Raw genomic sequence first — 115,343 nt, forward strand, 5'->3', positions numbered from 1 at the left:
AATGCTGCTGGTTACGCACGATCGACGGATGCTGGATTCGGTTCGTGCGACGCGGCGTTGGCATATGGACAACGGCAAACTCATCGAGGACTGACCGGCCTGTCCGCGCTGTGGGGAGTTGGATAGCCATTGCTCACCGCCCCCGCATCGCGCATCGGATGGGCTCGATGAAGTTCTCCGGTCGCAGGTACACGTCGGTCGCGGTCGCGTAGTAGACGGTCCAACCGTCCGCCGAGAGCCGGTTGTGCCGCAGGTCGTCGCGTGCTGCCGCGGCTTCGCCGGAATGCCGTGTGGCGCTGTCGTACTCCAAGCCGATGCGCCACTCGGGCCACCCGAGATCGAGTCGCCGTAGCCCATTCCTGGTAGACACCTGGACCTGCGGCTCGGGGCGCGGCAGTCCGGCGTCGATACAGCGCAGCCGTGTCCGCGACTCCATCGGCGACTCCGCGCGACCGTCCGCGATCTCGATCAGTTCCACTGCCTGCACGTAGCCGCGGCGGCCCCGGTGGCGTTCGCTCTCCGCGAGCAAGGCCGTACGGGAAAGTCCGAGGCGCAGTGCGGAGTCCAACGTCGCCAGTGTGTCGAGTCGGTCGGTGGTACGCGCGACGTCGACGGCGGTTCGGATCGCGTTCGTGGCCACGATGCCGTTGATCAGTTCCAAGTCCCCCGGCTCTGTCCGATCGCTGTGCACCACCAGGCGCGAGGTTCGGGATCGGTGGGCGCCGAGCACATGGGTTGCACTGCTCTCGGTCACCGCGAATCCATGCAGCTCCGCGGCTGTCTCGTACGCGGCGGCCAGCGACTGGGCTCCGATCGATAGTCGCGCGGCCTCTACTCGCAGTTGAGGGGTCGACGATGTCGCGGATTCGCGGTAGACGCCGTGGAACACGCGCACCCAGTCGCCGCGGTCGACGCGAGTGCGCATTTCGGCGCGGGTGTACTCGCACAAGGCCTGCCAGGCGGTGAAGGCGCCGAATTGCTTGTCTCGAACTTCCGTCAGTCCCGGTCGCATGGGACCACTTTGGGCTGACCGCGTGGGAGGCTGGATTTGGTGACCTGGGGAAATGGTTGGGCGGTGGACAACTCTGCGCCTGTGGACAACTCGCCGGTCAGTGCGTGCAGGGACTGCTACCGCGTCGAGGGTCGGTGGTATGACTCAGCTGTTCGTGGGGTCCGGGCTCGGGGTTGGTCGGGCATTCTCCCGACACCACGCGCCCAGCACCGCTCACGGTAAACCATGGCAGGCAGACCAATTCGAATCAGCGAACCCGAGATCACGTCACCCAACGCAACCACGAAACCTAGCCCGCGCCACAGTCTTACCCGCCCTGAGGAGACCAGCTTGCGGCTGTCACTGCCAAGCCCCAAGCACGTGACCAGCCTGCGAAGCTCTCGGTACACCAGCCAGCAGCCGCCACGCCACTACTGGAAGGCCGAGCGATGCAAGCCAACCAACCAGCCGAACCTAAACCGAAGCAACCCGCTTCGCCAGATCATCCGCAAGCTGCTTCGCCTGCACCAAGTCGGTCGCCTCCACCATCACCCGAACCAATTGCTCGGTACCGCTGGGACGCAACAGAACTCGCCCGGAATCCCCCAGCACACGCTCGGCTTCCGACACGGCATCGCGCACTTCCGGCGCGGCGGCGACCGCGGCCTTGTCGTTCACCGGCACGTTCACCAGCACCTGCGGCACCGTCTCGAGGACGCTGGCGAGGTCGGCGAGGGTGCGGCCGGTCTGGGCCATCCGCGCCATCAGGCGCAGGCCGGTGAGGATGCCGTCGCCGGTCGTGCCGAACTTCGGGAAGACCACGTGGCCGGACTGCTCGCCGCCGAGGCTGTAGCCGCCGCGGCGTAGTTCCTCCAGCACGTAGCGGTCGCCGACGGCGGTGGTACGCAAGGCGATTCCGGCCTCGCGCATGGCGATGTGCAGGCCCAGATTGCTCATGACGGTGGCGACCAGCGTGTCCTTCGCGAGCTCGCCCGCGTCCTTCATGGCCAGCGCGAGGATCGCGAGGATCGCGTCACCGTCGACGATGTTGCCGTCGGCGTCCACGGCGAGGCAGCGGTCGGCATCGCCATCGTGGGCGAGTCCGAGGTCGGCGCCGTGCTCGCGCACCGCGCGCTGCACCTGCTCGAGGTGGGTCGAACCGCAGCCGTCGTTGATGTTGAGGCCGTCGGGTTCGGCGTTGATGGCGATCACCGTCGCGCCCGCCTCGCGGTACGCGGCAGGACCGACCTCGGCCGCGGCGCCGTGCGCGCAGTCGACCACCACGGTGAGTCCGCTCAGGTCCTGCCCGGTGCCCTCGACCAGATGCTCGACGTACCGCTCGTGGGTGCCTTCGAGGCTGTACTGATCCGGGATGACCAGGCCGTGGTCGCGCGCGCCGGAGGCGTTCAGCACTCGACCGATGTCCGCTCCGGTCGGACGCTGCGTGGCGTCCTCGGCGAGCAGTGCCTCGATCCGGTCCTCGACGGCGTCGTCGAGCTTGTGACCGCCCGCGGCGAAGATCTTGATTCCATTGTCCGGCATGGGGTTGTGCGAGGCGGAGATCATCACGCCGAGGCACGCGTCGTAGAGGCCGGTGAGGTAGGCGACGGCGGGCGTCGGCAGCACACCCACCGAGAGCACGTTCACGCCAGCCGCGGTCAGTCCGGCGGTCACGGCGGCCTCCAGCATCTCGCCGGATGCCCTCGGGTCGCGGCCTACCACCGCGAGCGCGCGCTTCTTGCCGCGGCCGAGCACCTGCGCCGCCGCTCCGGAAACTCGCAGTGCCAGTTCCGGACTCAGCGATCCGTTGGCAAGCCCGCGGACACCGTCGGTGCCGAACAAACGTCCCATACCTCGCCCCTCATCGGTGGTTTCGCGACATGCGCGTTGGCCCGCAGGCGTCGGCCTGAGCAACCGCAGGGCCCGCGAACGCCGCGACTCAATACAGCGAGAGCAGGCGACCAGCGGTGCTGGAAGCCTGCTCTCGTACAGCTGCCGCGCCGACCATACCGCCCCCGGCACCCCCAGGGTGCCGGATGGCGGTGATCGACGAAGCCAAAATCAGCGCTTCGAGTACTGAGGCGCCTTACGCGCCTTCTTCAGACCGTACTTCTTGCGCTCGGTGGCACGCGGGTCACGGGTCAGGAAGCCGGCACGCTTGAGGGCGGGACGGTCCTCGGGGGTGACCTCGATCAGCGCGCGGGCGATGGCCAGACGCAGGGCGCCTGCCTGACCCGACGGGCCGCCGCCGACCAGGCGGGCGTGCACGTCGAAGGACTCGGTGCGCTCGACGGTCACCAGCGGCGACTTGACCAGCTGCTGGTGCACCTTGTTCGGGAAGTAGTCCTCGATGGTGCGGCCGTTGAGCACGAAGTTGCCGGAGCCGGGCAGCAGCCGGACGCGGACGACGGCTTCCTTGCGGCGGCCGACGGTCTGCACCGGGCGATCGATGACGACCGGGGCGTAGGCGGCGGGCTCGGCGTCGTAGCCGTAGTCCTCCTCCACGACCTCGACGGCGGCCTCTTCGGCGAAGTCCTCGTTGAATTCCTCGGGAGCGGTCACTGGGCCACCTGCTTGATCTCGAACGGAACGGGCTGCTGAGCGGCGTGCGGATGGGTCGGGCCCGCGTAGACCTTGAGCTTGCCCGCGATCGCGTTGCCCAGCTTGTTCTTCGGGATCATGCCCTTGACGGCCTTCTCCACGAGACGCTCCGGACGGGTCTCCAACACCTGACCGACAGTGCGCGACTTGAGGCCGCCCGGGTGCCCGGAGTGGTGGTGGATGAGCTTGTCGGTGCGCTTGTTGCCGGAGATGGCAATCTTGTCCGCGTTGATGATGATGACGAAATCGCCACCATCGAAGTTCGGCGCGTAGGTCGGCTTGTTCTTGCCACGCAGCAGATTCGCTGCCTGGACGGCAAGACGGCCGAGCACTACGTCAGTGGCGTCGATGACGTACCACTTACGGGTCACGTCACCCGCCTTGGGGCTGTACGTAGGCACAGTGCTTCCCTGTCTGTAGTCGGTGTTGCCAGCCAAAAGCGTGCGGTCGAGGTGACCCCGGCGGCCGGTTGAGACCCGGGCCTCGGTGCGCGAACCGGTGATCCACGAGGAATCTCCCGATCGCCCACACGCCAACGCAGAACGATACCAGGAAGGTATCGAGGTCCCCGAATCCGGTCAGATCTCGACCGGGGCCCCCGGGTCGATCGCGCCCGGCGGGCCGGGCACCACGTACCGCAGCGTGTCCATGCTCGGCGGCGCGCATTCCGAATCCACCGCGGCGGGCTCCCGGACAGAGGCGATTCCCTGCTTGCGCTCGCCCGGCGCGACGTGCGGCGTCAGACCGCAGGCCACGGGTACGACCTCGTCGACCACCGAACGGACCGGCTCGGCGGCGCCGGTGAGCTCGATCCGGTCACCCTCGGCGGGCATGGCGACCACGGCCAGCGCTACCGCGCCGGCGATGGCGTGCGCGCCGAACAGGTTGCCTTTCATCTTGCCCCAGATCTTGCCCTTGCGGCCCTTGCCGTCCTCGTCGTCGTCCTCGAGCTCGGACGAGGGCGCCTGCCAGGAACCCTGCTGGTTCGGCGGCGGATAAGGCGACCGCGGACCGGGCGGCAGCGAGTCGGGAGCCCGGTGACCAAGGGCGGCGTTCCGCTGATCGTCGCCGTGCTGGCCTGGCGGCCTGGTGAACCGGCTGCCCAACTCCGCGAGGTTCGGCGGAAGACCACGCGCCAGATCCTCGCGGGTTACGCGCGTGGTCGGCTCCTCGCTGGGCGCGGGTTCGGCGTTCGGCGGCACCGTCGGGTAACCGGGGCCGTAGGTGACCACGGGCGATCCCGACGGAGCCTGCGGACCGAGATCGGGCCGCTGAACCGTTTCCGGTGGACGTTGCGCCGATTCGACCGGCCGCTGAGCCGGTTGCACAGGTGGTTCGACAGGCCGCTGACCCGCATCGGCCTGCCACTGCCCAGGATGCTGTGCATGCGGCGGATACTCGCTCCGCGGCTCCGCATGCCGACCGCCCTGCTCCGGCTCCTCCTCCGCACTGTCCGTGACCAGCAGGTGAGTGGCACCCAGGACCAACGCGTGCATCGGATGATCGGCGACATGCAACCGGTGACCCAGGTGATTCTGGAATGCGAACCGCAACGCCTCGTTGAAGCAGACATTGCCGCTCAGCAGCACCGTCGACGTGTCCGCGCCGATGGATCGGGCCGCGGCCATGACCTCGATCACCACATTGTCGGCCGAGCGCGCGTCGCGCATGGCGTCGCTGGTGACCGGCACGTCGACCGATTCGGTGGGCTGCTCGTCGTCACCGTGCACCGCGACGACCAGCATCGTGCGGCCGTCGGAGTAGACGCCGGTCGCGCCGACACCACGCGGGTTGCGCTTGTCGGGCGCGCGCACCAAACCGAGGGCGCGCACGTACCCCGAGAGCGCGACGCTCTCCGGCAGCGGTTCGACCACCACGTCGAGCGTCTCGACGAGCTCGGCGTAGACCTCGACCTTCTCGTCCGGCCAGCCGTCCGGAAAGGGCAGCGCCACCACGTCCGGCTTGCCGCGCAGGTACTTGCCGATGGCGGCGAGCGGGTTGTACATCCTGGCGCGGAAGACCATCTCCGCGGGCCAAGTCGCCCCGGCCACCACGATCTGCGGGTGACCGAGGATGTCGCGCACGTCGGCGATGGCCATCCCGAGGTCGGGACGCTGCCGGTCGACACCGGCGGTGTGCAACCGACCGGACGAATCGGCCAGCAGATACGCCGGCGGCGTGTACGTACCCTCCACCTGCACCGGCCGGATCGGAGTTCGCCCGCCGCCCGCTGCCACGGACACCACATCCCAACCGAGATGCACTGCCCCTACTCGCACCGTCACAGTCATAAGTGTGCCTGCTGCGCGAGCGAGATGCGCGCGATCCCAGCCGACCCCAGGTCGTGGCGGTTCGAGTAGGTGATCACGTCGCGGACTTCTTCAGTCGTAGCCGCTGCCAGGTGATGACCGCGAGAACACCGGTGATGACCAGCAACAGCGTCACGTCGAGGAACCAAATGCCTGCCGAATGCTTCCACAGGTTGTCTTGCTGGGCGTTGGCGAAGATCTCGAGGATGTCGACGGTCGACGCGCCCGCGGCGTAACCCCAACGCGAGGGGAACAACCATGAAACCTGCTCCAGCACCACACGGTCGGTGACCGGGATGAGTCCACCCGCCATCACGAGCTGCACCATGATCATCACGACCAGCATCGGCATGACCTGCTCGTTCGACTTCGCCAAGCTGGAGATCAGCAATCCGAAGACCACACAGCAGACCGCGGTCAGCGCGATATCGATGTACAGCTCGACGCTGCCCGAGGAGAACACCGAACCCTGGCCCGGCGGGTTCTTGCCCGCCAAGGTGATGCCGACGAGCACCGCCGCCTGCAAGAACGCGGTGACGCTGAACACCGCGATCTTCGCCATCAAATACGCCGAGGGCAGCAGGCCGACCGCCCGCTCGCGGTAGAAGATCGTCCGCTCGCCCACCAGATCACGGACGGTCAACGTGGCGCCCATGAAGCAGGCGCCGAGGATGAGCACGACAAGCAGCTGCTGGGTCTCGCCGCCGCCGACGCGCACGATCTCACCGGTGGGCAGGGTTGTCAGCCCGCCGGGCGCGAAACCGTTCTTGCCCGGCACCACGAGTGAAAGCACGCCGAGGATGACCGGCAGCAGCAGCAGGAAGATCAGGTAACCGCGATCCGCGAAGATCAACCGAATCTGCCTGCGCACCAACGTCGAGAACTGCTTGAACCCACTCGACTGCGGCGGGCTGCCCGCGGGTCCGTAGCGCGGCGGCGGTGGCGGCGGCGGAGCGAACGCCTGTCTGGATCGGTAGGCGGCGAAGGCCTGGTCCGGATTGGCCGCCACATTGGCGAAGATCTCCGCCCAGTCGCTGGTGCCCAAGGCCCCGCCCACCCCGGCCGGATGTCCGCAGAACGCGGTCTTGCCGCCCGGAGCCAGCAGCAGCACCTGATCGCACATGTCCAGGCAGGCCACCGAGTGGGTGACGACGATGACCACGCGCCCGGCGTCGGCCAGCTCGCGCAGCATCACCATGACCTGCCGGTCCAGCGCCGGGTCCAGACCCGAGGTCGGCTCGTCCAAGATCAGCAGCGACGGGCCGGTGAGCAGTTCGAGCGCCACCGAGGCGCGCTTGCGCTGACCGCCGGAGAGCCGGTCGACCCTGGTGTCGGCGTGCTCGGTGAGCGAAAGTTCCTTCAGCACACCGTCGATCACCTGCTGGCGGTCGGCCTTGGTGGTGTCGGGCGGCAGCCGCAGTTCGGCGGCGTAGCCGAGCGCCTGGCGCACCGTGAGCTGACGGTGCAGCACGTCGTCCTGCGGGACCATGCCGATACGGGAACGCAGCGCCTCGTACTCGGCGTGCAGGTTGCGTCCCTCGAAAGTCACCACGCCGCCGGACGGTTGGGTGGTGCCCGCGATCAACTTCGACAGAGTCGACTTGCCCGCGCCCGACGGACCGATGAGCGCGGTCAGCGTGCCGCGGCCCGCCTGCATGTTCACGTCGACGAGCAGCTGCTTGTTGCCCTCGACGGTGAATCCGACGCCGTGCACGTGCAAACCCTGTTCGGCGACCGGCTTCTGCCGATGCACCAGAGTGCCCTGCTGGACGACGAAGTCGACGTTGCCGATGGTGACGATGTCGCGCTCGCGCAGCACGGTGCGCTGCTGACGAGTGCCGTTGACGAAGGTGCCGTTCGCCGAGCCGAGATCCTCGATGGTGAGGCCCTCGCTGGCCGCGATCAGGCGAGCGTGCTTGCGGGAGGCCAGCGGATCGTTGACGACGATCTGGTTGTCGGTGGTGCGGCCGATCGCGAGACCGGCGGACGGAATCCGGTCGGCCCTGGCGATCGGCGAGGTCGACGCTCTGGCGCGCAGCGGCGGCAGCGCGGAGGTGTCGGCCTTGGTCGTCATGCTGAAGTTGGGCTGCTGCGGCGTCGGCTGCGAGGGCGGGTGATGCGCCCCGACTGGTTGATGCGAAGGCGTCGGTTGATGTGACGGGGCGGGCTGATGCGCTTGCTGCCCGACCGGCGGACGGTTCGGATGCTGATAGCTAGGCCGTTGCCGAACAGCCTGCTGCGGTTGCGAAGACGGCGGCGGCGTCTGTGCCCGCGCGTGCCGGACCGGCGCCGCGGCGGGCAGCAGATGCAGCAGCGGACCGCTGATCGCGTCACCGAGCCTGACCTGCGTCGGGCGGTCGATCGACACCGGCTGACTCAGCCGGCGCGCGTCGACGAAAACGCCATTGGTACTGCCGTTGTCGGTGAGAACCCAGCCGCTCCCCTGCCAGGTCAGCGTCGCGTGCACTCGCGACACCAGCGGGCTGTCGACGAACAGCGTCACCTCGGGCGCACGGCCCATGGTGATTTGCTGGTTCGAATCGAAGACCCGTTCAGTTCCATCATGGCGCACGGTGATGGTCTGCGCCCCCGGTAAAGACATGCAGCGGATACTATGCCATCAACCGGACATCGGCGGTGCCCCCGACGCGCCTATCGTCCCGATCCGGCGACCGATGAGAACGATATACCGGCCGACTAGGGGGAGCTTTGCCGAAACTCCAAGCGACCGCTGTCATTACGGCTGTGCTGTGCGCGATGGCCCTGCTCGCGGGCTGTACTCGCGAGGTGGACGGCCGTGCGGTCTCGGTCTACGACGACCCGTTCCGGGTCGCCGGACTCCCTACCACGAGCGGCCCGAGCGGACCACGTCCCGGCGTCCCCGACACCGACCTCACCGCGTCCGGCGGCGACGGCGGCGAGATCGACACCCTGGCGCTCAACGCCATCGATGACATCCAGACCTACTGGGGCGCCGAGTACGGCAAGGAGTTCGACGGCGAGTTCGCGCCCGTCGATCGGCTCATCTCCTGGAGCGCCAAGGCGCCGCGCAACAACGCGCCCGAGTTCTGCAAGGAGACGACCTACCGTCTGGTGAACGCCGCCTTCTGCCGACTGGACAACTCCATCGGCTGGGACCGCTCGGTGCTGTTGCCCACCATGGCGGAAACTTTCGGCAAGATGGCCGTTGTGATGGTGCTCGCGCACGAGTACGGGCACGCCGTGCAGTCGCAGGCCAAGATCGTCGACCCGAAGGATCCGGTGATCGTCAAGGAGCAGCAGGCCGATTGCTTCGCGGGCGCGTTCATCCGTCACGTGGCGGAGGGCAAGTCGAAGCACTTCACCATCAATACCTCCGACGGTCTCAACACGGTGCTCGCCGCGACCGTCGCGATCCGCGACTCCGACCCCGACGATCCGGAGAGCGTGCACGGCTCGGCCTTCGAGCGGGTCACCGCGGTGCAGATCGGATTCACCGACGGCCCGAAGGCGTGCAAGGGCATCGACATCGACGAGATCAACCAGCGCCGCGGCGGCCTGCCGCAGACGCTGGGCGGCAGCACCGGCGAATACCCGATCGACAAGGAAAGCCTGATCGAGCTCACCAAGGCGCTCGCCGCGATCCTGCCCATCGAGGACAGCCCGACCTACAACTACAACGGGGCGCGGATCGACTGCCGCGACGGCACCACCACCGCGCCCGTCTCCTACTGTCCCGCCGAGAATCTCATCGCCACCGACATACCCGAGCTGGCCAAACGCGGCACGGCCGATATCGATGAGGACGACCCGCTGCCGCTGAAAGTCACCGGCGACTACAACGGCTACGTCGTCTTCATCGCGCGCTATACCCTCGCGGTCCAGCAAAGTCACGGCCAATCGCTGGTCGGCGCCAAGACCGGGCTGCGCGCCGCGTGTCTGGCGGGCGTGGTCACCGGCAAGCTCGCCGACCCGAATCGCCAACGCACCCAGGGCGATATCTCCCTCGCCGCGGGTGACCTGGACGAGGCGGTGTCGGGCCTGCTCACCGACGGTCTCGCGGCCAGCGACGCGCAGGGCAAGACGGTGCCGAGCGGGTTCGCCAGGGTCGACGCCTTCCGCGCTGGTGTGCTCAACGGCGAGAACACCTGCATGTCGCGGTACTCGTAGTGCCGCGTCCAGAATGGTCGGCGCCAATCGACCGAAGGCCACCTTCACCCCGCCAGACCGACTGACCTTCGTTCACCCGACCTGGGTGCCCAGGGTGGACCGATCGAGGGTGACCTTGATCGCGGTGGGGACGGTGACCTTTGGCCGGATTGGGTGTCCAACATGGTGGACCGGCACTGGGCGTCAGCCTCCGAACGGCGGCGGCGCGGCCGGTTCGAAACGCAGCACGCGGTTGCCGATCATCACCTCGGTGCCGGGCACCAGGATCATCGGCTGGTTGGGATTGAGGCGGACCCAGTCGCGGTAACCGGGCAACCGGGTGCGGGTGCCGTTGGTCGAGCCGCGGTCCACCACGGTCACGTCCCAGTTGATCAGCCGAATCTCCGCGTGCGCGCGGGACATTCCGCCGGAGTTGTCCTCGACCTTCAGCGGGATGAGACCGCGCTGCGCGGCCTCGGAGTGTTCGGGGTCGCGGCCGAGCACCGCGTCGGCGGCCAGCATGTAGGTCATGCCGTCGTCGAGGATCAGCATGCCGAGCGGCGGACGGACCACCTCGATCAGCGCCTGGGTCTGGTCCACCGGCATGCCGCAAACGGTGCAGAACGCCGCGCGCGGATCGCTGGGATGGGCTCGCGCGCACTTGAATCCCATCACCTTCACGGTCAGCGCGGTCGCCTTCGCGGTGGCCTCGAGGCGGCGTTGCAGATCGGGATCGGGTTGCGGGGCCGGGTTGGTGCCGCCGACCTGGGTGTCGGCCTCGTGCGGGTCGGAAACCGAGTCCAGCATCGAGGTCGACGCCTGCGTCGCCGTGAGTTGCGGCTCCCGATGCGGTTCGGGCCGGGGTTGCTGACGCGGCTCCGGATCGATCCGTGCCGTCGGCAGCGGCGCGACGGGCGTGCGGTGCTGCGGCGCTCGGTGTTCGGCTGGCTCGGGTCGGGCGACCGCGCGCGAACGAGCGCCGTCCGACCAGACGACCGCTCCTCCGGCCTGCGCGATTCCCTCTACCAGCCAGCCGATTCCGCGCTCGTGCGGCATTTCCGGAATCCGGCCGTTGGCGTCATCGATGAACAACGCGACACCGCGCGCCGGAACAGGCGCGACCCGGTCGACGGTGAACGCCGCGTCGCTGCCCCGGTACCGCTCGTCCCTGCCGTCCCCGGCGAGCACCGCGGTCACCGCGCCGTGCAAAAAGATCGCGACCCCGCCGTTCTCCGCCGCGGAAAGGATGCCGAAATCGATCGGCACGCCCGGGCTGATCTGCTCGGCGTGCTTCATGAGCCAGCGCGTCGCTTGCCGCGCGACCAGCGCGCCCGGGCCGTCCGGCTGTTGTTCGATGGCCGCCCTGACCAGTTCCGCGAGCGATTCGAGCGCGATGACGGCGGGCGAGTCCTCGGTCGGTTTGTCCCGTCCCCGATGCGCGACCACCAGCACCGCGCCCGCGACCCGGGCGACGGCGTGGTTTCCCGCGACGACCTCGACCTGCCGATCCTTCACCGGTATCGGCCTCCACCGGTGCTCTGGTCCAAGGGCGTCGCCATGGCACCCAGCGTATTGCAATCGGTGTCTGATCGGTCGCTCTGCCCGGCGTTCGTCGGTTATCTTCAAGGGCACGTACGGGAGGAACGAGGGGCCTGTCATGGTTCGGACTTCGCGCATCGCGATCTTGGCGGCGTGTGTGGCGGTAGCCGGTGCGTTGACCGGTTGCAGCAGCGTGGCGGGCACCGCGCTACCCGGTGAACTCGACGTCCGGAACCTGGAGGTCGGCACCTATCCGGTGGACAAGCATGCGTACGACCAGGATTCGAACGGCGACGGCGCGCTGCTGGAGGGTATGCGCATGTCCGAAGCCGTGGTGCCGACCGTGCGGATCGATCCGTCGCTCGTCTTCGGCCGCGGCAGCACCGTGCTCACCGACACCGAGGCGGCCCTCGACTTCGTCGCCAACGTCTCCAAGCCGGTGCTGGACAACCGGAAGATGGTGACCGGCTTCGCCGCAAGCGGTTCCGACAAGGCCGATCCGCCCGGCCAGACCCGACCCGCCGCCGACGCCACCGCGATCACCAACGTCGTGTTCCGCTTTCCGGACGAGGCCAGCGCCAAGCTCGCCGCCCGCGAACTCGAGGACGCCGACATCGGCGTCTCCGATCAGAACCGCAGGCTCGGCTCCACCAAATATCCCGACGCCTACCTCCATTGGCGCCCAGGCGTTCCCAGCATCGGCGCCTTCCTCGCCCACCGCGAATTCGTCATCTCGCTGTACGTGCAGCGGCCCCGCGCCGACAGCACCGACCTGGTGAACTGGGCGGACAAGACGTTCGCCGCCCAGGTGCCCGCGCTGGACAAGTTCCAGCCGACCCCGATCGCCCAGCTCGACACCCTGAAGGTCGACCCGGACGGTCTACTCGCCCGCGTCGCCGTCGCCGACCGCGGCGGGCACTCCCCCGATCCGGTCTCCTTCGCCATCTACAGCGGCAACCACGGCATCCACTCCTCCGACGACCAGGCTGTCACCGAGCGCCTCATCCAGGACACCGGCGTCGACAAGATCGCCATCGTGGACGCCAGTTCGGTGACCCGCACCCGTGACGGCGACGCCGCCCAAAAACTCGTCACCGGCCTGATCGAGACCGCGGGCGATCAGTTCGACCCGGCCAACGCCCCCAACGACGTCCCCGGCGCGAAATGCCTGCAGCTCAACAGCAAAGGCGACCCGGAGCGGGAGTACAAGTACCGCTGCTACGTGCCGTACAAGCGCTACGTCGGCGTGGTGACCAGCGACAAGGAGCCCGACGTGCGTCAGAAGGTCGCTGCGCAGTACGCGTTGCTGGCCAACAGTTTGTGATCGCGGCTGCGGACCGCATCCGACGTGGACGACGCCACGCCGACTCGACATTTCCGTGTGAAACCGACTGCCGCCGCAGGTATTCGATCGAAGGGAGAACTGTGCCGCGCCCCGCGTCGGGATTCCGGACACTGCCTTGCGCGGCCGCGGCTCTCGTCGTCCTCGCCAGCATGACCTCCGGCTGCGGCGCGCAGACGGTCGAAGGGCGCGGCGTGCCAGGCATGACTCCGGTCGACGTGGCAAGCATCGCCGTCGGCCCGTTCCCTTCCGCGCCCGTCGACTACGAGCCGAAGTTGGAGACCAAGAGCGACGTCTTCGCGATCGAGTCGCGGCGGTTGTTCGGCTATCTGATCGCGCCCTACGAAGTCGACCGCGAGATGGCCGCACTCGACACCACGCGTATCGTCGCCGCTCCCGGTTCGGCGTTCAGCGATTCTCTCGGCGTGCTGCCCGCCCAGTTCGAGCCGATCGCCGAACGCCACCGGCTGATCGCGGGCGTCGTCACCGTCCGCTCGAATCAGCAGCTGCGGGCCATGCGCAACCTGTCGATCGCGCTGCTGCGGTTTCCCTCCGACGAAGCGGCCCGCACCGCCGCAACCGAATTCGACCGCACGCTCGGTGAACTCATACCGAATCGGCATGCCCTCGCGATTCCGGGTCACCCGGATGCCGTGGCGTCGACCGCGAACGACCAGAAGGGCTACCTGTTCGCCACACGCGGGCCGATGGTGGTCATGGCCATGACCACGGTCCCCCAGCCCGATCCGAATGCCCTTGTGACACAGCTGCGAACGATGCTCGATCTACAGCTCGAACGATTGACCCGGTTCGTTCCGACACCGGTCGATCAGATCCTCGACTTACCCGCCAACCCGGACGGCATCATGCGACTCGCGCTACCGCCGCTACCGGTGAGCGGCGACGACACCGCCCGGCGCGTCCAGCCCGCTGGAATCTACGACGTCGCTGGACAACTGCATTTCGAGCCGCGCGCCGCCGAGTTGCAGGCCGTACTGGCGAGTGCGGGCGTCGATGTCGTCGCGCGCAACGACGCGACCGTCTACCGCACGCGCGATCTCGACTCGGCGTTCCGCCTCCAGCGCGCCCTCACCGAGCCGCGCGAAGACGAGCAACCCGTCGACAGTCCGCCCGGCATCGCCGATGCCCAGTGCTTGCAGCGCGACATGGACACCTTCGACCAGTACTACGAATACGTCTGCGTCCTCGTCCACGGCCGCTACGTCGCTGTCGTCGGCGCCGACGGCCTGCCCGGCGGGCTGTTCGATCCGAGCCTGTATCAGCGTGCGGCCGCGCAGTATTCGATCCTGGCGCGGGGTGCGTGATCGTGGCACGTTCCCGCATCGCATTCGCCTGTCTCACCGTCCTGCTCGCCCTTTCCACAGGATGCGGGTCCGAGCCCGCCGCGAGCGTAGACACGGCCGCCTTGAATCCGGGCAACTATCCGTCGACGCCCAGGGACCTGTCCGCGCTGCGCACCGCCGACGACGGAGCCGTCCGAGAATCCATCCGACTCGGCGGCATCGTCCCGCTGCCCATGGACCTCGACAGTCGACTCGTCCACGGCCGCACCAACTTCGCTGGACATCACTACACCTCCCGCAACCCACCGTTCCGAGGCAGCGGGATCAGCTATCTGGAGAACTTCTCCGAGCAGGTGCCCGGACTTGTCGCCGGATGGCACACCGGCGGTTCCCGCCGCGAAAATCGCAACTTCGGACTCGACATCAGCATCGCGCTACTGCGCTTCACCACGCCCGAACAGGCAACGCACGCCATGCACGTGCTGGCGGACAAGGGAATCGAGAAGTACCCGCCCAAGCAGATACTCGAAATCCCCGGATACCCCACCGGCCGCACCTACCTCAGCGCCCACGATTCGGTGCAGTCCTGGACCGCTCGCGGCGACTATCTGCTGTGGGCCTTCGTCTCCGACGGTCTCGCCACCCCGCCCGACCCGGCGCCGCTGCTCGCGATCACCAAAAAACTCTTCGACCGCCAGTTCGAGCTGTTGGACGGCTTCACCCCGACCCCGGTCGAAAAGCTCGCCGACACAACCGTCGACGACCTGCTCGCCCGCACCCTCGCGGCGGAACGCCCCGGCACCCTCGAGGACGTGACCGGCGTATACACGGTGCCCGCCGCTCTACACCTGAAAAACCGCCCCGACCTCACCCGCCGCGCCTTCGAGGACGCGGGCGTCGACCTGATCGCCTACGCGGGCACCCGCGTCTACCGCACGAGCGACTCCGCCGCGGCGGCCCGTCTCACCGCAGCCCTCGCCGCACAGATTCCGCCTGATTACGACTCCGTCGACAGCCCACCCGGCCTACCCAACGCCCGCTGCTTCCGCGAAGACCCTGGCCCACCGCAGAGCGCCCGCATCATCCTGGAACACCGCTGCTACTTCTCCCACGACCGCTACGTCGCCGAAGTCACCGCGAACCAACCGCAAGACCTCGCGCAGCGGGCGAGTGCCCAATACCTGCTGCTGGCACACGGTTCGGCGAGTTGACGTAGGATCCGGCGGGAAGTAAGCGATCGACGGGGGCGGAAATGCTGCGTGTTGGTGATGGGTGGAGTCGTGCGAGCCTCGCCGACATCCGGGGAAGGGGGGAAGCATGAGATTTCGAGGTGGTGCGGTCGCCGCGCTGACGGCTGCGGCGGTCGTGTGCGTCAGCTGTTCGTCCACTGTCGAGGGCAGCCCGGGGCCGGGCATGAGCCCGGTGAACGTCGCCGATCTGAAGACCGGGCCCTATAAGCCGGAGCCCACCGAGTACGAGCCGGATATCTCGAGTGCCAACGACATTCGAACGATCGAGGCTCGCCGGATGCTCAACTACATCGTGCATTCCTACGAAGTCGACCCCGAGATCGATCTACTCGGCGACATCGAGTTCTTCTGGAACGCCGAGTGGCTCGTCCAGTCGAATACGTTCCCGGAGAAATACAAACCCGCCGCGTTGAACAACAATTTGGTCGCCGGGGCCTACGTCTCGCGTATCAACGGTGACTTGCGAAGCCGGAAGAAGCTCATCATCTCGGCTCTGCGGTTCCCGACCGAGGCGGCGAGCAAGAAGGCCGCCGTCGAGTTCGACCAGATCACGAACGCGGACCCGGGACGTCATCCGGTACCGATCGACGGCCACCCCGGTGCACTGACCTCGTCCGCCGACGACATCACCGGGATCTCGTTCATCGCCCACGGTCCCTACGTCATCATGGTCAACGCGGGTGTGCCGCAGCCGAACCAAAGCGCGCTCGCCGATGCCATACGCCGAACCATCAGTTTGCAGATCACGCGTATCGATCAGATGAAATCGATACCGTTGGACGACCTTCTCGATATCCCCACCGACCCGGACAGCATCATGCGCCGGGCCCTTCCTGAAGCGCCGGACTACAGCGACCCCTTCAGCGGAGACCTCGACTTCGGAGCCTACGAACCCTCGGGGGAACTGCACTTCGAACGCAACCCCGCGGACGTGCGAAAAGCATTCGACGAGAGCGGTGTCGACCTGGTCGGACGCCGCGGCGGGATCGTCTACCGAACTCGCGATTTGGAAGCTGCCTTCCGGCTGCAAACGGCTCTGCTCGAACCGGGCAGAGACGACGAAGAGCTTCCACCACCGCCGGGACTTCCCGACGCACGATGCCTGCGCCTCGATAGTTCGGATGCCGTCCGGCTGTACGACGCGCTGTGCGGGGTGGTCTACGGACGATACGTTGCCGTGGTGGTCACCCGGATTCCGGTCACCTCGAGGTCCGCGACGCCGCTGTACCAGCGGGCCGCCGCTCAGTACGCGATCCTTGCGAAGAGTGAGTGAGTGCGCCATGAGAATTCGCTCCATACTGTGCGTCCTGGCCATCGCGCTTGTTACCTCCGCAGGTTGCGGCAGCGATCAGGAACCATCGAACACGTCGAAATATGATGTTTCCAAGCTAGATTCAGGAAACTATCCATCGACTCCGCGCGACCCGGAAAAAGCACGGACCAACAAGAGCGGACGTTTGCTCGAAGCGGCGCGTATCGGCGCCGCGGTGCCGTTGGCCGCGGACATCGATGGCAAGTTCGCGTTCAAGACGACGATCTACCTCGACCGCCGCCTTACCCCCGATCTCATCCCGCCCGATATCAACGGCATCAACAAGCCCGGCGAATTCAACAGCCTGGCACCCGGATTCGTGGCCGGCTGGTACACGCGCGGACAGCGTCGCCAAGGGATCGCGCTCGGCCGCGCACTCGATATGCACACCCTGCGATTCGAAACCGCCGATCAGGCGCGAGCGGCTGCGGACCGGATCGCCGACAGACTGGACGAGACCGCGCCCGGCGACCGAGTGGCCATCCCGGGATTTTCGAGCGCCCGAGGCAAGTGGTCACTCGAAAAGCGCCGCTTGGAAGCCTTGTTGGCCGAGGACACTTTGTTGTTGATGGTGCGTGTCGAGGATCCGGTCAGTGAACCCGCGGACCCCGCGCCACTCGCGGAGCTGGCGCAGCGCGCGTTCACCAAAATGCTCGACGGGTTGAAGAACTACACGCCGACGCCGCTGGAACAGCTCGACTCTCTTCCCATCGACGTCGACGGGATGCTGCGGCGCACGCTTCCGCTGGAAGACAAGAGCCAGTTCACCGCGGATACCGATCCCTCGATGGTGCTCACGAGGCAGGCATGGCTGCACGCTGCCTACCAGCCCAACCTCATGAAGGCGGCTTACGCCGACGCGGGCGTCGATCTCGTCGGCGTCTCCGGGGGCATCCTCTATCGCACCCGCGATTTCGCGAGTAGTGAACGATTGGTAGCCGCTCTCAACGGACAAGATTCCAGCAAGTACAAGGCGATCGACAGTCCGCCGAACATGCCGGGCGTCCAATGCTTCGACCGCCGAAATCCGAAGGACTCCAGCAGCCGGTACCCGGCGCAATGCTATTTCGCCTTTGACCGGTATGTCGCCGACATCAGCGGCGACAATCCGCAGCACGTGTACCAGCGCGTCGCCGCGCAGTACAAGATTTTGGCCGACGGGGAGTAGGGCAAGATGCGTGCAGATAGAGAACTCCACGGCGCCATGGCTCCCCACGAGAATTATCCGAGCGAAGGTGGCGGCGTGCTATTCGTCGTGAGATCAACGATTCTCCGAGCCGCCGTGGCCGTGCTGACATGCGGTGCCCTTGCCGTCGGTGTCGGCGCCTGCGGCTCCCAGGTGTCCGGCACACCTACTCGCGTGCAGGCCGACCTGTCGAAGCTCGACGTCGGCAACTACCAGACCGAGCCCAAAGCAATCGGCAACGCCAAGAACGAGCGGCAGGCAAGAGCCCGGGAGGCTCAGCGACTGGCCGACTACGTCGCGCTGCCCTTCGAGGCCGATCCGGCTTATGTCACCGACGCCTGGTTCGTCCGGCCGCACATCGTACTCAACCGAAAAGCGCTGGGCTCGTTGGTCATCAACGACACGTTCGACGACGTCGCCAAAGATCTCGTCGCCGGCTGGGTCAATTCCTGGTCCACCGGCGGGGACCCCGAAGCACCGCGCCGCACGATGAACATCGCGGTGCTCATGTTTCCGGACGCGAAGACCGCACAAACGGTGGGTCCAGCGCTCGAACACGACGACTTCACGTACAACCCGGATAACGAGCCCGTCCAGATCACGAAACATCCCGGCACCACGGCACACTGGCGTCCCACTGTGTCCTCGATCGGTTCCTGGACCGTGCACGACCGGTACGTCGTCTTCATCAAGGTCGAGGACAACACTCAGGCGCCCGATCTTCCCTCGCTCGTCGGCCATGTCGAACGCATGCTGGATGTCCAGATCCCACTGCTGTCGCAGTTCAAGCCAACACCCGCCGCCGAACTGTCGCGAATTCCGCTGGACCCGGAAGGACTACTCGGCCGGACACTGCCGAGCGATCCCGAGAAGCCGCAACGCGCCGAACCCGACGGTATCTACACCGGGCGGGGCACGCTCACGCTCATCGACGGCGGCACGGGTTTCCTCGATCGGCTGAAGATCGCCGAGGTGGATCTCGCGTCCTTCGGCGACAGCGTGGTGTTCCGCAGTCGTACCCGTAAGGGCGCCGATGCGCTGTGGGCGGACTGGCAGCCCTCGACGCGCCTGGAAGCGGGCGAGGCGCTGGTCGCATCGCCCACCGGAGTGGGTGATCGAGTCGAGTGCTACTCGGATATTCCCGAGGGGGGATCGACCGTGATCGGCACCAATATCTGCGTGCTCCAAGTCGACCGGTACACGGTGCAGGCCCACGGCAAACAACTGCAGGACCTGCATCAGAAGATCTCCGCGCAATACGCCCTGCTGACGCACAACTGAACGCGTGCCGAGCTGAAAACCACGTCATCGGCCGGACCGGGGCGCCGCGCATCGTCGCTACAGCGCCACCGAGGGTCGTGACGGGTTCGAAGGCCAGCACCATGCTTGCTAGATTTCTGCGGAAGGCTCGTGATCCGGGCGTTCGGCATCGTGGAGGAGGAACGAATGGCGTTGCGGCCCGGCGCAGTCGTGGGTGGGTACCGGGTGATTCAGACTCTCGGCGCCGGCGGCATGGGTACCGTCTACCTGGCGCAGAATCCCATCCTGCCCCGCCGTGACGCGCTGAAGGTACTGAGCGCCGAGCTCTCCACCGACGACGAATTCCGCGCCCGATTCGAACGAGAAGCGAATCTCGCTGCCGGGCTGGACCATCCCAATATCGTCGCCGTCTACAACCGCGGTGAGGAGAGCGGCCAGCTCTGGATCGCCATGCAGTATGTCGATGGGACCGATGCGGCCGAGGAGGCGAAGAAGGGGCCCTCGGTCATGACACCGCAACGCGCCCTGCGCATCATCTCCGAAGTCGGCAAGGGTCTCGATTACGCGCATCGGCGCGGATTGCTGCACCGCGACATCAAGCCTGCCAATTTCCTGCTTTCCGCCGCCGACGAGGGCGATGAGGAGCGGGTCCTGCTGACCGACTTCGGCGTGGCCAAATCCGCTGAGGACGGCCAAGATCTGACCGCGACAGGCAATTTCATGGCCACTGTCGCCTATGCCTCGCCGGAGCAGCTCGTCGGCGACAGGCTGGATCACCGCTCCGACATCTACAGCCTCGGCTGCGCGTTCTATCGACTGCTCACCGGCCAGAACCCGTATCCGTCGACAATGCCCGCCGTGGTCATGATGGGACATCTCCACGAGGCTCCGCCGAAATTGAGCGCCGCCCGCCCCGGTCTCCCATCCGCGCTCGACGGTGTCATCGAGAAGGTGCTGGCCAAAGATCCAGCACACCGCTACGCGACCTGCCGCGAATTCGTCCAAGCCGCCGAGGCCGCCCTCTTCGGCGCCCCGCAGTTCCGAGCGCCCGGTCCCGCGCATGTCACAGACCCGCGCGCTTACACGGCGCCTCACCCGACGCACAGCACAGACCCGCGCGCCTACACCGCGCCACACCCAACGCACAGCACAGACCCGCGAGCGTACACCGCGCCCGCAACCGCGATGCCGTCGTACCCAACCGAACCGCGGCCTCCGATGGCGCCTTTCGGACCGGGACCGGACGCGACGGATCAAAGCACGGTGGCGACCGCGCGGAACGGTCACCAGCCCGGAAGATCCCGCCTTCGCAAGATCCTCGTGCCTGGAATCGTCGCCTTGGTGGCGGCTATCGCCGTCGCGGCGGGCACCTTCTTCCTCACCAGGCCGGACGCAGGCGCCAGCGGCGATCAGCTGGCCGCGGTTCGCCAGGACAATCCCCAATTCAGCGGCAAGTCCGTGATCGCGTTCAACTACGGGGACGCCACCCTTTCCGCCACGCTGAACCCCAGCTCGCAGGCGCAATTTTTGCAGGACATCGGCTTCCGTTACAGCGACAAGTACAAGGCGGTAGGAGACGAGAAGTCCCCGCGCCCGTTGTCGGTGTCGGGATACTCGACAGACATCGATTCCGACGTGGTCATCGTGCTGCGCACGGACAGCGAGGCGGGCAACGGCGGACTCCGCGGTTTGCCGAGTGCCATCATGAACAGCAGGGCGAAGATCGTCGTCGTGGACGATCTCACGACGGTCCAGGCCTTCCAGGTGTGGACGGACCAGTCCTCCTCGGTCCTCGTCGACAAGATGGTCCCGATCATCGCGAAGACCGTCAACGGCTAGTCGATCTTCGCTGGTCATCCGGCCGTGCCACACTTGCTCGGACACGCGATATTTCGGCGTTCCGGTACCCGAGCCTGCTAGCGCTATCAGAACCCATTGGGTAGGGTGATCCCAGCCAGCCCACTCGCCGGTTCAGGTGGTACCGAGCAGGGGGAAGGAGGGGAGAGAGCGCTGGCGGCGACCGACGTGACGGCACCGCGGTCCGAGATGTCCGGGGGGATCTCATCAAGGCCCTCCGTCCACGGTGCGGCCAGTCGACAACGCGTGACGATGCGCAGGGAACGATCCACCAAAATTCTTTGCACAGGGTGGGAACCGATCGGACCTGGGGCGCGTCCAATCATATGAACAGGTCAGCTGGGCACCTGCAACGTTGACCAAGTACACACACAGGAGGAGCCGCAATGGCGGAAGCAGGCAATCTCGATGCTAGCCCCGAGCTGATCGCCCAGAAGGCGAAGGAGTTCCAGGAGCAGCACAGCAACCTGATGGCGGCCATCCGGACGCTGAAGGCCGACGAGGACGCCGTCACCAACGGCGCCAACTGGAAGGGCCAGGCCCGTGACGCGTTCAACGCCTTCATGGAGCGCTACTACTTCCAGGCCGACAAGCTGAACGACAAGCTGATGGAGACTTCGGAGAAGCTCATCAAGGCGGGTTCGTCGTTCGCCGATCAGGACACTGACTTCGCCTCGAAGGTTCAGGCTCAGGTTTCCAGCCTGGACCTGCCCGCGGTCTAATCGGCCAACACTCGGAAACAAAGGAGCCTGAATTATGTCGCAGCAAATCTCCGCTAATTTCGGCGGCGTCGAGGACGGTGCCCGCCAGATCATCAAGCGTGCCGAAGGCATTCGCGACGAGCTGGTGCAGTTCCACAAGAAGGTCGAAGAGTTCGTCACCACCAACTGGAAGGGTGCGACCAACGAGGCGTTCGCCGAGATGCAGCGCACCTGGGACAAGAACGTCGACCAGTTGAACACCACCCTGGTCGGAGCGGGTCAGCTCGTCAGCTCCGGTAACTCCGAGCTGCAGAGCACCGACTCCGCGCTCTCGAACCTCTTCTGAGTTCGACTCGATCGGTTCGAAGCGTTCGGGCCCCCAGCATTCTCGCTGGGGGCCCGAATTAGTTTGTGCCGCGTGAATGGTTCAGTAGGTTGAAACCATTCGCGAGAGTCGAAAAACGCACGCGTGATGCCGAACTGTCAGCGCGGGCCGCTCACAACGTCGATCAGCTGCGCCGCAGTGGAGTGAGCCGGTCGGACTCCCCCGCTCAGGGAATCACATGCACCGACGACGCGAAATCCTCACAGGTCGGCTCGAAGCCAGTCCACGTGTTCCCCACGTACTGGCATCCGATGCTGACCTGAATCCCGTGTTCCACCAACACATGCCACTGCACCGTGGAACCCTCCGGACGCTCCACGTAGGAAAGTCCGGAGCGGCCGCCGAAGACGACGTCGCGGCGGAGGTCGCCGATGGATGGCTTCGTCTTCATCTGGGCTTCGAGGTTGGCGGCGATCTGTTCGTAGCCGGCGTTGGGGGCGACCGGGGTTTGGACGAGGGTCATTCGGAAGCGGGCGCCGTCTTGGGGGGACAGGTCGACGCGGCCGCCGTTCTGGGCGGAGGGCGGGGTGAGTCGCCAGCCGTCCGGCACCTTGAAACGGATGCGGCCCACGGTTTCCTGCGGTCCCGGCGAGTTCGTCGGGGGCAGCGAGGGAATGGGTGGGACGGACAGTGTGATCGGTGCGGTGCTGGATGGCGCCGCGGCCGGGGCTTCGTCCGAGCCGCCGGATACGACGACGCCACCTACGACAACCGCGGCCACCACCGCGACCACGGCGACGCCCGCGAGGACGTACTTGGCGATCGGGCGGTCGGGGGCCTGGGCTGCGGCGCGTTCGCGCAGCGGCTGGAGCCATTCGTTGGTGGGCAGGGCCGGAGCCGCTTCGGGGCGGTACTCCGGTTCCTGGTGCGCGCCGCGGACGAGTTCGCCGCCGGAGATGGGGCGTAGTTCGGCGTCGGGGCCGCAGAACTGTTGCACCGCCGCGGCGATGAGGTCCAGCTTGGCCGGATCGGAAACACCGAAGGCTTGAACGACATCCGCAGGGCGGCCGTCGAGGAGACGGGTGATCAGGCTGGTCAACGTGTCGAACGCGCGCTGATCGTGGCCGAGGTCGGCGAGCGCGAGATTCGGTTCGTGCTCGCACGCTTCGACCTGGACGCCGAGGTGGCTGCGGGTCACCGCGGTGGCGGTGGTGGTGATGGCGCCGAACTCCAGGACGATGGTGCGGCGGCTACGCGCGGTGCCGTCGTCGACGGTGACCGCGCGCGAGGCGATCTCCTCGAACACGACGTCGTGCGCGAACCGGCGCGCGGCGGCGTCCAGCACGGCGCGGCGACTGCCGCCCCATTCCGTCGGGCAGACGAGGGTGATGCGCTCGCACGGGACGCCGACGCCGAGGTTCTCCAGCGCCGTGCCGAAGACCGCGGTCAAGGCTTCCGGCACCGTGGGTACCCGCGGCAGCAGCGCGATTCGCTCGGCGGGCACGAACTGCACGGCGGAGCTGACCTGGGTCGGCGGGTTCAACGACTCGCCGACGACCAGGTTTCCGTTGCTGCCCAAGACGACCGAGGGCGGTGCGTCCCAGTGCGTGGCGGGGCCGCGCGCCCAGATGCGGGTGTCTGTCAGGACCAGGTCGACCGACGACATCACTCGGCCGCCGGCATCCATGCCAGCTGGATCAGTTCCTGGGCGTTACGGGTGATGTACGTACCGCGGCCCGGCGGCAGCGGACTCGGGCGCACCGTACCCATCAGCACGCCCTCGTCCTTCGGGCAGCTCATGATCAGACCCGCCGAACCGAGATCCTTCATCCGCGCCATGGTGGCCTCGTACATGGCCCGGCTGGCGCCACCCGCGCGACGGGCGACGATCAGGTGGAAGCCGAGATCGCGGGCGTGCGGCAGGTGTTCGACGAGGGCCGAGACCGGGTTGCCCATGGAGGTGGCGACCAGGTCGTAGTCGTCGACGATGACGAACAGCTCCGGTCCGTTCCACCAGGACCTTTCGCGCAGCTGCTGCGGGGTGACGTCCGGGCCGGGCGTGCGCTGGGCGACGTAGGCGGCCAGGTCGTTCATGTTCTGCGTGAACTGCGGTGCGGTGGAACCGTATCCGGCGAGGTAGCCGTCGGGCACCAGGCCGAGCATGGTGCGGCGATAGTCGCCGAGGATGAAGCGGGCCTCGTTCGGCGAGTTGGCGGCGGCGATGCCCTCGATGATCGAGCGCAGCAGCGTCGTCTTGCCCGACTCGCTGTCACCGATGACGATGAAGTGCGGGCTCTCGTTGAAGTCGAGGTAGACCGGCGCGAGCTCGGACTCGTTGATGCCGAGCGGGATGCGCACGTTCTTGACGCCCGAGTTGAGCTGCGACGGCCAGTTCCCGGCGAGCTGCAACAGCTGTTCGCGCGGCAGCACTTCGGGCAGCATGCGCGCGGCGGGCGCGTGCCGACCGGGGGTCAGGCGCGCGATGGTCGCCACGGCGTCGGCGACGGCCTGGCCGAGGTTGGTCGGGTCGGAGCTGCCGTCGATGCGCGGCAGACCCGTCAGCATGTGCAGGCAGTCCGGAGTCATACCGCGACCAGGGCGGCCCATCGGGACCAGCGCGGCGAATTTTCGGCCGAGGTCGGAGTCCATCGGGTCACCGAGCCGCAGCTCGATGCGGGTGCCGATCTGGTCCTTGAGCGCCGGACGCGCCTCGGCCCAGCGGGCCAGCGCGATGACGACGTGCACGCCGTACGAAAGACCTTGCACCGCAAGGTTCATGATCGGCTGCTCGAGCGGATCGAAGTCCTGCCGGATCGAGCCGAAGCCGTCGATCACCAGGAAGACGTCGCCGAACGGGTCCTCGTGCGCGCCCGCGGCGGCGGGGCTGCTGGACGGGTCCATCGAACGCAGGCGGCGGAACTCCGCCATCGACTCGATGCCGAGCTGACGGAACCGGGCCTCGCGCTGGCGGACGATGGTGGTCATCTCGGCGATGGTGCGCCGGACCTTGTCCTCGTCCAAACGGCTTGCCACCGAACCGACGTGCGGCAGGCCCTCCAGGCTGGCCAAGGTACCGCCACCGAAATCGAGGCAGTAGAACTGCACCTGCTCGGCGGTGTGCGTCATCGACATCGCCATGATCATGGTGCGCAGCGCGGTGGACTTGCCGGACTGCGGACCGCCGACCACCGCGACATTGCCTCGGGAACCGGACAGGTCCACGACCAAGGGATCGCGGCGCTGGTCGTACGGGCGGTCGACAATGCCGATCGGCGCGCGCAACGTCGCGACGGCCGAGTACTCGCCGGTGAGGATCGAGCGCGGGATGAGCTGGTCCAGCGTCGGCGCCTCGTCCAGCGGCGGCAGCCAGATCTCGTGCGCCGGTCGGCCGTGCCCGCGGATACGCGAGACGAGCATGTTGACGTTCGAGATCTGCTCGCCGTCCTCGGTGTGGTGCTCCTCCGGCTCGCTGCTGCCCTGGGTGGGCAGCGGCACCCGGTCGATGGCGCGGAAATCCACGTGGTGGGCGGTGAAAGGCCGTGCCTTCACGTCGATCTCGCCGCCCGCGACACCGGCCTGGGTCACCTCGCGCTGCGAGCCGCCGCCGACGTATGGGCCGGAGACGTAGGAGGCCTGGAAGCGCTGGATCTCACCGGAGTCGGACTTCAGGTAACCGCCACCGGGGCTGTTGGGCAGGTTGTAAGCGTCGGGCACGCCGAGCACCTGACGGGATTCGTTGGCGGAGAACGTCTTCAGACCGATCCGGTAGGACAGGTGGCTCTCCAGGCCCTTCAGCTTGCCCTCTTCCAGGCGCTGCGAGGCGAGCAACAGGTGCACGTGCAGCGAGCGGCCGAGTCGACCGATCATCACGAACAACTCGGCGAAATCGGGGTGCTGGGTGAGCAATTCGGAGAACTCGTCGAGCACCACGAAAAGCGCGGGTAGCGGGTCCAGGTCGGCGCCCGCCGCGCGGGCCTTCTCGTACTCCGAGACGTTGGCGAAGTTGCCCGCTTGGCGCAGCACTTCCTGGCGACGGTTCATCTCACCGGCCAGCGCGTCCTTCATACGGTCGACGAGGTCGGCTTCGTCCTCGAGGTTCGTGATGACGGCCGCGACGTGCGGCACGCCGTCCAGACCGAGGAAGGTCGCACCACCCTTGAAGTCGACGAGCACCAGGTTGAGCTGGTCGGGCGAGTGAGTGGCCAGCAGGCTGAGCACCAGGGTGCGCAGGAACTCGGATTTACCGGAGCCGGTCGCGCCGATGCACAGGCCGTGCGGTCCCATGCCGTTCTCGGCGGCTTCCTTGATGTCGAGTTCGATCGGCAGTCCCGCGGCGTCGAGGCCGAACGCGACGCGCAGGCGTTCCCGGCCGTAGCGGGGCCGCCACGCGCTCTCCGGGTTGAACGAGCCGATGTCGCCGAGGTTCATCAGCTGCGCCCAGCTCGAGATGACCTCGGTGTCCTCGGTCTCCACGTCGCTGCTGCGCTGGGTAGCCGCGCGATAGGGCGCGAGCCTGCGCGCGGCCTGCTGGGCCTGGTGCGCGCTGATCCGGTCGATGAGCGCGAACCGCTCCTGGTTGCCGGTGGCGCCGCGGCCGACGCACTCGCCGTTCTCGACGACCATCTTGATGCCGCGCGAAACCGCGAGGCGCGGAGCGTATCCGCACAGATCGATGATGGTGACGCCCTCGTAGCCGGATTCGCGCAGCTGATCGTCCTCGGCCTCCAGCAGGCCGCCGTCGACCACGATGACGAGCTGCACCAGACCGGCGTTCGCGGGCTGGTTACGCGAGTAGCGAACGCGATTGGCCAGCAGCGGGTGCAGGCTCGCGGTGGCCTCCCGGATCGAGCCGTAGAACATGCGCTGGGTGCCGATGCCGTCCTGGGCGTCGGGATGCTGGGTGTGCGGCAGCCACTTGGTCCACTCCCACTCGCGCGCGGTGTCCGGCCCGCACACCACGGCGACGAGCACTTGGTCCGGGCCCTGGAACATGCACAGCTGCAACAACATCGCCCGCACCATGTCGCGGGCCTCGTTCCGGTCGCCGTCCAACGCGATGGTGGCGAAGCCCTTCACCGCGATCGCGGTCGGCAGATCCGGCACCGTCGAGTGCGCGCGCACGAAGCGCCGCAGCGACACCGCGGCAATCGGTTCCAGCTCCTCGACCGGGCCGGTCTCCGGCGCGACCAGCCGGGTGGCCAGGCGCTGCCCGCCGATGCCGATGCGGGCGTGGCAGAAGTCCTTGTCCCCCGCGCGGCGCTCCCACATGCGGCTGGTGCCGGCGAGCATCCAGATCAGGCCGGGCTCGGGGTGGCTCCATTCCACCGACGCGCGTTGCTGTTTGGCGGTCTCGTCGACGTCCTTGCGCACCTGGTCGAGGTAGCGCAGGTAGTCCTTGCGGTCCTCGTTCGCCTCGGCCGCCTTCTGGCCCTTGCCGCCGCCCTGGCCCGCGAACATGCCGACCATCGAGAACAGCATCATGATCGGGAACATCATGCTCATCGGGTTCGACGCGATGCCGCCGCCCTGGGTGAACAACAGCGCCATCATGCCGACCATGCCGATGATCATCACGACGGGCATCAGCTTCATCAGCAGATTGCCCGGTGTGACCCTTGGGATCTCGGGCGGCGGCTGGAGAGTGACCTCGCCACCGGGCGTACGCGGCATCTCTCGACGAGCACGGCGCTGGAACCGGACTGTGCTCATGCGTGCGCCTCGCTCGGCTCGGCCATACCCGAGGCCCGCAGGCTCATGTTTCGATCACCGCGTTCGCTCATGCCCGCGCCTCGCTGGCGCTCGGCTTCGGCATGCGCGAGGCGCGCTGGCACAGGATTCGCTCACTGCGTTCGCTCATCGGACGAGAATTCCCCCTCTTCACATGCTGCGACTTCGGGCTCAGTGTAGAGGCCACCGCCGACATGTCGTACAGTTCGACCTGCATTCTGCTGCCCCGACGCCAGGGTCGCAAGCTCGCCCCCCAGCGCGACGGGTCAGCGGAAAATCGAGGTAGAACACCAGGTTGGGGGAAGTTTGACGCACGCGCGACTTGACCACATCGACGAAGACTCCTCGCGCGGTATCGTCCGTGCGCCGGATCTGGCTCGGGTGACGATCCTGGCGAAGCACACCCAGGTGGACATGGCGATCCCGGTCGACGTGCCGGTCGCGCTGGTGATCCCGAGCGTCGTCGACATGGTCGCTCAGCACAGCCGCACCAACGATTTCGACAACGAAGGCGAGCGCTTCGAGCCCGCCGAGTGGGTGCTGGCCAGGATCGGTCACCCGCCGTTCTCGAACTCGCTCAGCCTCGGCGAGCACGGCGTGCGCGACGGCGAGCTCCTCATGCTGGAGAGCGCCTCGCACACCGCGCCGACACCGCTTTTCGACGACATCATGTACAACGTCGCGATCGCGGACACCGACCACTACCGCAGCTGGACGCCGAAAACCGCGCGGATCACCGGCTCGATTCTCGCCGCGCTCACGATGATCGTCGGTTGCCTCGGCCTGTTGCTCGCGCCGGAGGAGCTACCGGAGTGGGTCAGCGGTTCGATCGCGTTGGCGGTGGCCATTCTGCTCGTCGTCGCGGGCATGGTGCTGAGCCGGATGTACGGCGACACCGCGACCGCGCTCGTGCTGGGCGGCTGCGCGCTGCCCGCCGCGCTCACGGCCGGAATGCTGTATGTACCGGATCATTACGGCTGGGCCCACATCCTGCTCGGATCGGTGTTGCTGGGGGCCACCGCGATTCTGGCGTGGCGCGTCACCGGCGTCGGTCTCGCGCTGTTCATCGGCACGGCCGCGCTCGCGGTGTACGCGGTGCCCGCCGCTCTGGTCGGGCTGCTCACCGATCAGCCGCTGAAGGCGATCGGCGCGGTGGCCGCGGCGCTGGGTCTCGCGGGTCTCTCGCTCTCGCCGCGGATTTCGATGCTGCTGGCCAAACTGCCACTGCCGCCGGTGCCTTCGCCAGGCACCCCGATCGACCCGACCGAGGACGACCCCGACGATCACCGCGCGCTGCCCACCATGGAGGCGCTGCGGGTGAAGTCGGAACGTGCCCGCATGTACCTCGCCGGTCTGGTCTCGGCGACCACGCTGGTCACCGTCGCGGGCGCGCTCGCCGCGACGGATCCGGAGTCCGGTGACGCCTACTGGCAGGGCATCGCGCTCGCGTTGGTCTGCGCGGCGGTGCTGATGTTCCGCAGTCGCACCTACGCGGGCGCCGAGCAGGCGGTCGTGCTGATCGCCGGTGGCGCTTCGATCGTGCTGATCATGTTGGTGGGGGCCGGTTTCGCGATGGACATGCCGCTCGCCGTCTTCGGCGCGGCGATGCTGATCCTGGTGGCCGCGCTGATCCTGGGCATCATCGTCCCGAACCAGTCGGCCACGCCGCCCATGCGCCGTGGCGTGGAGCTGCTGGAGTACGCGTTCGTCGCGGCGGTGCTGCCGCTCGTGTTCTGGGTGGCCTCGCTCTACTCCCTCGTCCGCGGGCTGTGAACGCGCACTTGCGCGTTGCCGCCGTCGCGGTGACGCTCGGGCTTTCGGCATCGTTCGGCGTCGGCTCCGGACACGGCGTCGCGCAGGCCGATCGGCCGCCCGCGGTGAATCCGGCGCTGCGGCCCGCGGGCGATCCCGCCGCGCCGCCCGACAAGACCGAACGCCCGCCCAACTCGAACTGCGCCGACATCGTGACCGGCGGCGACGGGCCGACCATCCCCGCGGCGCAGCGCGCGCTCGATCTGGAGCGCGCCTGGCAGTTCTCCAAGGGCGAGGGCCAGGTCGTCGCGGTGATCGACACCGGAGTCGCGCGGCATCCGCGGTTGCCCGGCCTGGAGGCGGGCGGCGATTACGTCGCCGCGGGCGGTGACGGCACCGAAGACTGCGACGGGCACGGCACTTTCGTCGCCGGACTGATCGCCGCCTCGCAGGTCGAGGGCCAGGGCTTCGCCGGTGTGGCGCCCGAGGCGCGCATCATCACCATCCGCCAGACCAGCAAGATGTATCAGCGCGAGGGCGCGTCGAGGGACAAGCCTCCGGACGCCCTGCCCACCGGCTACGGCACCCTCGCCACGATGGCGTCGGCGATCGTGCGCGCGGTGGACTTGGGCGCGACGGTCATCAACATCTCCGAGGTCTGGTGCGGGTCGTCCAATGATCTCGACGGCGCGATCGGCGCGGCGTTGCAGTACGCGCTGGACAGCAACGTCGTCGTGGTCGCCGCGGCGGGCAACAACGACACCGAGGACTGCAAGCCGGTGAACAAGGTGATCGACCCGCTCGCCCCGACGTCCGATCCGTGGAGCAATGTCACGGTCAACGTCAGCCCGGCGCGCTGGGACGACTACGCCCTCTCGGTCGGCTCGATCGACCAGAACGGCGCGCCGTCCAAGTTCACCGTGCCCGGCCCGTGGCTGAGCGTGGCCGCGACCGGCGAGAACATGATCTCGCTCAACCCGCGCGGCGACGGCACCGCGATCGGCGCGGTCGATCAGCGCGGGCAGCAGAACCCGATCAGCGGTACCAGCTTCGCCACGCCGCTGGTTTCCGGCGTCGTCGCGCTGGTGCGGTCCCGGTTCCCGGAAATGAGTGCGCGCGAGGTCATTCGGCGCATCCAGGCCACCGCGCACGCGCCCGCCGAGGGCTGGAACCAGTACCTCGGCTACGGCGCGGTCGACCCGATCGCCGCGCTGACCAACGCGGTGCCCGACAAACTGCCGCCGAAGCGACCGACACCGCCGCGCAGCGAGCAGCTCGCCGTGCCCGCACCGCCGCCGCCACCGGACAACACCGCGCGCGACGTCGCGCTGATCGGCACCGGCATCATCGCGACCGCGTTGATCCTGGGCTACCTCGCGTCGTTCCCGATCCGCCGCCGCTTCGGCGTCACCTCGGACGACATGTGACCGCCGACCGCCTCGGGCGCGCGAATGCCCGAGGCGGTCAGCGCGATGCGGTCGGGGCGGTACGAACTCGCTTGGCGAGGAAGGCCCGTCGTCGCGTGTCGAAGTCCGCGCCGTAGAGGTCGGTGCGCATACGGGCCAGTTCCTGGTGCTCGTGGGCAGCGATCAGCGCGCACTCGCCGTCGTCCGCGAGGCGGGTTCGTTTCGCCGCCATGATTCGCGTCCACGCCGTCGGTTCGGTGTAAGAACGAGCGAGGTCGTCGAGCCAGTCGTCGAAACCGCGTCCGATAGGGCCGATTTCGTTCAGCAGACCCAGGTTCAGCGCGGTGGCGGTGTCGATGGGTTGTGCGTCGTTCAGCAGTCGCTCGGCGACGGCGGGCCCGACGCGCCGAGGGAGGGTGAGGGTGTGGAATTCCGAGCCGCTCAGGCCGAGCGACTTGTAATGCGCGTTCACCGTGGCGCTTTCCCGCGCGACGACGATGTCGGCCGCGAGGGCGAGCATCACGCCGCCCGCGCCGGCGTCGCCGGTGATCGCCGCGATGGTGAGTTGGTCCGCGCACAGCAGTAGCGCACGGCAGACGGAGTTCATCGCGCGGATGTTCGCCCAGCCCTCCGCGGCGGGGTCGGCGGCGAATTCGATGGCGCCGAGGTGTATCCCGGTCGAGAAGAACGGTCCCGCGCCGCCGCGAAGTACCAGGACCTTGGTGTCCTGAGCGGCGGCGAACTCGATCGCGGCGGCCAAGCGGTGGCACTGCCCGGTGGTGAGCGCGCCGTTGTACGGGTCGATGGTGATGACACCGACAGGGCCGTCGGCGCGGTAATGGATGTCGCCGGGGCACGCCGGATCCATCGTGGCCGGTATGGTCGCGGCCCGAACTCCGGTTCGGGTGAGCACGCCGAGTGCGGGCCCCTTGCACCTCGACTCGGCCTCGCCCGCGGCGCGCAGGTGCCCGACCCAGATAGTGCCCGAGCCGCAGGCGATTTCGATCGCGTGGTGGCGGCGGCCGACCAACGTGCCCGGCTCGGCTGCTATCGGGCCGCACCGCCCCGGCTGGGCGTCGTAGAGGTAGACGGAGCGGTCCGCGAGAACGGACAGCACGCCGGGTGCGCCGTCCGCGGCACGAACTCGGTGCGCGATCGTCTCGGCGTTGTCGGACCAGTCGAATGCGCGGTCGGCCTGACGCATGGCCGAACGGCTTCGCGCGTGCGGAATCGCTCGCGGCACCTCCGCCTGATCGAACGGAACGAAATCGGTGTCGAGCGCGCGGCTCACGGCCGCGAGGACGCACTCGATCGCGGCGTCGGCGACGACGGTGCCGTAGAGCGTGCTCTTGCGGCGGCGCGCGTCGAACGGGAAGGTGCGCCAAGCCCACACCGGGCCCGCGTCCAGATCCTCGACGGCGGAGAGCACGGTGACACCCCAGTAGGGCTCGCGATCGGTGATGGCCCAGTCCAGCGACGACGGCCCCCGGTCGCCGATGGGGCCAGGGTGGACGATCACCACCGGGACGGCGCCGTGGCAGATCTGGCGCGGGATGCGGCGGGTCAAGTAGGTGCAGACGATCATGTCGACGCCGGAGGCCGCGGCGCGATCCATGTCGGATTCCGTCTCCACGACCGCGGTGTGCACGAGATATCCGCACCGTCGCAGCGCGAGGGCAGCGCGCACCGTCAATCCGTTCTCGGCGCTGCACATCAACAGAATCTGTCGGCGCATCCTGGTCGGCCCTTCGGCTGGCGAGAGCGGTTCGGGCGCGCCCTTCGCTCCGGCCGGGCCGGGCCGGGTCCCGCGGGCAGCGCCAGTGCGGCGGCAACGCTGCGCTCACGCCCTTTATCCGCCTGACCTGCGACAACCTGGCTAGCGGCGACCTGACGCAAGCACCATCAGGCGACCAAGTGTAGTTCGCGGCCGCCGCGGTCCGGGCGTACTTCGGCTCGACGTGTGCTCGATAGCCGTGCCGCCCGAGGTCGGTCGACCTGTAGCCTCAGCCGCAATCGACGGGCGACTCACCGCCCCACACCGCAGAGCAGCAGGTAGTACCCCGATGACCGACCAGACCTCGATCGTGACCCGCAGGCAAGCGTGGGAGCGCGCGACCAACGTGCCGATGATGGCGTTGGCGGTGACGTTCCTCGGCGTGTACGCGTGGCACGTGCTCGACACCGGGGCTTCGCCGCGGCTGGATTCCTGGCTGACCGGCGTCGACATCCTGATCTGGACGCTGTTCGCCGCGGACTTCGCGGTGCGGCTGTGGCTGTCTACCGATCGGTGGCGGTTCGTGCGGCGGCATCCACTGGAGCTACTGATCGTGGTGCTGCCGCCGTTCCGGCCGCTGCGGCTGTTGCGGGCGGCGCTGCTGCTGTTGGACACGCTGAACCGCACCACTGTCACGCGGGCCCGGCTCTCGGTGTTCGTCGGCGCCAGCTCGGCGCTGATCCTGCTGCTGTGCAGCCTGGCCTTCTTCGACGCCGAGTACGGCGCGCCCGACAGCAAGATCACCGATTTCGGTGACGCGCTGTGGTGGTCGGCGGTCTCGGTGACCACCGTCGGCTACGGCGACGTCTATCCGGTGACCACCGAGGGTCGCTTGATCTCCTTGATCCTGATGACCTTCGGCATCGGACTGATCAGCTTCGCGATCGGCACCACCACGAGCTGGGTGATCGATCAGCTGAAGACGGTAGAGGTCAACGCCGAGCGCACCGATCGGGAGATCTCGGTTTTGCTCGATGAGGTGCGCGCGCTCCGAAGCGAAGTCGCCGTACTGCGCGAAGGCACCGCGCCGCACGAGGACACCGCGCCGCGCGAAGCGCCGCACGAGGACATCGCGCCGCGCGAAGCCGAACGGCGCTGACCCGCCTCGCGTCTACTTCTGGGTATTGCCAACGGGCTTCGAAGCCGGTGACGGATCGGGCGCGACACCGTCGTGCGCGACCATCGCCTCTTCGCGCCCGAGCGTGGGCCCGTTCGCGAGCAGACCCACGATCGGCCACGGCGCGGGCTCGGGTTTCACACCGGCCTCGGCGTCCAGACCGAGCGCCTTCTGCGCGTCGGCGTTCTTGATGCCGAAACGCACACCCGTGTCGGCGACGTAGAAGAGGGAATCCTTACGCCTGCTGTCGGGTTCGATGCCGGTCGTCTGCACGAACGCGCCGGTGCCCGGCGGCACGTACACCGAGTCCGCGTTCGGCCCCGAGCCGTCGGCCTGAGCCAGCGGCACCGCCTTGGCCTTGTCGGGCATCGGCAACGCGACACCGGTGACCACCGACAGATCGGCCTGCATACCGCCGTCCTTCGCGGCCGGGTTCGGCTTCCAGGACAAGCAGCTGATCGGCCGGTCCTTGATATCGACGATCGTGGGCACAATCGTCGGATAGGTGTCGACCGCCAGCGCGGTGGCGATGTTCGCGCTCGTCTTGTCGGTCGGGTCGATCCAGGACGCACCCGGGGTCGATCGGTATGTGGCGCGGATGATTTCCGCCGTCACTTCCGAGATCGCCTGCAGACCTTCGTGCAGCACCACGTAATTCTGGTCGGGATCCGAGGACACCTGCACCACGTCACCGACCCGTCGGTCGCCGACCTGATAGCTCACGCGCGCGCCGGGATCGTTGATCTTCGGCGGAACGATTTGCGGCACTTCGGGAATGGCGTTGAGCAACCCCTCGCTGACCGGCCGCGGCGTCGCGCCGGTGATGCCGAGCGCGTCGGTCACCCTGCGGTCGTTCATGTCCACGCGGGCGCGCGTCTTGTTGTAGACCAGATACGCCTGCTCTTTCACCTTCACGAGCAGCGCGCGGTCGGCGGGCATCACCGAGGCCTTGTCGCCCAGTTCCAGGTCACCAGCGAGCACGGTGGTGGTGAAATCCTTGGAGCCGTCGACCTTCATCACGTCGCAGACCGTCCATGCCCGGCCCTTGCCGTCCTTGTCGTAGCGCAAAGCGGCTGGCGCGCCGGGGATTCCGATCAGCTGGCCGCGCGGCTTCTTGCCGAGCTCGGACTCCTTGACGATGGTGGCCTTGCCCGACTCGCCAGACGCCAGCCGTGCCGAGGCCAGATTCAACGCGGGATGCACGACGCCGTCGATCTGCACGTAGACGCCGCCGGACTCCTTGCCGATCAGCAGCACGTTGTTGCCGATCTTGTCCTGCGGGCGGAGCAGCGCGAGGATGCCGCAGCCTGCGAGCACCACGATGGCCAGGACCAAACCCGCCGCGTAGGCGCGGGATTGCGAGCGCATCGGATCGTGCAGCATGCGCACGTCCCGGCGCACGAGCGCGTGCTCCATCCGGCGTACCAGGAAGCGGTAACCGCTCACCTGCCAGCGCGTGGTGGGTTTTGAAGGCATGGTTCCTCCCCCGAACAGTGCTCACGTTCGCGGAACACAGTACAGTTCCCTGGGACTCTTGTTCAGCTCGGCCGGTAGGAAACGGTCGATACCGGGTATTTTGGGGGACGCTGATGGCCGAAGCCACAGGGGCGGGACCACGTCCGCTGCTTGGTCGCATCTCGCTGCCGAATCTGTTGATCGCACAGGTGATCGGCATGATCGCCGGAGTGATCTCGTTGGTGGCCGGTCTCGGCGGGTGGCCGGCGCTCGCCGTCGCCGTCGCGGTCGGTCTGCTTCCGCTGATCCCGATCGCCAAACGCACCGTGCTGGACTGGATCGCGACCTGGTGGCGCTACATCACCCAGCGCGACTACGAGATCGGCGACACCGTCGACTTCCGCGGCCCCGACGACCGCTCGCTCGGTCTGTACTGGGACGGCACCCGGGTGGTGACGGTCGTCGAGGTGCTGCCGCCCAAGGGCGGACTGACTCGCATCTCCAGCAGCACCGTGCACGCCTCGCACCTGCTGCCGCTTCCCGAACTCGCCGCCTGCCTCAACCAGCACGACATCCTGCTCAGCGGCATCGACATCATCAGCCATGGGCACCGCAGCCGCGCGGGCACACCGGCGGGCAAGATCTACGAGACGCTGCTCGGCCCGCTGCCCGCCACCGCGCACCGCGCCGTGTGGCTGGCGATCAGCTTCGACGCCATCGCCTGCCCGGACGCCGCGGCGCGGCGCGGCGGCGGCAGCGAGGGCGCCTCGCGCGCGGTAACCATTGCGACGCAACGCATCATGCGCGCGCTCGAGGACGCCGACTGCAGCGCCCGCATCCTGACCGCGCCCGAGATCCGCAAGGCCGTCCTGCAAATCACCGCGGGCTTCGATCCGCGCACCCTGACCCATCGCTGGCGCTACGCCGAGATCGGCAACGCCGTCAATATCGGCAGCGCGGTCGACCCGAAGCAGCTCGGCTCGGACCTGCTCGCGCAGCTGTGGGTCGCGCCCTCGCGCGGCACCACCGTCACCGTGCGGCTGCGCCCCGGCAGCTCCGCCGAATCGGTGAGCATCGGCGCGGCCTGGCGGCTGACCGCGCGCGAACTGCCCGAGCGCGGCAAGCTCACGGGCATGGTGTCGATGAACGGACGCCACCGCGACAGCCTGCTCGCGCACCTGCCGCTCGCCGTGCCCGGTCTCGACGACACCGTGCCGATGACCGAGTACCCGATCGATGTGATCGGCGCGCTGCACCTGCCGTCGTCCGGCTGCGGTCAGCTCATCGGTTCGGACGAGAACAATCAGGGTGTGGCCGTTCGCATCATCGGCACCGGCATCTCGACGGTCTACCTGGCGGGCGAGCTCTACTTGGCGCAGCAGTTGGTGTTCCGCGCACTGGCCGTCGGCGAGCGCATCCTGATCCGCACCGACCGCGCGCACGCCTGGGAGAACCTGGTGCAGACCATCGGCAACCCGGAGCGCCTGACCATCGCCGTCGAAACCCACCAGTCCGACGCGGGTTTCACCGCGACCGTGGTGGACGGGGTGCTCGCGCCCGCGCCGCACGCCGGTGTCACGACGATCTACGTGACCGGTGACCCGATGGGCTGGCCCGCGACCAGGCCGGACCTGTCCATCCACCAGCCCGGCGCGATCGGCAACCACGTGGTACTTCGCACCGGAACCGCGCAGGTGGATCTGACCCTGGTGTCGATCCCGCGCGAGGCCACCTACATCGGACATCCGCGCGGACGACGGCCCGTCGCCGCCCAGTGACGATCGGGCGTCAGCCGGGGTAGGGATCGGCCGCCCGCGCGGCCCGCAAATGCCGTGCCCACCAGTGCAATTGGCGGAGAAGCCGTTCGCTCGCGTCGATGGCCGCCCCGTCGGTCGGCGTGCCCGTGGCGTCGAACTGCCGCTTGGCCTGGTGGATGCTGACGGTCTCGCGGATCGAGACCATGTGGATCTCGGCGACAACCTGCCGGAGCTGTTCCACTGCGCGCAGGCCGCCGGAGAGTCCGCCGTAGGAGACGAAACCGATAGGCTTGCCGCGCCACTCGCGCTTGGCGGTGTCGAACGCGGTCTTGAGCGACGCCGGGTAGCCGTGGTTGTACTCGGAGGTGATCGCGACGAACGCGTCCGCGGCCGCCAGCCGGTCCCGGTAGGCCTGGGCCTCCGGGGTCTCGGTGAGATCCGTCGGCAGCGGTGTATCGATGAGATCGATGACGCCCGTGTCGAATTCGGGTCTGGCCCGGACGACGCGCAGGAACCAGTCGGCGACCACCGGAGCGAACCGCTCCGGGCGCACACTTGCCACGATGACCTCGAGCCGTACCGGGGTGTCCACCGGGCGAGCGTAATGGACGCGGGCCGTCGGCAGCTCGCGCATGGCCGCAGCGGTGGTACGCCGTGGTCCGGGTGCGCCGCTCCGATGCCACGTACATTGAATGGGCCAGCACCGAAAGCTGTTTGTGGGCACGATGTTTCGCAGCGGCGAGGCGAAGGAGACGATATGTACGTGGTGACCGGAGCGACCGGGAACATCGGCGCGGAACTCGTGCGCGCGCTCGCCGAAGACGGGCAGCGGGTGCGCGCAGTGGTGCGCGATCCGGCGCGCGCGTCGCTGCCGGACGGCGTCGAGGCGGTCACCGGCGATCTGAACCGGCCCGAGACCCTGGCCGAGGCGCTGGACGGCGCGCAGGGCATGTACCTGATGCCGGGCTACGAGCACCTCGACGAGCTGCTCGCGCTGGCGGGTAAGGCCGGGCTGGCGCGGGTGGTGCTGCTCTCGGGTGGGTCGGCGGCGCTGGCGGATCTCGGCAACGCTGTCTCCAGGTACATGGCGCTCTCCGAACAGACCGTGCGCGAATCCGGTCTGGCGTGGACCTTCCTGCGGCCGCGCTCGTTCATGTCCAACGCGCTGCGCTGGCTGCCGCAGCTGGCCGCGGGTGACGTGGTGCGCGCCCAGTTCTCGGGGGTGCGGGTCGCGGCCGTCGACCCCGCCGATATCGCCGCGGTGGCGGCGCGCGCGCTGACCGGCGGCGATCTCGACGGCCGGATTCTCGATCTCACCGGTCCTGCGGCACTGCTGCCCGCCGAGCAGGTCGCGATACTCGCCGAGGTCCTCGACCGGCCGCTCGTGTGTCGCGAACTCACCGACGACGAGACCCGCGCCGAACTCGCGGCGACCATGCCCCGCGCCTACGCCGAGGCTTTCACGAGCTTCTTCATCGACGGCACCCTCGACGAATCGGAGGTCCACCCGACCGTGCGCGAGGTGACGGGTCGCGAACCGCGCACCTTCCGTCAATGGGCGCAAGCGCATGCCGACGCGTTCCGGACCGAGTCCGCCTGACCTGTTCCCCACGCCGGGCAAGCATCAGCCCGCGACCGTCGACCGCAGTAGCGACCTCGGCCGCACTCCCTAGCGAGTGGGCCAGCACGCCTCACACGCACCAACCTGCGGGCTGAGATCTCGGCCCCGACCCTGCGAAGTCGGGCCGGACAAGAGCGCGGCGAGCGTCGGAGCGACCTCGCCGGTGCGTCGCGTGCGTCGCCGGGCAGCAGATTCAGCCCGCGGTCGCGACCTCCGCTGCACCCCTGGCGAATTCGGCCAGCCCGTCGGCCGGGACCACCTGCGCGGTGAAATCCAGTGCGCGCCGGGCACGTTCGGGGTCGGCGACGAAATGGCGCACGTCGCCGATCCGGTACTGGCCGGTCACGATCGGTGACGGCCCCCCGCGCGCCTTGGCCATGATGGAGGCCACCTCCCACAGCGTGATCGGATGACCGGAGGCGATATTGAGCGGAACGAAGCCGGGCAGCTGACGCTCCACCGCGGCGCGGGTCGCGGCGGCGGCGTCGCGGACGTGTACGAAATCCCGCACTTGGCCGCCGTCCTCGAACACCCGTGGCGCTTGGCCCGCGAGCAGTTCCTCGCGGAACCGGGGGGCCATGCCCGATCGGGCGCCGTCGCCGTAGATGTTGTGGTAGCGCAGCGCGGTCACCGACGCCCCGGTGCTCAGCGCCCAGGCCAGCGCGTACTGCTCCTGTGCCGCCTTGCTCGCGGCGTAGAAGCCGCGCGGCCGCAGCGGCGCCTCCTCGCCGACCGGCTCCCAGGTCAGCACCTCGCCGGTGCGCGGCGCGCGGTGGTCGAACATGCCGCGGTCGAGATCGGCGCGCGAGCGATGGCCGGGGAAGAACGGTCCGCCGCGCACGCTGCGATAGCGACCCTCGCCGTACACGGTGATGGACGAGGCGAGCACCAGGCGACGAACTCCGGCCTGACTCATGGCCGCGAGCAGGACCGCGGTGCCATGGTCGTTGTGCGCGGCGAACGCGGCGATGCCGGATTCCGATTCCGTGCTCGGCGCGGTGACGGCCGCGAGGTGACAGACGACCTCGACGCCGCTCAACAGCGGCGCGAGCGCGTCGGCGTCGCGGACGTCCACCTCGGCGACGCCCTCGGGCGGCTCGGCGTCGGGCCCGTGCACGTCGGCGAGCATCAGGTCGAGCGCGATCACCTCGTGCCCGGCGGCCGTGAGCGCGCCGCGCACGTGCGATCCGAGGAATCCGGCGGCCCCGGTGAGCAGTACCTTCATCGCAGCCACACCCCGCCGCCCACGGCCGACACCGGACCGATGGCGGCACGAACGTCGCACCGTCGCATACGGTTTACGGTAGTTCGAAAGGCAACGCCACGCCGGTATGGACACGGCACCGATCGCAGGTGTCGGTTCCGTCGACCGCCGCCACCGAGGCGCGGATGAGGTCTTTGAAGGGGGCGAGGTTGCGCTTGAACTCGGCGAAGACGTCGATGGCGTGCACGCCGTCGCCCTCCTCCAGGCCCGCGTCCAGGTCGGTCACCAAAGCGACTGCCGCGTAGCACATCTCCAGCTCGCGGGCGAGCACAGCCTCCGGATGACCGGTCATGTTCACCAGATCCCAGCCCTGCCCGGCGAACCAGCGGCTCTCGGCGCGGGTGGAGAAACGCGGTCCCTGCACCACGACCATGGTGCCGCCCGCCTTCAGCGGCAGCGCCTCGACCTCGGACTTCACCACGGCGCCGCGCAGTTCCTCGCAGTACGGGTCGGCGAACGAGACGTGCACGCCACCGCCGTCGAAGAAGGTCTGCGCGCGACCGGAGGTCCGGTCGACCAGCTGGTCCGGCACCGCGACGGTGCCGGTGCCCCAGTCGGCGCGCAGGCTGCCCACCGCGCACGGCGCCAGGATCCGCCGCACGCCCAGCGAGCGCAGCGCCCACATGTTGGCCTGGTAGGGCAGCGTGTGTGGCGCGTATTCGTGCTGCTTGCCGTGCCGGGGCACGAACGCCACCGGCCGTCCCTCGACCTCGCCCACCGCGATCGGCGCGCTCGGCTTTCCGTACGGGGTGTCGATCTCGACCTGGGTGGCGTCGTTGTCGAAGAAGTCGTAGAAACCGCTGCCGCCGATGACGGCGAGGGCGGGCCGGGGAAGCGAACTCATGGGGCCGATTCTTCCGTCCGTCCACGCTTCCCGCGCAACCGGTACCGCCTGCGTGACGGAGGCCACTCGGCCGCATGGGCAATGATAGGACGATTCATCGGTCCAGCTGGAGGTGTTCGTGTCGCGCTGGGGCGTGTGGTTGACCGTGGCGAGCGGCCTGGCGTTCGCCAGTTCCGGACCGCTCGCGAAATCCGTGCTCGCCGCGGACTGGTCGCCCGGCGCGGTGCTCGCCGTGCGGTTGACCGGCGCGGCGGCGATCATGCTCGTGATCGCCGCGCTCGCCGAACCCGACGGACTGCGCGGCAGCGTGCGCCATCTGCGCACCGTCGGCGCGTACGGCGTGATCGCGCTGGCGGGCGTGCAGGCGACGTTCTTCCTGTCGCTGGAGTACCTACAGGTCGGGGTCTCACTGATGATCCAGTTCCTGGCGCCGATCGTGGTCATCTGCTGGGACTGGGCGGTGCGCGGACGACGGCCGTCGGACGCCACCCTGCTCGGCGCGGCCGTCGCGCTCGTCGGCGCCGCGCTGGTGATCGACGTCTTCGGCGCGGGCGGGCTGAGCCTGCCCGGCTTGGGCTGGGCGGCGCTGTCCATGCTGTGCAACGCGGCGTTCTTCCTGCTCTCCGCACGCACGTCGGACAACCTGCGTCCGGTCGTCCTACTCGGCACCGGATTGACCGTGGCCGCGCTGACCAGCTGGGCACTCGGCGCGCTGACCGTGCTGCCGATCCACTTCGGCGGCGCCACCGCGAGCATGGCCGAGCGCCACCTGCCCGTCTGGCTGGCCCTCGCCCTGCTCATCCTGATCAGCACCGTGGTGGCCTACCTCTGCGGCGTGGCGGGCGCGGCGCGCATCGGTGCGACGCTGATGTCGCTGATCCTGCTGAGCGAGGTGCTGTTCGCCGTCGCGCTGTCCTGGCTGCTGATCGGCGAGGCGGTCGCGCCGATCCAGGCGCTCGGCGCGCTGCTCGTAATAGGCGGAATCGCGCTGGCCAGGTACGGTGCCGATCAGCGAGCGGCGCGGCGCGAGGAACCCGCGCCCAGCCGCGCGCGGACCTGACAAAACGCCGGTACGGATGTACCCTAGGGGGGTATTGCATCCGACCTTCCGGCAGGCAGCAAGGAGACAGCGGTGACCACCCCGGACGCGAGCACCACCAAGGACCAGCCGGGCCACGACCACTCGGCACACGGCTACATCACCGCCAAGGACGACTACCTCAAGCGCCTGCGCCGCATCGAGGGTCAGGCGCGCGGGTTGCAGCGGATGGTCGAAGAGGAGAAGTACTGCATCGACATCCTCACCCAGGTCTCCGCGATGACGAAGGCGCTGCAGGCGGTGGCGATGGGGCTGTTGGAAGACCACATCAGCCACTGCGTGGTGGACGCCGCGGTGGCGGGCGGCCCCGAAGCCGACGCCAAGATCAAAGAAGCCACCGACGCGATCGCGCGGCTGGTGCGCTCCTGATCGAGCTTCACCCGTGGCGCCGCCGATAGGCCGCGGCCGCGCCAGGGTGCAGCGGAATAGGGCCGGTGCCGATCAATGAACGCGCGTCCAGGAACTGAGTGCCCGCGGCCTCGGCCGGGACCAGCGCGTCCGGGTGTCCGGCCAGCAGATCGACGATCGCGGCGGCGGCCTCGTCCGGCAACGTGGGCGCGGCGAGCAACAGGTTCGCCACACCGATCGTGGTGATCGCGGAGCCGCCCGGATAGGCGTCGCGCGGGATCTCGACGCGGTCGTAGATGTGCCCGTAGCGCTGACGCAACGGGACTGCCAGATCACCGAGATCCACCAAACGCATCCGCAGTGGAACCTCCAGCGCCGCGGTCGGGACGCCGCCCGCCCACAGCAGCGCGTCGACGGCGCCGGAACGCAGGGCCGCCGCGGCGTCGCGCAGCGGGCGATGCTCCACGATGACGTCGGTCGCCGGATCCAGCCCGGCCGCGAGCAGTATCCGCTCTCCCGTCAGCGCCGCGCCGGAACCCTCGGCGCCGAGATTCACGCGCTTGCCGCGCAATTCGACGACCCGGCGGACGGTGCTGTCGACCCGCACGGCCAACTGCAAGTAGTTCTCGTAGACCCGCCCGAGCGCGAGCACGCCGCCCGGCGCGTCCCTGCTCGAATCCGCCAGCGCCAGACCGGCTTGCGCGTCTCCCCTGGCCAGCATCGTGAGGTTGTCCTGGGAGCCCGAGGTGGCGACCGGCTCGATCCGCACCGTCCCGATCTGCGCGGCCGCGGCGGCCAGCAGACGCGCGAACGCGTGATAGAAGCCGCCCACCTCACCGGAGGCCAACCGGACCACCGGGTCGTCGCCGCTCCCGCAGCCCGCGACACCCGCGACGCCGAGCGCCGCGAGCGCCAGGAACTTGCGCCGGTCGAGCCGCCCCGTCACGACGCCACCACCGCGGGCAGACGAACCGCGACCGCGAGTCCGTGCGGCGACACCTCGGAGACCGACAGCGCACCGCCACGCGCCTGGGCGAGCGCCGCCGCGATCGGCAGACCGAGGCCGGAACCCCCTGGCTGCGCGGCGGAACCACGGAAGAAGCGCGTGGTGAGCTTGTGGATCTCGTCGGCGGGCACGCCGCGGCCGTCGTCGCGGACCGTCACCGTGATCCAGTCCGGCTCGATTCCCACGGACACGACAGTGCTCGCGCCGCTACCCGCGTACCGATTCGAATTGCTCAGCGGCACATCGAGAATCTGTGCCAGCACATCCGCCGAGACGGCGGCCTCGGCGGGCGACCCCGGCTGCTCGGCGCGCAGCGACTGCCCCGCCGCGTCGAACGCGGAATGCCAGGCGTCGATCCGATCGGCCACGACTTGCCCGGCGTCGCAACGGTGTTCCTCGGCGCCCGCCGCGGTGGCGAAGCCGTCCGGCGTCTCCGCGACGGCCAGCGTGAGCAGTCCGTCGAGCAGCGTGGTGAGCCGGTCCACCTCCGCGCTCGCGCCGCGGAAGGTGTCGGCCGCGCTCTCCGGTACGGCGTACTCGAGCGAGTCCAGCCGAATGGTGAGCGCGGCCAACGGATTGCGCATCGCGTGCGCGGTGTCGGCCACCAGTTGCCGTTGCGCCTCCGTGGAGTCGGCGACCGCGAGCGCCATGGCGTCGAAAGACTCCGCGACGGCGCGCATTTCGGGCGGTCCGCCGTAGTGCCTCGCGATGGATGGCGGCGGCGCGTCGTCGGAAGTCTGCGGCGCGGGTCGCGCCTTCGGCAGCGTCGCGGTCAATTCGGCGACGGCGCGGGACAGGGCCGCGAGCGGCCGCAGCACCCAGCGGCTCAGCGTCAGCGCGAGCATCGTGAACAGCACCATGGCCGCGGCGCCGCCCAAACCGATGACCAGCCAGGCGCGGGTGATGTCGCGACGCGCCTGCGCGGTGGACGCCTCGATGACGACGGCCCCGTTGACCTGCACGCCGGTCCCGACCGGCCGCGCGACGAGCATCATCGGATCGCTCCACGGCATCAGCCGGTCGATCGGATGCGGTCGCTGATTGCGCCGCGCGTCGGCGACCGCCGCGACGACGGCCGGATCGATGATGTCCACGCCCGCGTTGACCGCGGTCGCACCGCGCGCGTCGACCACGAGCACGTTCTCGTCGTACAACTCGTGGTATCGCGCGACCTCCTCGGCGAGCGCGGCGTCGTTTCCTTCCACCCCGACGGCGTCGGCGAGGGTGGCGAACCGATCCGCGTCACCGGAACGGCCGAGCACCAACTCCTGGGTCCGGCTGGTGGCATAGGTCAACGACAGCGGCACCGCGAACGCCAGGACCGCGATCGCCGCGAACACCGTCAGCGCGGCAAGCAGTCTGCGCCGCATGGCCTTCCGTCCTCCACGCTCACTGTCCCCACCGGTATCCGTAGCCGCGGATCGTGGTGATCAGCCCCGGCCGGTTCAGCTTGGCGCGCAGACCGGTCATGTGCACGTCCAGCGAACGCGACACCGCGACGAACGCGTCGCCCCAGATCCGGTCCATCAGCTGCTGGCGGCTCACCGCCGCGCCCGGTCGTTCCACCAGCGCCTCGACCAGCTCGAATTCCTTCTGCGTCAACGCGACCGGCGCACCGCCGACCTCGACGACCCGGGCCGCGAGATCGACTCGCACGTCACCGGTGACCACCTCGGTGCGCTCGGACTGCGCCACCGCGGCGGCCCGGCGCAGCACCGTCTCCAGCCGCGCCAGCAGCTCCGCGATCCGCGGCGGCTTCACCAGGTAGTCGTCGGCGCCGCCGCGCAATCCGCGCACGATGGAGCGTTCGTCGCTGCGGGCGGTCAGGATCAGCACGGGCACCGTGCTCACCTCGCGCAGTTGCCGCAGCACCTGCAGACCGTCGCCGTCGGGCAGTCCGAGATCGAGGATGACAGCATCGTAGCGGCGGTGATCGAGCAGTAACTCGCTACCGCGCCGCTTGCGGTCGGCGGAGTAACCGCGGGCATTGAGCGCCTCGACGAGCGCGTCGCCCACGCCGTCGTCATCTTCGACCACCGCAAGCCGCACGCGCCGATCCTGCCACATGGGCAGGATCGGCGCGGAGACGAGTCGCTCAGCCACGCACGGTGGCCATCGGACGGTCGTCATCGGTATCGGCGCTCGCCGCGGCGACGCGTGCCTTCTCGTCGGCGTCGATCGTGGACTCGGCCGAGGTCTCCCGCATGAACCAGTAGGTGACCAGCGAGATCGCGATACAGCCCGCCACGTAGTAGAAGTACACCGACTCCGCACCCGCCTTCTTCAGCGCGAGGGCGATCATCTCCGCGGTGCCGCCGAAGATCGCGACGGTCAGCGCGTAGGGCAGGCCGACGCCGAGCGCGCGGATCTTGGTCGGGAACAGCTCGGCCTTCACGATGGCGTTGATCGAGGTGTAGCCGGTGATGATGATCAGAGCCAACATCATCAGGCCCCAGGCCGCGACCGGGTTCGAGGTGTCGGCGAGCACGGTCATGATCGGAACGGTGCACAGCGTGCCGCAAATGCCGAAGAACAGCAGCAGCTTCCGTCGGCCGATCCTGTCGGACAACCCGCCCGCCAGCGGCTGCAGCACCACGAACACCAGCAGCGCGACGAAGTTGATCCAGGCCACCGTGCCCTTGGAGATGCCGGAGGTGTTGATCATGAACTTCTGCATGTAGGTGGTGTAGGTGTAGAACGCCACCGTGCCGCCGAGGGTCAGGCCGACAACGAGCAGGCACTCCCGCGGGTACTGCAGCAGCACCTTCAGCGAACCGCGCGAGGACCCGCTCGCCTCCTTCGAACCCGAGGCCTCCGCCTCGAACGACGCGGACTCGTCCATCCCGCGCCGCAGCACCATCACGACGAGCGCACCGCACGCGCCGATCGCGAACGGGATTCGCCAACCCCAGGAATGCATCTGGGCGGAGGTGAGCACCTGCAGCAGCACGATCTGCACGCCGAGCGCGGTGAGCTGACCGGCGACCAGGGTCACGTACTGGAAGCTCGAGTAGAACCCGCGCCGACCGGCCGACGCGACCTCGGACAGGTAGGTCGCGCTGGTGGCGTACTCACCGCCGACCGAGAGGCCCTGCAGCAGTCGCGCGAGCAGCAGCAGCACCGGCGCGGCGATGCCGATGGTCTGGTAGCCCGGCGTGACCGCGATGAGCAGCGAACCGGCCGCCATCACCGTCACCGACAGGGTCAGCGCGGCGCGCCTGCCGAACCGGTCCGCGTAGCGGCCGAGCGCCCAGCCGCCGAGCGGGCGCATCAGGAACCCGACCGCGAAAACCGCCGCCGTGGACAGCAGCTGTGCGGTCGAATCCCCTTCGGGGAAGAACGTTTTCGCGAAGTACACACTGAACGCCGCGTAGACGTACCAGTCGTACCACTCGACCAGGTTGCCGATCGATCCGCGCAGCACGTTCGCGACAACGCGGCGCTCGCTCGTGGGCTGTGTCGTAGTCACCCGAATCTCCTCCTTCAACGCGTCTTCGCGTCAGCTGGAAGAGAGTGTGTCGGCAGTCACAAGGCGTTCGGAAGCGTGCGGCGGGTTTTCTAACTGTCTCTTAGGACGGTCGCCCGCCGCACGCTCGCGCAGGTCAGGCGCGCAGCAAGGGGGCGAGCGCGCGCAGCGACGCGAGGTAGTCGTCGCCGAGCGCTTGGAGAGCGACGTGGTCGGCGCCCGCGTCGACATGGGCGACGAGCTGCTCGGCCACCCGCTCCGCGGAGCCGTGCACCGCCAGCTGATCGACCAGCCGATCGCTGCCCGGGGTGGCGACATCGGCGTCGTCGAAGCCGAGCCTGCGCAGGTTCGCGACGTAGTTGCCCAGCCCGAGGTACATCGGCACGATCGTGCGACCGACTTCGCGTGCCCGCTCCGGGTCTTCCTCGACGACGAGTTTCTGCTCGACGGCCAACAGGGTGCCCTCGCCGAGAATCGCCCGGGCGCGGCGCGAATGCTCGGGAGTAACCAGATACGGGAGGGCGCCCGCGGTCCTGTCGCGTGCGAGTTCCAGCACGCGCGGACCCAAGGCGGCGAGTGCCAGCCGCTGCTTCGGCACTCCGGCCGCGTCCAGCTCGTCGAGGTACGCGACCAACGCCTCGTAAGGCTTGAGATACGGATCGTTGAACTCCGGGTGCCCGGCGCCGACACCGAGCAGGAAGCGGCCGGGGAAGCTCTCCTCGATGCGGTGGAACGACTCCGCGACCGTCTTCGCCGGAGCCGACCAGATGTTCACGATGCTGGTGGCCACCGTGAGCGACTCCGTCGCGGCGAGCAGCGATTCCACCACGGGCAGGTCCGCGGGCGGCGAACCGCCGAGCCACACCGTGCCGTAGCCGAGCTGCTCCAGCTCGCTCGCCTCGTCCGGAGTCACCCCCTGGTAGCCGCGCCACACACCGAAACGTCCGAGAGCATCAATTGTCATGTGGGGAAGGAACAGTTGTTGTCCCCGTTCCTATTCCGCACGGCCGTCGACACTCGAAGACACAGCGGTCAACTGCTTCGAGAGCGCCCGGCTGCCTCGGACGCCGGCTTCTACCCCGGCCGTCCAGCTGTTCCGGCGCGGCGGTTCGGTCGTGCGAAACGGCATCGAAAACCGCCGCCGAAACTATTAGCACTCCCGCCCCGGGAGTGCTAACTTTGATGGTGCACAGCTTCCGGCGCCCGCCGCCGTGGTGGCGCCGACGTCAATGAGATGGAGGTGATTGCTGTGCTGCGGTTCGATCCATTCCATGACATCGACACAGTTGCTCGCCAGTTGCTCGGCGAGAACGTCGGGTCGACGCGCGCACCGCGCTTCATGCCGATGGATCTGTTCAGAGCGGGCGACCACTACGTCCTCAACGCCGATCTGCCCGGTGTGGATCCCGGCTCGGTCGACGTGAGCGTGGACAACGGCACCCTCACCCTGCGCGCGCAGCGCAGCGTGCCGAGCGAGGAAGGCGTCCAGTGGATCGCCTCCGAGCGCTTCGCGGGCACCTACATGCGCCAGCTCTCCCTCGGCGACAACGTCGATGCCGACAAGATCAGCGCGACCTACAACAACGGCGTCCTCTCGGTGACCATCCCGATCGCAGAACGGGCCAAGCCGCGCCGCATCGAGATCTCCGGGCACTCGCAGCCGAAGACCATCGAGGCGGGCGGCAGCTGAGCCATTCCGGTACCGCGGTTCGCTGAAGCCTGCCGCGGTACCGGTCCCCTATCCCTCTCCGCCGCAGCAGCCTCGGTTCGGCACGGTGCGCATTTCCCTGGTCTCGGCATTGCGCGCGGCCAAGTCCGCGTCGGCCGGGTAGTCGACCGCGACCAGGCTCAGGCCGTGGGCGGGCGCGACGGTCACCGCGCTGGAACGCTCGGTCTCGTTCAGCAGTCCGGCGATCCACTCCGGCGTGCGCCTGCCCTCGCCGACGGCGAGCACCGCGCCGACCAGACTGCGCACCATCGACCAGCAGAACGCGTCCGCGCTGACGTACGCGGTGAGCAGGTCCCCCTCGCGCTCCCAGTCGAAGCGCTGCAATTCGCGGACCGTGGTCGCGCCCTCCCTGCGGCGGCAGAACGCGGCGAAATCGTGCAGCCCCAACAGGTTTCCGGATGCCGCGCGCATGGCGGCCAGATCCACACCGGGGCGGCACGGCACGATGCTGCGGGCGGTCAGCGGCTCGGCGCCGTAGGGCGCGGTGGTGAGCCGGTACACGTAGTGGCGGCGGATCGCCGAGAAGCGCGCGTCGAATTCCGGCGGCGCGAGCCGGGCGGCCTTGATGCGCACGTCTTTCGGGAGGAAGCGCGCCATGCGGTGCACGAGCTTGTCGCCGTCGAACTCGGCGGTGGTGTCGAAGTGCGCGACCTGTCCTTCGGCGTGCACGCCCGCGTCCGTGCGACCCGCGACGGTCAGCTGGATCGGCTCACGGAACACCTTGCTCAGCGACTCCTCCAGCACACCCTGCACGGTGCGCAGGCCCGGCTGGCGGGCCCAGCCGATGAAATCGGTTCCGTCGTAGGAGATGTCGAGGCGCACCCGTACGGCGGCCGGGGCCTCGGCGGCCGCTGAGGGCTCCGGCTGCGAGCTCACCGTTCCCATCGAATCCTCCACTGTCACAACGACTCCTCATCGACGCGAATGAGCCCGCCACCCACAAGGGCGGCGGGCTCATTCGAGAAATCCCGACCCAGGTCAAGCGTCCGGCACATCCCCGCATGCGCGGGGAACAACCCGACGTCAGGCGTCAGGCGTCCTTCTTGTCCTCGGCGGACTCGTCGGCGGGCTCATCCCCGGCAGTCTGGGGAGCCGATTCCTCTGCGGTCTCGGCGACAGCCTCGTCCGTCTTCTCCTCGGCGGCCGCCGGAGCGGCCTCTTCCGCCTTCTGCGAAGCGGCCACGCGACGGGCGCGATCGGCCTCGTTGGTCACGGTCTTCTCCCGGACCAGCTCGATGATCGCCATCGGCGCGTTGTCACCCTTACGCGGCAGCGTCTTGGTGATGCGGGTGTAGCCACCCTCGCGTCCATCGAACGACGGCCCGATCTCCGCGAAGAGCGAGTGCACGACGTCCTTGTTGCGGATCACCTTCAGCACCTCGCGACGGTCGGCGAGGGTGCCGCCCTTCGCCTTGGTGATGAGCTTCTCCGCGTAGGGGCGCACGGCCTTGGCCTTGGCCTCGGTGGTGGTGATCCGGCCGTGCTCGAAGAGCGCCGTGGCCAGATTGGCGAAGATCGCCTTCTGGTGCGACGCCGACCCGCCGAAGCGGGCACCCTTCTTGGGCTTAGGCATTGTTGATTCTCCTTGTATGCGGCCGGGCCGGGGCGCCTACCCCAGCGGCCTAGAGCTGTTCGGTCTCGGCGTAGTCCTGCTCGCCGCCATCGGTGTCACTGAACGTGCCGCTGTCGCTCCACGTGCCGGTGCTCGCGTCGTAACCCACCACGGAGGACGGGTCGAACGACGCCGGGCTGTCCTTCAGCGAGAGGCCGAGCGCGTGCAGCTTGACCTTCACCTCGTCGATGGACTTCTGGCCGAAGTTGCGGATGTCCAGCAGATCCGACTCGGTGCGGGCGACCAGCTCGCCCACCGTGTGCACACCCTCGCGCTTGAGGCAGTTGTAGGACCGGACGGTGAGGTCCAAGTCCTCGATCGGCAGACCGAACGAGGCGATGTGATCCGCCTCGGCCGGCGAGGGGCCGATCTCGATGCCTTCGGCTTCGACGTTCAGCTCGCGAGCCAGGCCGAACAGCTCGACCAGGGTCTTGCCCGCCGAGGCGAGCGCGTCCCGCGCGCTGATGGAGTTCTTGGTCTCCACGTCCAGGATGAGCCGGTCGAAGTCGGTGCGCTGCTCGACACGGGTGGCCTCGACCTTGTAGGTCACCTTGAGCACCGGGGAGTAGATCGAATCCACCGGGATCCGGCCGATTTCCGCACCCGACGCCTTGTTCTGCACAGCGGGGACGTAACCGCGACCGCGCTCGACGACGAGCTCGATCTCGAGCTTGCCCTTGTCGTTCAGGGTGGCGATGTGCATGTCCGGGTTGTGCACGACGACGCCGGCGGGCGGCACGATGTCACCGGCGGTGACGGTGCCGGGACCCTGCTTGCGCACGTACATCGTCACCGGCTCGTCCTCCTCCGAGGACACGACCAGACCCTTGAGGTTCAGGATGATGTCGGTGACATCTTCCTTCACGCCGGGGACGGTGGTGAACTCGTGCAGAACGCCGTCGATGCGGATGCTCGTGACCGCGGCCCCCGGGATCGAGGACAGCAGGGTACGCCGCAGCGAGTTGCCGAGGGTGTAGCCGAAGCCCGGCTCGAGGGGTTCGATGGTGAACTTCGAGCGGTTCTCGGCCACGACCTCTTCGGTCAGGGTCGGACGCTGGGAAATCAGCATGAGGATCATCCTCCTTTTAGGGCGCCCGCTATTTGACGCCTCGTTTTAAGGGGTTGTGCGGCAGGGGCGAAACCCCCGCCGCACCAGCGGCATTCGCTGATTACTTCGAGTAGTACTCGACGATCAGCTGTTCCTGCAGCGGCACATCGATCTGGGCGCGCTCCGGCTCCTGGTGGACCAGGATCCGCAGACGGCCCGGGATCACCTGCAGCCAGCCCGGAACCGGGCGATCGCCGAGGGTCTCCCGCGCGACCTGGAAAGGCAGGGTCGGCAGCGACTTTTCCTTGACATCGATGATGTCGTACTGGCTCACCTTGTAGCTGGGCACGTCGACCTTGACGCCGTTGACCAGGAAGTGGCCGTGGCTGACGAGCTGACGGGCCTGGCGACGGGTGCGCGCCAGACCGGCGCGGTACACGACGTTGTCGAGACGGGTCTCGAGCAGACGAAGCAGGTTGTCACCGGTCTTGCCCTTGAGGCGGTTGGCCTCTTCGTAGTACCGGCGGAACTGCTTCTCCATGACGCCGTAGGAGAAGCGAGCCTTCTGCTTCTCCTGCAGCTGGAGCAGGTACTCGCTCTCCTTGATACGCGCACGGCCGTGCTGGCCGGGCGGGTACGGGCGACGCTCGAACGCCTGATCGCCGCCGACGAGGTCGACGCGCAGACGACGCGACTTGCGGGTGATGGGTCCGGTGTAACGGGCCATTTCGCTCTACCTTCCTTTCCCGCTAGACGCGACGCCGCTTGGGCGGACGGCAGCCGTTGTGCGGCTGCGGGGTGACATCGGAGATCGTGCCCACCTCGAGGCCTGCGGCCTGCAGCGAACGGATCGCGGTCTCGCGGCCCGAACCCGGGCCCTTGACGAACACGTCGACCTTCTTGACGCCGTTCTCCTGCGCCTTGCGGGCAGCGTTCTCGGCGGCGAGCTGCGCGGCGAACGGGGTCGACTTACGCGAACCCTTGAAGCCGACGTGACCCGACGACGCCCAGGAGATGACGTTGCCGTTCGGGTCGGTGATGGACACGATCGTGTTGTTGAACGTGCTCTTGATGTGCGCGTGGCCGTGCGGGACGTTCTTCTTTTCCCTGCGACGCGACTTCTGGGTCTTCTTGGGGCCGGAGGCCCTGCTCTTAGGAGGCATCCGTATCCCTTACTTCTTCTTGCCTGCGACGGTGCGCTTCGGGCCCTTGCGGGTGCGCGCGTTGGTCTTGGTCCGCTGGCCACGCACGGGCAGGCCACGACGGTGGCGCAGGCCCTGGTAGCAGCCGATCTCGATCTTGCGGCGGATGTCGGCCTGCACCTCACGGCGCAGGTCACCCTCGACCTTGAACTCCGAAGCCTCGATGTAGTCGCGGAGCTTCGTCAGGTCGTCGTCGCTGAGGTCCTTCGAACGCAGGTCCGGGCTGACGCCGGTGGCCTCGAGGATCTCCTGGGAGCGGGTACGGCCGATGCCGAAAATGTAGGTCAGCGCGATCTCCATGCGCTTTTCGCGCGGGAGGTCGACGCCCATGAGACGTGCCATGTGGCAGTTTCCTTAATCGTTGCGGAGGTCTGCTCCCTGTCCGTTCCCCCGTCTTGTTTGGGGCACCGGCCTCCGTACCGGTGGTTGGCTCGCACGCCCCGTTCCCTCTCTCGAGAGCCCGAATTTCCACAGCGTGCGGCTGGAGCTGGGAGTTCTTCTCTGTGCCAATCCGAACTGCGTTCGGTGCTTGGCGGTGAAACGATCAGCCCTGGCGCTGCTTGTGGCGCAGGTTGTCGCAGATCACCATGACCCGGCCGTGGCGGCGGATCACCTTGCACTTCTCGCAGATCTTCTTGACGCTCGGCTGAACCTTCACGTCCGTCCAATCTCGTTGCGGTCCACACGGGTGTGAACACAGTTTTTCCCCAGCCTGGCGACTGGGGAAGTCTTATTGTCCTCGTCCTCGCGGACGGTGGCCTCTCCGGGGGGAGAGACTCTGAGTAAAAGCCTTGGTTCGTGCCTAACCCAGCCCGCCCGTTCGGGGGTCCGGGGGCGAAGCCCGCCGGGCGGGGTGTGGGGGTTGCACCCCCACAGAACACCAAGTGAATCGACCTAGGCGAGCGCATTTCGCGAGCATGGCTCGCCGACTCGATTCACTTGTAGCGGTAAACGATGCGGCCGCGGGACAGGTCGTAGGGCGAAAGCTCGACGACCACCCGGTCCTCGGGAAGGATGCGAATGTAGTGCTGCCGCATCTTTCCGCTGATGTGCGCGAGAACCTTGTGCCCGTTCTCGAGCTCGATCCGGAACATCGCATTGGGCAGCGGCTCGACAACTCGACCCTCGACCTCGATGGCCCCGTCTTTCTTCGCCATGTCCTCCGCGATCCCGGTTCGCTGGTCGGCATTGCCGATCGAACCTGGTGTGATTGCCTGGTGTCTGCTTGTATGTACCGGTCGGCGTAACCGGACCGGCGGCATGCAAACAGGCGGCGCATAGGTGCACCGCCGCTCCAGCTTACCGGGAGGCATCCGATCCGGCAAAAACACCTCGCCGTGCAGTCCCCGGCGTGGCCGCTCCCTGCCCCGCGTCGAGCGACGCCGGTCACGTAAACTGACCGAGTCCAGGAAACGGTCGAGCAGACTTAGGGGGATGCCGTGAGCCAGCGTACCGGGCGTGCCGCAGGCGCCGCGCCCCTCGGCCACGGCGGGGCCGAGCGCGAGCGCAGCGGGCGAGCCATCTCGGGCACGACGAAGCCGAGCGACAGTGAGGCGATGCGGTGAGTCGCAACAACGACGGCCTGCCGATGCTGCCGCCGTGGCTGTCCGACAGCGAGGTCAACGGCGGCTACGAGGCACCGGTACAGAATCTTCCGCACGACGACATCATCGACGACGCACCCGACCGCAAACGCAAGGGCCGCAAATCGCAGGCCCCGGAAGGCCGCCACGACGCGAGTCAGGGCTCCGGCCGCAAGGACAAGAAGCGCAGGTGGCTGGGCCGCGACAAGGACGAGCCGGTAGAGGAACAGCCCGCCGAGCCGCAGCCGCGAGGGGATTCGTGGGGTCGGCCGCAGTCGGGTGATTCGTGGTCGTCAGGCACGGACGCCGAGGGTCGCCCCGGGCAATCGCCGCAGCAGACCACGCACGGCCAAGGCGACCGCAACGGTTCATGGCAGCCCATGGAAGGTCCCGGTCGGACCAGCGCGCCTCAGCAGCCGATGGAAGGACGCGGGCCGGTGCCGCCGCAAGGCGGCGGTGGCTATATACCCCAGCAGCCGATCGGTGATTCCGGCCGCCAATCACCGGGCGGGCCTGGTCGAGCGCAGCCGGATCAGTTCGGCGGGCCGGGGCTGATTCCCGCACAGCAGTTCGGCGGCCAGGGACAGCCGGGCCAAGAGCCGGTCGGCGACGCCGGGCGATGGAGTAGTGGACCGGAGCAGGCGCATCCGGGGCAATTCGGTGAGCCCGGTCAGGCGTCCCCGCAGCAATTCGGCGTCCCCGGTCGCGATTCGCGACAGCACGGTGGCCCAGAGCAGGTGTATCAGCCGTCGACCGGCGGCCCCGGTCAAGCGCCACCGCAACACGGCGGTCCCGGCCAGGTGCCGACGCCGCAGCACGGCGGACCCGAACAGATCCACGGCGCGTCCGCGTATGCGCCCGGTTCGACGAGCGGGCCCGGACAGCAACAGCATCCGACGGGCCCCGGGCAACCGCCGATCGACGGATCGGGCGCGCAGCATCCGGACGCCCAGCGCACAGGCTCTCGCCTGCCCACCCGGCAACCGAGCCAGCCTTCCGAGGGCTTCCAACCTCTCGGTCAGCGCACGCCCACGCCGACGACCCCGCCGCCCGCACCCGAGCCGCCGCCTTCGAACGAGGCGACCACGCGCTACCAGCGCCAGCTCCCCGACCTGCCGCCACCGCCGAGCGAGGTCCGGCCGTCCCCGGTCGAGGACAGCTCTGCCCGGCGGGCCCAGAACGACTTCGCCGCCCGGACCACCGAGGCCGAAGGCCGCATTCCCGCACCGGATGCCGAGCACCCCGTGTCCGCTCCGGCGGCTGAGGGTCGCACGGCCGCGCAGACGGGTCAGGTCTTTGCCCCGGCGACCGAGGGTCGCACTCCCGCGCAAGCTGGCGAGGGTGACGCCTCCAACGCGGCAGCGCAGGTCGCCGAGGGAAGCACCTCGACCGCGTCGGACGCGAGTCGTTCTTCGAGCGAATTCGACAGTGCTCCACCGTGGCTCGCGGGCCCGAGCGCGAGCAGCGCGACCGCCGCGTCGGGTCCGGCCGCAGCCGCGCCATCCGCGGAGCAAGGCCTCCCGCCGCGTACGCAGGAGGGGGCGGCGCCATCGAGCGACGTCCCGCCGTCTTGGCTCGGCGGTGCCGAGCAGCGTCAGCCGAGTACCCGCCCCGAGCTGCCGCCGCCGCCGACCGCCGAACAAGCTGGGGCGCAAGCGTCTTCGCCGACCGCGCAGCAGGCGCCGACGTTCCCGAGCGACATCGCTCGACCGGCCGAGGCCGCCCCGGCCGCGCACTCGGGCGTCCCGGGCGGAACGTCCGCGACTCCCGATCCCGCTACCGGAACCGATCGTCCGAGCTCTGCGTCTCAGCCGATCGCCGACGACAGAGCGTTCGACGCGAGTCAGCGCTCTTCCACTCGGCCCGTCGATCGGACCGAGGGCGAGATCCCGCAGGGCCCCGCCGATTCCGCGTACGGACGCGACGTAGTCGGACGAGGCCAGGGCGGCGAGTTCACGCGCGACCCGGCCGTAAGCTCGGGCACGGCCGAGGACGCCGAGTCCGCGGGCGGCAGGCACCGATTGCCCGCCGAACCGAACGCGGGTGAGCGACAGTGGGGCGCACCGGGTCCGGCGCAGGGCGGACATCGGGCTCCGGTCAGCGATCAGCCCGCCCCCGGCCAGGTACGCCGCGATCCCGGCGTGTTCGCGCAGCAGGGCGGCCAGGCGCCGGGCGGCGAAATGCCTTGGTCCCAGTCGGGATACGGCCCGCAGGCGCCGAATCCGCAGGACGGTCCCGCGCCCTCCGGCTATGCCGACCAGCGGCAAGGCGGTTTCGCACCCACCCCGGGTCCCGACGCCAGTGCCTACCACATTCCCGGCGACCGGCGGCCCGGCGAACCGGGGTATCCGGCGTCGTCCGGGCCGGGGACGGTCGAGCCCGCGAACAACGCGCCTGGCTTCATCCCCGCGGCAGCCGAACAGCACCCGTCCTCCCCTCCGGCGTGGAACCAGGCGGCGCAACCTCCCGCGCCCCCGCAGGGTCCCGCTGCCGAGAGCTGGGGTCAGCAGCCGCACCGACCGGCCGCCGAGAGCTGGGGCCACCAGCCGCACGGCGGTCCACACCAGCACGGCCAGCCCTCGCTGGACGACGTGCCGTTGCGCCGCGCCAAGAAGGCGCCGGGCAGCGGGTGGCGTAAAGCCGTGCACCACATGTCCGGTGGCGCGATCAATCCCGGCATGTCGGCCGAGGAGTTGCGGCTCCAGGAACTGGTGGCGCGGATCAGGCAGCCCGTCCGCGGCGATTACCGCATCGCGGTGCTCTCGCTGAAGGGCGGCGTCGGTAAGACGACGACCACCATGGGCCTCGGGTCCATCTTCGCCTCGATCCGCGGCGACCGGGTGATCGCGGTCGACGCCAACCCGGACTTCGGCACTCTCTCCCAGCGAGTTCCTTTGCAAACCCGGTCGACGGTGCGCGATCTGCTGCTCGATCCGTCGATCGAGCGCTACTCGGACGTGCGCAGGCACACCTCGCAGGCCACCAGCCGACTGGAAGTGCTTGCCAGCGAACGCGATCCGGCGGCGTCGGAGGCGTTCAACGACGAGGAATATCGAGCCGTCGCCCGAATCCTGCAGCGCTACTACAACATCATCCTCACCGACTGCGGCACCGGACTGATGCACTCGGCGATGGCGGGCGTGCTCGACTTGGCGCACTCGCTGGTGCTCATCTCGTCAGCGGCGATCGACGGCGCGCGCAGCGCCGCGGCGACGCTGGACTGGTTGTCCCTGCACGGTCACGATCACCTGGTGCGCAACGCCGTCGTGGTGATCAACCTGCCGCGTGAGGGTTCGCCGAACGTGGGCGTGCAGCAGCTGCGCGAGTACTTCCTGTCGCGGTGCCGCGCGGTGCACATCATCCCGTACGACTCGCACCTCTCGGAGGGCGCCGAGATCGACCTGCACCGGCTCAGCAAGCAGGCCAAGCGCGCCTACGTGGAACTGGCCGCGACGGTCGCCGACGAGTTCGGCGTCGACCACCGCCGTTTCCACGCCTGAGCGCCGGGTTCGATCGAGAACGCCTTCGACGAAGAACACAGCGCGACAGCCGTTGCGCACCAAGAAGGTTCGCCGGTCGGGTGCCGAGGAGGGGGTACGACACCCGACCGAACGAACCACCTCACCACTCGGGCAGCCGCCTCCGACCCGCGAGCACGTCGCGGATCAGGTCGTCGTAGGCGTCCGCCAATTCGGCGAGATGGTGCCAGGCGCAGTGCAATAGCTCGTCGTGCGCGTCGAGAGTCATCAGCGCGTGGTGCGCACGCACCGAGGACTCCGCGAGCCGATCGATCACCGCGCCTACGGTCTCCGTGTGCAAGGTGGCGCCGAGCCGATGCTGGGGGACGCTGCGCGTCACCCAGTCATCGATGGCCAGCACCAATTCGCCTCGGCGCCGTTCGTTTTCGAGAATATGCGTCGGATCGGTGCTGACCGAGCCGCCGCGGCCGACCAGCCGCCGCTCGTGCAGCACCGCCAAATCACGGGCGAACCAGAGCAAGGGGCCACCTACGACCCGATGCCCTCGACACGCCCGAACAAGTAGATCCGAAGTGGGCAGTAGCCCGGTAGTCACGGACTGCACTGCCGTATCGACACACCGGGGTGTGTCGGGAAGAGCCATCACAACCGTTGATGAATCCGAACCTGCCACGTTGCCTCGCCGTTCATCGCCGCACAACACCGGATCAGGACGTTCATTACAATAAACCTCTGAAGGCACCTGTCAAGCGTTACCCGCCCGTAGGAGGTAACGAAGAGTACACTTCGTTACCTGCACGACCACCGAGGAGCAAGATGGCGGACGGTCCGACGTATCACCGGATCGCAGACCTCCTCCGCGAGGAGATCCGCTCAGGCAAATGGAATCCGGGCGATCGACTTCCGAGTCACACCGAGCTCGCCGAGCAGATGCAGGTCTCGATCACCACGGCCCGCAACGCCGTACAGGTTCTTGTCGCCGAAAATCTCGTCTATACAGCTACTTCCCGCGGAACGATCGTCCGAAACCAGGAAGTGCTCGAGTCGGTGATGACCGACCATATCCGTCCCGACCGCCCCAAGACGCCGCACGACATCTTCGAAGAGATCGCCCGCCGCGCGGATCGGGTGCCCACCAAGGAGTTCAGCGCGCGGATGGAGCCCGCGACGGCGCAGGTCGCGCAGTGGCTCGGCGTGCCGGAGGACTCTTGGGTGCTCGCCCGCACCGTCGTGCAGTACCTGGACAACGAACCGTGGTCCTGGGAGGTCAGCTTCTATCCCCGAGACCTGGCCGAAGCCACCGGAATCGACTCGCCGCACGACATCCCCGAGGGCACCACCCGCAGGATGGCCGACCGCGGCCACCCCGAGACCGCCCACCGCGACACGCTCGTGGCGCGGCCGGCCAGTGCGGAGGAGGCGATCGTGCTCGGCGTCGCGACCGGAACGATCCTGCTGGATCATCTGCGCATCGGCGCGGATCGCACCCGGGTCACCCGGGCGACGAGGCAACGCTCCATCGCCACGCGCAACCGCTTGGCCTACGAACTCGGCGACGCCGAGGGAACCGCCGTCATCCGGCAAACTTTGGGCGATTCGTATAGGCCAGGTATCTCTTTGCTATGACTACCGTTTTCCGCCAGGCCGACATCGGTGATCTCGGCATGATCTGCCGCCTGCGCGTCCAGCGCACCGCCTGGCTCACTGCCCGCGGTTCCGACCAGTGGACGATCGCCGGTCGCGGACTGCCCATCGAGATTTTCGCCCGCGGGGTCGGCCGCTCGCTGGACGCGGGCGAGACCTGGATCGCCGAGGTGGATGGCGAACCGGCAGCAACCATTACCGTCAACGATCGCGCCGACCCCGGCCTGTGGTCGCAGTGGGAGCTCGCCGACGCGGTCGTCGTGCACTTCATGATCGTCGACCTGCGTTTCGCCGGGCAACGTCTCGGCCATCGCATGCTCGCGCACGCCGGGCAGCTGGCCAGGGAACGCGACCGCGACTGGGTTCGCCTCGATGCCTGGACGACCAACGCCGACCTGCACGACTACTACCGCAGAGCGGGCTTCCACATGGCGCGCATCGCGGGACCGATCGCCCGCGGCCCCTCTCGCGCGCTGTTCGAACGCCGCACCGACAGCTGGGATTTCGAGCAGAAGCTCGCCATCCCCGCCGCGGGCCTGCCGTCGGCGACACCCCTACTGGACCCGCCGACGGACACCATCCTCGCTCCCCCGGCGCTGCCGAACTGAGCAGGCAGCGCCGGAGCGAAGGCGGAGGTACGCCTTACAGCGGCGGCAGGTACGCCACCTGGATCATCTCGTTGCCGCCGCGAGTAACCAGCGTGCCACGGCCGGGCGGCAGCTTGGTGGCGCGGATGTCGCCGATGATCTTGCCCTCGTCCTTGGGCGCGCTCATCAGCAGCGCGTCCACACCCATTTCCTTGAGCGAGCCGAGCACCTTGTCGAACATGGCCCGGCTGGCGCCGCCGGCGCGGCGGCTGAGCACCACGTGCAGACCGATATCGCGCGCCTGCGGCAGGAACTCGATCAGCGGCTCCAGCGGGTTGCGCCCACCGGAGACCACCATCTCGTAATCGTCGACCACGACATAGATCTCGGGCCCGGTCCACCAGCTGCGTTCACGCAGCTGCTGTGGCGTGATGTCGTTGCCCGGGATCCGCTTCTGGAGATAGTTCGCGACTTCCTTGATCATCCCGAAGGACGTCTGCGCGGAGGTCGAGTATCCGGCCAGCTGCGCCCCTTCCAGCACTCCGAGCATGGTGCGCCGGTAGTCGATCAGGATGACGCGGGCTTCCTCGGAGGTGGAGTTCTCTGTGATGCCCGCGACGATATTGCGCAGCAGCGTGGTCTTACCGCACTCCACATCGCAGAAGCTGTAGAAGTGCGGCTGCACCGCGAAATCCATGACGATCGGTTGCAGGTCGGTCTCGCCGATGCCGATGACGGCCAGCGTCTTGCTCTGCTGGATGCCCCGCCGCGCCGCCTCCGCGAGCACGGCCTCGCGCGAGAGCTCCATCGGCAGCATCCGGACCTCGGGCGCGTTCCGGCCTGCGTAGAGCTCGCTGAGCTGCTGCTTGGCGATGCCGATTCCCTCGGACAGAGTGTGCGGATCGGAGTCGGAGTCCAAGCGCGGCAACGCGATCAGCAGATGCAGCTTTTGCGCGGTGAGACCACGGCCCGGACGCCCGGTGGGCACCAGCACCGCGGTTCGCCGGTCCATCTCGGAGTCGGACGGGTCGCCGAGGCGGAGCTCGATGCGGGTACCGATGAGGTCCTTGATCTGCGAGCGGATCTCCGGCCACCGGGTGGTGGAGACGATCAGGTGGACACCATAGGAAAGACCCTGTGCGGCGATGGCATTGAGCTGCGGTTCCAGCATGTCGTAATCGGCGCGGATGGTTGGCCAGCCGTCGATGACGAGAAAGACGTCACCGTGCGGATCCTGAGCGAGCGGGTCGGCTTGCCGCTCGGCAGGCGACTTCTCCGCCAGCAGCGCTTTCCGCCTGCGGAATTCGACGATGGAGTCGATGCCCAGCTCACGGAACAGCTCCTCGCGGTGGCGCAGGATGCCCGTCACTTCCGCGATGGTGCGGCGGATCCGATCGACTTCCATGCGACCCGCGACGGAACCGACATGCGGTATCCCCACCAAACCGGAGAGTGTGCCGCCACCGAAGTCGAGACAGTAGAACTGCACCTGCTCGGGTGTGTGGGTGGCGGCCGCGGCCATGATGATGGTGCGCAGGGTGGTCGACTTACCCGACTGCGGACCACCGACGACCGCGACATTGCCCTGCGCCGCGGACAGATCCACGATCAGCACGTCGCGGCGCTGCTCGTAGGGCTTGTCGATGACACCCAGTGGCAACCACAGCTGACCGTGCCGGTTGACCGGCGAGCGCCAGTCCGGGTCGGGCAGCAACATGTCGACCGACGGCGACTCGTCCAGTGGCGGCAGCCACACCTCGTGCGCCGGGCGGCCGTGGCCGCGGAGGCGATCGACGACGGTGGTCAGCAGCGTCGCGGGAACGGCCTCGGCGACCGGCACCGAGTCCTGCTCCTCGTCGCCATCCACGAGTTGCCCTGGCGGCGGCGGCAATTCGGGCAGGCCCAGCCGTCCGGGGGGCGGCGGCAGCTCGGGCCTTCCCCCCGGCACGGCCTCCCGTTCGGACTCGACTTTCTCCGGCAGCGCCACCGGCGCCGCGGTGAACACCGCGGGCGACTGACCGCCGACGGTCTTGCCGTCCACCTTCCGGGTGACGCGCGGCGAAACATACGGCCCGGACACATAACTGGCGTTGAAGCGCAGTGGATCGTCGGCGTCGCTCTTGAGGTAGCCGGAGCCAGGCACGCTGGGCAGGTGGTAGGCGTCGGTGATGCCGAGCACCGCCCGGGACTCGTTGGCGGAGAATGTACGCAGACCGATCCGGTAGGACAGATGCGAGTCCAGACCGCGTAGCTTGTTCTCCTCCAAGCGCTGCGAAGCCAGCAGCAGATGCACTCGCAGCGAGCGGCCCAGGCGGCCGATCATCACGAACAGGTCCGCGAAATCCGGTTTCTGCGAGAGCAGTTCGGAGAACTCGTCGACCACGACGAACAGCGCGGGCAGCGGATCCAGGTTGGCGCCCGCGGCGCGAGCCTTCTCGTATTCGGTGACGTTGGCGAAGTTGCCTGCCGCGCGCAGCAGCTCCTGGCGCCGGGTCATCTCGCCGGAGAGGGCGTCCTTCATGCGGTCGACGAGGGCGAGTTCCTCCTCGAGGTTGGTGATGACCGCGGAGACGTGCGGCAGCGAGTCGAGGCCGAGGAAGGTCGCGCCACCCTTGAAGTCGACAAGGACCAGGTTCAGCAGATCGGGCGAATGCGTGGTCACCATGGACAACACCAGCGTGCGCAGGAACTCCGACTTACCCGAACCCGTTGCGCCGATACACAATCCGTGCGGCCCCATGCCGTTCTCGGCGGACTCCTTGATGTCGATCTCGACCGGCGTACCGTCGGGCGTGACGCCGATCGGCACCCGCAGCCGTTCCCGGTCGCTGCGCGGGCGCCACACCACCGCGGGATCGATCTGGGCGGCGTCGGGAATCTTCAGCAGCGCCATCAGGCCGGGATCGGCCCGGATCTCGTCACCCAGGCTCACCATCTGGGCGGCGGTCGCGATGCGATAACGCGCCAGATCCCGGGCCAGCGCGTTCGCCTCGGCGCGGGTCACCTGATCGGCGGTGGCGAATTTCTCCACGCCCGCAGCGGATTTCGCGGCCACCATGCCGTCGTCGGTGACGACGAGTTGCAGGCCGCGGCGCACCGCGAGACCGCTCTGCGGTGCGGTCAGGTCGAGCACGGTCACCGAGTCCAGGCCCGCGTCGCTGACGACGCGTTCGGAACCGCTGACGTAGCCGTCGTCGATGATCACCAGCAGATGGATCCGGCCCGCTGTCGGCTGCGCGTTACGCATGAAGCGACCGCGCTCGACCAGCTCGGCGGACATGGATGTCTCCAACTCGGCCAGCGAGCGGTACATCATCCGGACCGAGCCCATGCCGTCCCGCTCCACCGGATGTTGCAGATGCGGGAGCCATTTCGCCCAGGACCAAGCCGGGCCGTCGGGATCGGCACAGATGATGGCGAGCGCAGTGTGGTCGGGGCCGTGGAAGGTGGTGAACTCCATCAGCATCGAGCGCACCAGCGTGAGCACGGCTTCACGGTCGCCTTCGACATTGATTGCGGGGAACGCGCGCAGCGAGATGGCGGTGGGCAGGCCGTGCACCACCGAGTGGGTGCGCACGAACCGGCGCAAGGCGACGGTGGACACCGGTTCCAGGTCTTCCAGCGGACCGGTCTCGGGCCGGGCCAGCTTGGTGGCCAGGCGGTGGCTGCCCACGCCGACCCGCACGTGCCCGAAATCCGGGTCGTTGGGCCTGCGTTCCCACATCCGGCGGCTGCCGACCACCGATTGCAGGTCGCTCGGTTCGGGATGACTCCACCGCAGCGCCGCCAGCTGCTGGTTACCGGTCTTGCGCACATCCTTGCGGACCTGATCGAGGTAGCGGAAGTAGTCCTTGCGCTCCTCGTTGAGCTCGGCGGCCTTCTTCGGCCCGCCGCCGCCCCGCATGCCCGCCATCATGCCGAACATCGACATCAGCATCATGATCGGGAACATCATCATGAACGGGTTGGCCAGCAGGTTGCGGCCCATCATGACCATCATCGCGATCATGCCGACCACGGCGACCACCATGACCACCGGCATCAGCTTCATCAGCAGATTGCCGACGACGGGACGATCCAGTTCCGGCGGCGCGGACAACGCGACCTCACCGCCCGGCGGACGCGGCGGCGCGATCCGCGGGCGGCGCACGAAACCTTCGGTTGCCATGTCCTACAACCCCTCTCGGGTTTGTTGCTCCGCACCCGGATCCACACTCACCTGCTTACCCCGCCGGAACGGGATCGAGGCGGCGTAGCCGAGCCCGAGCAGGGCGAGCAGCGTGATCGAGCCGATCGTGGCGACCAGGCGCGGGGCCGGGTCGACGTACGGCGGCGGAGACGGCCCGGCGATCTTGCGCGGTATATCGGAGCCCACAGTGACCGGCTTCTGCGGCAGTTGCGCGGTGAGTGCGGCCAGCGGATCGATCAGGCCGTGCCCGACCTTGTCGTTGCGTCCGTTGTCCGGCGCCTGCGCGGTCAGCTTGATCCGATCGATCACCTCGGCGGCGCTCATTTCCGGGAAGCGCGACCGGACCAGCGCGGCGAGTCCGGAGACGTAGGCGCTGGAGAAGCTGGTGCCGTCGATGGTGGAGTAGCCCTCATTGGTCTGGGTGGCGTTGACCAGCCCGGCGCCACCGGGCTTGCTGTCCAGGGAGACGATTTCGCGCCCCGGCGCGGCGACGCCGACCCACGGACCGTGCAGCGAGAACGGCGAGACCGCGCCCTCGGGATCCACCGAGGCGACCGACAGCACATAGGGCGTGAACCAGGCCGGAGTGACCACGGTGCCCGCCGCCGACCAGCCCGAGCGGTCGTTCTGCTTCTCACAGGCAGTGCCCTGCATGATGTTTCCCGCTGCGGCGACGACGACCACATTGCGGTCGTAGGCGTATTTCACAGCGGCGCCCAAGGCGCCGTCGGCGGCACTGGCGCTCGCGGCCATGCACGCCACCTCCGAGATGTTGATCACCGTGGCGCCCATGTCGACCGCGCGGACGATACCGGCGGCCAGGGTGTTGACCGTGCCGTAGCCTTCGCGCGTGATGACGCCCGGCTCCTCCCGGCGATTGCGGTCCTTGGCCTCGTAGGCCGAGCTGAGCTGGCGGATGGCCAGGATCTCGGCTTCCGGTGCGACACCGGCGAATCCGTCCTCCAGGCTGGGCTGAGCGGCGATGATCCCGGCCACGAAGGTGCCGTGCCCGTCGCAGTCGACGGTGCCGTCGGTGGTGGAGACGAAGTCGCCGCCGGCCTGGAGCGCGGGCAGGCGCCAGTGCCGGTTCACGCCGGTATCGATGACGGCGACCTTCTGACCCGCGCCGCGACTGAACTGCCACGCCTCGGCCAAACCGAGGATCCGCTGCGCCAGTGGCGGATCGCGGGGCGCCTCGCCCTGGAGGATGGGTTCGGCGCAAACCTTGGCCTGTTCGGTCTCGTCCGGCGGTCTGGCGCTGGCGGCAAGGCCGAGCACGGCGCCGAGTGCGCCGTCGTCGATCGTCGGCGGCGCGATCGCCACTGCGGGCGTAGGTGTTCCGGTGGCGAGCGCGAGCACCGCCGCCACCGTCACCGCCCGCAGCAGCCGCCGTAGGAGCGGTGCCATGTCAGATGTTCCGGGCGGCCGAGTAGATCTCCATGATCCACAGCACCAGCGGAATGATGGTGCAGATCAAGAGGTATTCGAAAATCTCACCGGTGCGGCGCATGGGTGGCGACATCTCGGTGTGCGGCCCGATCACACCGAAGGCCACCGCGGCCGCGGCCACGACGAGCAGCATGCCGCCGATCGGCAGCAGCCAGTCCTCCTCGCCGAGCGCGGCGCCGACGCCCAGCGCGATCAACGCGATAGCGCCACCGGCGATCAATGTGCACGCCTGCACCAGGTCGGCGAAGGCGCGCCCGCGCAAGCACAGGATGATCGAGACCACCACGCCGAGGGTGATGCCCTGCCAGCGGGCCGCGCCGAGCGGATCCGCGGCCAGCACCACGCCGATCGCGGCGGCGACGGTGCAGCCGATGATCATGCCGGACTGGTATTCGTTGGCCGCGCGGGCTCGATGCTCGAGACCGGCGGCCGAGGGTAGGGCGGTGGCGCCGATGGCGCCGATGTCCTTGACGGTGGGACGGGGTTCGTGGTCGGCGGGGTCGATGGCAGCGCCCGCGGTCGGCACCGGCGGCACCGGCAGCCGTGCGGCGGCCACGGCAAGGCGCGGCACCAGGGTGATCACGACGAGCGCACCGACCAGCACGCCCGCGGCGATCTTGGACAGCGCGGGATCCCAGACCATCCGCACCATCGCGGCCACGCCGCCGAACAGGGCGAGGGTGATGACCGTGGTGAACATGGTCGCCCCGACCCGGGTCAGGCTGTAGAGGACGGCGGCGGCGGTCAGCGTCGCGACACAGGCGAACATCGCATGCGGACTGCCGAAGGCGTTGGGCACGAACAGCGCGGTGCCCGCGAAGATCAGCAGCAGCGCGTACAGCGACAGCATGATCACCGGCAAGGTCGCTTCGGCCTGATACCGGCGGGCGACCAGCACGGCCGCGCCACCGGCGATCAGTCCGGCGCCGAGGCCGATGAAACCCACTGCGGCACCGGCACCGTCGAGCTTGGCCACCGCGAGCAGGTAGCTCCCGGCCAGCACCGCGAGCAGGCCCATGGACAGACCGAGCCAACGCGCCGACAGCGGCGACCAGTGCCGGAACGAGGTCGCGGTCAGCTTGGCGACGGCGTCGATCACGTCGTCGAACAGCGCCGGCGGCTCCTTGGCGGTCACCGAACGCAAAACGAGCAACTCACCATCGAAAACCTCGGCCTCGGTGAGCGATTGGTTCGCCGGGATGGGGTCGCGGCCGATCCTGGCCAGCGTCCAATGCTGCGTTTGCAGCGGTGCCCCGTCCTCGTGCTCGGTGAGATCGGGATTGCGCGATTCGATCAGCTCCACCACATCGGTGATAAACGCCGCGATCGGAACTGTGGCAGGCAAACCCAAGTCCAACTGCGTATTGCCGCCGATCACCGAGACGCGGCACAACTCCGGACCTACGGCAGCCACAGCGCTGCTAGACGGATCGGTCACAGCTCGGATGACTCCCTACCTAGAACACACGTCAACGCCATGCAACCTACTCAACTTAACGGAGAAGTCCCTACCTCGCAGTGCCCTTCCGACCCCGCCGACTCCGTCGGCTTTCCATCCCCCGGCGCTCTCTCCACCCCCGCAGACTCCGTCGGCTTTCCACCCTCCGGTGGCTATGCTTAGCGAGGAACAGCATCTCCGTTCGTTTTTAGGGGCAAACCCATATGACCGGCAACCGCCAGGCACAACGCGCGTTCGACGCTGGTGTCTTGTCCTTGGGCATTGTGATCGACGGACAGGAATCTGCCCGCGATCTGGAATACGCTCAGCTGGCCTTCCAGCGCGCCACCGAATGGGATCCCGGTATGTGCGACGCTTGGCTCGGACGCGCGGCCGCCGGCGAGCACACCCGTGAGGTGATCTTCAACCTCTTCAAGACCAGCACCTCGACGCTCTTCCGGGAGCAGCGCAGGCTCGGCCTGCAACCGCGGGTGCTGGCGGGCCGCTTCACCGTCGGTCAGTACATCGACTACCCGCTGGCCAGCTATACCGAGATCTGGCTCGCGCAGGCCGCGCAACTGATCACCGAGGGCGACTACGACGAAGCCGAGAAGGTCCTCGACGAACTGGCCAAACACCGAGCCGCACAGGTCTCCTCGTCGGACCGCGAGATCGACGACCGGATCTGCGCCTACGTCCGTGGCGTGCTGCACTTCACCACGCAGCGCTGGCCCGATGTGATGACCGTGCTGGCCGGTTCGGCGGACTGGGAGGATCCCTACCTGGCCGCGGGCGCCCACGTCATGGTCGGCACCGCCTGTGCCCAGCTGGGTTTGTTCGGCGAGGCGATCCGCCGTATGGAAGCCGCTGAGCAGGGCCCGATTCCGGCCGCGGCGACCACCGCCCGCTTCTGCCGCGGACTCGCCCTGCGCGAGACCGGCGAGGAGGAGAAGGCGCAGGCGCTGTTCGAGAAGGTGTTCTCCGAGGCACCGAGTTTCGAGGCCAACACCATGGCCATGCGCGACCGCAAGTACCGGATCACGGTGACCACCAAGGAGGTCATCGACGCGCGCACCAACAAGTGGGATCCGGCCTCGGCGCCGACGCTGGAACAGATGGGCCAGGAGGAGCGCGACGACAAGGCCAAGCTGATCCTGGAGAAGGCGCGCGCCGAACTCGATGAGCAGATCGGTCTCGCCGGCGTGAAAATGCAGGTTGCGAAGTTGCAGGCAACCGCTCAGCTAGCGCGGATCCGCGCCGAAAAAGGAATGGCGAGCGGATCCCGTGGCCAGCATTTGGCATTCACCGGACCGCCGGGTACCGGTAAGACCACCGTTGCCCGCGTGGTGGCAAAAATTTACTGTGGCTTAGGAATTCTCAAGACCGACAAGTTGATCGAAGCCAAACGTTCCGATTTCGTCGGGCAGCATTTGGGCAGTACCGCGATCAAGACGAACAAGTTGATCGATAGCGCGATGGACGGTGTGCTGTTCATCGACGAGGCCTACACACTGATTCAAACCGGCCTGTCCGGCGGTGACGCGTTCGGTCGCGAAGCCGTCGACACGCTGCTCGCGCGAATGGAGAACGACCGCGATCGACTGGTGGTGATCATCGCCGGATACGACGGCGAGATCGACCGATTCCTGGCCTCCAACGACGGTCTGGCGTCCCGCTTCGCCAAGCGGGTGAAGTTCGATTCCTACTCGCCGGAGGAGCTCGGCGACATCGGGCGTTTCATTGCGCGGAAACGGGATTCGGAACTGGCCGACGAGGCACAGGCGCTGCTGGTCGCCGCCTGCGGTGAGCTCTACCGCAAGGAGGCCACGGATCAGAGCGGTGAGCTCCGGCGCGGCATCGACATGGCCGGTAACGGCCGGTTCATCCGCAATGTGATCGAGGCGGCCGAGGAGGAGCGCGAGTTCCGGCTGGCCAACGACATCAACCTGGATCTGAGCGCCGTGGACGAATCGGTGCTGATGCGGATCGAAGCGGACGATATGCGGAACGCACTGGACAACGTGCTTTCCACGCTGCGCTGATATCCGGAACCAGCAGTACGGCCGCGAGTCCGCGGAGCCGTACTGCTGTGCGGGGGCAGGTCAGTTGGTGGTCGGCAGGATGTCGTAGCTGACGAGCGCTTCCTCACGCGAGAGCGTCGGCCCGGGTACCAGCTGGCCGATGATCGGCCACGGTGCGGGCCGCGGCTTGTCGGCAAGGCCGAGCAGGGTGGCCGTCTCCTGATCCGGGATGCCGTAGCGAATCCCGTTGTCGGAGATGTAGAACAGGCTGCCCATGCGGACACTGTCCGGCGACATGCCGGTCGTCTGGAGGTACTCCCCCGAGTTCGGCGGGATGTAGGCATGGTCGATGCGGTCGCCGGTGCCGTCCCCGGTGGCCAGATCCACGACCTTGGCCGACTTCGGCAGCGGCAGTTCACGTCCGGCGAGCAGCGTGATCGTGGCAGCCGGATCGGAGGCCTTCTTGGTCCACTGCATACAGCTGACCTTGTTCTCCTCGGGAGTGAGGATGGTCGGGACCGCCCCTGGGAACTTGTCCACCGGCAGTGGGCTCACCAAAGGGACTCCCACCACCCGGTCCGGCGGCACCGAGATGATCTCGTTCATCTCCTGGGAGTTCGCGTTGCGGATGACCTCGGCGGAGAACGGCGTCAGCCGCTGCACGCCATCGGCGAGCACCACGTACAGCTCCTCGGAGTCGACCCGCTGCACTCGGATCACGCCGCCGATCGGCACGCCCTGCAAGCGACCGGGGCCGGGTTCGCCGAGCCGATCGATCTTCGGCGGGACGATCGCGGGGACTTGAGTGGCGGAATTGAGCATGCCCGCGCTGACCGGACGCGGGTTGTACGCCTGCATGCCCAGCGAGCGCGAGATCACCGAATCGTTCGGATCCACCTCGGCGCGTTTGCCGTCGAACATCAGAAAGGTCTTGCCGCCGCGGGTCACCAGCAGCGCCTCGTTGTCGCGCAGCGGGCGGGCGGTGTTCGGCTCGCTCGAGTCGAGCGCGCCTGCGATGACCGTGGACTTGGCGCCTGCGGAGCGGGCGGCGCTGCCTGCCGCGGACAGTTCCACCGCATCGCACAGGCTCCAGACGGAGTCCGGCGAGGCAGCCCCGGGCAGGGTGGCCGGAACGCCGGGAATGCCCACCATCGGTCCGCGCGGCAGCGTCAGCTTGGATTCCTTGACGGAAGTGGGCTTTTCGTCGCTGGCAGCGATCAGGCGGGCGGAAGCCAGGTTCAGCGCCGGATGCAGCGTGCCGTCGATGATCACGTAGAGCGCGCCGGTCTCCTTGCCCATCACGATGGTCGCATCGCCGATCGAGCCCACCGGGCGCAGGAACGCCAGGATCGCCGCACCGGCGACCACCAGGATGCCGAGCACCGCGCCGACGACCAGCGAGCGGAACTGTGAGCGCATCGGATCGTGCAGCATCCGGATATCGCGCCGAATCAGCGCGTGCTCGTACCTTTTCAGCAGAAACCGGTATCCGTTGACTTGCGCCTTGGTAGTCAACTGTGCGGGCACGAAACGCCTCCGAACTGACGCGGGTACAGCGGACCGAGCATTTCACCCGGCACGCTTACAGTACCTACCCGCCCCGTCGGCTACGCAAGCTCCGCCGACTGCCATCCCCCAGTACCTACCCACCCTGCTGCCTGCCTTCCCGGTAGCGAAGCCGAACAATTTCGGTCCATTATGTCCGCATGGGTTCCACCACAGCCGACGGCGAAAATCGCGACACCGCGCAGCAGAGTTCACCTGCCCCGTCGGCCGAGCCTGCCCCCACTCCCCTGCACTCACCGTACTTCTGGTTGTTTCGAATTCTGCCGTTACGCTGGGTGATTCCGGTGGCGCTCGTCGCTGTCGCGGCCTCGCTGGTCGCGGTGATCTTCGATGCCTCGGTGTGGATCGCGGCCGGAGTATGTGCCGGCGTGCTCCTGCTGGGGCTGACACCACGGCCGCGCCGCAAGTCGTTGGCAGCTTGGCTGGACGAGGAAATCACCTTCCGTTGGCGCGTGTTCCGCAATCGTTCGGCAACCGCGGATCAAGCGCCGTTCGACGTACCGCTACCCGAGGGCGGCGCCTACGGAATGCGCTGGGACGGCACGCGTTTGCTCGTCATGCTGCGCGTGGAGGCGCATCCGCGCACGGTGACGCTGCTGAGCCCGCAGTCGCTGATCTCCGACGACATGATGCCGCTGCCCGAGCTCGCGCACTGCCTCAACCAGTTCGACATCGAGCTGGCCTCCATCGATGTGATCAGCACCGGCGCCCGCACCTCCGGGCCCGGCCGGGTCTCGCACCTCTACGAGCAGATCCTGGGCCCGCTGCCCGCGGTGGCGCACCGCACGGTGTGGGTGGTGCTGCGGCTGGACCCGCTGGGCAATGCCCCCGCGGTGGCGCGGCGCGGCGGCGGGGCCACCGGCACGCTGCGCACGGCCATCGTGGCGACCCAGCGGGTGGCGAATCGACTTGCCGCCCACGGCATCTCCACGGTGGTGCTGTCGGCCGCCGAGATCACGGCGGCGGTCAACCAGCTCACCAGGCACACGCCGCTGGAGGAGTTCACCGAGACCGCGCACAGCGTGGAACGCGACGGCATCCACTACACCACCTACCGGATGGCGCCGGAGGCGCTGGGGCCGCGCGGATTCGCGGCGGTGTGGTCCACGCCGACGCTGGCGACCACCGTCACCATGCGTCTTCAGCGCGCACCGGCACGGTCACCGCGCGACCAGGCCGCCGCGCCCGGCGCCGCGGGTATCGAAGTGACCGCGGTAGTGCGCTTCGATACCCGGGACAAGCCCGCCGTGGTCAAGGCCGAGGGCCTGGTCCCCCTGCCGGGCAAGCAGTTCCGCGCGCTGCTGTACACGCTGCCGATCGCCCGGCGCGGCCGTCGGTTCAGCCCGGAAACCTATCTGGGCAAGCCGGATTCACTGCTCGCACTGCCGATGCCGATCGCGGGCTGCGGTCAGCTGATCGGCGCCGACACCTCCGGACAGGCCGTTGCCCTGCCCTTGGTCGGGCATCAGGTGCGGCGCGTGGAGGTGATCGGATCGCTGCTGGTCGCCCAGCAGATGATCCTGCGCGCCATCGCGCTCGGCGCCTCCGTCGTGGTGCACACCAACCGGCACGACGCGTGGCGGCAGATGGCAGCCGACGTGGGTGTGCCCCAGTCCCTGACCGTCGCGGCCTGGTCCGCGGCCGGGCAGCAAGCCAGCGCGCACCGGTTCGCCACTGTTGTCGTCTACGACGGCATTCCGCCGACGGGACACCACTCCGACGCCACCACCGTGCTGCTGCGCAACGCCCCGGCAACCATGGAGGACCACTTCGACCCCGACGTCACCCTCGCCGAGGACCCGGAGACCGCCAACCTCGTCACCGTGCGCACGGCAGGTGTGACCACCCGCGTGCACATGGTGGCGACGCCGGACGAAATGCAATACCTGCACACAGCTTTGGCCCTCGCCAGATAGCCGAGCACCGGAAAGCCCCGGCCACCCGCGCGAGGGTGACCGGGGCTTTTCGTCCCGAACCCGGATCAGAAGGAGTTGTAGACCTTCTTGTCAGCGGCGAACGCGTTGTTGAACGCGCCGTCGATGGCGTCACGCAGCTTCTGGATCTTGAGGTGGGTGTCGCTGAGGCCCTGACCGTCCTTGCTGCCGACGCCGAGCAGTTCGTCGGCCTTGGCCTTGAACGACTCCAGCGCCTCGTTCTCCTCCCACGCGACGTTGATCAGCTTGTCGCGGGCGGCGACGAAGGCGTCCTTGTAGCCGTCGAGATCCTTGTAGTACTGGTCCATTTCGCTGATCAGCTGATCGTGGACCGCCTTGGTGTACTTCATGGCGGGTACTCCTTTCCCGGAAAGTGCGTCAGATCAGGTTGGTCAGGGCGTCGACGTTGGTCGGGTCGACGTCCGCGAGGGTGGTGTTGCCCTCTTGGATCGTCTGGTTCAGCGCGTCGATCTTGCCGTTGATCTCGGTGGCCTCTTCCTGCCAGGCCTTGGATGCGTTCTGGCCGGCCACCGCGGCTTCACCCTCCCAGCCCGAGCGGGCCGCGTCGAATGTTTCCTGCACTGCCTGGATGGTCTTACGGATGCCTTCGACAGCCTGGAAGTACTCGTCGACTACCTGGGCTGCCTGTTCCGCGGTATAGCTGGTCTGTCCGGACATTGTTCACCTCTTCATGTCGGTGGGTATTTCGTGTTCCGCTGCGCAGGCGCCGCGGTAATTCGGTCGGTTCGTGAGTTCCGATGCGTCGACTAGGGCATCCACCTTCCTCCGGGCAAGGTTTCGATCAGTGCCGAGATCGCCTGTGCGATCCGGTGATCGGTTCCCGGGGCGAAGGTCGACCAGACCCGTAGGTCCGGCGCAGCGCCGGGGCTGGCGGCGATCCGACCACGCGAGGTGTCGTAAACCGCTACCGCTCCGGACGTTCTGGTGGTGACGCCGTCGTCGTATGCGTAGGCGACGATCTCGGCGTGCGCGTGGCAGCTGGACATGGCCAATCCGAACTCGATGGCATCGCGTTCGGCCACGCCGTGGGCGTAGAAGATATCGGAGTAATCGCTGGATCTGGTTGCCTCGTCCAGTCTTTCGCGCAGTTCGTCGACCGGGGCGCTGATGCTCGGGATATCGGCGGCCGGGGCGCGGCCCAGCGCTTCGAGCACCGGCCGGGCCAGCGCTTGCCCGCCGCCGTCGCACCAGATGGGGCCCACGTCGAAGGTGTCGCCGGTACGCGTTGCCAGCGCGTGCTGAACTCCCTTGCGCGCCACACAGACCTGGCGGGTGCCCGACTCGGTGTAGATCCGGGCCGCGAGTTCACGCTCCGGGTTGGCCAAGACGAACAGCGCGTCGGTCAGGTCGGCGGCGACATCGTCGTAGGTGTCGACCAACCCGGCCGCGCGCAGGTCGGCGATCGCTTGGTCGCGCGCGGCCTGCCAGGCATCGACCGAATCCTGCTGCGGTCCGACCCCCAGCACCAGCGGCAGCGTCTGCACGCCGAGCAGGTCGGACACCGCAAGGAGCCCATCGTTGGTCATCGTCGTCATGCCGCCCCCGGTGCCGTGGCCTTCGGTACGGGTTCGGCGGCGGCGCCGAGCACCGCTGGGGCAGCGGCGAATCCGCCTTCGACCTCGAACGGCTTGTCCGGCTGCGCGGAGGCGGCGCCGGCCCGCGGAGCACGGTCGTCGTCCTGCATGGCCGCGGCGGGCGCCATCGCGGCCGGGGCGCCCATGCGGCTCGCCGACGACGAATCTCCCGCCACCGGGGCCGTCTCCACGGGCAGCGGGGTCGGCTCGGCGGTCACGGCGGCCACGGCCTGCGTGGTGAACGCCGTCTTCGCCCGCGGCGGCGGTGTGGCCCTGGCGAACGCCGCGGCGAACGAAGCAGGCAAGGCGGTCGCGGGCATGGCCGTGGGCCGTACCTCGGACGCGGCCCGCTCGGCTTCCAGCGCGGCGCTATTGGCGATGACCGGTGGCGCGGTCTGCGTCCACGGCGTCTCCAGCGGCTTGGTCGCCTCCTCGTAGACGCGCATGACCCGGGCCGCGTTGACCTTGGCCAGATCCTGTTCGGCGTCGATATCGGCGGCCGCGCCCACCAGGGGCGCACCCAGGCCGGCGCCGATCGCCTCCACCGACTTCTTCGCCTCTTCCAGGGCGGCGATCTCGGCGACGTGCGGCATGGCCAGCCGCGCCACCTCGTAGGCCACCGCTTGCGAGCCGGTCTTTGTGGCGTTCTGAGCCGCGGAACCGGCCGCCTCCAGCAGCCACTCCCGCAGTTTGGTGATCCGGTCCAGGATCTCCGGACTCGTCTCCGAACGCCACGATTCGCCGATGGCCTTGACGATCTGGTCGTATTCGAGCACGGCGGCACCGAAACTCACGCCCAGGCGAGTCCAGGCCTGGGCCGCTTCGGCCATCGGCACCGCGCCGCGGCCGGTGGTCAGATCCTGGGCGAGTTTCTCCGTGGGCCTGGCTTCCCAGACCACGCCGGTGAAACCAGGGATCGGCGGTTCGACCATAGTCCCCCGCCTCGCGTCAGGCCGACGCCCCGAGACCAGCGGCGTTCTCGGTATCCATCACCACTAGCGACTGCGACTGCGAGCGCAGCGCGGCGGCCAGTTTGCGTAGTTCGAGAACGCCGGCGGTCGCGGCTTCGTCGTAGGAGGCGGCCACACCGCGCAGGGTCTGCGCGGCGCGCTGTGAAACTTCGTCCAGCCCAGCGGCTTCCACGGCCAAGGCGGGCGTGTTGGCCTTCAGATCGGCTTCCAGCCGGTCCGCGAGGGCGTCGAGTGCGGTGGCGGACTTGATTGCCCCGGCGCGATCGAATTCCATGACGTCCTCCTATCAGAGGGTGAGTGCCTGGTCCGGCGGTTCGTTGAGTCCGTCGGCGTTGGCCGCGCCGACCACCGGCAGCGAGACGCCTTCGATATCACCCACCACCTCGTTGCCGTGCGAGGCGGACACCAGTTCGTTGCGCAAGCTCGCGGCGTCCTCCGCACCGCGGCCCATGCCCGCGGCCGCCATCGGCGACATCGGCATCATGCCGCCCGGCGAGCTGGTCGCCGTGGTGCTGCTGCCGCGGGCGGCCGAGCTGGCGCCCGCCTGCATCGCCGAGGCCGGGCTGCCGACGCCGTTCGCGCCTGCCGCGCCCAGGTTGCCGACCGCGCGGCCGTCGACCCAGGGGCCGAGCTGGCGCGCCGCGGCGGCTACCGCACCGCCGCCACCACCGAAACCGCCGAGACCACCGAGACCACCGCCCGCACCGGACATGGCGCCCTTGTCCAACTCCGCCTGCTCGGCCTTGTCCTTTTCCAGCGCCGGGTTGGTGGCGGGGTTCAATGTCTTGTGCAGCGAGACAGCCGAATCCATGCCGGACTTCACCGCGGTGGTCAGCGTGGGGATCATCTGCATCAGCATGCTCAGCATCTGCATCTGGTCCATGCCCTTGGGGGCATTGGTGACCGGCACCTTCTGACCCGTGGCCGTCATCTCCGCGCTGTGCACGGTCATTTCGGCGCGCGTCTTCGCCACCGTCGCCGTCGCCTCGGCCATCGTCTCGATGGTGGAGGCGACCAGGAAGGCCTGGCCACCCGGGGTCGCGAGGAACGCCGCGGAGGCCGCGAGCTGTGCCATGTACTTGGCGATGATGGCCGCCATCATCGCGGCGCCGATGCCGACCGAGGTCGCGGCGGAGGCGACGCCTGCCGACTCCTGCGCGGCCTGGGTGGCGATCTTACCGCCGTCCTTCTGCGCCTCTTTGCCTTTTTCCTCGGCGGCGGCCGCGGCCTGACTCTGCCACAGCTGCATCGCCATCGTGAGCGCCGTGCTGCCCAGCTGCACCACCGTCGAGACGACGCTGGAGACCTGAGACAGCACCTCGGTGGGATCGACGACGGGCGCGGCCGCGGCATTCGCGGCGGGCTGCGCGGCCGGATCACCATCGGCCGCGGGCGCGGCTGCCGGTGCGGGAGCGGGGAATTGGCCGGTGCCGAAGGTGGCGGCCAGATCGGTAAGCGGCTTGGCCAGCAGGGACAGGTCGATCACCGGCAGCGGCGGCAGGCCCGGAATCGGTGGCAGCGGCGGGATTTCGGGCAGCTGCGGCAGGCCCATGTCCTTCAGGACATCGTTCACCGGCCGGTCCAACATCGGACCCACCGCGCTCTGGCGCAGCATGTCCAATACCGACTGATCGACCAGCTCCGACATCAGGCTCTACCGACCGCGTCGATGTCGGAGCCCGAAAGCCCGTCCGTCACTTGGTATTCGGCGGCCGCCTGCTGACAGGTCAGCGCCGTCATGCCGTGCACGTAGGCCAGCTCGGCGACCGAGGTGAGGTGATTGGCCTGCGCCACCGCGAAGGAGGCGAGGAAATCCTGGCCGATCAAACCGAACACCGGAATGGCCGCGGCCATGGTGGCCGCCTGGTTCACCGAACCGGCGCTCGCCACGCTGGCGGCCATCGCCGCGGCCGTGTCCGCGTAGGCCCGAATCGCGTCAGGTTCGGCGGCCACATGGGGCCAGGGATTGATGTCAAAACCGTGAGGCATCGGAAACACCCTCTGCGCGAATATGATTGGAACGTCCAGGCCAAATGTACCGGATGACAGTATGAGTCGCGCAGTAAATATTCGTATGGAACGTCTTAAGGGAGAGTAAATTTTTGGTGCCGCACTAGACCTGAGCTGCGGATTCCTCATTGAACTCGGTGATGAGCTCACCCATCCTCGCCATGGCTTCGGCCGCCGCGCGATGGGCGGTGGAAACCACCGCCTGCTCGAATTCACCGGGTGACATTCGCGACACCGCACTGGTGAATCGCAAGTCCCGCAAGGCTCCACTGCCGTCGACCTCGACGGTGACCGCACCGTCATCCGACGACTCCCGCGCGCGCACCTTCGCCATCTCGTCGCCGAGATCGCGCAACCGATTCAGCGCCCGCTGCGCCCGCGCCTCGATCTCGTCCATCACCGGATTGGTACTCATCAGGCTTCCCTCAACCAGCTCTGCGGCTCTTCGTCGTACTCTTCTTCCTCGACCCACTCCTGCGCGGCTACGTCCTCCGGCTTCGGCAGCCCGGTCAGCGCGAGCTGCTGATTGGTCAACCCCGCCGCCTGCAACTCCTCGCGCCGCGCCAGCCCGGCCCGGTTCGCCGCCTGCCTGCACAACCGCATGATCTGATTCGCCAGCTCGGCCGGATCCCGGCGCAGCTCATCCGCTTCCACCGAAATACCCAGCGGCAAGCCCTGTTCGGTGGTCCGCACCGAAATCGTGCCACTGATGTTCGCCGCCGTGGACATCGCATCAACCCCTCGTCGCTCGGGTGGTCAGTGTAAGTCGAAGGTCCGGCGCCTACAGCCGCTCGTCCTTGATGGCTCCAATGACCGCGGCGATCCGAGTGTTGATCATCGCGGTGAGACGTGCGGCGTCGGCGCCGACGGCGCGCGGCGGGAGATCGTCCGTGATCGCGTAGCGGCCGTCGTCGACGAGGTCGCGCCACTGGATTTCGTGGCGAGTGATGCCGCGCGGGCCGAAGCGGGAGCGCCCCTGGACGATGGCGATGGTTCCGGCCGTGGTCGCGGGCGCCTCGATGAACTGCTGGTACCGGTAGCCGATGGAATCGTCGAAGGAGTCCTCCACCAACGACGCACCGTAATGATGTTCCACCTCTTGGTTTTTGTCGGCGGGCAGCACGATGCCGGTGAGCTTGCCGGCTTCCAGCGGCGGTATCTCGTCGACGACCGCCTTCGCCAAATCGACGGCGTCGCATTCGGATACGACGAAACCAGCGCTGTGCCAGATCGTTTCACCTGGCAACTGTTTGACCACGTAGCCGACCTCGCCTTTGCGACCGGCGACCAGGCGCACGCACCCCTTCGGATCTTCGAAATTCTGCGCGCCCCAGCCGTCGACGACGATACGAATGTCGGGGAACGCCAGGGTGTCCAGCACCTCGGTCATCGCCCGGCTGTCGAGCCGCGTGGCCAGTTCTTCCTCGGTCCGTTTGCACTCCCGAACGAAATCGTCGTGGCCCGCGGTCCGGCTCGTGAAGACCAACGGAGAAGGCAGGTCGTCTTCTTTGTCGACCCGTCTCCAGAGGACGAAGAATTCGAGATCGGTGAATTTCCAGACGCGGCTCACCGCTCGACCACCGGTTTGACCACCCTCGGGGCGTCGCCCAACGCCTCGTCCAGATGCTCGGCCGATTCGAGGTAGCTCGGCCGCTTGTGGTTCTGGCCGCCCTCGTTACCGCCGGGGCGACCCGCCGCGCCCGCGGCGCCGGGTGAACCCGGCATACCCATCGGCGACGCGCCCGCGCGCGCCGCGGCGGCGAGCCCCGACGCGGCGCCCGTGGCCATGTTCGCGCGCGGGAAGAGTTTCGACGCCTCACCCAACGCCCTTGCGACGCTGGGGGATCCGAGTCCGCCGCCTGCTCCGCCGCCCGGGCCTGCGCCGAGGGCCTTCGCCGCGGCAGCGCGCGCGGCCTCCAGCGACGACGGCAGACCGCCCAAGCCGGACTGCAAACCGGCGGCGGCCTGCTGAGCGGCCTGCTGGGCGGCCGACATGGCTTGCTGCGCGGCCTCCTGCCCGGCGGACATCGCCTTCTGCAACGCATCCTGCCCGGCCGACGCCGCCTGCGTCATCGCTTGTTGTTGCTGCTGCCTGCGTGCGGCGGCCTCCCGCTCACGCTGGTTCGCGAGCTGCTCGGTAGCCGCCTTCCTGGCGAGTTCCCGTTGCTCCTGCTGGAACTTCTCGTTCGCCTTGCGCTGGCTTTCGGCGGCTTGGTCCGCACGACGCTGTGCCTCCAGCTGCCGACGCGCCAACTCCCGCTGGAGCGCGTCGTTGTTCTTACCGGGACCGGGACCGGGCACCTGCCGACCGGGGCCGGGTCCGGGGCCGGGATTGGCCAGCGGGCCCGGACCGGGCGTGCTCTGGTTGCCAGGGCCGGGCCCGGGTCCCGCGGCCGCTGTGGTGACCAGTTCTTGGGCCGGCGCCGGAATGGGCGGAATTCCGGTACTGGCGGTCTGCACGCCCGGAACGTAGAAGTTGTTGAATCCCTTTCGCGCCAGCGGCAACTCCACATCACGAGCGTGGATATAGCCCACGCTGGAAGTTCCATCGATGCTGCCGCCCCAGCTCTGGGCCTCCCACGGCATATGGAGTTTCACCGTCCACAACCAGCCCGAAGTCCATTCGAGATTGTTTCCGATGGAGGTCACCACGTCCCGCAGCGCGATGACGTTCTGCTCGTAGGTCTTGACCGCGTTCTCCGATGCTTTCGGCCCGTCGCCTTCCCACGCCCCGGAGGTGCGCAGCGTCTGAAGCCGAGTCGCGAGATCGGTGAACGCGGTGTGCAGGCGATCACCGATCCAGTTCCACACCGCCGCCGCGTCCAGAATCTCCTGGTTGTGCGCGCCGATCGCGGCGCCCAGGTTGCGATAGGTGTTGTACTCGATCGCGTAAGCGTTCTCGACGGGCGCGGACTCGGACCAGGGTGCGCCCTTCTTCGCGTCGTCTTGCGGCTTCTGGATGAGGGAGACCGGAATCGACTCGCCCCCTTTGGCGCCCTGAAGGTCCGGCGTCGGGAGCCTGCCGCCCTCCGGGGCGGCCTCGGGGTGCTCGACGTTGTCGGGGTTGCTGTGGTTCACGGTCAGATTGCGGGCCCAGCCGGGAAGTCTTCCTTCGTTCGCCAGCGGCACACCAGGGAAGTCCCACGCGGTGTTCTCCCAGTTGCCGAACCGATCGTTGCGCAGTCTTTCGAACCGAGCGGCGGCGTCGACGTCGGTGTTCTCGTAGACCTTGCCCGCGATCGTGAACAACTCGCCCATGCCGCGCAAGATCTTCTCGTCTTCCGCGAGACGATCGTCGAGGTCGCGCGCCGCCGCGTAGAAGCGCTGCGCCAGACCATCTCCCGAGGGGAGGTTTCCGAATCCCTTGAAATTGAGGATGCGGTCATCGATGGCCGTCTTCGCGATCCGCATCATCGTCAAAGTGTCGGCGACGAATTCGGCCGCCTGCTTCGCCGCCGACTCACCGATGTCGATCGTCCCCGCGGCAGCTTGCTGCTGATAGACCTCCCACGGGTTTTTGCCACCAGCCAACGGTCTCTGCTCCCACCTCTTCGCCGACCGAGTCGGGAAGATCAATCACTCATCGACGCTGTACGACATGACCATGGTGACACGCACGGCCGCCTTCGGCCATTCTCTCCCCGCTACAGCTATCCGATCACGGTTACGCGCATCGATCGTCCTAAGGAACGGTAAGGAAACGATCCGCGCCTGTCCGTCGGACGGTAGACGCGCAACCATCAGGGGGAAGACCCTTTTCGGAGGTGGAGAGCATGTCCGACGAATCGAACTGCACCGCGATCATCCGCGAGGACGATGTGGCGCACGCCCACCGGCTCATGCAGGTGCACCGTTCGTGCCCGCGCTCCTGCCCTTCTCGCCGTGCCGCACTGGAAGTCCTTGTCGCCGCGGGGCATTACCGGTTGTCCACGCGATTCGGCTGAGGCCGCGGCTACGGCTCGGTTGGACAGCCGGGTAGTCGACGATCGCCTCCGGTCCCGCGGCGCGGGGAAACGGTCAGGGAATGTGCGGGTAGTGGATGCGGTCGTCGTCGGACAACTCGGTGATGCGGAGTTCGCCCGCTCCCCCGCAGATCGGGCACGCGCGTGATCCTTGGCAGGTGCGGCAGCGGTGGCGGCCGGTGGCGGTGGGCGCCTTGGTCCAGCCGGTGCCGTGGCAGGTGGGGCACAGGCCCTGGCCGTCGCATTCGTAGCAGAGGACGGCGCCGTCGCTGACGGTGTCCTGGGTGACGGCCGGGGCGGGGCGGGCGGGGGGTGGATCCGGCTGGTAGAGCTGGATGTTGGGGGTTTCGCCGAGCAGGACGATGCCGCCGTAGCCGTCCTCGATACGGGCTTGCAAACAGTAGCCCTCGCGATCGCCGCGGACGACGACCACGGTCGGGGCCTGCGGATCACGCTGGACGTGCACGGCCCAGCCCGCGGTGTGCAGCACCTGGGCGGCGCGGTCGGCACGGGACGGATCCGGCGGGCCGGACAGGTTGGCCAAGGCCTCGAACCGGTGGCGGGGCGGATCGGCCCAGTCCACCTGGCTGGGATGTTTCGGGACGACCACGTACGGCGCCGACCCGGGCACGAGCTGGGCGCCGAACCAGCGCATCTGGCCGCGGAGGAACTCGGCGGAGCGGTCCAGCCACTCGCGCACGCCCTCGATCTCCGCCATTACCGCGCACCACCTTCGCGATCAGCCGTTGCCGGTCGGTAACCGGCGGGCTTGTACACGATCACCATACGGTCGGTGGGCTGCGGCGGCGAATACTTGGCCATGGCGTCCGGGTTGAGCACATTGCTGGCGCCGGTGTCGATGGTGAACAGGTATTCGTCGCTGCCGTCGCCCGCGAACTCGGTGTGCTCGATCACCTCGAAGGCGGCCGCGGCCGAGGGCGGCAGCACGCGGCTGATGGCGAGCATGAGCTTGTCGCCCTGGATATGCCCGCGGTCGCCGGGTTCGCCACCTTCCACCAGTTCCGACTTCATGTCCCACTGGATCTCGATGTGCGCGCCGGGCACCAGGGTGTGCGGCAATTGCCGGGCCAGGGTGTCGTAGTCGGTGTCACCGTAGTGGGCGCTGACGTTGTTGATGTAGTAGCGCGCCACGCCACCGTTGCCGCCGATATTGAGCACCGCGCCGTGCAGCAGGAAGTCGGCCCACACCATGAGCGATCCCGGGCGGGTCAGCGGACCGGCGTCGAGGATGCCGAGGTTGCGGCGGCGCTGGCCGGCGTCGGCGTAATCCATGGGGAGTTCGGTTTGCAGGATCAGGCCGCGACCGGAGGTGTCCTGCGCGGGCGTCAATTCGACGGCGAACCCGCCGCGCCCGACACCCACATCCACGGTATGGCCGCCCTCGACCGCCGCGGGCACCGACGGGCGCGGCACGAACCGCACTGGATGGCTCTGCTCGGCGGGCAGTCGATACTGCGCGCGCGGACGCGAGAGCACGTCGATCGAGGACCGGCCGTTGGCCTCGTCATGGATCACCACGACGTATTCGATGTCCAAGCCTGCCATTTCGGCACCCCGGTTGGCTCGGTCCATGGCGTGGAAGAAGTCGAGCATGGACATGGTCTGCCCGCCCGGATGAACGGCGGTGGTCGGGAAGTACACCTGACCGGTGGACCGATCGAGCAGGCCGCCGACCCGGTCGGGCATCTGGGTGTAGGCGCGGGCCGCCTGGCGCATCCGGTCGAAGTCGATGGCCTGATTGATCTGCTGCATGTGGCCCGGGGTGTGCTGCACCTCGGTGATCGCGGCGTCCAGTGCGGCCGCCCGCCAACCCGGCGGCATCGGATCGTTGAAGGCGCGTTTGATCGGAGCCAGGGCGGCGACCAGGTCGTCGGCGCTGAACAGTTCGGCCGCTTCGAGCTGTTTGCGGATGGTGCTGACGTCGCGGTTGGCGAAGATCGGCTCGAACAGGCGGCGGCACTGCTCCTCGCGCATCCGGGCATTGAGCGAAAGCCCCTCCGCCATCAGCACTTCGGAGGCGTGCTCGCCGGTCAGGAAGCGCGCCAGCTGGCCGAGGTGGGTGAGCGCGGCCTCCTGGAACGCGGGGTCGGTCAGTGTCTTGCCGAAGACGGGCCGGGAGGCGACGGCGCCACCGTATTCCAGCCCGATCCGGCGCGCGAGCTCCGGATCGTGGGCGGCAAGCGCTTGCGCCGCCGGACCGACCGAATCCGCGTCCATGCCCAGGTGCGCGATCAGGTCGTCGAAGTCGGCCCGGATCTCGGGGGTCAGCTTGCTGCGGGCGGGGTCGAAGATCGACTGATCCAGCTGGGTGGCGAGCACTTTCAGTTCCGCGAAGCGCGGACCGGGGTGCTGGAATTCGGGGTCGGTCAGCTGCCGGATGCGGGTGAGCATGTACGCGACGGCACGCGGCACGTCCCGGGTGCGCAGCCGGTCGGACAGGATGATGTCGAACGCGGCGCCGCCGGGACGCAGCTGGAAGCTTCCGACCTCGTCGCCGATGGCGCTGTCGACCTGCAAGTAGACGGTGCGGCCGTCGGGCAGCATGAAGTGGCCGTCGCGATGCCAGCCGGTCCCGGGGAGCATGATCGCCCGGAGCATGTTCTGCACCGCGTGCCAGGCCGCCTCGGTGGTCAGCACGCCGTCGTCGGCGGTGCGGCCGTTGCCGTCGAAGTTGCCTACGCCCTCGATGATTTCGCCGAAACCGTCCGGTAGGACGACGTTCCGCGGTTGCGACGACTCGAGGTACTCCGGCCGTTTGGTGTGTTCGGGTCCGAGATACTCCGGACCCTCGACCTCCCGGCCCGGCACCACGGCGTCCGGCAACGACGGATCCGCGCCGAGATACTCCGGCCCCTCGGCGGTGGGCACGATCTGAGTCGGCGTCGCCGGATTCCGCCCACCGAGACTCGATTCGCTCGCCTCGGCGGACGGCCCCGACACCTGCTGGTTCGTGGATACCTCGGACTCGGCGCCGCGCGGCTGCTCGATGCCGATCATGGTCGGCGCCTGGTCGAGCGGCTCCGTGACGGCGGGGCTTGTGTCGATCATGGTCGGCTCGTGCGGCACCGCGGGCGTGACCGACCGGGGCGGAGTGGAGGTGCCCGGTGTGGGAATCGCGGTGATCGTCTCGGCTCCCGCGACCGACCCGGCCACCTCGCCGACCCCGAGCTTGTGCGCGATCCGGGCCAGATAGGTCGCTACGGTGTGCTCGGAAATCTCCAGCGCCGCGGCGATCTCGGTGTTCGACCGCCCCGCGGTACGCAGCGTGTACACCTCGGTCTCCCGTGGGCTCAACGCGGTACGCCCCTCGCCGGACTGCGGCCGGAGGGCGAACTCGGCGTCCATGGGGAGGATGCCCGCCCGCAGCGCGGTCGCCACCATGCCAGCCCGGCTGCTGATGCCCAGCACGCGGCCGATCCGGACCAGGTGGTTCTTCACCACGGACTCGGTGGTGCCCATGGCCAGCCCGGCCTCCTTGTTCGACCAGCCGTCCGCGACCAGAGCCAGGACCTCGAGCTGGACGTCGTCCAGCGCGTCCGGGTGCAGCCCGCCCTCGAGCTTCATGTCGACATCCGGATCCGAGAACGGCAGGATGCCGCCGCGCACGCCGATCGCCGCCATCGCGGCCCGGTCGCCGGTGCCGAGCTTGATGGCGATGCTGGTCAGGTGGCTGTGCACCGTGTAGTCCGCGAGCGTCAACCGCTCCGCGATCTGCTTGTTGGTCAGGCCCGCCGCCACCAGATCCAGCACTTCGACCTCCCGCGGGGTGAGGTCGCGATGGGTGATCAGCGCATCGGGGTGGGCCTCCGTATCGGCGGCGTGCTCGGTGCTCGGCAGCAGCGCTTTTCCATTGGCGCCGTAGGCGATTGCGGAGACCTTGCGGGACCCGGGCGTGACCGTGCCGGGCACGTGCTCGCGCCACGCGCCGTCGTCGATATTGGGATCGCTGACCATGACCTGCCCGTCGACCAGCCGCCACAGGGTCAGGTGCGCGACATTCATGCCGCCGATCGAGTACTCCTCGACCACCAGCATCGCGGTGGCCGGGTCGTCCCGGTCGGTCAGGCGCGCGGCGATCGCGTCCCGGGAATCGGCGGGTCGCATCCGGCCGTGCGCGTACTGCTCCTCGACCTCGAGCGCGGTCCGACCGGATAGTTTCGCCTCGGTGGGCACGGTGACATCCAGCCCGACCGCGCGGCCGGTGCGCATGGTTTGCCGGACGCAGTCCTCAGCAGGGCGCGGATTCGATAGCGGCGCACCGGCTTCGGGCAGGTGGAAGCCCGTCCCGCCATCCGAAGTGTCCGAGGCCGCGCGCTGGCCGGGTATCCGGCCGCTCGTCTCCGGACCGGCGGTCGGGGCACCCGGACGGCGGATTCGCTCGGCGAAACGCCGCAGGAAGCTCCGCTTCGCCGCCGGGCTCTCGGATTCCGCCGAGCGGCTCTCGCTCTCGGCCCGCGGTTCCCCAGCCGCGGTGGGTGTGCTGTCGATCTCCGGCTTCGGGGTGTGCAGCTCGACGAGCGCGGCGGGGGCGAGCGGCGCAATCCTGGCCGACCCGTCCAGCAGCAGCTGGGCGATACGCTCGGCCAACTGGTCAGGGCTGGTGCCGGTCATCCCCTGGAACCACTTGGACAGCACATCCGCAGGGTGACCGGCGTGATTCGGCGGCGCGACCCGCCAGGCACCCGCGCCGTCGGCGTGCGACCGCAGCGTGAAGGACGCCACTCCGATGGGCAGGTCCGTGTCGACGAACTTGCCTGCGGGCCGGTCGCCGAAATCCCGGATCGGGAGCGGGATCTGGCGAGTGACCAGCCGGTGGCCGACCGCCGCCGGATGCGGCTCGGTGATCGACGGGTCCGCCTGCACCATCCGGAAGCCGACGTGCTCGAACCCGTGGGTCACCCGGGCATGGGCGGTACCCGCGGCGATGAAGGCATCCGGCCCGAGCAGCTCGAGCCATTGCCGGATATCGAGATCGAAGGTGAAGTCCGGATCCACTTCGCTGCGCAGCCGATAGCGCAGATAGTGATCCAGCAGCATCGGCGCGACCTCGTCGTAGCGCGGCGCGCGGAACATGCCTTCGGCGTCGTCTTGCGGCATGTCCGCGACGACGACCTCGCCGTCGGGTCCCCTCGTGACCGACAGGTATTCGAGTTCGTGCGATCCCCGCCACAGCACGCCGTCGAAATCGGGCTGCTCCAGCTCGAGATCACGCAGCAAGCCGACGTGCTCGCCCGGTTCGGCGAGCACCAGCAATCGTGGCTTGTCGCTGCCCGGACGCGGCGGGAGCAGGGCGAGCCGATCCGCGAGCGGGCCCTCGTCGACAACCCGTTGCGCGCCGGGGTTTTCGGCCAGCACGCGATCCAGCTCCCGGCCGAAGACACCGAAGTCGAGACCGGTTGTCTCCAGCTCGGAGGCGGTGGCCGCCTCGATCGCGGCCTCCAGGGCGTCGAGCGGGGGTTGAGCGGCCGCGTCCTCCTCGATGTCCCACGGCAGCCGCCGGTTCAAATCCTCGCTGGCGAAACGGGCGAGATCCAGGGCGATCTGGGCGTCCACCAGACCGGTCTCGGCCAGATAGGCGCGCACCGCAGCGAGCCGATCCGCCGCGCTGTCCTCGGCGGCCAGGTAGGCCTGCTCGGCCGGGCCGAGCGGTACGAACACGCCCTGCGCGCGCTGGGCGCGCAGCTCCTGGATCGCCTCGACGAAGCGGGCGGCGTACCGGTCCAGCAGCGCGTCCGTGTGCTCCGCGGGGGTGGCGGTTTCCGGTGCGGGCGTGTCCGCCGTCTGCGGAATGGCGTGCGCGCGATCCCATTCCGAACCGAAGAAGTTTTCCAGGTCGACGCCGTCGACAACCGGGCCGAGCGTCGCCAGCTGCTCCCGAACGGTCCGGGCCGCGAACCGGTAAGCCACCGCGTGCATCGCCGCCCGCGGCACCTGGTTGTCGTTGCGGAGGCCGTCGTACTTCGACTCCACCGAATAGACGTTGCGCAGCAGGTTTTCGGCGCGGTCGTAGGCGGCGTGGTAGGCCTGCGCCAGCGGGCTGCCGGTGTAGCGGCTGTACCCGTGCATTTCGCGGCGGTGGTGGAACCGGCGGGCCTGGGCCTCGGCGCGCAGGTCAAGCATCGCCGTGACGTAGTCGGCGCGGCCTTCGGTCAGCAGGACCAGCGGGTCGCTTCCCGCGCGCGTCGCTTGCGCCAGGTGCGCCGCGACGACCAACTGCTCGGCGTTGGAGATGGAGCCGCGGCCGAAGGGCAGCACCAGAGTGTTGGTGACGGCGTCGTAGCCCGATTCGCGGGTGAAGTTCTCGCGACCGACGTCGGTCGTTCCGATCTGGTCGAAGCCGAACCGGATCCGCACGCCGAGGCGCTCCAGGGTCCGCATTGCCCAGCGACCGGTCTCGGTCGACTGCAATTCGGCTCGGACGCTGATCATTTCGCGGTTCGCCGTGCGCTCCAGCGACGGCAGCACGGCCCGGTCGGCGATCTCCAGATCAGGCGCGACCGCGGCCTCTCGGCGTGGGCGCCCGTTGATGTCATCGATGGCGCGGCCCACCGCCACGGCGCGCGCGTGCGCCGCCTGCCACAGTTCGGTCAGCTCGACCAGCGCGCCCATCTGCTCCCGGCTGTGCGTGGGCCACATGCGGACCTCGGAACGCCGGAAGTGATCGGACATCACGTCGAGCACGTAGTGCAGTCGCGCCACCCGATTCGTGGTGTCGGGCATCGCGGCGACCTTGCTCGCGGTCATCGCGTGCACTTGGTCTTGGACCTGATCCCAAGCCGTCTCGAGCGCGTCGATCTCCCGTTGCAGCGCCGCGGTGATCCGCATCAGGCGCTGCCGCTCGCGCACCTGCCGCTCCGTCAGCTCGAGCCCGCGGCCCATGTCCTGGCGGCTCTCCCATTGGCTCTCGAGGGTTTCGCGCAGATCCGTCGCGGTGCTGAACTCCGCGCTCTTCAGCAGCGCCTCGACCCCGGCCACCCGCCGGGCGCGGCTCGCCAGCGCGTCATCGGTGCCCGGCGCCACCTGCGCGCTGTCGTAGGCGGCGAAGTAGCGGGCGAACAGGTTCTGCTGGAACGCCAGGTCGGCTGGATCGACGCCGAGCAGGTCTGTGCGCGCGAAACCGGCGTCCTGCACCTGTTGATCGAACTCGGCCTGCCAGGCGATCGCGGTGGCCTCCGCGCGCAGCCACGGCTCCACGAAGGCGTCCCGGTCCATATCGCGGATCAGCATGGGTTCGGTTTCCACCGCGTCGGCCGCGACGGCCTGCATCCGGGCCGCGTGCGCGATCACCTGCTCGGCCACTGCGATGAGGCCTCGGCCGGTGGTGTCGATGGTGATCTGGCGGATGCGGCCGTGGAAGTGATCACGGTCGCCGAACTGGACGTTGGCTTCGGCGTTGTGCAGGATCGCCATGGCCTCCTGGCCGATGGCGGTGCGGAACAGCAGTTCCCACACCGGGTGGGTGGCGTCACCGGGCAGGCCGACGACCGTCGGACCCAGCAGCGGGTCGGGCGGCTGCGCGGCCAGCTCGATCCTCCGGGTCCGCGGCTCGTCGGCGAACGGGTCGTCCGGGTCCGGTTGCGCGCCGGCCTGATCCGACGCGGTCGCGCCGATCAGCAGGTTGTCCTCGGGCAGCGGGGCGGCGCGATCGCCGACGTTCTGGACGACTCGGCCGTTGCGCCAGACGACCGCGCGGGTGGCGGCGGTCTCCGCGCGGGAGCCGCCGGTCAGCTCGGCCAGCGAGACCCGGTCGCCCGCGGCGGTCCGGAACCAGGCCAGCCCGTCGCCGTCCGGCTTGCCCTCGTAGGTGACGCGCTGTCCGTCGACCTCGAAAACATTGTCGCCCAGGTACTTCACCGTGTAGGCGTGCGCACCGATTCCGGTCTGCTGGTCCGCGGTGTGGCGCTGGTCGAGCACCCAGGCCATCGCCCCCGGCCCCGCCTGGTGGATCAGGCCTTCGACGAGGTTCGCGTGCGCCTCGTGCGGCCCGGCGGTATCGAACCCTTCCGGCCGCGCCCCACGCAGCAGCGCCCGCACGTCCCGCCACCGCCGCCCGAACGGACTCCGGGTTTCCGGATCCGGCCGCCCCGCGACATCGCCCTGATCCGCGACCACCCGTCCCAGCGACCGGTCGACGCAGTCGGCGATCGGCAGCGTCGCGGTGTCCGCTTCGGAGGGAACCGGCTGCGTCGCGACGACATCCGGCTCGCTGAACCCGTGCGCGCTGTCGCCGATCTGCCCGACGGCCGCGGGCGCCGGGTTCCGGACCGGCAGTCCGGACAGACGCGGATCGTGCGCTGCGCCGTCCCAGCCGCGAAGCCCCTTGGCGGCCTGTGCGATGTCCGCACCCGTGAGATTCGCCGCGGCAGTGGCGCCGATCGCACCGCCGATCCCGGCCGCGTGCGCGGCATTCCAATCCAGAGCGCTGTCGCCCGTGCGCTGCGGTGCGGACCTGGCGCGCGACAGATCCAGGCTGATCGGAGCCACCTCGGCGGTGCCCGTGGCGAGGTTCTTGTCGTAGTGGACAGCGCGGTCGGCTACCGGGGCGAGGGTGGCGGGAGCGTTGGCCGCGGCGGGGTGGTTGGCGAGCACCTCGGCGACGGCGTGCAGGATGCGGGCCGACTCGGGGTTCGGCATCAGGGCGGCGAGTGCTCGCAGGCGTTGCGGGGCAACGATTTCGGCGAGCCGGTCGGCGTCGGCCGCCTGGTCGAACGGTGTGCCGTGCGCCTCCCACAGCAGGTGTTCGTGCAGAGTCAGCTCCAGGACACCCGCGTGGTCGCCTTGGTTGGGCACCCGGACGGGCATCAGGATCTGCGCGTGCTCGCCCTGGGGCAACATCAGCTGGACGGCCTGCCACAGGGTGCGCAGTTCGGCGTCCGAAGCGAGGGCCTGCGGGTGGGTCTGTCCCCAGTCGGTCAGCGTCGTGGCGACGATCTGGTTGGCGCCCAGCGGCGGCGCGAGTTCGACAATGCCGTGCGCGTTGTACCCGCGCGCCATGAGCAGCCACTTCAGCGCGTAGGCGGCCTCGGCGTAGGCGGCGCGGGCGGCGCTCGGGTCGGCCGCGGGTTCGGCGGTCGCGGATTCCAGGGTGGCTTCGGCGGTGTTGGGCACCAGGGCCGCGGTGAGAATCGCGTTGCCGCGCACTACGAATCGACCGTGCATCTCGGTCAGCGGCAGGCCGTCTCTACCGGTGGCCTCCACCATCAGCTGCACGTGGAACGTACCGGCCTTCATGTCGAAAGTGACCAGCGAGCCCTGGAAGACGTGTTTCAGGCGCAGACTCCGGTCACCGGTCGCGGTGTACCAGGCCTTGAAGATGCTCTCCTTGATCGAGAACAGCACCTTGTCCCAGGCCACGCCGCTGTCCGGTAGAAAGTCCAATTGCTCCTGCGCCCAGAGCAATTCCTCGACTCGGCCGGTGCCGTACATGATCTGCCGGACGGACCGGTTGTCTTCGGCGTCGATGCCGACTGCACGGAACTGCTCGGCGTCGGCCACCACCGCGGCGTAGTAGTTGAGCTGGGTAGCCCGGTCGATCATCTTGTTGGTGAGGCTGCCGACCAGCCCCTCCGGGAACACCGGTTCGCCGAGCGGGCCGCGCGGAATCTCGACCTCCCCGTGGCCGCGCTCCGCCAGCGCACGCCGGGCGGCGGTGCGCGTGTTCGCCTTTTCCTGCACCCAGGACGGCGGCGACGTCTCCTTCAGGAGGACGGCGGCCTCCCCTGGCAGCAGGGTCGCGGTCGGATCGTCGCCGACGATCTCGTAGGTGGACAGCTCGGGCAGCAGCTGACCGATGAGCGAACCCGGCGCCTTGCGGAGTCCGTCGACGATCCCATCCTGATCGACCTGGGCGTCGGCCGACTCGTAGGCCCGGTTCTTGCTGGCGTCGACACCGAGGTCGGCGGCGTCGAAGATGTCCTTCGGGGTGAGGCCGGGCAGGATCTCGGTGACCCCGACGTGCAGGCCCATGCCGCGGTAGGCCGCGTCACCCGGGTGCTTCGGGTGCTCGATCACGTCCAGGCCGTGCTCGGCGGTGTAGGCGGCGACCCGGGCGTCGATTTCGGCGAGGATGCCGGTCAGTGTTTCCTGATCGATGCCGATGACGACGGCGGACAGTTCGTCACCGCCGGTGCGCATCGGCACGACGACGCCGCCCGCCACGTCGAGGGCGTAACGGAACGCCTCGGCGATGCCGCGGAAGTGCACGTTGGCGGCCGCGGCCCGGTTGTTCATCGCCGCGTTGAGGCCGCCGAGGTTGGCGATATCGGCGGACAGGTAGAACGCGGGCGCGCCGGTTTCGGCGACGAACCGCTGCGCGCGCACCACCTCGGCGGTCTTCACGCCGGAGAGCCGGGCGTCGTAGAAGTCGGTGACCTCGTCCCGGGCGACCGGGCGATACATCGCCTCCGCCACGAGTTCGGGGGTCAACTCACCCAGGGCGTGCAAACCCTCCGCGAAGGCGAAGCGGCGCAGTTCGTCCGGCGACGGGTATCCGGCGAGCGCGGCGAGGTTGCGGTTCAGTCCGCCGAGGGCGAGTCCTCGCGGCGCCGCTTCCGGTCCGCTCGCAGTGCCGCTTTGGCCGCCGCTACCTTCTCCGCCAGTTCGCGTTCCAGTTCCTGGATCCGTCGCGCCCGCTGTTCCGGATCCAGCCCGGTCAGCCCCAGCCGCTCGTCGCGGCTCTCCTGCGACATCGGTCCTCCCGTTCTTGCTGTCGTCGACGCCGAGGTCGGCGGCGTCGAAGATGTCCTTGGGGGTCAAGCCGGGCACGATCTCGGTGAACCCGACGTGCAGGCCGACACCGCGATAGGCCGGGTCACCCGGATGCTTCGGGTGCTCGATCTCGCTGAGCCGCTCCTGCCGAGCATAGGCAGTGACGCGTCGATTCACCTCGGCGACGATCTCGGTCAGGGTCCGCTCGTCGATGCCGAGCACGATCGCGCCGACCTCGTCGCCGCCGGTGCGCATCGGGATCACCACGCCGCCGGAGTCCTCCAGCGCGGTACGGAACGCGGTGGCGATGCCGTGATAGTGCGCGTTCGCCACCTCGGCCTGGTTGTTGCAGAACGCGTTGAGGCCGCTCAGGTTGGCCACGTCCGCCGAGACGAAGAACGCGGAAGCGCCGGTGTACGCGACGAAGTTCTGCGCCCGCAGCACCTCCGCCGTCTTCAGCCCGGACACCCGCGCGTCGTAGAACTCGGTGACCGCGTCCCGCCCGACCCGCTCGTACAGCGCGTCGGCCACGGACTCCGGGGAGGAGAGGTCCGTTTCCCGAACCTTCTGCTCGAATTCGGCGCGGTGCACGTCGTCCGGGGAGGGGTAGTCCGGGGCGGGGTCGACGCCTTGGTCGCCGGTGTCGGCTTCCGGGGTTGCGGGCGTATCACCCTGCGGCGCAGTCGGATCGGTCGGCTCGGCCGGATCGGTGCCAGGGTCGGGGTCGGTGCCGGGATCCGGGTCGCTGTCGGCCATCGAGCGGATGAACCAGATCGACTTGCCGCGGCCGTTCGCGAGCGGCGCGTAGTCCCAGGCGTCGGTTTGAGTGTGCAGGATCTGGATTCCGCGACCGCGTTCGTCGTATGCCGCGGCGTCCTGCTTCTCGGCTTCGGTTCGCTCGGGCCTCGCCGGTGCTTCGTTGTCGTCGGCTTCGGCGGCGGCCAGCGCGTCCAGATCGAGATTCGCGATGGCGTCCTCATCCACACCATCCAAGAACGCATCAAGCTCATCACCTTGCAACAGCTCCGGCTTCGCGTCGGCATCGGCATCGCCGGCCGCCAGCGCCTCCAAATCCAGATTCGCGATCGCGTCCTCATCGACGCCATCCAAGAACGCATCGAGCTCATCACCCTGCAACAACTCCGGCTTCGCATCGGCATCGGCATCCCCGGCCGCCAGCGCCTCCAAATCCAGATTCGCGATCGCGTCCTCATCGACACCGTCCAAGAACGTATCGAGGTCATCGCCCTGCAACAGCTCCGGCTCGGCGGCCCGCTTCGCGGCGGCCTCCTCCGCCAGGCGGCGCTCCTCCGCCGCCGCCACCCGTCCCTCCATCAGGTTGGCGTTCTCGCGGATCGGTCCACTCGGTGGGTGGCTCGCGACATTGTCGATGCTTTGCACCACGAGTTGACCGGCACCGGGCAGTACGCGCATCGTGACCCGCACCGGACCGGTGCTGTGCTCCAGGGAGTTCGCGACCGCCTCGCTGGTCGCCAGCCACACCATTTGGAGGTGCACGGGTGCGTCGGCGCTCCAGCCGATTGCCGCTAGCTGATCCCGCAGCCAGCGCCTCGCGATTCCCGCAGGACGGACGCGCTCGCTCTTGGCGTGGTCGTGTTCGTAGAGGTCGTCGGGGCGCTCGGTATCCGTAACCTCCTCGCCCACAGTCGTTTCCGCATAGTGCCCGGGGTGCCCCTCGAACACCGCACCGGACTGGGCGAGCCACGGCAGGAGCACCGATTCGTGCATTTCGACGAACGCGTCGGCGAGCCGGATCGGAACCGAACCCGGCTGGAAAGCCGGGTCCTTGGTGTCGACGCCCGCGTAACCCAGCTCGAGATCCCGGTACCGCATCGTGGCGCCGTTCGCGTCACGGGTGAATTCCAGCGTGACCCGGCCCGAGCCACCCTGCGCGAGGTCGAGCGCCAACGTCACAGACAGCGTGTCGACCGGCCCGTCCACGGTGGCGGCGTGCCGCATGTCCACGCTCTCGACGCGCGTCGCGAAATGCGTTCCGGCGCCCGCCAACTGGGCCGCGTGCCGGCCTCCGCCGTCGAGGAGCTCGCCGACCGAGATGGTCGAGACGCCGTCGAGCCACACGCTCACCGGCTCGGAATCCACTGCAGCGGAGGAGTTCTCGTCGAGATCGTCGCTGTCGGTGGGCGGCATCGGCACGGCAGGCGAATTCGGCGGGACGTCGGGAACCGGGCTCGGCCGCGGCCCATCGGACTCCGTGCCGCCACCGTCCCATGGCACACCCCAGTGATCGAGCCACGAGGTGAATCGCTGGTGGAACGCCTCCAAGACCGCGCCGGTCCGCTCGGGCTCTCGACCCAGTTGGACATCGGTGTACCGCGCGGTCATGGTGTCGCCGTCCGAGGAGACGGTCACCGTGATCCGCCCCGGCTCGCCGCGGACCGGGTGCAGGTCCAAGGTCATTTCGAACCCGCCGGGCACCGGTGACGTGGAATGCACCGACACCCAGAAGAAGTCGCCGTAGCCGCCGAACAGGCGACTCGGTTCGTGCTGGACCAAATACGTGACGTCGGCCAGGGATGGAATCGCGGCGCCGTCCGCCCAGACCACACCCTGGTTCTCCAGCACCGTGGAGCCGCCCGGGTAGTTCCAGAAGGGCACCGTCCGCAGATCGACACCCATGCGGTGCAGCTCGAATCGAAGCTGCGCCACGAATTTCGGGTCGTAGTTCGACTCGTGGAACACCAAGCTGAACGGCACGATCGAGACGAGCCGTCCCTCGACGATCTCCGCGACACCGTAACCGCCAGCGCCCTGCCCGGGATCCTCGTACGAGTCGTACGCGTCCGAGTGCGTACCGTCCGGTGTAGTGCGGAAGTCACCGGGGGCAGTGCCGATGACGAACGGATCGCCGCCCTCACTGCGCGTGTTGTACAGCCGACCGTCCGAGTCACGGAACAGGCCGTCGGAGTCGACGGTGAGCTTCACGACCGTCGCATCGCCGATCGCGTCGTGCTCGCTCGGCAGCGCCTTCTCGTACTCGGGCTTGCTCGGCGCGACGATATCGGAGTCTCGAACGGGCGGTTCCGACAGCCGGTCGTCGGCGCGCGAGTCCGGGGAACTCACGTCCTCCGTCGACTGCTCTCCGACCGTCGTTTCCGCACCGCCGCCGGGATTCCCTGCGAAGTCGACACCCCGCGCCGCCAGCCAGGGCACTACCACCGATTCGTGCGCGTCGACCAGCGCCTGGTCTGCACCAGGGCTCGGATCCAAGTCGCCGTCGCCGAGATCTATCTCCGAATACCGTGCCACGACCGCGTCGCCGTCCACCGCGAGCAGCAGCGTCACCCTGCCTGGCCGCCCCCCCGCCGAGGTGAGCGCCAGCGTTATCGACAGGCCCTCGTCGGTCATGCTGATCGCGGCGGGTCGCAGGGCGAAGCCGGCTCTGTCGGCACGCAAGGCCGTGAGCGCCGAGACGCCCGCCTCCTCCAGCACCGCCCGCGGCGTCGGCCCGGAATCACGCGCGCCGATTCTGGTGTGCGGACGATCCACGCCCGCACGGGGCGACGGCTGCTGTCCTTCTTCGAGTGGGGTTTCGAAACCGTTGTCGTTCCTGACGATTCCGTACACACCCGCGACATCCGGGTGCTCTCGGCCGAATTCGAATTCGTAGTCCGAGACCACGCCGTCGACCTTCTCGTGCACCATCACCGCGCCGGAGGGCCCGCGGTGCAGCACCATCACGTGCGCGCCCACCGGATCACCGGCGGCGAGCCTGCTGGAGTATTCGACCACCACGTTCACCACCGCGCCGGTGTCGCGCACGAGCGCGGCGGCCTCGTCCAGCGAGGTGAAACCGCCCCGGTGCCAGTCGCCGCCCATGTGCTGGGCGAAGACATCCGGATCCGTGCCGGCGAGCGCGGTTTCCGCGTCGTCCGGCAGGGTGCGAATGGTGGAGTCGCCGGTCAGCTGCCGGGTGAAACGCTGGGCTTCCGGGGCGCAGTTCTTCGGGGCTGTATCGGACGGGCGACTGTCCTCCCGCGGTGCGGCCTGCGCTACGAAATCCGTCGTCCCGGTGATCGCGCCGGGCTCGGCGACCCCGCGCGACGCCGTATCCGGAAGCGAACGGTTCTCCGGTGGGCGTGCGCCCGCCGATGCGTTGTCGGCGAAGGTGTTCCGCTGCGTCCCGGACCGGATACCGAGCCGCTCGGCGGCATCGATGACGCGTTGCGCCGTTTCGGGACGTATCGCTGGATCATTCGCCAACGCACGCTTCACCGTGCTCAGACTCAGCCCGGTAGCACCTGCGACGTCTCCCAGGGTGGCCCGGCGGCCAGTGGTCGTCGGAAGATGCAGGTCGCGCAGATACTGCGGTAGGTGCTGTGTGAGGGCACCGAGAGCACGGCGCTCCAGGTTGGCGATGGCACGTTCGGTGCGCCCCATCTGCTGCGCGACCGCCTTGATCGACTTGCCCTGGACGAAACGCAGGTCCAGACACTGCCTTTGGTCCTCGGCCAGCTGAGCCATCGCGTCGGACAGAGTGCCGCTGCGTTGCGCCGCGACGAATATCGGTGGGACAGTGCCGTCGCCGGGCCCGGCGGTTGTGGATCCCGAAGCCGGTGCCACCTGCGAGGCGGGCTGCCGCCGCGATGCCGCGGACTGGTCCTCTTCGACGTTCGGCTGCCGGATGGCGTCGCGGATGGAGTTGCTCCATTCGGTGCCGAGATCTTCGATGAGCAGCGTCGCCATTCGCGCGTAGGCGCGACGTTGCAGATTCTGGATCGCGGACGTGGACTTCCCGAGCGCAGCGCCGATGGCCACGTGTTTGCGACCCTCGAGGAGACGCAGAGTGATGAACCGCTGCTCCAGCTCGGTGAGCCCGGAGAGGTTGCGCCGCAGAGCTTCCCGCGGAGCGGCCGAAACCAGTGCGGCGCATTCCGGATCGGTCGGAACAGGACGCCCGGTCAACTCGCCGGCCAATTTCCGCACGGCTTCACCGAAGATGTTGTCGACGGACTTCACGGTCAGTGGGTGCATCGCCTCAGCCGCTTCGGCACGCGTCATGCCCTGGACTATCCGCAGTCGCACAACGCGCTTTTCGTTGGCATCGAGCACCCGCATCGCCCGGGACAGCGCTTTCTTGTCAGTCCGCTGGGTCTCCTGTACCAGCTTCAAAGCGTTGCCCGGTTTTCCGGACGGTATCGGGTCGGGGCCGCCGGACAGCATGTCGGCAAGCTTCGGAACGGCCCGGTACTGCGTAGTCCACAACGCGGCCTGTTTACGCCCGGTCAGCGCGGCGATCTCAGGGATGCTCAGGCCCTGTCCGAACCGCAGCTCGACGAATTCCCTCGCCGCGGGCGACAGCTTCGCCGCCGCTGCCAGCACGGCATCTCGGTTCGCCGGGTCTCTGACCAACCGCATCGCGGGGCTGCTGTCGACGGAGCCCGGCTCCGCGGTCGTCGTGGTCTCGGCTCGTTCATCGGCTTCCGCCACGTCGACGGTCGAATCGGCTGCGGTGACGCTTTCCGGTGCGCCGTTGACGAGCCAGTCCGCCAGTTGCCGCGCGGCGTGGTTGCGCTGCTGGCGTACGCCGCTCTCAGTGCTATCGATCCGAGCGGCGATCTCCGCGAGCGTGTCACCTTGCAGCACACCCTCGATGACGAGCCGTCGATTCGCGGTGAGATGTCCGAGCAGCGGCTCCAGCGCGGCGTGATCTGCCTCTAGCACCGCCGCCAAAGCCTCGTCCACGGTCAGCGGTACCGCGCTGTCCGACAGTAGGTTCGCCAGCTGGTCGGCAGCTCGTTTGCGTGCTTTGCGCACCGCGTTCTCGCTGCGATGCAGTTCGGCGGCGATCTGTTCGGTCGTTTTGCCCCGCAGAGCCAATTCGATCACCGCACGGCGAGCGACCGGAATTCTGGCCAGGTGCCGAGCGAACTCGTCGTTGCGCTCGTGGTACGCGTCCTCGACAGCGTCCCAGTTCGGGTCGGCGTCCGGACGCGGGACGCCGGTGAGCGCATCCGACAACCGCTCCACGGCCCGCTTTCTGATACGCGAGAGCTCTGCCGGTTCCCGGCCCATCTCGGCCGCTACCGCGGGCCACTCGCGCGATTGCAGGACCCGCAGCTCAGCGAACTGCCGTTGCGCCGGGGACAGTTTCGCGATCGCTCGCTCCAACGTCCGCCGATTCCTCGGCTCCTGCGCGGCGCGCAGCAAGCGCGATTCCGGATTGTTCCGCTCCTCGAGCGCGGCGGCGATGGACTGGGCAAGATCCCGGATCGCCCGCTTCTCCGCAACGCGGGCGTCCGCCCTTGCCCGCTCGGAATTCAGGTTCATGGCGGCGCATGCGTCTTCGAAGGACATCGCGTCGCGTACTCGCAGCATCAACCACCGGCGCTGGTCCCGGCGCAGCCCCTCCAGCCCTGCCTGTACGTCGGAACGGCTCGCCGTAGCCAACGCCTGACTCTCCGGACCGTTCTCCGACAGGTGCGGCGCGACCGCGTGCAATTGGTCGCGCAGCCGCTGCCGGAAGCCATCGAACCAGCGTTCCTCGGCCACCTTCGCTCGGTCCGTGGTGGCCGAAGCTTGCTGCGGCTCGACCACGTGCCCCGAGCTGTCTGAGTCCGAACCCGGCAGTCCGCCACGGTACGGCCAGTTGTCGCCGGTGATCTTGCCGTTGTCCTTGATCTCGGTGAGCCTGTCCACCGCACCCCGAATGGCCGCGGGTTCGAGGCCGTCGAGGATCGCGCGCACGTCCGCCTCGGTGACCGCGGCGACCAGCGCCATCGCGTCGGGGTGGAGGTTGCGGCCCAGCGCGTCGGCCACGAAGACCGACTGGGTCTCGAACTGGGCGAAGGAGTTCTCGTCCACCGGGAAGGTGGCTTCGTCGTCGGTCGATACGACGCGACCGGACGGGGTGCTGATGATGTCGCCCACGTGGCGGTCGCGGTTGCCCGCGATGTAGTCGACGATCGCGATCATGTCGCGGATCAGCCGGTCGTAGCCGCGTACCGCACGTCCGCTCGCCGCGCCCGGCACATACTCCTGGAGGATGCCCGTGCCCTTGCTGCCTTCCCACAGATAGGTGGGCGGCTTGAGGTGGAACTTCAGCAGCCGGTCGAGCAGGTAGGTCTTGACCTCGCGCAGCGCGCGGCCGGAAGGCGGGACGCCCGCGGTGTCGGCGTCGCCGTGGAACGGCTTGTACACCCAGACGGTGTCGCTGCCCTCGAACGTCACGCGAATGAGTCCGTGCGTGCTGAGTTCGGTGTCGGTGAAGGCGGCTTCGCGAGCCGGTCCGAGAGTTTGCGGGTCGACGGGCTCGAAACTGTCCTGTTCGGTGTCGGTTTCGGCCTCCGCGTCCGTTTCGGAGTCGGCGTCACCGACGTGATCGCCATGGATGCGTCCGTTGGCGCCGATCTCGTCGAGCCGGTTCAGCACACCGTCGATCTGGGTCGCGGTGAGCCCACCCTGCTCGAGCAGCTGCCGCAACCGCGGCGGCTCGAGCGCCGCGACCTGCTCCAACACGGCGGCGTCGATGGGCCGGAACAGCGATGACGCGACGAAGTCCGAGCTCTCCCAGAAACCCGCGAGGTAGTCCACCACGCCGTGCGCGGCGCGCTGGGTTCGGGTGGCGGCGTCGAAGTCGCGGCCCGGTTCGAAGTCCGGGAAGAACGCGCGCAGCACGTCGCGCGCGACATTGCCCGCGCCTCTGAGCTTCCCGCCGGTCGGCGCGGTGCTGTCCCCCTGCTGATCCAGCGGGCCGGGACGGCGCCGGTCCAGTGGGTCGTACTGCGCGAAATCCTCGGCGACCCGCATGCCTTGGTCGGCGAGGACGCGCAGCGCGTCGTCGTTGACCGCCGCCGCGGGTTGGTAGTGCCCGCTGCTGTCGGTCATGGCGGTCAGTCGGCCAGCGTCGACCCGGATCCCGCCGACACCGGCGACCGGGCGCCCGGACAGGAACGACGAGTGGCGCATCGGCTTGTCGATCAGCCCGGTCTCGGCGTAGAGATTGCCAGCAGGGTCGAGAGCGAACATCACCGAGCGGCCGCCGGTGTCGAAAAGCTGACCGTCGTGGGCGCGGTAGAGCCTGCCATCCGGTCCGATGACGATGCGCTGCGTCGCCAACTCCGCCTCGGACAGGTAGTGCACGACCGGATCACCCCAGTCGTTGCGGCGCAGCTCCTCGCCCACATAGCCACGCTTCAACTCAACGGTGGGCAGGTTGTCACCGGTCAGCGGAGCCGGGATCTCGTCCGCCGCGAGGACAGCGCCGACGGTGTCGTTCGATGGCGTCGCCGCACGGCCTGGAGCCCGGTGCGCTTGCACTTCGTGCGGGCCTTCCGGGTCGAAGGCGAAGAACGTGCCGGGGTCGCGGCGGGTCCGCGGCTTCCGAGCCGGACTGTCCGTTACATCGGCATCCGATACAGGCGATGCCGCTGGTCGATGCGGTGCAGGTCGATTCGCATCCTGGTCGGCGAGGTCCGCGAGGCGGCGGTTGGTGTCGTCGGCTGCGTCGACCAAAGCGCCGAGTTCCAAGTAACGCTCGGCGATCTCGGCATTGTCTGAGTCGGCCTGGCTCATCAGGAAGCGCTCGACGCGGGTGGAATCCACTCGGGTGATGTCGATTCCGAGCAGTTCCGCAAGAGCCATGGCGGCCTGGTCGCGCTCGGCGCGCAGCTCGGTGAGTACCGGCGAGTCCGGGCCGAGGTCCGCGGGATCCATGTTCAGTGCCTCGGCTAGATCGTCCCGGTGAGCCCGAGCGCGATCCAGCTGGGCACGGGCTTGCACCGGATCGCTTGGCAGCGTGGGCGCGCTGTCGACGGAAGTCGTTGGCGCGGAGACGACTATCGGTGCCGCCACGAAGCCGACGCCGGGGATGCCGGCGAGCTGCGTATCGGTGTCTGTGGACCAGGCCACGTTCGAAGCGGCGAGCCAGCCGGACAACCGCTGATACAGCTGGTGCAGCGCGGCGCCGGTCCGCAGCGGTTCGGGGCCGAGATCGACTTCGGTGAGCCGAGCGCTGTCCGGGGTGAGCGATAAGGTGACTCGACCGGGTTCACCGCGCACCGGAGACAGGTTCAACGTCACGTCCAGCCCGCCGGTGGTGTTCGCGACTCCGGCGACGGATACCCAGCAGCCGTCGCCATACCCAGCGAACAGCGTTGTCGCAGTGGTGATATCGCCCTCGATCAGCGCAGTGACGGACACGCCACGCGCGCCGGTCCAGACCGCGCCCTGGTTCTCCTGGTTGAAGTCGGCCCCGGACAGGTCGATGCCGAGTCTGGTCAACTCGTAGCGCAGTTGCGCGGTGAACTTCGGGTCGGTGTTCGCATTGGAGAACGCCTGGGTGTAAGGCTCGATCTTGGTCACGCGGCCGTCGACAATATGCCAGATACCGAAGCCCGCGGGCCCCGCGGCGGGATCGCCTAGGGTGCGGAACAATTCGTAATGCGTGGCTGCGCTCGCGGTCCGGATCTCGCCCGGCGTGGCACCAATGATGAACCGGTCACCGGCCGCGTGGCTGTTGTACAGCTGCCCGGTCTCCGCGTCGATGAACCGCCCGTCCGCGTCGACCGCCAGCCGGGTGTACACCACGCTCGCGACCGACGGCAGGGCCGCCTCGAAATCGGCGTTCAACTCCGCGATCTCGTAGGTTTGCCGACTGGGCGCGGTCGCGGTGTCGAGCAGCGCGTTGTAGTGCTCGGCGGCTTCCAGAACCCCGGCGTGGTTCAGCCAGTCGGTATACAGCTCGAGCGTCTCCGGGGTGGTGTCCGGGTCGCCGGACAGGTCCCGTTGCTCCAGTACGGTTTCCAGCTCGGCGACCGAGGTGTCCAGCGCCTGCGCCAGCGCCTCGGCGAGGCGCGCGCATTCGGCGCGCAGCTCGGCCAGTCGTGGAGCGCCCGCGGTCAGCACGGCCGGATCGAGGGAGAGCAGACCGGCCATCTCGGCCAGATTCTCGCGCGCCGCCGCCAGCGTGGTGTCCGGGTCCGGCTCGGTCTGCGGAGTCGGCGGCAGGATCTCGGCACACAGGTCCACGAACGCGGCCAGTTCGGGTGAGCCGATCGCCGCCGCGACACGACGCAGCTCGGCTACCGGATCCATGTCACTGTGCGCGGAGTAGCCGCCCAGCTCGTCCAGCGCGAGCAGCTCGGCCAGCTCCTGCTGCAACGCGGCATTTATGTCCCGTAGACGCTGCGCGGCAGCCGCGTCGACCGACCCCGTCTGAAGTTCCTGTACCTGAAGCAGCTGGGTGGCGTTGTCCCAGGTCATACGCCGACCGATCCACTGCCGCAACTCCGGCAACCGACCGGCGTCCACCGCCCGCTGCCATGCCGCGGCGTCCAGGGCGCGCAACTGTCCCTGGACGACATCGAGGGCTTGGCGCAGCAGCCCGGGCCGCTGCATCAGTTCCGGGTCGACCCCCAGGGCTTCGGCCAGATCTCGCTGTGCGGGCGTCAGATCGCTAGCGGCCGAGTCCGGTTCGTCGCGCGGATCAGGCAAGCCGGTTTCGGGCGGTTCGACAGTGGCAGGAGTCTCGGCGCCGATGGTGTCCCGGAAGATCCCCGCGAGTCGCTCGACGAGATTCGCACCCGCGCGGGCCACGCCGCGGCGAGTCTTCTCCACCCACTGCACGGCATTGTTGGCCGCGGGGCCGTCGATCATTTTCCGCCCGGCCGTGGTTTGCAGGAAGGCGTCGACTTCCGGACCGGCCAGCCGCTCGGCGTCGGCCCGTGGCATGCCGAGTCGGGTGAATTCCTCGATCTTCGCTGCCAGGGCATCGCGCCGGACACTTGCCGACGGCGTTTCCTGATATTCGCGATATTTCCGCAGGACAAGCGCTTTCGCTTGCTCCGCGACCACCGGATCGCCGTGCTGGGCGATTTCGTCCAGCAGTTTGCGCAGGGCCTTCGGCAGCTCGAGCTCGGGCGGGGTCGTCTGCGCATCGGCGAGGAACTGGGCGAGTTCCTTCTCGACCCACTGCTTGGTGCGGTCCGCGGCGTCCCGGCCGATGCGGTCCAGCGACCGCTCGCTGACGAGCTGCTCGTCGGCGAACCGCAGAGCCTCCGACTCCGCCTCGGCCTCCGGATTCTTCGCCTGGAGCTGGTTCGTCTTGTTGTTCACGAACTCTCGATGGGCGCGTACCGCCCGCTCCTGTCGATACTCCCGATAGCGCTCGACCACAGCGTCTTTCACACTGTCGGCGAAATCCGGGTCGGTGGCGGCGCCGTCGATCCGGTCCAGGATCGTATACAGCAGGTCGGGTAGTTCGGTATCCGGCAGCGGCGGAATCGAGGGCTGCTCGGGGCTGCTCGAATTCGGCCGGATCCGGGTGTTCGCGTGATCGACAACCTCGACGCGATGGTCCTCGAGGACGTGGCCGTTCTCGTCCTCGATGCGAATGGCTTCGATTCCGGCCTTCTCCGTCGGCGCGATGCCGTCCAGGAAATGCCACACCACCTTTGGCGGCTTCCCGTCGACCCACAGGGCCCGATTCAGGTACGCGATTTGCAGCTGTCGCCGAACCTGCGCTTCGGTTCCCGACTTCATCCGCCGGTCCTGGGTGACCGCTCGCTGCCGGGTCTTCACCTCGTTCCAGGTGGCGCCTCGGTCGGTGACGACATCGACTTCGCCATCGATCGCACCCCCGATCGGCAGGTCCGCGTCGATCAGCATTCCGACGCGGACCACGCCGTCCAGCCGCGACGCCACCGTGAATTCACCGAGGAGCCCGCGCACGCTGACATCGAAGCCGTGCAGGAACGACGAGTCGTCCATACGGGTGACCGGTCCGCCGGTCAGCGTCTTGCCCTCGAAGTAGTGGCCTGCCCACTCGGCCAGCTGGTTGCGCATCCCCGTAATGGTCGCCTGCCAGTTACCGGCACCGTTTTCAAGCAGGTCGGGTTTGGCCGCCAGCAGCGTATCGAGGGCTTGCTGCGCCTGGGCCACGCGGTCGAGCAGGGCTTCGATCCGGTCGATGAACACGCGCTGCTCGGCGGGCAACTCCGGATCGATATCGGAATCGATCCCTCGCAGTGCCAAGTCGATTCGGATGAGCCGAGCGCAGAAGTCGCCGCCCGCTCGTCGGGCGCCGGCTCGGACCTGGTCGACCCAGTGGGCAGTGTTGTTCGCGGCTTGCCGACTGATGCCCTGCTCCGCTCGCGTGCCCGCTACGGGCTCGCCGGCCTGCCGCGCGGCCTCTTCGACTTGCTGGCGGTGCACGTGGTATTGGCGGCGCACGAAGTCCTTGGCTCGTTCGGCAGCTCGGGGATCCGTTGCGGCGGCATCTATCTGAGCCAGCACACTGCGCAGCGCCGTCGGCAGTTGCCCGTCTGTCCGTCCGGCCGCCGCGGCATCGCCTTCGGAGGAACTCGGCGTGTCCGTGCCAAAGGAGACGTCGTCGGCCGGCGGTGCCGCGTTCGGATCGGCGAACTCCCGGGACAGCTCGATTGCCTGGCCGTCTTTGTACACCGTGGCCCAGAGGGCGACGGTTTGGTCGGTGCTGCCGCCGGTGAGGTGGGCCAGCGATACCTCGGTGGGGGCGGTGGAGGTGCCGCTGGTGAGTTGGCGGGTGCCGGTGGGTGCGGGAGCTCGGAACCATTCGCGGCCGTTCGGGTCGACCCGATCCAGGATGACGGTTTGCCCGTTGAGTTCGAAAGTGTGGGTGCCGTCGGCGTTTTCGCCGATGTAGGTGAGGGCGGCGGCGTGGCCCATGGCGCCGTGGCGGTCGGCGGTCGCGCGCTGTTCGAAGAGGTAGGCGGTGGTGCCGGGGCCGGAGTCGAGCAGGCCGCGGACGAGGCGGGCGTGGGCGGTGGAGTCGGCGTCGGTGATGAAGCCCTGTACCGGTGCGCCGTTGAGTTCGGGCACGATATCGCTCCAGAGCACACCCGCCAGCGAGGGCTCGAGGAGGTCGGCGTCGGTGACGGTGGTGCCCTGCGCCTGGTTGACGAACCGCGCGGCGACCCGCACGCAGTCGTTGTCGTGCTGGTCGAGGTAGTACCGGGTGCGCGGGAATGCGCCGTCACCGTCCACCTCGACGGTGACCGAAAGCACCTGCTCGCCGGGGCTGCCGGTGACGCGCGCCGAGACGTGCACGCCGCCGCGCGCCAGATCGTGGTCGTTGGTCGTGAAGGACCGGGTGGCCCGGTGGACGATGTCCGTCACCTCGGCGAGCGCCTGGTCGACCTTGGCCGCGGGCCAGCCGCCCATGATGGCGCGCAGCCTGCTGTCCACCCCGTCCAGGCCCTGCACGCCGTAGTACAGCGGGAGCGCGAACTGGCGGGTGCGCGCCGGATCGTTGACGTTCGGGTCCACCCCGGGAGTGAAGTCGAGCGGGTTCGCGCGGCGGCCGGTGAGGCGCTGCCACAGCGTGCGCTTGCCGGGCAGATGCGGGCGGTTGGCGTCCCAGTCGTATCCCGCCGCCTTGGCGGCCGCGTGCGCCTGATGCCCGGTCGCCTTCGGATTGCGCGCCAGGAACTCCGCTTCGAACAGCGCGCCCTCGAGGGCGATGATGTCCTCGCGTACCGGGTGTCCGGCGATCAACCGGTTCCACATACGGACGACGTCGGCGATTCGGTTGACCTCGGAATTGCGCAACAGGTAGTCGCGCGCCCGGTTCAGGTTCCGCACCACCTCGTCGGGGGTGCGGGTGTTGCCCGCGTGATCACGCAGCCAGGTCGAGCCGTCGGACCGCTTGGGCATGTGCGTGCCCTTGGGGTCGCGCACCCACGCCTTGCCCGGACCGCGCACCCAGCGCTTGGGGTCGCCGCCGGAGTAGGTGTCGGGGTTCGAGAGCGCGTTGTTGGCGATCTGCGCGAGCAGGCTGTCGTGCTCGTGCACGCGGTTGTGTTCGAAGTCCGCGTAGGCGGCGTCGGTCTCCTGCTGAATCCGCTGGCGCTCAGCGTCATTGGCGCGCCACTCGGCGGCGAGCGACTCCGGGATGTCGACGCTCTCGCCGGTGAACGGATAGACCACCGTGCCGTCCAGCCGCCGCTGCTCGGAGTTCAGCGCGACCGGCGCCAGCTCGTCGCGGTGCAGCGACTGCGGGTCTGGCTGGCCGTCGTTGAACCAGGCGTAGGTGCGGGTGCCGCGCACCACCGGGATCAGATGGATCCACTTGCCGTCGCGCACGGCCGGAATCCATTGCGTCACATCGGCCATCGCCTGGGCGACGTGCGGATGCCGGTTCACGAAGTCCACCGACAGCGGCAGCTGCACCGACTGTCCGTGCGCCGTGTTGGCAGGCAGCCATTGCGTGGCGCGCAGGACGGTTCTACCGATCCACGGACGGTTCTGGATCAGGTTCCGCGTCCACGGATGCGTCGGAATCCGCTGGAGGATACCGATGACCAGGATGCGGGCGTGGAACATGTTGAGGCCGACATCCGAGCTCCACGCGTTCACACCCTCGGGAACGTTGTAGATCGTCGGCGAGAACGGCGGATTCTGCGGGAACAGGAACCCTGGAACCTCACCCGGCTCGAATTCGTGCAACCCGGCCATGATCTTGTCGAAGGTCGGGACCATAGAGACCTTGAACAGGAACGGCGGCTGCGGGTCGGTCCACTTCTCCTTCTCCCACTTGCGCGGGTGCTTGGCCGGATCCCAGGAACCGGCCCGCGCGGTGAGTTCGGCGTCGGTGGACGGCAACGCCACCGACTGCTGGTAGGCGCCGTCGGCGTCGACCTCGACCCGACGGAACTGCACGCTCACCGGGATATCCGCCGAATTCGCCATGCCGAGGATCAGATTCAGGTCGGTCATCGGCGGAAGCGCCGCGTGCAGGGCTTGGCGGTAGCTGTTGACGTCGGTGTCGGTGCCGACGACCACCGTCTCGGTGTCGACGGCCGTGGGACGCAGGGACGGCCGGACACCCACCCGCTCGGAGACCGGCAGGAGCCCGAGATCGTCCAGCGCGTCGAGCGCGGCCCGCCGCTCGGCGAGCTGCCCGTCGAGATGCTCGGTGAGCCGGACCTGTTCGGCTTCCGCCTCCTTGATCCGGTTGATCAGCGCGCGCAGCTGCTGGATCCGCTGGGCGCCCGGCTCCAGCTGTCCCTGGTATTCCGGGTCCAGCTGGTTGTCGTCGATCTGGAAGACGTCGGCCAGCGCGTTGCGCGACCGGGTGCCCGCCAGGATCTCCTGGGTCAGTGCGGCGCGCAGCTCGATCAGCGGGCCGGGCGGGGTCTTTTCCAGCAGTACCGCGTGCGCGGACTCGAGCTGCGCCAGCGCGTGCCGGGCGTCGCGCAGTTTCAGGCGCAGCGCCTTCAGATCCGCCTGCTTGGCCCGCGAGGCGGCACGCGTGTCGACACCCTCCGCTTCGAGATCGAGAATCGCCCGGCGCAGCGTCGCCACCGCGTTCTCACCGCGGGTGATCTGCCCCTCGAGGGTGCGCTGCGCCTGCTGGGCCATGTCCACCCGATCGCGCAGCGCGAACGCCGCGCTGAGGTTGTCGACCAGCTCCAGATCCGTGCGGAACTGTGCCGTCTGGGTGTCGTCACCGATCGCATCGGTCAGCTGCTGTTGCAGGTCGGCGACCTCGGCCGCCAACTCCGCCTGGCGCGCCCGCGTCTCCTGCTCGGACCGGGACAGCGCCTCTCGGTGCGCCCGCACGGCGGCGGCGCGCGCCGCTTCGGCCTCGGCCTTGGCGAGTTCCGCTGTCTCGGTGAGCTGTTCGGCCTGGGTGGACAGGACCTGCGCGTCCCCGCTGCGACCTTCCTCTAGTGCCTCCAGCGCTCGGGCCGCCACCCGCATCGATTCGGCTCGGGCAGCGGTCTCGCGGGCCAGCGCGTCGGACATCTCGGCGCGCACCGCGGCGATCTGGGTGAGAGGCGGCGCGTGCGCGGGCGGCTGACGGTGCGCGGGGACCGGCGAGTTCTGGTCCGGCGTCTGACCGATCCGCAGATCGGCGTCGGGCTGCGCGGCCGCGCGATCGCCCACGTTCTCGACGACTTCGCCGTCGCGCCAGACCACCGCCCAGGTCCTCCCGGTTTCCTCGGGGGTCGCATGGGTCAGATCCAGCAGCGTGACGCTGTCACCGGCCGGAGTGGTGAACCAGGCCACGCCGTGATCGTCGGTGTGCTGGTAGGTGACCGGAGCGCCGTCGACCTCGAAGTTGTTCTCGCCCAGGTACTTCACCGTGTAGGAGTGCGCGCCCACGCCGTAGCGGTCCTCGGTCGTGCGCTGATCGAGCACCCAGGCGATCGACCCGGGCCCGGCGCGATGCATCAGACCGTCGATCAGGTTGGCGTGCGCCGACATGCCAGGGTGATCGAAGCCCTCGGCCACGGCGCCGCGCAAGCTCGGCTGAGCACCGGACCACGAGATACCCGACAGATTGCGGGGATCCAGCGCGGGCACGGTGACGACGTTCGGCCGCTCCGGGGTGTTCTGGTCGTCGGCCACCCGCGTCATCGAATCCACGAAGCAGGTGTTGATGCCGGTGTTGTACTCGCTGAGCGCCGGGTTGGTGAGCACCCGCAGCGCGGGGTAGTCCCGGCCGAGCAGCGGCAGCAGGAAACCGCCGAGGCGCATGGCGATATTGGAGCCCGAGCTGTGGCCCTTCGTCGGAATCTCGCGCTCGTCGAAGGACTGCTGGAGCTGGTCGATCGGTTCGACGGCTTGGCCGTCCGGCTTGATTCCGACGAAGCCCGGGCACACGCCGTTGCGGGTGTCGCGGCGAATCTCCATGGTTTCGCCGGTGATTCGCACCTTGGTGATCTTCTGGTTCGGGATATCGAACTCGATGGCGAACTGCGGTGGGTTCCGCGGCGCGGTGAACTTGCCCAGAGTGCTGAAGGTGACACCGGCCATCACGCTGAACTGGCTGGTGAACTGGAACAAGGCGTGCTGAATGCTCGCCCAAGACCAACCCGCGATCACATCCGCGTGCTCGGAAAGACTTGTCAGGAAGCCGCGCAGCACCAGCGCGATGCTCTCCATATTGGTCGCCGCGCTGAGCACCGTCTTGTCGCCCTGCGCGTTGTACACACCGATCGAATGCGCGGGCAGATCCAGCTCTTCGCGCCGATTCGCCGGGATCGCCTCCAGCAGCGGTTTGCGGTCGGCGGACCGTTCTTCCTTGATCGCGGCGAGCTCTGCCCACACCGGGTCGGACATCAGCGGCCAGGTCGCGGTCAGATGCTCGACCGCGGCCTGCATGAACGCGTGCATTCCGGAACCGCGCGGATAGCCGTCCTGGCCGACCATCACGTAGTCCTCGCGCAGGGTGGAGGCGTAGTAGTCCGGCTCGGTGGTCGTGTAGTCGCCACGCACCGCGATGGCGATTCGCTCCGGATGCGCCATCATCTGCTGCAACGCGGTCTGGGTCAGCTTGTATTGCAGCACCCCGGAGGCGATCGACCGCTCCAGCGAATACCGCAGGTACGCACGCTCTTGCGGTGGGAAGATGTCCTGGATGAGTCGCTGCGGCCCGTTCACCTTCTCCGGAGCGTTCGACACCAGGAACCGCTCGCCGATCTCGGCGATGATCTCCCGCGCCCGGCTCGGATCCGCCAGCACCGCCGACTGTCCCTCGACCATCAGCTCACGGATCACCGACACCGCGGTACGCGGCATCTCCGAGGACAGAATCCACCCCTCCGGTGGCGCCTGCTGCTCGGGTCCAGCCGTAGCCTCGTCGCTGTCCTGCTCGGCGCCGGACTGCTCCGCGTCCCGCGAATCACCGGATCGGTCCGCCGGATTCGAGCCGATGTAGGCGTTGTCGCCGGGCCGGGGGGCGTTGACGTCGCCGGTGTCCAGGACGATCGCCTGTTGGTTCTGATAGGCGGTGGCCCACAGGGCGACCGTGCCCTCGCGGGTGCCGCCCGCGAGATCGGCCAGGGAGACCTGCTGGGGCCGGCCGCTGGGCAGGGCCGCGACCGGGGCGTCGAAGTATTCGCGGCCGTTCTCGACACGGTTGAGCGTGACCCGCTCGCCGTTGAGTTCGAAGACATGGCGGCCGTCGACCTCGCCGACATAGTGCAGCGACATGGCGTGGCCGATGGCGCCGTGCCGGTCCGGGTTGCCGCGCTGTTCGATGACGTAGGCGGTGGTGCCGGGACCCGCGTTGATCAGACCTTGGACCAAGCGGGCATGGCCGCTGGCCTGGTCGTCGGTGGCGAAGCCTTGCAGCGGTGCGCCGTTGAGCGCGGGCACCAGATCGCCGAACCGCACACCGGCCAGCGTCGACGGAGCCAGCAGATCCGCGTCGGTGACGACTCCGCCCTGTGCGGCGTTGACGTGCTCGCCCGCCAGTCGCACGCAGTTGTTGTCGTGCTCGTCGAGCAGGTAGCGCTGCGGGCCGAGGGTGCCGTCGCCGTCGGAGACGATCTTCACCTCGAGCACACCCAGGCCGGGTTCGCCGGTCACCCGCGCCGAGACATGCACGCCGCCGCGGGCGATGCCGTGATCACCGTGGTGGGACTGGGTCGCCAAGGCGACGAGATCGGTCACCTCGTCCAGTGCCGTCTCGACCTTCGCCTGGGGCCAGCCGGACATGATGGCGGACAACTGATCTCGGATATGGCCGAGCCCCTGCACGCCGTAGTACAGCGTGCTGCCGAACCGGCGGGTGCGTGCCGGATCGTTGGCTATCGGGTCGATCTCGGAGGTGAACCCGAGCGGTGTCGGGCGCGCACCGGTCAGGCGCTGCCAGAGGGTGCGCGCGCGCGGATGGCGCGGGCGCTGATCCCAGTCGTAGCCCGCGGCTTTCGCCGTCGCGGTCGCCTGTTGCACGGTGGCGCCGGGGTTCTGCGCGAGGAACTCGATCGAGGCGAGTGCGGCCTCGATCCCGACGATGTCCTCGCGCACCGCCTGGTTGGACATCAGCCGCAGCCACATGGCGGCGATGTCGAGGTTCTGCGGGATCTCGGTGTTGCGCAGCAAGTAGTCACGCACTTGACGCAGCGTCTCGATGATCTCGGCGCGGGAACGCAGGTTGCCCGCGTGGTCTTTGAGCCAGGTCGACCCGTCGCCGTGCTTGGCCATGGTCGAACCGTCGGGGTCGCGCACCCAGGCATTGCCCTTGCCGCGCACCCAGCGCTTCGGGTCGCCGCCGGAGTAACGATCCGGATCGGCGAGGGCATGGTCGGCGATCTGCGCCAAGTTGCTGTCGGCGTCGAAGACCCGGTTCTGCTCGAAGCCCTCGTAGGCGGCTTCGGTCCGCTCGCGGAGCTCGGCACGTTCGGCTTCGTTGCTGGCCCAGCGCTGCCGCAGCGCCTCCGGAATCTCGACGCTCTCGCCGGTGTAGGGCAGGGCGTAGGAGCCGTCCAGGCGCGCCTGCTCCGAATTCAGTTGCGGCTTGGCCAGTTCCGGGTTGTGCAGCGTCTGCGGATCGGGCTGGCTGGTGTCGAGCCAGCCGTAGGTGCGGGTGCCGCGCACCATCGGAATCAGCTGGATCCAGCGGCCGTCGCGCACCGCCGGAATCCATTGCGCGACATCGGCCATTGCCCAGGCCAACGCCGGATGTCGTTTGGCGAAGTCGGCCGAGAGCGGCAGCTCGATCGACTTCCCGTGCGCGGTGTTCGCGGGCAGCCACCGGGTGGCCGAGAGGACGAACTTGCCGATCCACGGACGGTTCTGGATCAGGTTCTTAGTCCACGGATGGCCCGGAATCCGGTCCAGGATGCCCAGCGCGAGGATACGCAGGTGGAACAGGTTGAGCCCGACATCGGAGCTCCACGCGTTCACGCCCTCGGGAACGTTGTAGATCGTCGGCGAGAACGGCGGATTCTGCGGGAACAGGAACCCTGGAACCTCACCGGCCTCGAATTCGTGCAGCCCGGCCATGATCTTGTCGAAGGTCGGGACCATAGAGACCTTGAACAGGAACGGCGGCTGCGGGTCGGTCCACTTCTCCTTCTCCCACTTGCGCGGATGCTTCCCCGGCTCCCAGGCGCCTGCGCGTTGGGTCAGTTCGGCATCGGTGGACGGCAGATCGACGGTGCTCTCGTAGTGGCCCCGCGCGTCGAGCTGTATCCGAGTGAACCGCACGGTCAGCGGCGTGGTGTCCGACTTCGCCATGCCGAGCAGCAGATTCAGGTCGGTCCGCGCCGACAGCGTCGCTTGCAGCGCCTGCCGGTAGTCGTTGACGTCGATGTCGGTGCCGACGACCACGATCTCGCTGTCCCCGAACAGCCCGGTGGGCTGCGCGGCGGGCCGCACGCCGACCCGCTCCGAGATCGGCAGCAGGCCGAGGGCGTTCATCGCGTCCAGCGCGGCCTGCCGCTCGGCCAGCTCGCTCCGTTGCGATTCCGCGTCTTTCAGCTGCTTGGCGGCCTCGCGTAGCTGCTGCACCAGCTCGGCGCCAGGTTCCCGCGGTCCGGGGTAGCGGGGGTTGAGGTGATCGGTATCGCTGATCTGGAAGACCTGGGCGAGCGCGGCCCGCGCATTCGTCGCGGAGATGATCTCCGTCGTCAGCGCGGACTTCATCAGGGTCAGATCACCCGGCGGCAGCTTCCTCCGCAGCAGTTCCAGCGAGTTCTCCACCTCGCTGAGAGCATGCGTGGCCTGCCGCAGTTCGGCGCGGGCAGCGGCCAGATCCTGGTTCCGGGCCTGCTCCGCTTCCGGAGTATCGACCGTGTCGGCCTCGAGCAGCGCGATGCCCGCACGCAGCTTGTGCCGCAACGCTTTACCGCGGTCGATCTGCTCTTCCAGTGTCTGCTGGACGCGCTCGGCGGTCTCGATGCGGTCCCGCAGCTGGAACGCGGCCTCGAGGTTGTCCACGAGGTCGATATCGGAGCGGAACCGCGCGATCTCGGTGTCGCCGCCCAGGTGGGTGGCCAGCTGCGCCTCCAGCGCGTCGATGCGAGTTTGCAGGTCGCTGCCCTGCTGCGTGATCGAGGTCTGCCACACCTCGACCGCCGCGGCGCGCGCGGCCTCCGCCGCACCGGTTTCCGCGACGCGCTGCTCGATGTCGGCGGCCAAGCTACGGGCCAGCTCGCGATCCCCGGCGTTCTGCGCGGCCATGGCTTGCTGCCGCAGATCCGCGATCTCGGCGCGCAGGTCGGATTCCCTCGCCACCGCGGCGGCCATCTCGGCGCGCAACCGCGCCACCTCGGCCGCCGGGCTGGGCGGCGCGTTGGCCGGTGGCTGCCGATGCGCGGGTACCGGGGTGTTCGGGTCCGGTGTCTGGCCGATGGCGAGATCGGCGGCGGGCAGTGCCGCGGCTAGGTCGCCGAAGTTCGCCACCTGCTGACCGGCCTTCCAGGCCACGGCCCAGGTGGCTTTGGTTTCGTAGCGGCTACCGCCGGTGAGATCGGCCAGCGAGACCCGGGTGCCGTCCGGGGCGACGAACCATTCCAGGTTGCTGCGCTTGGAGCCGACCTCGTCGTAGGTGACGCGGCGGCCGTCGATCTCGAACTGATTGCCGCCGAGATACTTCACGGTGTAGGAGTGCGCGCCGACACCGTGCGCGTCGGGGGTCCATCGCTCGTCCAGCACCCAGGCGATGGCGCCGGGGCCGCCCTGCTCGCGCAGCGCCTGGATCAGTTCGACGTGGCCGCGGGCGTCGCTGTTGTCGAAGCCGCCCGGCTGGGCGCCGCGCAGCATCGGCCGCACGTCCTGCCAGTCGCGGCCGGACAGGTTGTTCGGCAGAGGGATCGGGACATCGACGATGTTGCCCTGGTCGGCCAGGACACGACTGAGCGAATCGGAGACACAGGTGTTGATCGCGGCGGGACCGGCGGGATCGATCTCGCTGCTGTAGTAGGTCACCAGTGCCGTCAGGGCCTCGATCTCGGCGGCGGTCTGGCGGACCTCGGCACGCAACTGCTGGTGCAGCGCGGTCAGGGTGTCGGGGTCGCGGACGAACAGGTCCGCGAACTTCTCGGTCTTGAACTTTCCGAAGGCCGCCTTGTACTGCGCGTCGGTGGTGTTGTAGATGTCGGCGCCGTGCAGGCGCACCCAATCCTGCTCTGGTACCGGCACTCCCGGCACGGTGCCAGGACCGGCTAGTTGCAGTCGCGCGAGCAGCAGATCGACGTCGGCGATCAGGTCGGCCAGGTGCGCGGGCGCGTCGGCGAGGTTGATCGGGGCGATGTCGTCGGCGACCCGCGGATCCCGGGTGAACAGCTCCGGATCGGCCTCCAGCTGCTTCAGCAGCGCGTCGATCTCCTTGGTCAGCTTCGGTTTCGCTGTCTTCAGCGCCTCTAGCGTGGCCTTGGGATCGGTAGCCAGCTCGGCCCGGGACAGCTCCAGCTTGTTCAGTGCGGTGTCGAGCTTGTGGTAGGCGTCCAGGGCGTGCAGGGTGCGCGCGTACTCGACCAGCGCCTCGATCTGAGCGGCGCGTACCTCGTTGTCGAAACGCAGCCGCTCCAGGGTGGCGTCGATCTGGCCCGGGGTCAGATCGACGCGACCGATCGGCAGGCGGCCCACCAATTCGGTGATGGCTGCTTCGATTTCGCCGCGCGACATCCGGGACAGGTCCAGCGCCGGGCCGCTCGGTTCCGCCTGCGCCGGATCGGTGACCGTCTGCCAGGGGCCGCCCTCGTAGCGCACCATGGTGACGGTCAGGTTCCGGCCGTCGAAGTCTTCCGAGATATGGCGTACCGCAGGCGAATCCACCGCCGCCGTGGCCACCCGCCAGGTACCGCCGACCTCACGCGGCCAGGCCACGCGGTACTCGACCTCGAGACTGCCGTTGTCGATCAGCTCCACCAGTTCGGAATTCGCCGGGTCGGCTAGTGCCTTCGCCAGCGCCGCATCGTGATTCATGGCGTTGTCGATGACGACCAACTTCATCGGCGAACCGACCAGCCCGACGCCCGGATGGTTGGCCGGATCGATCAGGAACCCGCCGCTGACCCGAATCCATTCGCTGCCCGCGATATTCGCCATCACCTCGGCGTGCTGACCGAAATTGTCGTCGGCGTCGAGGACCTGCTGCGCCTGCCGCTGGAAGGCGGTGACCGCATCCTGGAGGTCGGTGAGCCGAGTCTGCAACTCCGTCAGCACATTCGGGCTCTCGGGATCGATGCCGAGAATGTGCGCGCGGTGGTCCAGCTCGGTGCGGATGTGGTGGCGGCGCAGGGCCTCCTCGAAGAATCTGCGGCCCGCGGGTGTGTCGCGGTGCGACAGGTCCCACCACATGCGGCCGCCCTGCATGTTGTTGTTGACGCCAGTCCAGCCCATGAGGGTCGCGCGACCGTTCCGGGCCGCCTCGACTTCGCGCGCGTACCGCTCCAGCGGGCTCGGCCGGTTGATGACCGCTGCCGGTAGCAGATGCGACAGGTCGATATCGGGCAGGAAGGGAATGTCCGCGTTCTCCGCGTCGTACCGGGCCAGCGCCGCTTTGAACGCCTCGGCCGTAACGGCTTCGCGGGTCAGCAGATACCGCGCCTGATCGATGGCGGCGCGCACCGACTCCGGGCTCAGGTCCGGCAGGTCGATGCCGAGCGGGCCCGCCAGCGCCAGCAGCGCCCGCGCCCGCGCATCCAGCTCCTGCGCGGCCTGCCGGACCTCCTGACCCCATTCGGCGAGCTCGTCGTGCGCCAACGCCGACGGATCGTGTTCGGCGTCGGCGGGGACCGGCGGTTCCAGCGAGGCGTCGATTCCAGGCGTGGGCTGCGCGGGCGGAAGTGCCGGTGGCGCGGGCGGTCCCGCGAGGAAGCGGTCGGCCAGCCCGAGGCGGCGGAGTTCGGCCTCGTTCTCGCTGATCTTCTGCGGGTCGGCGTCTTCGCGGGCGTAGTCGTAGACATCGCCGGTGCGCGTGACGGGTCCGTACGACTCCGCCGACGTGACCTGGCCGAGCAGGAAGGCCTTGATCTTCGGCCAGTTGCGCTTGAGGTTGACCACCTCGCGTGCGGTGAACGCGGGGTTGGCCTCGAAGTTGCCCCAGAAGTCGCTGTCGGCCAGCTGACCGAAATTCTGCACCGTGAACGACTGGCCCA

The 115,343-nt window shown here is 68.5% G+C and carries 70 protein-coding genes (2 of these 70 running past the window's edge); 25 read left to right on the forward strand and 45 right to left on the reverse strand.

What is annotated here, in order from left to right:
* Positions 1-94, forward strand: partial view of an ABC-F family ATP-binding cassette domain-containing protein gene (locus AB0H49_RS00980; protein WP_355000080.1) — the 3' portion only. 1,559 nt of this gene lie to the left of the window's left edge; the window shows 94 of its 1,653 coding nt (coding positions 1,560-1,653); the start codon falls outside the window, past its left edge; it ends in the stop codon at positions 92-94.
* 39 nt (positions 95-133) lie between these two features.
* Here the strand turns inward: AB0H49_RS00980 and AB0H49_RS00985 are convergent, their stop codons facing one another.
* The 6 genes from AB0H49_RS00985 to AB0H49_RS01010 form a co-directional block, all read right to left on the reverse strand.
* Positions 134-1,012 (reverse strand): hypothetical protein, encoded by an 879-nt coding sequence (locus AB0H49_RS00985; protein ID WP_357245757.1) that lies wholly within the window; start codon positions 1,010-1,012, stop codon positions 134-136.
* A gap of 453 nt (positions 1,013-1,465) precedes the next feature.
* The gene (gene glmM, locus AB0H49_RS00990; protein WP_357245760.1) at positions 1,466-2,842 is read right to left on the reverse strand and encodes a phosphoglucosamine mutase; all 1,377 of its coding nucleotides are present in this window, start codon (positions 2,840-2,842) and stop codon (positions 1,466-1,468) included.
* Positions 2,843-3,052: 210 nt separating this feature from the next.
* On the reverse strand, positions 3,053-3,553 hold the full coding sequence (rpsI, locus tag AB0H49_RS00995) for a 30S ribosomal protein S9 (protein ID WP_084482930.1): 501 nt from the start codon (positions 3,551-3,553) through the stop codon (positions 3,053-3,055).
* Positions 3,550-3,993: a 50S ribosomal protein L13 gene (gene rplM, locus AB0H49_RS01000; protein ID WP_067833240.1), complete on the reverse strand. Its 444-nt coding sequence runs from the start codon at positions 3,991-3,993 to the stop codon at positions 3,550-3,552. The genes rpsI and rplM overlap by 4 nt, the downstream gene beginning before the upstream one ends.
* Positions 3,994-4,170: 177 nt before the next feature.
* Entirely contained in the window at positions 4,171-5,883 is a 1,713-nt protein-coding gene (locus tag AB0H49_RS01005; RefSeq protein ID WP_357245764.1) for a hypothetical protein, read from the reverse strand.
* Positions 5,884-5,956: 73 nt separating this feature from the next.
* On the reverse strand, positions 5,957-8,503 hold the full coding sequence (locus AB0H49_RS01010) for an FHA domain-containing protein (RefSeq protein WP_357245766.1): 2,547 nt from the start codon (positions 8,501-8,503) through the stop codon (positions 5,957-5,959).
* A 155-nt stretch (positions 8,504-8,658) separates the two neighbouring features.
* On the opposite strand from AB0H49_RS01010, the gene AB0H49_RS01015 reads away from it, so the two are divergent.
* Positions 8,659-10,050, forward strand: a complete 1,392-nt coding sequence (locus tag AB0H49_RS01015) for a metallopeptidase (RefSeq protein ID WP_355000537.1) — start codon at positions 8,659-8,661, stop codon at positions 10,048-10,050.
* Between the two features lie 183 nt (positions 10,051-10,233).
* Here AB0H49_RS01015 and AB0H49_RS01020 read toward each other — a convergent pair whose 3' ends face one another.
* Positions 10,234-11,544 (reverse strand): FHA domain-containing protein, encoded by a 1,311-nt coding sequence (locus AB0H49_RS01020; protein ID WP_355000085.1) that lies wholly within the window; start codon positions 11,542-11,544, stop codon positions 10,234-10,236.
* A 142-nt stretch (positions 11,545-11,686) separates the two neighbouring features.
* Here AB0H49_RS01020 and AB0H49_RS01025 point away from each other — a divergent pair, with 142 nt between their 5' ends.
* The 9 genes from AB0H49_RS01025 (at position 11,687) to AB0H49_RS01065 (ending at position 22,126) form a co-directional block, all read left to right on the forward strand.
* A complete protein-coding gene (locus tag AB0H49_RS01025; RefSeq protein WP_357245770.1) occupies positions 11,687-12,892 on the forward strand; it encodes a hypothetical protein in 1,206 nt (401 codons plus the stop codon).
* A gap of 101 nt (positions 12,893-12,993) precedes the next feature.
* Positions 12,994-14,235: a hypothetical protein gene (locus AB0H49_RS01030; protein ID WP_357245773.1), complete on the forward strand. Its 1,242-nt coding sequence runs from the start codon at positions 12,994-12,996 to the stop codon at positions 14,233-14,235.
* Between the two features lie 2 nt (positions 14,236-14,237).
* Positions 14,238-15,425: a hypothetical protein gene (locus tag AB0H49_RS01035; protein WP_357245776.1), complete on the forward strand. Its 1,188-nt coding sequence runs from the start codon at positions 14,238-14,240 to the stop codon at positions 15,423-15,425.
* Positions 15,426-15,531: 106 nt separating this feature from the next.
* Positions 15,532-16,737 (forward strand): hypothetical protein, encoded by a 1,206-nt coding sequence (locus tag AB0H49_RS01040; RefSeq protein WP_357245779.1) that lies wholly within the window; start codon positions 15,532-15,534, stop codon positions 16,735-16,737.
* Positions 16,738-16,744: 7 nt separating this feature from the next.
* On the forward strand, positions 16,745-17,944 hold the full coding sequence (locus tag AB0H49_RS01045) for a hypothetical protein (RefSeq protein ID WP_357245782.1): 1,200 nt from the start codon (positions 16,745-16,747) through the stop codon (positions 17,942-17,944).
* Between the two features lie 114 nt (positions 17,945-18,058).
* Complete coding sequence (locus AB0H49_RS01050; protein ID WP_357245785.1) at positions 18,059-19,243, forward strand: hypothetical protein; 1,185 nt, start codon at positions 18,059-18,061, stop codon at positions 19,241-19,243.
* A 165-nt stretch (positions 19,244-19,408) separates the two neighbouring features.
* Entirely contained in the window at positions 19,409-21,061 is a 1,653-nt protein-coding gene (locus tag AB0H49_RS01055; protein ID WP_357245788.1) for a protein kinase, read from the forward strand.
* A gap of 404 nt (positions 21,062-21,465) precedes the next feature.
* A complete protein-coding gene (locus tag AB0H49_RS01060; RefSeq protein ID WP_067833119.1) occupies positions 21,466-21,801 on the forward strand; it encodes a WXG100 family type VII secretion target in 336 nt (111 codons plus the stop codon).
* Between the two features lie 34 nt (positions 21,802-21,835).
* Positions 21,836-22,126: a WXG100 family type VII secretion target gene (locus AB0H49_RS01065; protein WP_357245791.1), complete on the forward strand. Its 291-nt coding sequence runs from the start codon at positions 21,836-21,838 to the stop codon at positions 22,124-22,126.
* A 205-nt stretch (positions 22,127-22,331) separates the two neighbouring features.
* Here the strand turns inward: AB0H49_RS01065 and AB0H49_RS01070 are convergent, their stop codons facing one another.
* Both AB0H49_RS01070 and eccCa (AB0H49_RS01075) read right to left on the reverse strand, forming a co-directional pair.
* The gene (locus AB0H49_RS01070) at positions 22,332-23,792 is read right to left on the reverse strand and encodes a type VII secretion-associated protein (protein ID WP_357245794.1); all 1,461 of its coding nucleotides are present in this window, start codon (positions 23,790-23,792) and stop codon (positions 22,332-22,334) included.
* Positions 23,771-27,814 (reverse strand): type VII secretion protein EccCa, encoded by a 4,044-nt coding sequence (gene eccCa / locus AB0H49_RS01075; protein ID WP_357245797.1) that lies wholly within the window; start codon positions 27,812-27,814, stop codon positions 23,771-23,773. Before eccCa (AB0H49_RS01075) ends, AB0H49_RS01070 begins: the two co-directional genes overlap by 22 nt.
* Before the next feature lie 324 nt (positions 27,815-28,138).
* Here eccCa (AB0H49_RS01075) and eccD (AB0H49_RS01080) point away from each other — a divergent pair, with 324 nt between their 5' ends.
* Both eccD (AB0H49_RS01080) and mycP (AB0H49_RS01085) read left to right on the forward strand, forming a co-directional pair.
* Positions 28,139-29,605, forward strand: a complete 1,467-nt coding sequence (gene eccD / locus AB0H49_RS01080; protein ID WP_357245800.1) for a type VII secretion integral membrane protein EccD — start codon at positions 28,139-28,141, stop codon at positions 29,603-29,605.
* Positions 29,602-31,011: a type VII secretion-associated serine protease mycosin gene (gene mycP / locus AB0H49_RS01085; protein WP_357245803.1), complete on the forward strand. Its 1,410-nt coding sequence runs from the start codon at positions 29,602-29,604 to the stop codon at positions 31,009-31,011. Before eccD (AB0H49_RS01080) ends, mycP (AB0H49_RS01085) begins: the two co-directional genes overlap by 4 nt.
* 37 nt (positions 31,012-31,048) lie before the next feature.
* On the opposite strand, the gene AB0H49_RS01090 is transcribed toward mycP (AB0H49_RS01085), so the two are convergent.
* Entirely contained in the window at positions 31,049-32,704 is a 1,656-nt protein-coding gene (locus AB0H49_RS01090) for an enoyl-CoA hydratase-related protein (protein ID WP_357245806.1), read from the reverse strand.
* 349 nt (positions 32,705-33,053) lie between these two features.
* On the opposite strand from AB0H49_RS01090, the gene AB0H49_RS01095 reads away from it, so the two are divergent.
* Positions 33,054-33,863 (forward strand): potassium channel family protein, encoded by an 810-nt coding sequence (locus tag AB0H49_RS01095; RefSeq protein ID WP_357245809.1) that lies wholly within the window; start codon positions 33,054-33,056, stop codon positions 33,861-33,863.
* Between the two features lie 12 nt (positions 33,864-33,875).
* Here AB0H49_RS01095 and eccB (AB0H49_RS01100) read toward each other — a convergent pair whose 3' ends face one another.
* Complete coding sequence (gene eccB, locus AB0H49_RS01100) at positions 33,876-35,357, reverse strand: type VII secretion protein EccB (RefSeq protein WP_355000101.1); 1,482 nt, start codon at positions 35,355-35,357, stop codon at positions 33,876-33,878.
* Positions 35,358-35,470: 113 nt separating this feature from the next.
* On the opposite strand from eccB (AB0H49_RS01100), the gene eccE (AB0H49_RS01105) reads away from it, so the two are divergent.
* The gene (eccE, locus tag AB0H49_RS01105; RefSeq protein ID WP_357245812.1) at positions 35,471-37,114 is read left to right on the forward strand and encodes a type VII secretion protein EccE; all 1,644 of its coding nucleotides are present in this window, start codon (positions 35,471-35,473) and stop codon (positions 37,112-37,114) included.
* Positions 37,115-37,124: 10 nt separating this feature from the next.
* Here the strand turns inward: eccE (AB0H49_RS01105) and AB0H49_RS01110 are convergent, their stop codons facing one another.
* A complete protein-coding gene (locus AB0H49_RS01110; RefSeq protein WP_355000103.1) occupies positions 37,125-37,727 on the reverse strand; it encodes an NAD(P)H-dependent oxidoreductase in 603 nt (200 codons plus the stop codon).
* 123 nt (positions 37,728-37,850) lie between these two features.
* Between AB0H49_RS01110 and AB0H49_RS01115 the strand changes: the two genes are divergently transcribed.
* Complete coding sequence (locus tag AB0H49_RS01115) at positions 37,851-38,693, forward strand: NAD(P)H-binding protein (RefSeq protein WP_357245816.1); 843 nt, start codon at positions 37,851-37,853, stop codon at positions 38,691-38,693.
* Between the two features lie 214 nt (positions 38,694-38,907).
* Here the strand turns inward: AB0H49_RS01115 and AB0H49_RS01120 are convergent, their stop codons facing one another.
* Both AB0H49_RS01120 and AB0H49_RS01125 read right to left on the reverse strand, forming a co-directional pair.
* Complete coding sequence (locus AB0H49_RS01120; RefSeq protein ID WP_357245819.1) at positions 38,908-39,939, reverse strand: NAD-dependent epimerase/dehydratase family protein; 1,032 nt, start codon at positions 39,937-39,939, stop codon at positions 38,908-38,910.
* 73 nt (positions 39,940-40,012) lie between these two features.
* Positions 40,013-40,822, reverse strand: coding sequence for an S-methyl-5'-thioadenosine phosphorylase (locus tag AB0H49_RS01125; RefSeq protein WP_357245822.1), 810 nt, complete (start codon positions 40,820-40,822; stop codon positions 40,013-40,015).
* Positions 40,823-40,940: 118 nt separating this feature from the next.
* On the opposite strand from AB0H49_RS01125, the gene AB0H49_RS01130 reads away from it, so the two are divergent.
* Together AB0H49_RS01130 and AB0H49_RS01135 are read left to right on the forward strand one after the other, a co-directional pair.
* Entirely contained in the window at positions 40,941-41,882 is a 942-nt protein-coding gene (locus tag AB0H49_RS01130; RefSeq protein WP_357245825.1) for a DMT family transporter, read from the forward strand.
* Positions 41,883-41,954: 72 nt separating this feature from the next.
* A complete protein-coding gene (locus tag AB0H49_RS01135; protein ID WP_067785038.1) occupies positions 41,955-42,290 on the forward strand; it encodes a metal-sensitive transcriptional regulator in 336 nt (111 codons plus the stop codon).
* Positions 42,291-42,297: 7 nt separating this feature from the next.
* On the opposite strand, the gene AB0H49_RS01140 is transcribed toward AB0H49_RS01135, so the two are convergent.
* The 5 genes from AB0H49_RS01140 to AB0H49_RS01160 form a co-directional block, all read right to left on the reverse strand.
* Complete coding sequence (locus tag AB0H49_RS01140) at positions 42,298-43,215, reverse strand: TAXI family TRAP transporter solute-binding subunit (protein WP_355000108.1); 918 nt, start codon at positions 43,213-43,215, stop codon at positions 42,298-42,300.
* Positions 43,212-44,645, reverse strand: a complete 1,434-nt coding sequence (locus AB0H49_RS01145; protein WP_357245830.1) for a HAMP domain-containing sensor histidine kinase — start codon at positions 44,643-44,645, stop codon at positions 43,212-43,214. Before AB0H49_RS01145 ends, AB0H49_RS01140 begins: the two co-directional genes overlap by 4 nt.
* Before the next feature lie 19 nt (positions 44,646-44,664).
* Positions 44,665-45,324 carry a response regulator transcription factor gene (locus tag AB0H49_RS01150; protein ID WP_355000538.1) on the reverse strand — a complete coding sequence of 220 codons (660 nt, stop codon included), beginning with the start codon at positions 45,322-45,324 and terminating at the stop codon, positions 44,665-44,667.
* A gap of 46 nt (positions 45,325-45,370) precedes the next feature.
* Positions 45,371-46,744, reverse strand: coding sequence for an MFS transporter (locus tag AB0H49_RS01155; RefSeq protein WP_355000110.1), 1,374 nt, complete (start codon positions 46,742-46,744; stop codon positions 45,371-45,373).
* Between the two features lie 133 nt (positions 46,745-46,877).
* Positions 46,878-47,705: an LLM class F420-dependent oxidoreductase gene (locus tag AB0H49_RS01160; protein WP_357245832.1), complete on the reverse strand. Its 828-nt coding sequence runs from the start codon at positions 47,703-47,705 to the stop codon at positions 46,878-46,880.
* A 285-nt stretch (positions 47,706-47,990) separates the two neighbouring features.
* Here AB0H49_RS01160 and AB0H49_RS01165 point away from each other — a divergent pair, with 285 nt between their 5' ends.
* Complete coding sequence (locus AB0H49_RS01165; protein ID WP_355000539.1) at positions 47,991-48,431, forward strand: Hsp20/alpha crystallin family protein; 441 nt, start codon at positions 47,991-47,993, stop codon at positions 48,429-48,431.
* A 48-nt stretch (positions 48,432-48,479) separates the two neighbouring features.
* Here the strand turns inward: AB0H49_RS01165 and truA are convergent, their stop codons facing one another.
* The 8 genes from truA to infA all read right to left on the reverse strand — a co-directional run bounded on the left by truA (position 48,480) and on the right by infA (position 53,489).
* Entirely contained in the window at positions 48,480-49,292 is an 813-nt protein-coding gene (gene truA, locus AB0H49_RS01170; RefSeq protein WP_357246583.1) for a tRNA pseudouridine(38-40) synthase TruA, read from the reverse strand.
* Between the two features lie 208 nt (positions 49,293-49,500).
* The gene (gene rplQ / locus AB0H49_RS01175) at positions 49,501-50,043 is read right to left on the reverse strand and encodes a 50S ribosomal protein L17 (RefSeq protein ID WP_355000112.1); all 543 of its coding nucleotides are present in this window, start codon (positions 50,041-50,043) and stop codon (positions 49,501-49,503) included.
* Between the two features lie 49 nt (positions 50,044-50,092).
* On the reverse strand, positions 50,093-51,151 hold the full coding sequence (locus tag AB0H49_RS01180) for a DNA-directed RNA polymerase subunit alpha (RefSeq protein WP_067785162.1): 1,059 nt from the start codon (positions 51,149-51,151) through the stop codon (positions 50,093-50,095).
* 100 nt (positions 51,152-51,251) lie between these two features.
* Positions 51,252-51,857: a 30S ribosomal protein S4 gene (gene rpsD / locus AB0H49_RS01185; RefSeq protein ID WP_067785061.1), complete on the reverse strand. Its 606-nt coding sequence runs from the start codon at positions 51,855-51,857 to the stop codon at positions 51,252-51,254.
* A 22-nt stretch (positions 51,858-51,879) separates the two neighbouring features.
* Complete coding sequence (gene rpsK, locus AB0H49_RS01190; protein ID WP_014981768.1) at positions 51,880-52,293, reverse strand: 30S ribosomal protein S11; 414 nt, start codon at positions 52,291-52,293, stop codon at positions 51,880-51,882.
* 9 nt (positions 52,294-52,302) lie between these two features.
* The gene (gene rpsM / locus AB0H49_RS01195) at positions 52,303-52,674 is read right to left on the reverse strand and encodes a 30S ribosomal protein S13 (RefSeq protein ID WP_043687550.1); all 372 of its coding nucleotides are present in this window, start codon (positions 52,672-52,674) and stop codon (positions 52,303-52,305) included.
* Positions 52,675-52,876: 202 nt separating this feature from the next.
* A complete protein-coding gene (gene rpmJ / locus AB0H49_RS01200) occupies positions 52,877-52,990 on the reverse strand; it encodes a 50S ribosomal protein L36 (RefSeq protein WP_011207363.1) in 114 nt (37 codons plus the stop codon).
* Between the two features lie 277 nt (positions 52,991-53,267).
* On the reverse strand, positions 53,268-53,489 hold the full coding sequence (gene infA / locus AB0H49_RS01205) for a translation initiation factor IF-1 (protein ID WP_003418601.1): 222 nt from the start codon (positions 53,487-53,489) through the stop codon (positions 53,268-53,270).
* Between the two features lie 404 nt (positions 53,490-53,893).
* Between infA and AB0H49_RS01210 the strand changes: the two genes are divergently transcribed.
* Positions 53,894-57,415, forward strand: coding sequence for an AAA family ATPase (locus tag AB0H49_RS01210; RefSeq protein ID WP_357245837.1), 3,522 nt, complete (start codon positions 53,894-53,896; stop codon positions 57,413-57,415).
* 121 nt (positions 57,416-57,536) lie between these two features.
* On the opposite strand, the gene AB0H49_RS01215 is transcribed toward AB0H49_RS01210, so the two are convergent.
* Entirely contained in the window at positions 57,537-57,914 is a 378-nt protein-coding gene (locus AB0H49_RS01215; RefSeq protein WP_355000113.1) for a DUF4254 domain-containing protein, read from the reverse strand.
* Between the two features lie 296 nt (positions 57,915-58,210).
* On the opposite strand from AB0H49_RS01215, the gene AB0H49_RS01220 reads away from it, so the two are divergent.
* Both AB0H49_RS01220 and AB0H49_RS01225 read left to right on the forward strand, forming a co-directional pair.
* On the forward strand, positions 58,211-59,020 hold the full coding sequence (locus AB0H49_RS01220; protein WP_355000114.1) for a GntR family transcriptional regulator: 810 nt from the start codon (positions 58,211-58,213) through the stop codon (positions 59,018-59,020).
* Positions 59,017-59,646 carry a GNAT family N-acetyltransferase gene (locus AB0H49_RS01225; protein ID WP_355000115.1) on the forward strand — a complete coding sequence of 210 codons (630 nt, stop codon included), beginning with the start codon at positions 59,017-59,019 and terminating at the stop codon, positions 59,644-59,646. Before AB0H49_RS01220 ends, AB0H49_RS01225 begins: the two co-directional genes overlap by 4 nt.
* 34 nt (positions 59,647-59,680) lie before the next feature.
* On the opposite strand, the gene eccCa (AB0H49_RS01230) is transcribed toward AB0H49_RS01225, so the two are convergent.
* Genes eccCa (AB0H49_RS01230) through eccD (AB0H49_RS01240) form a run of 3 tightly spaced genes read right to left on the reverse strand, consistent with a single transcriptional unit; the run spans position 59,681 to position 66,701 of the window.
* Positions 59,681-63,793 carry a type VII secretion protein EccCa gene (gene eccCa / locus AB0H49_RS01230; RefSeq protein ID WP_357245842.1) on the reverse strand — a complete coding sequence of 1,371 codons (4,113 nt, stop codon included), beginning with the start codon at positions 63,791-63,793 and terminating at the stop codon, positions 59,681-59,683.
* A 3-nt stretch (positions 63,794-63,796) separates the two neighbouring features.
* A complete protein-coding gene (gene mycP / locus AB0H49_RS01235; protein WP_357245845.1) occupies positions 63,797-65,221 on the reverse strand; it encodes a type VII secretion-associated serine protease mycosin in 1,425 nt (474 codons plus the stop codon).
* 1 nt (position 65,222) lies between these two features.
* On the reverse strand, positions 65,223-66,701 hold the full coding sequence (eccD, locus tag AB0H49_RS01240; RefSeq protein WP_357245847.1) for a type VII secretion integral membrane protein EccD: 1,479 nt from the start codon (positions 66,699-66,701) through the stop codon (positions 65,223-65,225).
* Positions 66,702-66,925: 224 nt separating this feature from the next.
* Here eccD (AB0H49_RS01240) and eccA point away from each other — a divergent pair, with 224 nt between their 5' ends.
* On the forward strand, positions 66,926-68,743 hold the full coding sequence (gene eccA, locus AB0H49_RS01245) for a type VII secretion AAA-ATPase EccA (RefSeq protein ID WP_355000119.1): 1,818 nt from the start codon (positions 66,926-66,928) through the stop codon (positions 68,741-68,743).
* A gap of 60 nt (positions 68,744-68,803) precedes the next feature.
* On the opposite strand, the gene eccB (AB0H49_RS01250) is transcribed toward eccA, so the two are convergent.
* A complete protein-coding gene (gene eccB / locus AB0H49_RS01250) occupies positions 68,804-70,249 on the reverse strand; it encodes a type VII secretion protein EccB (RefSeq protein ID WP_355000120.1) in 1,446 nt (481 codons plus the stop codon).
* Between the two features lie 179 nt (positions 70,250-70,428).
* Here eccB (AB0H49_RS01250) and eccE (AB0H49_RS01255) point away from each other — a divergent pair, with 179 nt between their 5' ends.
* Positions 70,429-72,204 (forward strand): type VII secretion protein EccE, encoded by a 1,776-nt coding sequence (gene eccE, locus AB0H49_RS01255; protein WP_357245851.1) that lies wholly within the window; start codon positions 70,429-70,431, stop codon positions 72,202-72,204.
* 65 nt (positions 72,205-72,269) lie between these two features.
* Here the strand turns inward: eccE (AB0H49_RS01255) and AB0H49_RS01260 are convergent, their stop codons facing one another.
* The 11 genes from AB0H49_RS01260 to AB0H49_RS01310 all read right to left on the reverse strand — a co-directional run bounded on the left by AB0H49_RS01260 (position 72,270) and on the right by AB0H49_RS01310 (position 80,329).
* On the reverse strand, positions 72,270-72,572 hold the full coding sequence (locus tag AB0H49_RS01260) for a hypothetical protein (RefSeq protein ID WP_357245854.1): 303 nt from the start codon (positions 72,570-72,572) through the stop codon (positions 72,270-72,272).
* Between the two features lie 28 nt (positions 72,573-72,600).
* Positions 72,601-72,900: a WXG100 family type VII secretion target gene (locus tag AB0H49_RS01265; protein ID WP_357245857.1), complete on the reverse strand. Its 300-nt coding sequence runs from the start codon at positions 72,898-72,900 to the stop codon at positions 72,601-72,603.
* 89 nt (positions 72,901-72,989) lie between these two features.
* Positions 72,990-73,769, reverse strand: coding sequence for an ESX secretion-associated protein EspG (locus AB0H49_RS01270; RefSeq protein WP_357245859.1), 780 nt, complete (start codon positions 73,767-73,769; stop codon positions 72,990-72,992).
* A 5-nt stretch (positions 73,770-73,774) separates the two neighbouring features.
* Positions 73,775-74,749, reverse strand: a complete 975-nt coding sequence (locus AB0H49_RS01275) for a PPE domain-containing protein (RefSeq protein ID WP_357245862.1) — start codon at positions 74,747-74,749, stop codon at positions 73,775-73,777.
* Between the two features lie 16 nt (positions 74,750-74,765).
* Complete coding sequence (locus tag AB0H49_RS01280) at positions 74,766-75,062, reverse strand: PE domain-containing protein (protein WP_067785091.1); 297 nt, start codon at positions 75,060-75,062, stop codon at positions 74,766-74,768.
* Positions 75,063-75,074: 12 nt separating this feature from the next.
* Complete coding sequence (locus tag AB0H49_RS01285) at positions 75,075-76,436, reverse strand: hypothetical protein (RefSeq protein ID WP_357245865.1); 1,362 nt, start codon at positions 76,434-76,436, stop codon at positions 75,075-75,077.
* Positions 76,436-76,777, reverse strand: coding sequence for a type VII secretion target (locus AB0H49_RS01290; protein ID WP_355000127.1), 342 nt, complete (start codon positions 76,775-76,777; stop codon positions 76,436-76,438). Before AB0H49_RS01290 ends, AB0H49_RS01285 begins: the two co-directional genes overlap by 1 nt.
* Before the next feature lie 124 nt (positions 76,778-76,901).
* On the reverse strand, positions 76,902-77,213 hold the full coding sequence (locus AB0H49_RS01295; RefSeq protein WP_357245868.1) for a YbaB/EbfC family nucleoid-associated protein: 312 nt from the start codon (positions 77,211-77,213) through the stop codon (positions 76,902-76,904).
* The gene (locus tag AB0H49_RS01300; protein WP_355000129.1) at positions 77,213-77,527 is read right to left on the reverse strand and encodes a hypothetical protein; all 315 of its coding nucleotides are present in this window, start codon (positions 77,525-77,527) and stop codon (positions 77,213-77,215) included. Before AB0H49_RS01300 ends, AB0H49_RS01295 begins: the two co-directional genes overlap by 1 nt.
* Positions 77,528-77,579: 52 nt before the next feature.
* A complete protein-coding gene (locus AB0H49_RS01305) occupies positions 77,580-78,368 on the reverse strand; it encodes an ESX secretion-associated protein EspG (RefSeq protein ID WP_355000130.1) in 789 nt (262 codons plus the stop codon).
* On the reverse strand, positions 78,365-80,329 hold the full coding sequence (locus tag AB0H49_RS01310; protein ID WP_357245871.1) for a hypothetical protein: 1,965 nt from the start codon (positions 80,327-80,329) through the stop codon (positions 78,365-78,367). The genes AB0H49_RS01305 and AB0H49_RS01310 overlap by 4 nt, the downstream gene beginning before the upstream one ends.
* A 242-nt stretch (positions 80,330-80,571) precedes the next feature.
* On the opposite strand from AB0H49_RS01310, the gene AB0H49_RS01315 reads away from it, so the two are divergent.
* Positions 80,572-80,742 (forward strand): hypothetical protein, encoded by a 171-nt coding sequence (locus tag AB0H49_RS01315; RefSeq protein ID WP_253810640.1) that lies wholly within the window; start codon positions 80,572-80,574, stop codon positions 80,740-80,742.
* Positions 80,743-80,815: 73 nt separating this feature from the next.
* Here AB0H49_RS01315 and AB0H49_RS01320 read toward each other — a convergent pair whose 3' ends face one another.
* On the reverse strand, positions 80,816-81,478 hold the full coding sequence (locus tag AB0H49_RS01320; RefSeq protein WP_357245876.1) for a hypothetical protein: 663 nt from the start codon (positions 81,476-81,478) through the stop codon (positions 80,816-80,818).
* Positions 81,478-115,343, reverse strand: partial view of a sigma factor-like helix-turn-helix DNA-binding protein gene (locus AB0H49_RS01325; protein WP_357245879.1) — the 3' portion only. Its footprint extends 9,727 nt past the window's final position; only the last 33,866 of its 43,593 coding nucleotides appear in the window; its start codon lies off the right edge, out of view; it ends in the stop codon at positions 81,478-81,480. The genes AB0H49_RS01320 and AB0H49_RS01325 overlap by 1 nt, the downstream gene beginning before the upstream one ends.

Source organism: Nocardia sp. NPDC050713, assembly GCF_040654315.1.
Lineage (GTDB): Bacteria > Actinomycetota > Actinomycetes > Mycobacteriales > Mycobacteriaceae > Nocardia.

What these genes read in the sequence shown, in the direction of transcription:
- AB0H49_RS00985 (WP_357245757.1), bottom strand. Translation starts at nt 1,012, where the DNA reads ATGCGACCGGGACTGACGGAAGTTCGAGACAAGCAATTCGGCGCCTTC.
- glmM (WP_357245760.1), bottom strand. Translation starts at nt 2,842, where the DNA reads ATGGGACGTTTGTTCGGCACCGACGGTGTCCGCGGGCTTGCCAACGGA.
- AB0H49_RS01005 (WP_357245764.1), bottom strand. Translation starts at nt 5,883, where the DNA reads ATGACTGTGACGGTGCGAGTAGGGGCAGTGCATCTCGGTTGGGATGTG.
- AB0H49_RS01010 (WP_357245766.1), bottom strand. Translation starts at nt 8,503, where the DNA reads ATGTCTTTACCGGGGGCGCAGACCATCACCGTGCGCCATGATGGAACT.
- AB0H49_RS01015 (WP_355000537.1), top strand. Translation starts at nt 8,659, where the DNA reads ATGGCCCTGCTCGCGGGCTGTACTCGCGAGGTGGACGGCCGTGCGGTC.
- AB0H49_RS01025 (WP_357245770.1), top strand. Translation starts at nt 11,687, where the DNA reads ATGGTTCGGACTTCGCGCATCGCGATCTTGGCGGCGTGTGTGGCGGTA.
- AB0H49_RS01040 (WP_357245779.1), top strand. Translation starts at nt 15,532, where the DNA reads ATGAGATTTCGAGGTGGTGCGGTCGCCGCGCTGACGGCTGCGGCGGTC.
- AB0H49_RS01045 (WP_357245782.1), top strand. Translation starts at nt 16,745, where the DNA reads ATGAGAATTCGCTCCATACTGTGCGTCCTGGCCATCGCGCTTGTTACC.
- AB0H49_RS01055 (WP_357245788.1), top strand. Translation starts at nt 19,409, where the DNA reads ATGGCGTTGCGGCCCGGCGCAGTCGTGGGTGGGTACCGGGTGATTCAG.
- AB0H49_RS01060 (WP_067833119.1), top strand. Translation starts at nt 21,466, where the DNA reads ATGGCGGAAGCAGGCAATCTCGATGCTAGCCCCGAGCTGATCGCCCAG.
- AB0H49_RS01065 (WP_357245791.1), top strand. Translation starts at nt 21,836, where the DNA reads ATGTCGCAGCAAATCTCCGCTAATTTCGGCGGCGTCGAGGACGGTGCC.
- AB0H49_RS01070 (WP_357245794.1), bottom strand. Translation starts at nt 23,792, where the DNA reads ATGGATGCCGGCGGCCGAGTGATGTCGTCGGTCGACCTGGTCCTGACA.
- eccCa (WP_357245797.1), bottom strand. Translation starts at nt 27,814, where the DNA reads ATGAGCACAGTCCGGTTCCAGCGCCGTGCTCGTCGAGAGATGCCGCGT.
- AB0H49_RS01090 (WP_357245806.1), bottom strand. Translation starts at nt 32,704, where the DNA reads ATGTGCAGCGCCGAGAACGGATTGACGGTGCGCGCTGCCCTCGCGCTG.
- AB0H49_RS01095 (WP_357245809.1), top strand. Translation starts at nt 33,054, where the DNA reads ATGACCGACCAGACCTCGATCGTGACCCGCAGGCAAGCGTGGGAGCGC.
- eccB (WP_355000101.1), bottom strand. Translation starts at nt 35,357, where the DNA reads ATGCCTTCAAAACCCACCACGCGCTGGCAGGTGAGCGGTTACCGCTTC.
- eccE (WP_357245812.1), top strand. Translation starts at nt 35,471, where the DNA reads ATGGCCGAAGCCACAGGGGCGGGACCACGTCCGCTGCTTGGTCGCATC.
- AB0H49_RS01110 (WP_355000103.1), bottom strand. Translation starts at nt 37,727, where the DNA reads ATGCGCGAGCTGCCGACGGCCCGCGTCCATTACGCTCGCCCGGTGGAC.
- AB0H49_RS01115 (WP_357245816.1), top strand. Translation starts at nt 37,851, where the DNA reads ATGTACGTGGTGACCGGAGCGACCGGGAACATCGGCGCGGAACTCGTG.
- AB0H49_RS01120 (WP_357245819.1), bottom strand. Translation starts at nt 39,939, where the DNA reads ATGAAGGTACTGCTCACCGGGGCCGCCGGATTCCTCGGATCGCACGTG.
- AB0H49_RS01125 (WP_357245822.1), bottom strand. Translation starts at nt 40,822, where the DNA reads ATGAGTTCGCTTCCCCGGCCCGCCCTCGCCGTCATCGGCGGCAGCGGT.
- AB0H49_RS01145 (WP_357245830.1), bottom strand. Translation starts at nt 44,645, where the DNA reads ATGCGGCGCAGACTGCTTGCCGCGCTGACGGTGTTCGCGGCGATCGCG.
- AB0H49_RS01160 (WP_357245832.1), bottom strand. Translation starts at nt 47,705, where the DNA reads ATGACAATTGATGCTCTCGGACGTTTCGGTGTGTGGCGCGGCTACCAG.
- rplQ (WP_355000112.1), bottom strand. Translation starts at nt 50,043, where the DNA reads ATGCCTAAGCCCAAGAAGGGTGCCCGCTTCGGCGGGTCGGCGTCGCAC.
- AB0H49_RS01180 (WP_067785162.1), bottom strand. Translation starts at nt 51,151, where the DNA reads ATGCTGATTTCCCAGCGTCCGACCCTGACCGAAGAGGTCGTGGCCGAG.
- rpsD (WP_067785061.1), bottom strand. Translation starts at nt 51,857, where the DNA reads ATGGCCCGTTACACCGGACCCATCACCCGCAAGTCGCGTCGTCTGCGC.
- rpsK (WP_014981768.1), bottom strand. Translation starts at nt 52,293, where the DNA reads ATGCCTCCTAAGAGCAGGGCCTCCGGCCCCAAGAAGACCCAGAAGTCG.
- rpsM (WP_043687550.1), bottom strand. Translation starts at nt 52,674, where the DNA reads ATGGCACGTCTCATGGGCGTCGACCTCCCGCGCGAAAAGCGCATGGAG.
- infA (WP_003418601.1), bottom strand. Translation starts at nt 53,489, where the DNA reads ATGGCGAAGAAAGACGGGGCCATCGAGGTCGAGGGTCGAGTTGTCGAG.
- AB0H49_RS01220 (WP_355000114.1), top strand. Translation starts at nt 58,211, where the DNA reads ATGGCGGACGGTCCGACGTATCACCGGATCGCAGACCTCCTCCGCGAG.
- AB0H49_RS01225 (WP_355000115.1), top strand. Translation starts at nt 59,017, where the DNA reads ATGACTACCGTTTTCCGCCAGGCCGACATCGGTGATCTCGGCATGATC.
- eccCa (WP_357245842.1), bottom strand. Translation starts at nt 63,793, where the DNA reads ATGGCAACCGAAGGTTTCGTGCGCCGCCCGCGGATCGCGCCGCCGCGT.
- mycP (WP_357245845.1), bottom strand. Translation starts at nt 65,221, where the DNA reads ATGGCACCGCTCCTACGGCGGCTGCTGCGGGCGGTGACGGTGGCGGCG.
- eccA (WP_355000119.1), top strand. Translation starts at nt 66,926, where the DNA reads ATGACCGGCAACCGCCAGGCACAACGCGCGTTCGACGCTGGTGTCTTG.
- eccE (WP_357245851.1), top strand. Translation starts at nt 70,429, where the DNA reads ATGGGTTCCACCACAGCCGACGGCGAAAATCGCGACACCGCGCAGCAG.
- AB0H49_RS01260 (WP_357245854.1), bottom strand. Translation starts at nt 72,572, where the DNA reads ATGAAGTACACCAAGGCGGTCCACGATCAGCTGATCAGCGAAATGGAC.
- AB0H49_RS01265 (WP_357245857.1), bottom strand. Translation starts at nt 72,900, where the DNA reads ATGTCCGGACAGACCAGCTATACCGCGGAACAGGCAGCCCAGGTAGTC.
- AB0H49_RS01270 (WP_357245859.1), bottom strand. Translation starts at nt 73,769, where the DNA reads ATGACCAACGATGGGCTCCTTGCGGTGTCCGACCTGCTCGGCGTGCAG.
- AB0H49_RS01275 (WP_357245862.1), bottom strand. Translation starts at nt 74,749, where the DNA reads ATGGTCGAACCGCCGATCCCTGGTTTCACCGGCGTGGTCTGGGAAGCC.
- AB0H49_RS01280 (WP_067785091.1), bottom strand. Translation starts at nt 75,062, where the DNA reads ATGGAATTCGATCGCGCCGGGGCAATCAAGTCCGCCACCGCACTCGAC.
- AB0H49_RS01285 (WP_357245865.1), bottom strand. Translation starts at nt 76,436, where the DNA reads ATGTCGGAGCTGGTCGATCAGTCGGTATTGGACATGCTGCGCCAGAGC.
- AB0H49_RS01290 (WP_355000127.1), bottom strand. Translation starts at nt 76,777, where the DNA reads ATGCCTCACGGTTTTGACATCAATCCCTGGCCCCATGTGGCCGCCGAA.
- AB0H49_RS01295 (WP_357245868.1), bottom strand. Translation starts at nt 77,213, where the DNA reads ATGAGTACCAATCCGGTGATGGACGAGATCGAGGCGCGGGCGCAGCGG.
- AB0H49_RS01300 (WP_355000129.1), bottom strand. Translation starts at nt 77,527, where the DNA reads ATGTCCACGGCGGCGAACATCAGTGGCACGATTTCGGTGCGGACCACC.
- AB0H49_RS01315 (WP_253810640.1), top strand. Translation starts at nt 80,572, where the DNA reads ATGTCCGACGAATCGAACTGCACCGCGATCATCCGCGAGGACGATGTG.
- AB0H49_RS01320 (WP_357245876.1), bottom strand. Translation starts at nt 81,478, where the DNA reads ATGGCGGAGATCGAGGGCGTGCGCGAGTGGCTGGACCGCTCCGCCGAG.